Origin of the sequence: Actinomycetospora sp. CA-053990 (assembly GCF_050948445.1) — a bacterium.
GTDB classification, from domain to species: Bacteria; Actinomycetota; Actinomycetes; order Mycobacteriales; family Pseudonocardiaceae; genus Actinomycetospora; species Actinomycetospora callitridis.
In genome coordinates, this window is record NZ_CP192043.1 from 1,119,197 (window position 1) to 1,228,948 (window position 109,752).

The following is a 109,752-nucleotide window of genomic DNA, read 5'->3' on the forward strand; positions in this document are numbered from 1 at the left end:
GGGATGACGCTCTCGGTGCCGCAGGTCGCCGCGGTGACGGCGCTGGTCGCGGGCGTCATGACGATCGTCTTCGGACTCGTCACCAACTTCCCGTTCGCGATGGCCACCGGCCTGGGCATCAACACGCTGGTCGCGGTGACGATCGCCCCGCAGGTCACGTGGCCCGAGGCGATGGGCCTCGTCGTCGTCAACGGTGTGATCATCGTGATCCTCGGTCTCACCGGGTTCCGCACGGCGGTGTTCAACGCCATCCCCGACCCGCTCAAGATCGCGATCGCGGCGGGGATCGGCGCGTTCATCGCCTTCATCGGGTTCGTCGACGCCGGGTTCGTGCGCCGCCTGCCGGACGCCGCGAACACCACCGTGCCCGTCGGCCTCGGCATCGAGGGCTCGATCGCCTCCTGGCCCACCGCGGTGTTCTGCGTCGGGCTGCTGCTCACCGGCGTCCTGGTCGCCCGCGGGGTGCGCGCGGGGATCCTCATCGGGGTGCTCGCCACGACCGTGGTCGCGATCGTGGTCGAGGCCACCGTCGCCGTCGGCCCCTCCAACGGCACGAACCCGAAGGGCTGGAACCTCGGCTACCCCGGGCTGCCCGAGTCGATCGTCTCGCTGCCCGACCTCTCGCTCGTCGGCGACGTCTCGTTCGGGGCGTTCGCCCGGCTGCCCGCGCTGGCGGTCACGCTGCTCGTCTTCACGCTCGTGCTCGCCAACTTCTTCGACGCGATGGGCACGATGACCGGGCTCGGCCGCCAGGCGGGGCTGCTCGACGACCGCGGCCAGCTGCCGAACGTCGGCCGCGCGCTCGTCGTCGAGGGTGCCGGCGCCGTGGCCGGCGGCGCCGCGTCGGCGAGCTCCAACACCGTGTTCGTCGAGTCCGCGTCGGGCGTCGCCGAGGGGGCCCGCACCGGGCTCGCCAACGTCGTCACCGGCCTGCTCTTCCTCGCCGCGATGTTCTTCACCCCGCTCTACGAGGTGGTCCCGGTCGAGGCGGCCGCGCCGGCGCTCGTCATCGTGGGCGCCCTGATGATCGGCGGCGTCCGCGACATCGAGTGGTCGGACTTCTCGGTGGCGCTGCCGGTGTTCCTGACGATCGTCGTCATGCCGTTCACCTACTCGATCGCCAACGGCATCGGCGCCGGGTTCATCACCTGGGTGCTGCTGCGCACCGCGACGGGGCGCGTCCGCGAGATCCACCCGCTGATGTGGGTCGTCGCCGTCGCGTTCGTCCTCTACTTCGCCGTCACACCGTTGCGGGTGCTGTTCGGCCTGTGAGGTACTCGGTGGCGTGATCGAGCCCTACCAGGTGGTCGGCCTGATCCCGACGATGCGCGGGATCCGGTACCGGGACGAGATCAAGCACAACCTCGAGCACCTCGAGCACCTGGCGAAGGCGGCGTCGTGGCTCTCGGCGATGGCGCTGCCGGTCCGCCTGATCACCATCCCGGAAGGCGCGCTGCAGGGCTTCAACGACGAGGTGCTCGACCACGACCACGAGTGGTTCGCGCGCGAGTGCGCGATCGACATCCCGGGGCCGGAGACCGACGCGCTCGGTCGCATGGCGGCCACCTACGACGCCTACGTGATGGCGACGGCGAAGGCGCGGCACCCCGAGTTCCCCGGCCGGTTCTTCAACGTCGGGTTCGCGATCTCCCCGCAGCAGGAGATCGTGCTCATGCACTACAAGGTCACGCCGCTGCAGCCCGTCGAGCACTCGGTCACCCCGCACAACGTGTGGGACCGGTGGGTGGAGCTCTACGGCGACGGGCTGGACGCCTTCTACCCGGTCGCCGACACCGAGATCGGGCGCCTCGGGATCATGATGGCGAACGAGGCGTCGTACCCGGAGAACGCGCGCGGCCTGGCGATGAACGGCTGCGAGGTGGCCTACCGCGGGCCGTACCCGCACCCGCACGCCGGCAACGGCTTCTACGAGATCCAGAACAGGGCCCGGGCGCTGGACAACAACATGTACGTCGTCGCCAACCAGGTCGGCACGTACTACCTGTACACGGACTCCGACGTCCCGATCGACACCTTCGGCTCAGCGAGCATGATCTGCGACTACCGCGGCTCGGTGGTGGGGGAGGTCGGGTACGCGGGCCACTCCACCTACCTGGCGGGCACCGTCGACATCGGGGCGCTGCGGGACTTCCGGGCGCGCGCCCAGTTCGGCAACTGGCTCAAGGACCTCACGACCGAGCAGTACCAGGCGATCTACCGGGATCCGATCTACCCGAAGAACCTCTACCTCGACCGCGCGCCCTACGACCACGCGGAGTACCGCCGCGAGGTGACCGAGAAGCAGATCGAGCTCCTGCACTCCCGCGACGTGTGGCGCCGTCCCGACCGGTCCTGAGCCCGGCACGATCGCGGCCCCGGGGTGTGACCGGGACCCGGCTCCGGTTGACAGGTCCTCGCGGTACCGGAAGCGTCGGGCGCGATGGGTTGGACATCACTGACGCGCCGTCGGCACGTCGACCACGGGAAGCTCGCGACCACACTCTGTCGCTGAGCTCCGTTCTTCCTTCCCCCGATCTCCTGCGCGGTCAGCCCGCGCGCCCCCACCCCTCTTCGAGGAGGCACACAGCCGTGTCCGTCGGCATCCCCACCCAGCCGCTGAAGTTCGCCTACTGGGTCCCCAACGTCTCGGGCGGGCTGGTCACCAGCGGCATCGAGCAGCGCACCGACTGGAACTGGGACTACAACCGCGAGACCGCGATCGCCGCCGAGAACAACGGTTTCGAGTACGCGCTCTCGCAGGTCCGGTACATGGCGAGCTACTCCGCCGAGTACCAGCACGAGTCCACGTCGCTGTCGCTGGCGATCATGATGGCCACCGAGCGCCTCAAGGTCATGGCCGCCGTGCACCCGGGCATGTGGCACCCGGGCGTGTTCGCCAACTTCGGCGCCACCGCCGACCACCTGACGGGTGGCCGCTTCGCCACGAACGTCGTCTCGGGCTGGTTCAAGGGCGAGTTCACCGCCTTCGGCGAGCCGTGGCTCGAGCACGACGAGCGCTACCGGCGCACCGAGGAGTTCATCTCCTGCCTCAAGGGCATCTGGGAGCAGGACCACTTCGAGTTCAAGGGCGACTTCTACCGCTTCCACGACTACTCGCTGAAGCCGAAGCCCCTGAACACCCCGGAGCGCCCGCACCCGGAGATCTTCCAGGGCGGCAACTCGACGGCCGCGCAGAAGATGGCCGGCCGGGTGTCGGACTTCTACTTCTCCAACGGCAAGGACTTCGACGGCGTCACCGAGCAGCTCGACGTCATCAACGCGACCGCGGCCGAGCACGACCGCACCGTGAAGTTCGGGCTCAACGGCTTCATGATCGTCCGGGACACCGAGAAGGAGGCCCGCGACACCCTGCGCGAGATCGTCGACAAGGCGAACGTCGAGCAGGTCGAGGGCTTCCGCCAGGCCGTGCAGCAGGCCGGCGCGTCGGCGTCGGACAAGAAGGGCATGTGGGCGGACTCCTCGTTCGAGGACCTCGTCCAGTACAACGACGGCTTCAAGACCCAGCTGATCGGCACCGCCGAGCAGGTCGCCGAGCGCCTCGTCGAGTACAAGAAGCTCGGCGTGGACCTCTCCCTGCTGTGCTTCCTGCACGTGAAGGAGGAGATCGAGCAGTTCGGCGACAAGGTGCTGCCGATCATCCGCGAGATGGAGGCCGAGCTCCCCGACGCCGAGCCTGCGCCGGCGCTCGCGCAGGCCTGACCTCCCGTGAGCGGACTCCGGGGTCATGGCCCCGGAGTCCGCTCACGGCGCGGAACCTCGGGGTGGCGCCCCGACGCGGACGGGGCCGTGCGGGCCGATCCTCGGTGCCATGACGACCACCGAGGCGGTCAGCGCACCGCCGGACTTCCTCGCCTTCCTCGACCGCGTCGCCGCGGCGCTCGACGCGATCGTCGCCGGCGACCCGGCGCCGTACGCCGCGCTCTGGGCCGACATCGACGACGTGACCCTCTACGGCGCCTGGGGCCCGATCGAGCAGGGCCACGAGCGGGTCACCCGCACGTTCACGTGGGTGGGCTCCCGCTTCCGCGACGGCACGATGGAGCCGCCCGAGTACACCGTGGTCGCGGTCAGCGGCGACCTCGGCCTCACGGTCGGCGTCGAGCGCGGCGTCGTGCGGGTGGACGGGGGCGCGCCGCAGCCGATGATGCTGCGGGTCACGCACGGGTTCCGGCGCCTCGACGGTCGCTGGTGGCTCACCCACCGGCACGCCGACCACCCGCCGGCCGACCAGCGCCGTTAGGGCAGGCGCGCGGCGAGCTCGTCGCGCCCGGTCACGCCGAGCTTGCGGTACGCGTGCCCGAGGTGGGTCTCGACGGTCTTGGTGGTGACGAACAGGGCCTGGGCGACGTCGCGGTTCGACAGCCCGTCGGCCGCGAGCTCAGCGACCCGGCGCTCGCTGGCGGTGAGCGCGTCGGCCCCGCTCACGGCGAGCCGCCGCGGCCGGGCGCCGGCGGCGCGCAGCTCCTCGCCGGCACGCTCGACGAGGGCGTCGGCGCCGCAGCGCCGGGCGAGGTCCTGGCCGGCCGCGAGCTCGGTGCGCGCGTCGACACGGTGGTTGGCGCGCCGCAGGGCGGCGCCCAGGTCGACCCGCGACCGCGCGAGCTCGAGGCGCGCCGGGGTGGGCTCGAGCAGCACCACCGCCTCGCGCATCGGGGCGATCGTCCCGCTCACGAGGCCGCGGACCCGCAGGGCGATGCCGAGCGCCCGCGGGGCGGCGAAGCGCCGGGCGACGCGGACGGCCTCGTCGGCGGCGGCCACCGCCTCCGGCTCGCGACCCAGGCGGTGCAGGGCCGAGGCCACCCCGGCCTGCCAGGGCAACACGCCCGGGTGGTGGATGCCGCGGTGGGCGAGGCGCTCGCCGCAGGCGACGAAGTCGTCGACGGCCTCGGCCGCGTGCCCCAGCGCCAGGTGCATCCGCCCGCGCGCGGCGAGCAGGTACGCCGTGGTGCCGCGCACCCCGCTCGCGGCGAGGGCCTCGTGCGCCTCGGCGGCCAGGCCCCGCTCGACGAGCACGACCAGCAGCCAGGCGACGGTGTAGCGGCGCGCGGAGTGGGCCTCGTGCTCGACGGCGAGCGCGTCGGCGAGCCGCGCGTCGGCCTCCGCCTCGACGAGCTCGCCCTGCAGGTACCGGGTCTGGGCGCGCAGGACGGACGCCGCGATGAAGTCGTAGCTCGACCCGCGACGCCGCGCGCCGGCGAGGATCGCCTCGGCGCACGCCCGGACCGGCGCGAGGTGGTCGATCGCCACCAGCACCATCGTCGCCGGCAGGATCACCCCGGGGTCCGGCGTGTGCTCGCGCAGCGTCGCGGCCAGCGCCTCGTGGGCGAGGTCGACGGCACTCGCGTCCGTGTCGGTCTGCAGCGCCTCGAGGGCGGTGGTCGCGAGCAGGGCGGGCCCGCCGCGGCGGGGAGGCGCCCGTCGCGCCGCAGCGTGCGGGTGAGCTCGGCCGCCGCCGCACGGCGCGCGGGGTCCCGGCGGGCGAGCCCCACGGTCGCGGCGGCCAGCTCGGTGGCCAGGTCGCTGCCGTCGTCGAGCCCGGCCCGGGCCTCGTCGAGCACGGCCAGGGCACGCTCGAAGGCCAGGGTGACGCTCAGGGCGTGGGCGAGCTCCAGGGCGATCAGCCCGCGCCGGTGCGGGTGCACGGCGGCGGCGAAGGCCTCCTCGAGCAGCGCCACGCCCTCGCGGTAGGACACCCGGGCGGTCGCGGCCCCGAGCTCGTGCAGCACCGCGGGCCGCTCCGGGGCCGGCGGGGCTCGGCGACCGCGCGCCGCAGGTAGGTCATGGCGGTCTCGGGGACGCCCTTCGCGAGGGCGGCGCGGCCCGCGTCCCGCAGCCGGGCGACCACGGCGGGATCGCCGAGCGCCTCGGTGTGCAGCAGGTGCGCGGCGACGAGCTCGGCCCCGGCGCCGTCGGCGGCCAGGGCGTCCGCCGCCCGGCGGTGGCCGCGGTGGCGCTCGGCGGGGTCGGTGCCGTCGGCGACGGCCTGCGCGAACAGCGAGTGCGCGAACGTCAGCGGCCGGCCCGGGTGCAGCAGCTGCGCCCCGACCAGCGTCTGCGCCCCCGGGAGACGACGGCCGGGTCGAGCCCGCTCACGGCCACGACGTGGCGCAGCTCGGCGCGTCCGTCGAGCAGGGCGACGGCCCGCGCCACCGTCGCGGCCTCGGTGCCGGACTCCCGCAGCCGGCGTGCCACGAACGTCGCCACCACGGCGGGCGCGAGCGCGGCGACCGTCTCGGCACCCGCCCGGTCCGCGTCGCCGCCGGCCTCGGCGACGGCCGCGAGCAGGGCGTGGACCAGCAGCGGGTTGCCGCCGGTGACCTCGTGGCACGCGGCGGTGAAGGACGGGTCCGGCGACCCGGCGAACCGGCACCGCACCAGCGCCTCGATCCCGTCGCGGCTCAGGGGCGCCGGGCGCAGGACGGTGGTCGTCCCGGCCTCGCGCAGGGCGTCGACCAGCGGCGACGCGGTGTGCACGGCGGGCGGCTGGGCGCCCAGCACGATCGCCACCCCGAGCTCGGACACCCGGCGCGCGAGGTAGGCGATCGCCCGCAGCGAGGCCGCGTCCGCGACGTGCGCGTCGTCCACGACCAGCAGCACCGGGCCGGCCTCGGCGAGGTTCGCGGTGAGCCAGTAGAGGCCGTGCAGGGCGCTGCCGGCGTCGGTGTCGCCGCCCGGCGGGCTCGCGGGCCCGGAGGAGACGACCGGGGCGGCGAGGCGGGCGGCGCCGGCGAGCAGCCCGGGCCGACGGGCCACGAGCGTCTCGAACAGGCCGCGGACCACGCCGAACGCGAAGTCGCGCTCGAGCCGGGCGGCGCGCGCCGCGAGGACGGTCATGCCGAGGGCGGCGGCGCGCTCGCGGGCGGCGTCGAGCAACCGGGTCTTGCCGATGCCGGCGGGGCCCTCCACCCAGACCAGGCCGCCACGCTCCGAGGCCGCCGCGCGCAGGACGTCCGAGAGCACGGCCAGCTCGTGGTCGCGCTCGAGGACGCCCTCTCCCGTCCTCGTCGCCGCGCGCGTCATGGGCGACTCTCCGTCGCAGTCATCGGCCACCGCCGTCCCCCGGGGGAACGACGCTAGGGGCCCCCGCGAGCGGCCACCATCGGGAGATCTGACTAATCGGGTCGGCCAATCCTCGGGGCCCCACCCCGACGCCCGGGCGAGCCGGGGCCGGTGTGCTGGACGGGTCCGCCGGCCCGACCCGCTCCGGAGGCCCCGATGACGGCGCCGCACCGCACCCCCACCGACCATGCCGCCCGCATCCACCGCAGCCGGTGGCCCGCGGTCGAGGTGCCCGACGTCGGCGTGCCCGAGTACCTGCTCGACCACCGCGCGGCCCGCGCCGACGCGACGGCGGTGATCGACGGACCGTCGGGCCGCATGCTGACCTACGGCGACCTGCGTCGCGGCGTGCACCGGTGCGCGCGGGGACTGGCCGGTCGCGGCTTCACCCGCGGGGACGTCCTCGCGATCGTCGCGCCGAACGTGCCCGAGTGGCTCGTCGGCTGCTTCGGGGCGATGAGCGCCGGGGGCGTCGTCTCCGGCATCAACCCGCTCTACACGCCCGAGGAGATCGCCGCCCAGCTCCGCGACGGCGGCGCCCGGTGGGTGCTCACGATCCCGCCGTTCCTGCCGCTGGTCCGCGCGGCGCGGGCGCTGGGGGACCAGCCGATCGAGATCGTCGTGCTCGGCGACCCGGACGGCGAGACGGCGTGGTCCGACGTCCTCGCCGCGGGCGCCGAGGGACAGGGGGTGGGCGCGCTGATCGACCCGCGGCGCGACCTCGCCCTGCTGCCCTACTCGTCGGGGACGACGGGCCTGGCCAAGGGCGTGATGCTCACCCACCGGGCGATCGTCACCAACGTCGCGCAGATGCAGGTCGCGCTCGCGCAGACCGCCGACGACCGTGCGATGGCCGTCGCGCCGTTCTTCCACGCCGTGGGGCTCAACGTCGTCGCGGGCGTGACCCTGCGGACGGGCGGCACGATCGTCACGCTGCCCCGCTTCGACCTCGAGGCCTACCTCGGGCTCATCGAGACCCACCGGCTCACGATCTCGGTGGTGGTGCCGCCGATCGCGCTCGCGATGGCGCGCCACCCCGCGGTGGACCGCTTCGACCTGTCCTCCCTGCGTCTCGTCGGCTGCGGCGCCGCGCCGCTGTCGGCCGATCTCCAGCAGGAGTGCGCGGCACGGGTCGGCGCGCCGGTCGGCCAGGGCTACGGGATGACCGAGGCCGTCGCGGCGATCACGCTGGTCGACACGGCCGCGCCGATCCCGCCCGGCTCGTGCGGGGTCCTGCTGCCGGGCGTGGAGGCCCGGATCGTCGACCTCATGACGGGCGAGGACCAGCCCGTCGACGGGACCGGCGAGCTGTGGGTCCGCGGCCCGCAGCTGATGACCGGCTACCTCGGCAACCCCGCGGCCACCGCCGCGACCGTCGACGCCGACGGCTGGCTGCGCACCGGCGACCTCGCCCGCATCGACGCGACCGGGAACGTGTTCGTCGAGGACCGGCTCAAGGAGCTCATCAAGGTCAAGGGCCTCCAGGTCGCCCCGGCCGAGGTCGAGTCGGTGCTGCGGACCCACCCCGCGGTGGCGGACGCCGCCGTGATCCCGATCCCCGACGAGCGCGCCGGCGAGCGCCCGAAGGCCGTGGTGGTGGCGGCCGGCGGGAGCACTGCCACGGAGATCCTCGCCCACGTCGCGGCCCGCGTGGCGCCGCACAAGTGCCCGCGCGAGCTCGCCTTCGTCGACGCGATCCCCACCTCGCCGTCGGGCAAGATCCTGCGGCGGCTGCTCGTCGCGCAGGAGCGCGCCGGGGCGCTCGCCGCCGCCGCGCCGTCGGCCACGGCTGCTACCCCGCCGGCCCCGACCGCCCCGGCCGAGCCCGTGAGCGCGCCGTGAGCACCACCGGCTACGCCCTGCGCCTGTCCGACGACGAGCTCGCGCGCTACCGGATGATGGCCGTGCGGGCCCGCGAGCGGGAGGCGGACCTGTGGGACCTCGCGGGCCTGCGCCCGGGCGCCCGCGCGGTGGACGTCGGGTGCGGGCCCGGCGCGGTGCTCACCCTGCTCGCCGAGGCCGTGGCGCCCGCCGGCCGGGTCGTCGGCGTGGACGCCGATGCCGAGGCGGTGGCGACGGCCCGCGCCGGCCTCGACGCGGCGGGTGCGGCAGGCGCCGAGGTGCGGCAGGCGCGCGCCGAGGCCACGGGGCTGCCCGCGGGCACGTTCGACGTCGCGGTCCTGCGCCACGTCCTGGCCCACAACGGCGGCGGCGAGCAGGCGATCGTCGACCACCTCGCCCGGCTCGTGCGCCCCGGCGGGCACGTCTACCTGCTCGACGTCGACGCCCTGAGCGCCAGCGTCGCGCCCGCGCCCCCTGACGCCGACGACCTGGTCGAGCGCTACCGGCGCTGGCACGCGGACCAGGGCAACGACCTCCGCGTGGGACGGCGGCTGGCGACGCTGGCGCGCGCCGCCGGCCTCGAGGTGCGCGAGTTCCGCGGCTGGTTCGAGATCGGGCCGGTGCCGCCCGGCGTGCGGGGCCCGGCGTGGGCGGCGCGGGAGGCCCTCGTCGCCGCGGGGCTCGCGGGGCCCGACGACCTCGCCCGCTGGGAGGCCGCCCACGCGACGATGGACGGCTGGGAGCCCCGGCCGGAGTACATGCTCGCGACGTTCGCCTGCGTCGCGCGGGTGCCCTCGCTGTCCACCTAGGTCCGGCCGAGCACCACCGAGAGGAGCACGGCGCCGACGAGGAGGGCCGACCTGCTCACGAAGGCGCCCGTCGACGCAGCTCCCGGGGCGACCGGCGCGGGCTCGGGCTCGGCGCCACCGTCCTCGCCGTCGGAGCGTGCCGGAGGGCCGTCGCGGTTCACGTGGCCGCGCCGCGCCGCCATCCCGAGCCGCACCGCGTAGATCACCGCGCTGCCCAGGAAGAGGATCGCGGTGATCAGCAGCCAGTGGTCGAGGATGCCGGCCGTGCTCAGGCCGGACGTGAACCGGAGGGCGTCCTCGCCGCGCCCGGTGATCGTCGGCAGGTAGATCAGGAAGAGGACGGCCGAGCCCAGCGCCGGCACCCGGATGTGGTTGATCGCCGGGACGCGCGGGGGGCGGTCGGGGCCGTAGCGGCGCCGCGCCCACCGGCTGATCGTCAGCGGCTGGTCGGCGAGGGCGTAGAGGGGATAGAGCACCAGGTCGTGGGCGATCACGGCCCCGAGGAACCAGACCGCGAGCCAGATCGCGCTCGGGTCGGTGGACACCAGCGACACCACGTACCCGGAGAGGGCGAAGCACCCGAGCACCGAGAGCAGGTGCAGCGGGTTCTCGCCGTAGAAGCGGCGCCAGGACCGCAGGAACGCCGCCATCAGCCCGTCCCCGGACGGAAGTCGATCGACGAGACCCACTTCGTGTTGTGCACCCCGGGCAGCGCCGGGACGATCACCCGGGCCGGGAATCCGTGGTCGGGCGCGAGGTCGACGGTCTCCTCGCCCGGGTTGCCGACGCGCAGCGCGAGCAGCGAGTCCGGGTTGAGCACCTGGTTGTTCTGCAGGGTCGCGCGGGCGTAGGCGCCGGTGGTCTCGACCGACTGCACGACGGCGTTGGCGGGGCCGGGCACACCCGCGAGGGCGGCGAGGTCGCGCAGCCGGACCCCCGTCCACGTCCGGTACACCGACCACCCCTCGACGCAGGCGATCGGCAGCGTCGCGGTGTGCAGCGCCATGCCGAGCAGCTGGTCGCGGGTGAGCGAGACCTCGGTCGCCCCGCCGCGCAGGGTCAGCCGCCAGCCCGCCCCGAGCCGCGCCGGGTCGATGCCCGAGCCCGCGAGCGTGCGGTTGACCTGGAAGTCGTTCGGGCCGGTGCCGTAGGACTGGCCGCGCGGGGACAGCAGCGCCAGCGGGCGCAGGGGGTCCCAGGTCTGCCCGACGCTCAGCACCGCGACCAGCGCGCTGCCGCCGCCGACCATCGCCAGCAGGCCGCGACGGCTCAGGGTCGGCCGGTTCGGGGCCAGCGGGGCGAGCCCCGTCGCGTCGATCGGCTCGGGCTCGGTCTCGGCGACCCCGTCGTCGAGCCAGCGCCCGAAGGCCCCGGTGCCGCCCGGCCCCGCCCGCAGCGCCCGGACCATCGTCGGGACCTTGAGCACGACGTGGCTGACGAAGCCGGCGATGAACACCCACGCGCCGTAGTAGTGCGCGAGGTAGAAGCTGAAGCCGAACGAGTAGTCGTACTGGGCGTTCATCAGCCCGGTGACGAACTCGAACAGGATGCCGCCGACCAGGGCCAGCAGGGAGATCCGCTCGAGCAGGTGCCCGACGCTGCGCACCGGGGGCCAGGCGAAGAGCTTCGGCACTACCGACCAGAGCTTGGCCAGGACGATCGGCGTGAGGATCATCCCGAGCGTCACGTGCAGACCCTGGGTGAGCCGGTAGAGCCACGCCGGGTTCGACGGCCAGTCGAAGTACGGCAGGTGCAGGTAGCCGACGTCGGCGGGGATCGCCTGGCCGAACTGCGGGCCGTAGGCGATGTAGGACAGCAGCCCCGTGAGGATCACGATCGGCAGGCCGGCGAGCAGGACCGCGCCGAACACCGAGGTCAGCCACGTCCCGCGCAGCGGGCTGCGCCACGTCCTCGGGTGGGCAGGCGGCGGCACGGGGATCCGGCCGACGGCGCGGAAGAGTGCCTTCGGGAAGCCGTACTCCGGCTCGGGGGCCACGCGCGGCTCCGGACCGGGGCCCGCCTCGGGCGGGTCCGTCGGGCGCACGGTGGTCATGACGGGACCCTAGCGCAGACTGTACCTATCGGTACAATCTCGGACGTGTGGACGAGCGCGGGCCGATGAGCCTCGACCCGGGGCACCGTCCCCCGACGGCGCGGGGTCGCCGCACCCGCGAGGCGATCGTCGACGCGGCGGCGGACCTCATGCACGAGCGGGGCATCGCCGCCACCGGGCTGGGCGACGTGCTGAGGGCCAGCGGCACCGGGAAGTCGCAGCTCTACCACTACTTCGACGGCAAGTCCGACCTCGTCCTGGCCGTGATCGACCGGCAGCTCGAGCGGGTGCTCGCCGCGCAGCCCGCGCTCGACCCCGCCGACTCGACCACGCGGCAGGACGACGTCCGCGCCTGGGCGGCGTCGCTCGTCGAGCTGCACCGGGACGGTGGCGGGCCGTTCGCCTGCCCCCTCGGGGTCTTCAGCGGGCAGGTCGACGCGGAGCCCCGGTGGCGCGAGCACCAGGCCGCGGCCTTCCGGCAGTGGCAGGAGCGCATCGCGGCGCTGCTCGCGCGCGGGCAGGCGCAGGGGGTCGTCGACCCCGCCCGCGACGCCGGCGAGATGGCCGTGGCCGTCCTCGCCGCCGTCCAGGGTGGCCTGATGCTCGCCCGTCTCCACCGCGACCTCCAGGTCCTCGCCCTCGCGCTCGGCGCGGCCGTCGACCACGTCCGTCCGCGGCCGGTGTGATCCCACCTCTGTGATCCCACCCCGGCTGCCGTCACGTGGGTGTCCGCCGGAGAACGGGTATCGGTTCGGAGGACCAGTACATCGGCAGAGGACGAGGGAGCCCGCGTGGCGGACAACGCGTACAGCAAGACCGAGATCGTCGGCAGCTCGGCGGAGGGCGTCGACGAGGCCATCCGCGGCGCCATCCGCCGTGCCTCCTCGACGCTGCGTCAGGTCGAGTGGTTCGAGGTCGTCGAGATCCGCGGTCACGTGCAGGACGGCGAGGTCGGGCACTTCCAGGTGACGCTGAAGGTCGGGTTCGCCCTCGAGGACACCAAGCCCTGATCGTCCGGCGGGGTGGCGTCGCCCGTCGCCGCCACCCCGCCGACCTCCAACTCGTTAGGTAAGCTCAGGACCGTGGTGTGGGACGGCGAGACCCGGTGAGCGAGGTCGAGACCCCCCACACCGACCGCCGGACCGGCGCCATGTTCGCGGCGCTGCGCGTCCGCAACTACCGGCTCTTCGCCTCGGGCCAGGTCGTGTCGCTCGTCGGCACCTGGATGCAGCGGGTGGCCCAGGACTGGCTCGTCCTCGAGCTCTCCGGCGGCAGCCCCGTCGCCCTCGGCGTCGCCGCGGCCCTGCAGTTCGGGCCGACGCTGCTGCTCTCGCTGTGGGGCGGCGCGATCGCCGACCGCTACGACAAGCGCCGCCTGCTCATGGGCCTGCAGGTCGGGATGGGCGCCTGCGCGCTCGTGCTCGGCGTGCTCGACGTCGGCGGCCTGGTGACGCTCACCCAGGTCTACGTGCTGTGCGTGCTCCTCGGCTGCATCTCCGCGCTCGACGGGCCCGTGCGCCAGTCGTTCGCCGGCGAGATGGTCGGATCGGGTGCGCTCGCCAACGCCGTCGCCCTGAACTCGATGACGTTCAACACCGCGCGCGTCGTCGGCCCGGCGGTCGCGGGCCTGCTCGTCGCCGCGGTCGGCACCGGGTGGGTGTTCCTGCTCAACGCGATCACCTTCGTCGCGGTGCTCACCGGTCTCGCCCTCATGCGCCCGGCCGAGATGTTCGCCTACGCCCGCGCGCCCCGGGAGCGCGGCGCCGTGCTCTCGGGCCTGCGCGAGGTCCGGCGCCACCCCGACGTGGTGCTGCTGCTGGTGATCGTCTTCTTCGTGTCGACGCTCGGCATCAACTTCTTCGTGACGCTCGCGATCGTCGCCCGCAACGTCTTCGGCCGGGGCGCGGAGTCCTACGGCCTGCTGACCTCGGCTCTGGCCGTCGGCTGCCTGCTCGGGGCGTTCCACGCCGCGCGCCGCGTCGGCAGGCCCCGCCTGCGCACCGTCCTGCTGGCCGCCGCGGTCTTCGGCGTCTGCGAGGCCGCCGCCGGGCTGATGCCGAGCTACCTGGGCGTGGCGCTGCTGCTGATCCCCACCGGCGCGGCCCAGCTGCTGTTCACCAGCGCCGCCAACGCCGCGATCCAGCTCGGGGTCGACGAGTCCGTGCGCGGGCGGGTCATGGGCCTGTGGATGCTCGTGCTGCTCGGCGGCACCCCGGTGGGCGGTCCCGCGCTGGGCTGGCTCGCCGAGGAGTTCGGCGGCCGCGCCCCGTTGGTGCTCGGCGGGGTGGCGTCGGTGCTGGCCGCGGTGATCGCCGGGCTGTGGGTCGTCCGGCGGCGGACGAGGACGCCCGCGACCGTGCCTGCCTAGGTTCCCGCCCGCCGCCACTCCTGCGGCGGCACGCCGTGCTCGCGGCGGAAACGGCGCACGAAGTAGCCCGGGTCGCGGTATCCGACCCGGTGGGCGATCGCGGCGACCGTGAGGTCGTCGGACGTGAGGAGGCGGCGCGCCTCGCGCATCCGCCGCTCGGTGAGCCACTGGCCCACGGTGCGGCCGGTGTGCCGCCCGACGAGGGTCGTCAGGTGACCCGGCGTCAGGCCCACCTCGCGGGCGACCTCGGCCGGCGTGATCGGCTCGGCGAACCGGCGCTCGAGCACGTCGAACACCGCCGCGAGCACCGGACGGTCGGCCAGCGCGCCCGCCACGTCCACGTCGAGGCGCCCGAGCCGGACGAGCAGCAGCGTCAGGTGCGCGCGCACGGCCTCGGCCGCGCCCTCGCGCCGCTGCGCCAGCTCCGTCGCCAGCGCCTCGAGCTCCGCCCGCCACGCCGCTCGCTCGTCCGGCGGCACGCGCAGCCGCTGCGCCCCGCCGTGGCGGCCGGCGGGCCCGCCGGAGAACGGCGCCAGCAACGGGTGGGCGCGCCACGACACCAGCGGCGCGGCCCCGGTCGGGTCCACCGCGTCCGCCGGGAAGAACACCGCCCACACCAGGCCGGTCATGGTGTCGTCCGGCGGCGCGACGACCGCGCCGGGCGCGATCACCACGACGTCGCCGTCCTCGAGCTCCCACACGCGGTCGTCGACGCGCATCGGCCCCCGGCCGCGCTCGACGTGCAGCAGCACGAGGAAGTCGTGGGCGTGGGTCCCGCCGACCACCGCCGCGCGCCGAGCGGTCGCGTCGGACCAGCGCTCCACCGCCACGGGCGGCACGCCCGGGACCCGGGGGAAGCCCACCAGGGGAACCGAGGATCGTCCCGTCCCGCCCATGCTTCGTCCCTTGTCCGCAGGTGGATGGGCTCACAGAGTGGAGAGGTCCCCCGGAAGACCGTCCCATGCCCCCTGACGGAGGCCATCGTGTCCCACTCCGCGCCCGCCGGCGAGCGCCCGTTCCTGCCGGCGATGGGCTTCGGCGCGCCCGCCGCCACCTACGACGTGTTCACCCGCGTCCTGGGCGCGCGCGCGATCCACTGGCAGCTCGTCGCGCAGGCCGGGGTCGCGTCCGGGCAGACGGTGCTGGAGCTCGGCACGGGGACCGGCGAGGTCCTGCTGCTGGCCGCCCGCGTCGCGCCCGGGGCGACGCTCGTCGGCCTCGACCCCGATCCGGCGGTGCTCGACCTCGCCCGCCGCAAGGCCGCCCGCCACGGCGTCGCCCTGCGCCTGGAGCGCGGTTACGCCGACCAGCTGCCGTACGCGACCGGCTCGGTCGACCGCGTGCTCTCGTCGTTCATGTTCCACCACCTGCCGCCCGCGGAGCAGCGGACGATGCTCGCGGAGGCCCGGCGGGTGCTGGCGCCCGGCGGGAGCCTGCACCTCGTCGACCCCGACGGCACCGACCCCGGCATCCTGGGCTGGTTCGCCCGCCACGACCACGGCAAGGGCCACGGTCACGGTTACGGTCACGGGCACGGGCACGGCTCGCCGCACCTCGTCGGCGCCGACGACGTCGCGACGATGCTGCGCGACGCCGGCTTCACCGACGTGGAGGCCGTGGCCCGCCGGACCCGCACCTTCGGCCGGGTGGTGTTCCACCGGGCCGTGTGCCCTGCGGGCACGTGAGCACTATGAGGTGCTCGAGCACCTCGAAGTGCTCACGAGCCCGGAGGGCACCTCAGATCCCCGGCCAGGTGTGCACGGGCTCGTTGGCCTCCATGCCCTCGAGGTAGGCGCGCATCATGTGCCGGATCGCCGTGGGGCGGTCGGCGCCGCGGCGCTCGGCCTCGCTCACGGCCCGGATCTGCCAGGCGGCGCCCGTGCACCGGCGCACGCAGCGCTCCTCGATCACGGACAGGTAGCGGTCGGCCTCCGACCCGTCGACACCCCAGGCCGCGAGGCCCTCCTGCGCCAGCGGCAGCATGCGCCGCAGCGCGAGCTCGTCGGCCCGGACGGTGCCGATCCCGGGCCAGTACAGGGCGGCGTCGATCCCGTGCCGCGCTCCGGCGGTGAAGTTCGCCTCGGCGGCGTCGAAGGACATCTGCTGCCACGGCGGGCGGTCGGACTCCGCGAGCGCGCGGATGAGCCCGTAGAAGAACATCGCGTTGGCGACGGCGTCGACCGCCGTGGGACCGGCGGGCAGCACGCGGTTCTCCAGCCGCAGGTGCGCGACGCCGTCGGCGACGTCGTACACCGGGCGGTTCCAGCGCCACACCGTGCCGTTGTGCAGCCGCAGCTCGTGCAGGCTCGGCGCGCGACCGGCGTCGAGCTCGGAGAACGGGTCCTCGTCCTCGGCGAGCGGGAGCAGCGCGCCGAAGTAGCGGACGTTCTCCTCGAAGAGGTCGTAGGCCGACTGGGCCCATCGGTCGCCGAACCACACCCGCGGCCGCACGCCCTGGTTGCGCAGCTCCACGGGCCGGGTGTCGACCGCCTGGGTGAACAGCGGCACCCGCGTCTCGGCCCAGAGCCGGCGGCCGAGCAGGAACGGGGAGTTCGCCGCGAGCGCCACCTGCAGGCCGGCGACGGCCTGCGCGGCGTTCCAGTACGCGGGGAAGGTCTCGGGCGTCAGCTGGAGGTGCAGCTGCAGCGAGGTGCAGGCCGCCTCGGGCGCGATCGAGTCGACGTCGAGCACGAGGTGCTCGGCCGGTGAGCCGTCCGACGGCCCGCCACGGGCCGCGGGGGGCTCGGTGATGTCGAGGCGGAAGGGCTCGCCGCGCGCGGTGAGCATCTGGCGGTTGAGCAGCGCGTAGCGCGGGTCCTCGGTGAGCTGGTCGGAGGCGAGGTGCTCGGCGCCGAGCGTGGGCAGGATGCCGATCGTCACAGCGCTCGCGCCGACCCCGCGGGCGCACTCCCCGGCGCTCGACACCGCGTCGAGCATGTCCTTCTCGAGGTCACGGGCGGTGGCGCCGGGCAGCATCCGCGGCGGCAGGTTGATCTCGAGGTTCCAGCGGCCGAGCTCCGAGGTGAGCACGTCGGACGCGGAGCGGTCGAGCACGGCGTGGTTGAGCATCGCCGGGCGCATGTCCTCGTCGACCAGGGCGAGCTCGATCTCCACCCCGGTGCTGGGCTCGTCGGCGGCGAAGCGGCCCTCGGTGACCATCCGCCCGAACGCCTCGAGGCAGCGGTGGATCCGGTGCCGGTACCGAGCCTGGTCCGAGGCGGTGAAGAGGGTGGCGGCGAGGTGCTGGCCCATGACCCGCCCGGCTCCCGTCCACGATCCGACTCGACCACCGGGTACCGCCACGACGGCGCGGTACCCCCGACTCACGCGAACCCCGACGACCGGACACGCTGACACAGCCCGGAGGTCGACGCCACCCGCCGAGGCCGTCCGCCCGCGGAAAGAGTCCGTTCAGCGTAGGGCATGTCCGGCGTCGACCGTTCGGCGCCGCAGGGTGACCTCTGGCCCACTACAGGACGATCGCGTGCGCCGTTCGGCCGAGCGTCAGCCGCTGCGCCCGAAGTCCTCCGGCGAGATGTTGTCGAGGAACGCCCGGAAGCGGTCGACCTCGTCCTCGTCGGCGCCGCCGGCGCTGCTGGCCGTGGTGGCGGCCTCCTCGGCCTCGTCGTCCTCGACCACCACCCCGGCGTCGGCGAGGACGCCCTCGGTGGCGTGGATCGGCACGTCGGCGTGCAGCGCGATCGCGATCGAGTCGCTGGGGCGCGCCGAGACCCGCAGCCCGCGGTCGAACACGAGGTCGGCGTAGAACGTGCCGCCCCGCACCTCGGTGATCTCGATGCGCTCGAGACGCCGCCCGAGCGCGGAGACCACGTCGGAGATCAGGACGTGGGTCAGCGGGCGCTCGGGGAGCCGTCCCTGCTGCTCGAGGGCGATCGCCTCGGCCTCGGCCAGCCCGATCCAAATCTGGAGGCAGCGATTGCCCTCGGTCTCCTGCAGCAGCACGACGGGGTGCCGGCTCTCGCCCGACCCGGCACCCGAGCCGCCGCCCTGCTGGGTCGCGTCGTCCACGGCCAGCACGCCGACCACCCGCATCTCGCTCACGGCTCCAGCCTCCCACGTCTCCGGGCGCCCCCGGAGGGCTTCCGTCCCGCCGAATCCCGCTGCGGCGCTTGCCGGACCCGGATGCCCCACCCGGTCCGGACGACACACGGAGCCGCTCGCGCGCCGCCTCGTGTTCTCCCGTCGCTCCGCTCGCCCGGGACGGTGCCTCGCCGCCTCGGATCCCGCCAGTCGGGGTCTGGGACGATACGCACGTGGCGCGTGTGGTGGCGGTCGACGACGCGGCCGACCCGCGCCTCGCCGACTTCCGCGATCTCGCCCGCGCCGACCGGCGTCCCGACCGTCCCGGCGGGCGCGGTCTCGTACTCGCCGAGGGCACCGTGGTCGTGCGCCGCCTGCTCGCCTCGCCCTACCCGCCGCGGGCCCTGCTCGGCGTGGCCCGCCGCGTCGAGGACCTCGCCCCGACCTGGCCGGGGCCGACGTACCCGCCTACGTCACCGACGCCGCGACGATGGCGGAGGTCGTCGGCTTCCACCTCAACCGGGGCGTGCTCGCCAGCGCCGACCGCGCGCCCGCGCCCGACCTCGCCGCGCTGCTGGCCGGCGCCCGCCGGGTGGCAGTGCTCGAGGGCGTCAACGACCACGAGAACCTCGGCGCGCTGTTCCGCAACGCCGCCGCCTTCGGGGTCGACGCCGTGCTCGTGGGCCCCGAGTGCGCCGATCCGCTCTACCGCCGCAGCGTCCGCGTCTCGACGGGCCACGTCCTGCGCGTGCCGTTCGCCACGTGCGGCCTCGCGGCGGCCGTGACGGCCCTGCGGGGCGCGGGGTTCACGCTCGCGGCCCTGACGCCCGGCGGGGACCCCGGGGCGCTGGCGGGGCTCGCCGGGCACGAGCGCGTCGCCCTCCTGCTCGGCGCGGAGGGCCCGGGGCTGTCCGACGAGGCGCTCGCCGCCGCCGACGTCCGGGTCCGCATCCCGATGGCCGGCGACGTCGACTCGCTCAACGTCGCCACGGCCGCGGCGGTCGCGTTCCACGCCACGGCGGGCCCGGTGGGGTCGGCGTCGTGAGGGTCGTCGAGGTCCGCGCCGAGCGGGGGCGGGCGATGGTCGCCGGGGTGCCGCTGGGGGAGGCCGGTGATGCGGGCGTCGGCGACCCGGGCGCCGGCGGGCGGACGTGGGGCCTGCCGCCCGACCTCGTCGACGCGCTGCGGGAGTGGGCGCGGGTGGCCGCGTCGGTCCCCGCCCTGCCCGCTGCGGCCCTGCCCGTTGCTGCGTCGCCCGACCCCGCCCCCGAGACGATCAGCCGCCGCGGCCGCCGGCTCGCCGCGCGCCTGTCCGTGGAGCTGGACGCGCCCGTCGACTACCACGACCCCGTCACGGGGCACCGCGTGGCGCTCCGGGCCGTGACGCGGACCCCGTACCTGCCGCCGGTGCCGCCGCTGCCCGTGCGGGCGAGCGAGAACGGCAACGGGGCCACACCCCACCTGCCCCCCGAGGCCCAGGAGCTCGACGCGGCCACCGCGGCCGCCGAACCGACCCCCTGGGGCGTCGGGCTGCTCCTCGTCGCCCTCGTGGCCGGGGTCGTGCTGCTGGCGAACCTGGCCCTCGCCGCGCCGCTGGTGACCGGCCTCGGCGTGATCGGGCTGGCCGTCGACGCCGCGGTCGTCGCCGGCCTGGTACCGGCCCTGTGGCTCAACCGGCACGTGCCCACCTGGCGCTGGGCGGTGTACGGGACGTTCGTCGGCACCGGGCTCGCGCTGGTGTTCCTCGCAGTGGCGGCGTTCTAGCTCGTCCCCGCCCGTCAGGTGCGGGGCGAGCGCGTCCCCAGCAGGACGTCCTCCCACGACGGGACGATCGGGTGGGCGCGCCGGCCCCGGCGACTGCCCTCGCCGGGGTCGGTGGTCGGGGCGGCGACCTCGGCCGCGGCCGGCCCGGGATCGACCGCGGGCGCGTCGGTCTCGTCGCGCTGTCCCGCGCGGGGGACCGGCATCTGGTCGCCGCCCGAGGAGGCGGCGCGGGGGACGCGGAGGCCGGCGGCATCACCGGGCGTGCCGGGCGGCCCCCGCGGCGGGCGGCGCCGCGCTCGGGCCGGCGGGAGCCCGCTCCGGAACCGTGCGACGACGACGAGGCGTGCCCCGACCCCGCGGGGCGGCGCGGGGCGACGTCGCCGGAGGCGGCCATCGCGGGGGTCTGTTCGAGGGCCTCGTCGAGCGCGTCGTGGACGTCGGCCGGGCCGTCGCCGGCCTCGGGGTCCCCCGGCTTGTCGACGCGGCGCGGGCCGGCGGTCGGCTCCTGCCCGAGCAGCTCGCGGGCGGGGTCGTCGCGCGGGTCGACGGTGCCGCCGGCGGCGCCGGGCTTGAACGCCCAGCGGGCGACGTTGTCCGAGCGCCCGGCCTGCCACGACAGCGTCACGATCCACGACGCGCCCTCGGCCTTGCTGGCGTCCCACCGGCCGTCGTCGAGGTCCTGTCCGCGGGCGGCGAACGTCGCGGCGACGATCTCGCCGAGCGTGCGCTCGTCGGTGCGGGCGGCGTCGCCGGGGAGCAGCGGGTGGGCGCGGCGGGCGATCTCGGCGACCCGGGCGCGCTCGAGCAGCACCGGGTAGGCGAAGCGCTCGACGTGCGCGGCGCTGACCCCGCCGGCGGCCGCCACGTCGTCCACCGACTCGCCGGCCCGCACGCGCGCCTGGATGTCGCGGGGCCGCAGCGGGCTGGTGATCTCGATCTCCATCTGCCCCAGCCTCCGGACGTCGCCGCGCGCGGCGGCCCGCAGTCGCTCGTCCCCCGACACCGCGAAGCGCTCGTGGCGGATCGGGTCCTCGAGGATCACGGTCTCGTGGTCGTCTCCCAGGCCGACGACGCGCAGCTGACGCATCAGGCCTCCCCGTCGGCTCGCGGGCCCGGACCCCGGACGTCGGTGCCACCCTGCGGCGGCGGTGGGGCGCGGTGCTCGCCCACCGACGCTAGGCGAGCGGTCTCCTCGGACGAGGGAGGCGCGCCGCCCGTGTCTCTCGTCTGCGTGGGACGGGAGACACGGGCGGGGCGGGCGTGACGGCTGAGCTAGCCCGTTCGGCCCAGCCGGCTGGTCACGACTGACGCTCGATGACCCAGTCGATGCACTGGGTCAGCTTGCTGACGTCGTCCGGCTCGACCGCGGGGAACATCCCGATGCGCAGCTGGTTGCGCCCGAGCTTGCGGTACGGCTCGGTGTCGACGACGCCGTTGGCGCGCAGGGTGGCCGCGACGGCGGCGGCGTCCACGTCGTCGGTGAAGTCCACCGTGCCGACGACCTGCGACCGGTGCTTCGGGTCGGCGACGAACGGCGACGCGACCGTCGACTCCTCGGCCCACTGGTAGAGGCGGTCCGAGGAGTCCTTGGTGCGCCCGGTGGCCCAGTCGAGCCCGCCGCCGGCGTTCATCCACTCGATCTGGTCGGCGAGCAGCAGCAGCGTCGCCACCGCCGGGGTGTTGTAGGTCTGGTCCTTGCGGGAGTTGTCCAGCGCGGTGGGCAGCGAGAGGAACTCGGGGATCCAACGCCCGCCCGGCCGGTCCTTGTCGATCTGCTCGACGCGCTCGAGCGCGGCCGGCGACATGATCGCGATCCAGAGCCCGCCGTCCGCGGCGAAGGACTTCTGGGGCGCGAAGTAGTAGACGTCGGACTCGCTGATCTGCACGGGCAGCCCGCCGGCACCCGAGGTCGCGTCGATCGCGACGAGCGCGTCGCCGGACCCGCTCGGGCGCGTGACGGGCACGGCCACACCGGTCGAGGTCTCGTTGTGGGCCCAGCCGATGAGGTCGGCGCTCGGGTCGGAGGTCGGCTCCGGGGCGCTGCCCGGGTCGGCGGAGACGACGATCGGGTCGGCGAGGAACGGGGCGCCCTTGGTCACCGAGGCGAACTTCGAGGAGAACTCGCCGTAGGTGAGGTGGAGGCTGCGGTCGCGCACGAGGCCGGCGGCCGCGGCGTCCCAGAAGGCGGTGGTCCCGCCGACGCCCAGCACGACCTCGTAGCCCTCGGGGAGCGAGAACAGGTCGCGCAGGCCGGAACGGATGCGCCCGACGATCGACTTGACCGGCTTCTGGCGGTGCGACGTGCCCATCACGTCGCCGGACTGGGCCAGGTGGGCGAGCTGTTCGGGGCGCACCTTCGAGGGACCGCACCCGAACCGCCCGTCACTGGGCAGGAGCTCGGCGGGAATCTGCAGCGTGTCGGTCGACGTGGTCACGCCGGACATCCTCCCAGCGTCCCGCGACGATCGCTGTCGTGTGGGCCACGTCCGGGGGCGGCTCAGGCGCTCCGCGCCACCTCCGCGACCCCCCGCGGCCCCGGTCCGATGTACTGCGCCGACGGGCGCACGAGGCGCCCGGTGCGGCGCTGCTCCAGGACGTGGGCGGCCCAGCCCGCCGTGCGGGCGCACGTGAACATCGCCGGCATCACCTCCGCCGGGACGCCCGCGAGGTCGAGCATCACCGCGGCCCAGAACTCGACGTTGGTCTCGATCGCGCGGTCCGGTCGGCGCTCGCGCAGAGCGCTCAGCGCGGCCGTCTCGAGCGCGGCGGCCGCCTCGAAGCGCGGTGCGGCGAGCTCCCGGGCGGTGCGGCGCAGGACGCGGGCGCGCGGGTCCTCGGCGCGGTAGACGCGGTGGCCGAAGCCCATGAGGCGTTCGGAGCGGTCGAGGATGCCCGCCACCACGGCGTCGGCGTCGCCCGTGCGCTCGACCTCGGCGATCATCGGCAGCACGCGGGCGGGCGCGCCGCCGTGCAGCGGGCCCGACATCGCGCCGACCGCCGCGGAGAGCGAGGCCGCGGCGTCGGCGCCGGTCGAGGCCACGACGCGGGCGGTGAAGGTCGAGGCGTTGAGCCCGTGCTCGGCGGCCGAGACCCAGTAGGCGTCCAGGGCCCGGACGTGCGTCGGGTCGGCCTCGCCCCGCCAGCGCACGAGGAAGCGCGCCACCGGGTCCTCGACGGCGGACAGCTCGGCCTCGGGCACGGGCGGCAGGCCGTCGCCGCGGGCCGAGCGGGCGACGAGGGCGAGCGCCGCGGCCGCGCTCCGGGCGAGGTCGTCGCGGGCACGCTCCGGGGTCGCGTCGAGCAGCGGCGGCAGCGACCAGCGCGACCCGAGCAGCGCGAGCCCGGCCTGCACGTCGACCCGGACGTCGCCCGAGAACGGCGGCTCGAGCCCCGGCTCCTCGCGGGGCAGCGGGCGCCCGAGGTCGCCGTCGACGAGCAGCCCGAACACGTCGCCGAACCCCACGTGGCCCACGAGGTCGGTGATGTCGACCCCGCGGTAGCGCAGGGCCCCGCCGTCACGGTCCGGCTCGGCGATCTCCGTGCGGAACGCGACCACGCCCTCGAGGCCCGGGGAGAAGCCCGGCGGCGGCGGAGGGACGGCGGTGACGGGGGCGGTGCTCAACGGGGTCCTCCTCGCGTCGCGGCACGGGATCCCGGTCGGGGCCCCGCTGCCCGGACGGGCCCGCCGAGCCACCAGGGGTGGGTGGTCGTGGGCCCAGCAGCACCGTGCGCCGCGAGCCGCGGCGCGGGCAACTCCCGGTGTCGCCGGACGGCTTGTGTCGCTGCTCACGTGGTGCGCACGGCCCCGTCGCCTACCGTGCGGCGGGACTTCGGACGGCACGCAATTCGGACAGCACGGGCGAGGGAGACGGATGGCGGGGGAGACCACGGGGCTACCGGGCATGCGCGAGGACTACCGGGCGGCGACGCTCGACGCCGCGGACCTCGCCGGCACCTGGCACGAGCAGCTGATCGCCTGGATCGGCGCCGCCCGGGAGGCCGGCCTTCCCGACGCCAACGCGATGGTCCTGGCCACCGGCGACGACGAGGGCCGCCTCACCACGCGCACGGTGCTGGCCAAGGACGTCGACGCCGGCGGCGTCACGTTCTTCACCAACTACACCTCGGAGAAGAGCCACCAGCTGCGGCAGACCCGGCAGACGTCGGCGACGTTCCCCTGGATCGCGCTCCAGCGGCAGGCGACGGTGATCGGCACCGTCGAGCTGCTGTCCCGCGAGGAGACCCTCACCTACTGGCGCACCCGCCCGCGTGGCTCGCAGCTCGGGGCGTGGGCGTCGCCGCAGTCGGCGGTCGTGCGCGACCGCGCCGCCCTCGAGGACCTGCTCGCGGGGGTCGCCGACCGCTTCGCCGACGACGAGGAGATTCCGCCGCCGCCGCACTGGGGCGGCTGGCGGATCGTGCCGACGCACGTCGAGTTCTGGCAGGGCCGCACGGACCGCCTGCACGACCGGCTGCGCTTCCGGCGGACCGATCCGGGGTGGGTCGTGGAGCGCCTCGCGCCGTAGGGGCGCAGGATCGCCGCCGTGGCACGTACGGCTCGCGGCTTCCTGGCCGACACCACCCCGCTCCGCACGCCGGCCTTCAAGCGTCTCTGGATCGCCGCGATCGTCACGGTCGTCGGCGCGCAGCTGTCCGTCGTCGCCGTCCCGACGCAGCTCTACCAGCTGACCGGCTCCTCGGCGTGGGTCGGCCTGACGGGGCTCTTCGGGCTGGTGCCCCTCATCGTCTTCGGGCTCTGGGGCGGGGCGATCGCGGACGCGGTCGACCGCCGCGGGCTGCTGGTGTTCACCGGGACCGGGCTCGCGGTGACGTCGCTGCTGCTCGGGCTGGCCACGGTCACCGGGATCGGCGGGCCGTGGGAGGTGCTGACCCTCTACGCGGTGCAGACCGCGTTCCTGGCGATCAACCAGCCCACCCGGGCGGCGGTGCTCCCACGGCTCCTCCCGCACGACCAGCTGCCCGCGGCCAACACGCTGCTGTTCACCGTGACCCAGCTCGGGGCCATCGCCGGGCCGCTCCTCGCCGGGGTCGCGCTGACGTTCACGTCGGTCGGCACGCTCTACCTCGTCGACACGGTCTGCCTCTTCGCCTCGATCTGGGCCGCCTTCAACCTGCCCCGCCTCCCGGTCGGCGACGGGCCGGGGGGCGTGCGCGGGGTGTTCCGGGCGGTGCGGCGCAGCGCCGGGATCGGTGGGGTCCTCGCAGGTTTCCGCTACATCGCGATGAGCCAGGTCCTGCTCGTCTCCTTCCTCGTCGACACCGTGGCGATGGCCCTCGGCATGCCCCGCGCGGTGTTCCCGGAGGCGGCCGAGCAGACGTTCGGCGACCCCCCGGGCGGCGGCCCGGCGCTCGGGGCGCTGTTCGCCTCGATCGCGATCGGCGCCACGCTCGGCGGGCTGTTCTCGGGGCGGCTGCACGGCATCCGGCGCCAGGGCGTGGCGGTGACGCTCGCCGTCTGCGCGTGGGGTGCCGGCGTCGCCCTGTCCGGGCTGACGTCGATGCTGTGGCTCGCCGTCGCCCTGCTCGCGCTCGCCGGAGCGGCCGACCTCGTCAGCGCGGTGTTCCGGCAGACGATGCTGCAGGTGGTCGCCACCGACGAGATGCGCGGGCGCATGCAGGGCGTGTTCACCGTCGTCGTCGCGGGCGGGCCCCGCCTCGGCGACCTGTGGCACGGCCCGGCCGCCGAGGCCTGGGGCACCGGCGCCGCGACCGTCGTCGGCGGCGTCGGCGTGATCGTGCTGACCGTGATCGTGGTCGCGATCTTCCCGGTCTTCTGGCGCTACCGGGCCCCCCTGGCCGACGACGAGCCCCCCACCGAGCCCTCCGGCGACGCGGCCTCGGCCGACCCGCCCGAGCGGCCGGGGAAGGTCTCCGACGACTGAACCCCGCCGTCCTCCGGGGCCGCGGCCCGGGTCGACGCGGGGCCGTGCGGAAGCCGAGCCCGTGCTGCGGCACCTCCGGCGACGCCGAGTCCAGCGGCACGGCCGGCGAGCGCACGAGCCCGAGCTGGGCGGTCTGGCGCGGCAGCAGGGCGTCGAGGAGCCAGTCGACGGCCGTCCGCACGCGATTGCCCGGCATCGCGATCAGGTGGTAGCCGCGGGCGACGACGTGGGCGGGCTTGCCGCTGAGCCGCACGCCCAGCGGGTTGGCCGCCGCGTCGAAGCCGCCGAGGTCGACGACGAAGCCGAGGTCGCGGTGCTTGTAGGTCCGCGACCGCCCCGTCCCGAGCGAGGCCGCGACGTTGCGGCCCGCGAGGCGGCCCTGGCGCTCGGCGTGCTGCGCGGTCATCGCGGTGTACTCGCCGGGACGGGCCCGGTCGGGCACCGCGGCGGCGTCCCCGCAGGCGAAGACGTGGGGGTGGTCGGGGACGCGCAGCCGGGTGTCGACGACCATCCGGCCCTGCTCGATCTCGACCCCGAGGTCGTCGATCAACGGGTCGGGCCGCACGCCGACGCACCAGAGCAGGGTGCGGGTGGGGATGTGCTCGCCGGAGGACGACAGACGCACCCCGTCGCCGGTCGCCTCGTCGACCTCCTCGTGGGTGCGGACGTCGACGCCGCGCTCGCGCAGCACCCGGTCGGCGGTGGCCGAGAGGTGCCCGGCCAGCCCGGCGAGGATCTCGCCGCGGCTGACTAGCACCCAGCGCGGGACCTCCTCCAGGCCGCGGCTGGCCGCGAGCTCCTTGGTGAACAGGTAGCCCTGCGCGGTGACCTCCGTGCCCGTGTAGCCCCCGCCCACCACGACGACGGTCAGCCGGGCGGCGCGCTCCTCGGGGTCCTCGCACACCGCCGCGAGCTCGACCTGCCGGATGAGGTGGTCGCGCAGGTACAGCGCCTCGGGCACGCCGCGGAAGCCCTGCGCGTACTCGGTGACCCCGGGCACCGGCAGCACCTTGTGCACGCTGCCCGCCGCGATGACGAGGCGATCCCAGTGCGTCTCGTGGTGAACGCCCTCGGGGTCGAGCCAGCCGATCGTGTGCCCGTCGAGGTCGAGCTCGTCGACCTCCCCCGGAGCGTGGCGCACGCAGCGCGGCAGCGCGGCGGCGAGCGCCACCGAGATCCGGCGCGGCTCGAGGATGCCGGCGGCCACCTCGGGCAGCAGGGGGAGGTACAGGAAGTAGTTGGTGGGGCTGACGAGGATGATGTCCACCTCGTCGCCCATGCGCTTCGCCAGGGATCGCGCCGCCTGGAATCCCGCGAACCCGCCGCCGACGATGACCACCTTGGGCGGTCGTCCGTCCTCTCCCCTGGTCTCCTCCGTCATGTCCGGCACAGTGTCCGTTCCGACCGGTGCGCGAAACCCGAGAACGCTGGACGCAAACCGATCGTCACAACCGCTAGCGTCTCCTGCCGTGCACCCGACCGGCGAGCAGATCGACCTCGTCGCCGGCGCGACGCACGCCGTCGTCACCGGGGTGGGGGGCGGGCTGCGGGCGCTGGAGGTCGACGGCCGGGCCCGTGTGGAGGACTTCGGCGCCGACGCGGCCCCGCCGATGGGCGCCGGCATGGTCCTGGTGCCCTGGCCCAACCGCATCGCCGGCGCGCGCTACACCTGGCGCGGACGGGAGTACGTCCTCGAGGTCACCGAGCCGGCCCGCGGGCACGCGAGCCACGGGTTCCTGCGGCGCCGCCCCTGGACGGTCGCCGAGCGCGCGGAGGACTCCGTCACCCTCAGCGCCGACGTCGACCCGGCATGGGGCTGGCCGGGGCCGCTGCACGTCGCGACCACCTACGCCGTCGACCCCACCGGGCTGACCGTCACCCACGCCCTGACCAACACCGGTGACGGCGAGGTCCCCGCGGCGCTGGGCGCCCACCCCTACCTGCGCGTCGGCGACACCCCGCCGGCCGACTGCACGCTCACCCTGGCCGCCGACCGGATCGTCGACGTCGACGACGTCCTGATCCCCACCGGCATCCGGCCGGTGACCGCCGACGAGGACCTGCGCGGCGGGCGCCGCGTCGCCGACCTCACGCTCGACACGTGCTTCGGCGCCGTCGCCCGGCCGGACGGCGTGCTGGGCGTGCTCGGCGCTCCCGACGGACGGGCGACCGTCCTCTGGGCGGACGCCGACGTGCGCTGGGTCCAGGTCTTCACCCCCGACGACCTCGACGGACGGGGCCGTGCGGTCGCCGTCGAGCCGATGACCTGCCCGCCCGACGCCCTGAACTCGGGCACCGACCTGACGGTCCTCGCGCCGGGGCAGACGTGGAGGTTCTCGTGGGGGATCGCGGCCCGGGACGCGGCGTGACCGGGCGCGACGTGACGGGGCGGATCGTGGTCGGTGGCGAGGCCCTGGTCGACCTCGTGCCCATCGGCGGGGACCACGACGGCGACCCCGCCCTGCGCCCCCTCGCCCCGCGGCTGGGCGGCGGCCCGTTCAACACCGCCGTCGGGCTGGGCCGCCTCGGCGTGCCGACGACGATGCTCACGCGGCTGTCGACGGACCCGTTCGGCGACGCGCTGGTGGCCCGCCTGCAGGCCCAGGGCGTCGACACCGCGCACGTCCAGCGCGGGCCGGAGCCGACGACGCTGGCGGTCGTGACGCTCGACGGCGACGGCGCCGCCCGCTACACGTTCCACGTCGAGGGCACCGCGGACCGCCTCGTCGCCGACCCCGGCGAGCTCCCCGAGGACACCGCCGCCGTGGCGGTCGGGACCCTCTCGCTGGTGCTCGAGCCCGGGTCGTCGCGCTACGCCGCGCTGGCCGCCCGGAGGCCGCGCGCGGCCGGCTGGTGAGCCTCGACCCCAACCTGCGGCCCGGGCTCGTCGACGACCCCGACGCCGTCGTCGCCCGCCTCGACGGCATCGCCGCGGTGGCGGGGCTGGTCAAGATGTCCGACGAGGACGCCGAGCGGTGGGGGCGCTCGCCCCAGGACGTGCTCGACGCCGGGGCGGGCGCGGTGGTGCTCACCCGCGGCGCCTCGGGCCTGACCGCCCACACGCGCGGCGGCGGGGTCGTCTCGGTGCCCTCGGACGAGATCGGTCCGTTGGTGGACACCATCGGCGCCGGCGACAGCGTGCACGCCGCGCTGCTGGCCTGGCTGGCCGACCACGACGCGCTCGACCGCGACGCCGTGACGGCGCTCGACGCGGACGCGTGGGCCGACGCGCTCGGGTTCGCGGCCCGGGCGGCCGCCTGGACCGTGTCGCGCGCGGGCGCCGAACCGCCGTGGCGCACCGAGCTGGATCAGGGCGCCTCGAACGACCGCCGGTAACACGGCCGTCACACAGTGACATGCACCACGCTCGGCAACGGGCCGCCTCGTGATGCGTCACGGACCGCGCGGGCGCTACGGTTCGCGCTCGAACGACCCCGATGCTGCGGGAGCGCGCCGCGGGGACAACCCCCGGCGGCCGGGCCGCCCCTCCCGCTCACACCAGCGTGAGAGGGACTGACTGCGAATGGCCAGCGAGGACTCCGAGAAGCGCACTGCCACGCTGTCGTACCCGGGCGGCGAGCACACGATGGAGATCGTCGAGGCGACCGAGGGCGCCTCGGGTGTGTCGCTCGGGAAGATGCTCGGCGACACGGGGCTGATCACCCTCGACCCGGGCTACGTGAACACCGGCGCGTGTCGCTCGGACATCACCTACATCGACGGCGACGCGGGCATCCTGCGCTACCGCGGCTACCCCATCGAGGACCTGGCGAAGAACTCCACCTTCGTCGAGACCAGCTACCTGCTGATCTACGGTGAGCTGCCGAACAAGCAGCAGCTGGAGACGTTCACCGACCAGATCCAGCGGCACACGATGCTGCACGAGGACCTGAAGAAGTTCTTCGACGGCTTCCCCGTCGACGCGCACCCGATGCCGGTGCTCTCGTCCGCGGTCTCCGCGCTCTCGACCTTCTACCAGCGCGCCCTCGACCCGTTCGACGAGCCGAACGTCGACCTCTCGAGCGTCCGCCTGCTGGCCAAGGTCCCGACGATCGCGGCCTACGCCTACAAGAACTCGATCGGCCAGCCGTTCCTCTACCCGGACAACTCCCTGGGCCTGGTCGAGAACTTCCTGCGCCTGACCTTCGGCCTGCCCGCCGAGCCGTACCAGGTCGACCCGGACGTCGCCAAGGCGCTGGACATGCTGTTCATCCTCCACGCCGACCACGAGCAGAACTGCTCGACGTCGACGGTGCGCATGATCGGCTCGTCGCAGGCCAACCTCTTCGCCTCGATCTCCGGGGGCATCAACGCCCTGTTCGGCCCGCTGCACGGCGGCGCCAACGCCGCGGTGCTCACGATGCTCGAGGGCATCCGCGACAACGAGGGCAACGCCGACGAGTTCGTCCGCAAGGTCAAGAACAAGGAGCCGGGCGTCCGGCTCATGGGCTTCGGCCACCGCGTCTACAAGAACTACGACCCCCGCGCGGCGATCGTGCGCGACACCGCGCGCGGGATCATCGAGAAGCTCGGCGGCGGCGACGAGATGCTCGACATCGCCATGCGACTCGAGGAGTACGCGCTCGAGGACGACTACTTCGTGGAGCGCAAGCTCTACCCGAACGTCGACTTCTACACCGGCCTGATCTACCAGGCGATGGGCTTCCCGACCGAGATGTTCACGGTGCTCTTCGCCATCGGCCGCTTGCCGGGCTGGATCGCCCACTGGCGCGAGATGATCGACGACCCGGACACCCGCATCGGCCGCCCCCGGCAGGTCTACACGGGGCCCACCGAGCGCTCGTACGTGAACCTCGACCAGCGGTAGGCGCGCTTTCTGGTGCAGCGAACGCGCTGTTCGCTGCTTCTAGGCGCACGAACTCCCCGTTGATCACACGTGGTGGCTGCCCAGGGCGTGCTCGGCGCGTTCCTGGGTAGCCACCCTTCATGGGCGACGATCTCGACGACACGGCGATCGTGTGGTTCCGCCGTGACCTCCGGGTGCACGACCAGCCGATCTTCGACGTCGCGGCGACGCGGGCGACACGGTCGCTGGCGGTCTTCGTGCTGGACGAGACGCTGCTCGGCCCGTCCGGGAAGGCCCGGCGGACGTTCCTCTACCGCAGCCTGCGCGACCTCGACGAGTCCTTGGGCGGGCGTCTCCTCGTCGTCCGGGGCGACCCCGCCGAGGTGATCCCGAAGCTCGCCGGCGCCGTGAAGGCCCGCAGCGTGCACATCGCCGCCGACTTCGGGCCCTACGGACGCGAGCGCGACGAGGCCGTCGAGAAGGCCCTGGGTGAGCGGGACGTCGAGCTGGTGCGCACCGGCTCGCCCTACGCCGTGGCCCCGGGGCGCGTCACGAAGTCCGACGGCGAGCCCTACAAGGTCTTCACGCCGTTCAGCCGCGCCTGGGCGGAGCACGGCTGGCGGGCGCCCGCCGAGACCGACGCGTCGAGCGTGGACTGGATGGACCCGGGCGAGAAGGACGGCGGCCCGCGGGCGGTGAAGATCCCCGACGACGAGGCCCCGGAGGCCGAGCTCCCCACCGCGGGCGAGCGCGCCGCCCGCGAGCAGTGGGAGGCGTTCGTCGACGAGCACCTCACCGATTACGACGACCTGCGCAACCGTCCCGACCGGCCGGCGACGTCCCGGATGTCGGTGTACCTGAAGTACGGCGTCGTCCACCCGCGCACGCTGCTCGCGGACCTGGGCGGCGGCGGCAAGGGCCCGGCGTCCTACCGCAACGAACTGTGCTTCCGCGACTTCTACGCCGCGGTGCTCTGGTTCTGGCCCCGGTCGGCGCGCGAGAACTTCGACCCGAAGTTCGACCGGATCACCCTCGACAGCGGGAAGTCCGCCGACGAGAAGTTCCGCGCCTGGACCGACGGCCGCACCGGCTTCCCCGCCATCGACGCGGCGATGCGCCAGCTGCGCGGGGAGGCGTGGATGCACAACCGCATGCGCATGGCCGTCGCGTCGTTCCTCGTCAAGGACCTGCACCTGCCATGGTGGTGGGGCGCGCGGCACTTCCTCGACCTGCTCGTCGACGGCGACCTCGCGTCGAACCAGCACGGCTGGCAGTGGGCCGCGGGCACGGGCACCGACGCCGCGCCCTACTTCCGCGTGTTCAACCCCGTGACCCAGGGCGAGCGCTTCGACCCGCAGGGCGAGTACGTCCGGCGCTGGGTGCCCGAGCTCGCCGACGTGGAGGGCAAGAAGGTCCACCAGCCCTGGACCCTCGCCGAACCCCCGTCCGACTACCCGGCCCCGATCGTCGACCACAAGGCCGAGCGCCAGGAGGCCCTGGCCCGCTTCAACGCCCTCTGAGCTCGATCTCGTGCGCGCTTGCCCCTGCCCCTGGCACGGACGAGCGGGCACGGCTCCCGACCCCGTTCGGGTGGTGGACGGCCGACAACGGGCGGTTCGGCTAACGACCGGGGCGGTCAGCCGAAGATCCCTGCATGAACCACGGCGAACGTCTCGGACTCGTCCTCGGCACGGCGTTCGCCGCCCTCGGTCTCACGGCGTGCGCCGCAGTTGGGCCGTCGCCAGTCGTGGCCGCAGCACCGCTACCGCCGGTTCCCTTGGTCGTCCCGACGTCGAGCGTCGTCCTGCCGTCCCCTTCCACGACACCGTCAACGACCACCGCACGGCGCACGACGACCACGGCCACCACGCCCGAGGACGAGGAGGAGGTGTCCGCGGACGAGTGCGACCGCATCGCGATGCGCTCCGACCTGTCGAACGCTGAGCTGAGGCCCTACCTGATGTCGATCGGCTGCCACGACGCCGCAGACCGGCTCCTGGTCGGCGGTGCTCACGACGCGGACACCGACGCGACGTACGAAGATCCCGGTGAGGCAGCCCTCGACTCGTGCACCGAGCAGACGGGCATGACCCGCGAGGAGTGCATCGCGGACGCCGCAGCCGGCAACGCCAGCTAAGTGACCCGCGGGCATGAGCTCGCAGCCGAGAGTGCGTCCATCATGATCGAAGCGCGTCTTTGATCACGATGGACTCACTGTCGACGTCCCCCGACGCACGAAGGGCACCAGCGCTCGGGAGAACCGAGCGATGGTGCCCTTCGACCAGATCAGGAGGCGAGTGGCGATCAGCCGCCGATGAAGCCCTGCTGCTGGAGGAACTCGGTCGCGACCTGCTGGGCGTCACGGCCCTGTGACGAGATCTGGCCGTTGAGGTTGAGCATCACGTCGTCGGTCAGGCGCGGCGAGATCTGGTCGAAGACCTGCACGACCTGCGGGTTCCGGTCGACGACCTGCTTGCGGATGGTGTTCGACGCGTTGTACTTCGGGAAGAAGTTCTTGTCGTCGGCCAGCGACACGAGGTTCAGCGCGGGGATGCGGCCGTCGGTGGTGAACACCTCGCCGAAGAAGCAGGGGTTGCCGTTCGCGGTCGCCTGGTAGATCGCGCCGGTGTCGATGACGGTCAGGGCCGGCGGGGCGTCGTAGGGACGGGTGACGCCGTAGGTCGTCAGCAGGTTCGGCAGGCCGTCGTTGCGGCTGGCGAACTCGGCCTCGACGCAGGTGGTGGCCTGCGGGTTGCCGCTGTTGATGAAGTTGGCCCAGTCCGTGGTGGTGCGGAGGTTGTTCTGGTCGGCGAACGCGCGGGTCGTGGCGATCGCGTAGGTGTTGTTGAACGGCGTCGGGTTGGTCCAGACGATCTGGTTGCGCTGCAGGTCCTGGTCCCGCACGGCGACGTACTGCTGCTGGGAGTCGGGGATCGGCGTGGTGTTGCCGAGGTTCGTGATCCACCCGGTGCCGGTGTACGACCACCCCATGTCGATCTCGCCGGACACCAGGGCCTGGCGGGCCGCGGCGGAGCCGGTGATGTTGCACCGGTCGTTGACGGTCGCGCCCACCGACTGCAGGGCCGACACGCTCATCTTGCAGAGCAGCAGCTGCTCGTCGAACTCCTGCCCGCCGACCGTGTAGGTCTGGCCGGCGAGGTTGATCCCGCTGGCGGCGAGGCTGCCGCCCTCGGCGGCGGGCTGGCCCGAGCCGGAGAGCCCGCCACAGCCGGCGAGGACGAACGCGAGGACGGCGATCGTGGCGCCCATGAGCCGGGCGGGACGTCGGAGCATCGGATGATCCTTGCAGTACCCAGTCTTTACTGCGAGCGCTGGATGACCTCGAAGCGTGTCCGCTTTGACGCCGGTCACACCCACTTGCGTCACGGGCGAACCCGACCCCACGCCTCGCGGAAGCTGACCCGGGCTCCGGTCCGCAGCACGGAGTTCGCGTAGATCCGCCCGCCCAGGGCCAGCACGGCCGCCGTGAACGCGATCGTGAGGGCGAACGCCAGCACGACCTGACCGACCGGCGCGACGCCGAGCGCGATCCGCGCGGGCATGAACAGGGGGCTGAACGGCGGCAGCAACGAGATGACCGTGATCGCCGTGCCCCGCGGGTCCGAGGTCAGCAGGTTGAAGCCGACGACGAAGCCGAGCAGCACCGTGATCGTGATCGGCGACAGGACGCTCTGCGTGTCCTCCTGGCGCGAGACCAGCGACCCGGCGGCCGCGAACACCGTCGCGTAGAGCGCGAAGCCGAGCAGGTACCAGACGACCACCGACACCACGGTCGACACGAGCCCGGCCCCGCCCGAGAGCACCCCGGCGGCGCCGGCGACGGCGAGCCCCGCGCCGCCCAGCACCACGAGCTGGAGGAGGCCGACGGCCCCGAGCCCGAGCACCTTCCCGAGCAGCAGCTGCCAGGGCCGGACCGACGACAGCACGATCTCGACGACCCGGCTCGCCTTCTCCTCGACAACCCCCTGCGCGACCATCGCGCCGTAGGTCTGGATGGAGAAGAACAGCAGGAACGCCCCGGCGAGCCCGAGGCCCAGCCGCTGCCCTGCCTGCGGGTCCGGCGGCTCCGCGGAGACCACGACGGGACCGGACTCGGCGACCGCCGCGTCCAGCCCGGACGGGTCGACGCCCCGGCCCACCAGGTAGGCGTCGCGGGCCACGGCCGTCGTCGCGTCGACGATCACGCGCTCGAGCGCGGCGTCGGGCTCGGACTCGACGTAGACCCGCGGGCGGACCGGGTCGCCGCCGACCAGCGCGTCGAGGTCCCCGCGCGCACCGCCGCCTCGCCCGCGGCGACCTCGGCCTGCGGCACGACGGTGAGCGTCAGGCCTTCGGTGGGCGCCGCGCGCTCCAGCGGGCCGGTCAGTGCCACGGCGGGACCGGTGACGCCGACGCGCGCGGTGTCCTCGCCCGAGGCGAGGGTGGCCACCACCGCCGCGTAGACGCCGAGCAGGAGCAGCACGACGAGGGTGCCGACGACGAACGCCCGGCCCTTGACCCGCGACGCGAACTCGCGCCGGGCGATGAGCGCCACGGGGCGCAGGGCGCCGTTCACGCGGCGGCCCCGGGCGCCTCGGACGGGGCCGGCGTGCCCGTGTCGGCCACCGTGTCCCGGTAGATCTCGGACAGCGGGGGCCGGAGGCGCCGGAACTCGAGCACGGGCCCGGTCCGGCGGGCCGCGTCGAGGACGGTGGTCAGCGTGGCGTCGGAGGGGTCGGCGAGCGTCAGCACCGTCCCCTCGCGCGCGGCGCGCGCGCCGGCGACGCCGGGCAGGGCGTCGGCCCAGCCGGGCGGGGCGTGCGGCGCGACGACGAGGAGCTCGGGGGCCGAGGCGTCGCGCAGCTCCTCCACGGTGCCCTCGGCGACGGCGCGCCCGGCGCGGACGATGCCGACGCGGTCGCAGAGCCGCTCGACGAGCTCGAGCTGGTGGGACGAGAACACCACCGGCGCGCCTGCGTCGCGGCGCTCGCGCAGGACCTCGCTCATGACGTCGACGGCCAGGGGATCGAGGCCCGAGAACGGCTCGTCGAGCACGAGCACGTCCGGGTCGGCGACGAGCGCGGCGGCGAGCTGGACGCGCTGCTGGTTGCCCAGGCTCAGGCGCTGGACCTCGTCGCCGCGGCGGTCGGCGATGCCGAGGCGCTCGGTCCACCGGTCGGCGGCGGCGCGGGCGTCGGCGGCCGACCGTCCGCGGAGCTCGGCGAGGTAGCGCAGCTGCGTCCCCACGGCCATCCGCGGGTAGAGGCCCCGCTCCTCGGGCATGTAGCCGATCCGCCGGCGCGACGCGGCGTCGAGCGGGCGCCCGTCGAGCCGGACCTCGCCGGCGTCCGCGGCCAGCACGCCGAGCGCGATCCGCATCGTCGTCGTCTTGCCGGCCCCGTTCGCGCCGACGAAGCCGTAGAGCTCGCCGGGGCGCACGGTGAGGGTCATCCCGTCCAGGGCCACCGTGGACCCGAACCGCTTGGAGACCCCGTCGATCTCGAGCATCGCTCTCCCACCTCCGCGCCGGCGCGTCAGGATGTCGGAGATCAGCAGCCCGGGCCACTCGGGGACCGGGACCACATCGTGACCCTGTTCGTCGTAACGAGATCTGGTGGCGGGGGCGACGTCCCGAGCAGAGTGCTGGATCTCGGAGGGTGTGGAGGGGAGTCGATGGTGCGGCTGCTGACGGTGGCGGGCGTGACCCTCCTGCTGTTGATGGGCGCGGTGCCGCTGGCCGTGCCGGGCGTCCCGCGCCTGCCCGGGATCCCCGCGCCCGTGGCCGCCGGGGCCCTGGCCCTCGCCGGGGTCGCGTTCCTCGCCGGGATCGTCTTCCTCGTCCGCGGAGCCCACCTCCGGCGCCGGGCAGAGTCGGCCGGGTCGCCGGCCGAGCCGATGGCACCCGTCCCCGCCGCTCCGGTCCCGGCCGCGCCGGTGGCCGCCGCGCCGGTCACGCCGGCCCCGCGTCCCGGCTTCGTCGCCGTGCGGACGCGTCTCTAGGCCCTCTCTAGGCCGGCGACCACAGCCCGGACACCGGCGCGCCGGTCAGCTCTCCCCGCCAGGTCCAGAGCCAGGCGGGCACCGACCCGTCCGCCCCGTGCGCGAGCGCGCGCACCCGCCGGTAGTCCGGCCCCTCGTACTCGTCGAGCACCGGCAGCGACGCGACCGGATCGGCCAGCCGGAGCAGCGTCCCCGGGCGCACCCCGGCCCGCCCTGCCGCAGCGCGGGGTAGCCCCGCCCGGTGTCGTGGACGCGTCCCGGCAGCCAGGCCGGCTCCGGGTCCCCGACCACGTGCGACGCGATCAGCGGCCAGGCTCGCCGGCCCGGCATGAGCGTCCCGTAGACGAACACCTCGTCCGGCCACGCCGTGGGCTCCGGCGCCCCGTCCTGCACGGTCACCGACCCCGGGTCGAGCGGCGCGGGTGACCCGACGAGCTCCCGCGCGGCCTCCTGGTCGACGTCCCGGCACGCCACCGGGGACCCGTCGACCAGCAGCGGCGCCCGCACCGGGGCGCCCGCCCAGTACGTCCAGACGCCGTTCAGCCGCGCGCCGTCCTCGGTGACCACGCGGACGCCGCACCCGGGCCGCAGGCGCACCAGCTCGTAGCGCTCCCCGCGTCCCTCGCAGCGGTCGAGGACCGCCACCTGGTCCGGTGTCGCCATCCAGACCGCGTGGGTCTCGACCGCGCCCGGCACGACGGCCAGGGTCGCCGGGCGGGCCCCGTCGCGGGCGCGCAGTCCGGCGGCCCACACCGCGGCGAGGCCCTCGACCCGCGCCCGCAGCACGACGACCGGTCCCGCGAGCCCCAGGTGCTCGCGCAGCCACGTCACCTTGCCCGGCGACCGGTTGGAGCCGAACGCGAGCACGGGCACGCGGCTGCTCGTCGGCGGGGCGCCGCGGTCGGCGAGCCAGCGGTCGAGGTCGACGCCCGCCACGGTCCAGCCGGCCCCGGCCGACGCCGACGGGTCGAGACGGTGGCTGTGGGCGTCGAGGTGCACGAACGAGAAACCCGGCGCGACCCCGGGGTAGGGGTCGGCCGGGTACTCGGTGTCGGGGTGAGCGGTCAGTAGCCCCGCTCGCGGTACTCGTCGAGGCGCGCGGCCTCGTCGCCGACCTTCGTGGTGTCGCCGTGCCCGGTGCGCACGATGGTGTCGCCGGGCAGCGAGAACACCTTGTCCGCCAGCTGCTCGATGAGGACGTCGAAGTCCGAGTACGACGGCCCGGTGGCGCCCGGCCCCCCGTTGAACAGGGTGTCGCCGGAGAACAGCGTGCCGATGTCCGGCGCGTAGAACACCGTCGACCCGGGGGAGTGCCCCGGGGTGTGGATCGCCCGCAGGTCGATGCCGGCGATCGTGAAGGTCTCGCCGTCGTGGATCTCGCCGTCCGGCTCGCGGTCCGGGTACGTGAGGTTCCAGATCACCCGGTCGTCGGGGTTGAGCAGGATCGGCGCGTCGAACGCCTCCGCGATGGCCGGCGCCGCGTTGACGTGGTCGTTGTGCGAGTGGGTGCACAGGATGGCCACGACGTTGCGGTCGCCGACCGCCTTCTTGATCGCCTCGGCGTCGTGCGGGGCGTCCAGCAGGACGACCTCGGACGAGTCCCCGATGATCCAGACGTTGTTGTCGACGTCGAACGAGTTGCCGTCGATCTGGAACTGGCCGGACGTCGTCAGGTGCTCGACGCCCTCGCCGACCTTCTCGGCCGTCACAGGATCACCACCGAACGCAGCACGTCGCCGTGGTGCATCTTCTCGAAGGCCTGCTCGACGTCGTCGAGCGAGATGCGCTCGGTCACGAACTTGTCGAGCGGGAAGCGGCCCTGCAGCGCGAGGTCGACGAGCATCGGGAAGTCGCGGCTCGGCAGGCAGTCGCCGTACCAGGACGCCCGCAGCGACCCGCCGTGGGAGAAGAACGGCTGGAAGTCGGCCTCGAGCTTCATGTCCGGCGCCGGGACGCCGACGAGCACCAGCCGGCCGGCGAGGTCGCGGGCCTCGAAGGCCTGCTTCCACGTGGCCGGGATGCCCACGGCGTCGATGACGACGTCGGCGCCGAACCCGTCGGTGAGCTCGCGGATGCGCTCGACCGGGTCCTCGTTCTTGGCGTTGACGCCGTGGGTGGCGCCGAAGCCCTTGGCCCACTCGAGCTTCCGGTCCTCGGTGTCGACCGCGATGATCGTCGTGGCGCCGGCCAGCGCCGCGCCCGCGATCGCCGCGTCGCCCACGCCGCCGCAGCCGATGACCGCCACGGTCTCGCCCCGCTTCACCTCACCGGTGTTGATCGCCGCGCCCGTGCCGGCCATGATTCCGCAGCCGATGAGCCCGGCCTGCGCCGGATCGATCTCCGGGTTGACCTTCGTGCACTGCCCGGAGTGCACCAGCGTCTTCTCCGCGAACGCCCCGATGCCCAGGGCCGGCTTGAGCTCCTCGCCGGTGTCCTTGAGCGTCATCGACTGGGCGGCGTTGTGGGTGTCGAAGCACAGGTGGTGCTTGCCCTTGCGGCACGCACGACAGACACCGCAGACCGCGCGCCAGTTGAGGATGACGTAGTCGCCGACCTCGAGCCCCTGCACGTCGCCCTCGCCGAGGGCCTCGACGACGCCCGCGGCCTCGTGGCCCAGCAGGAACGGATAGGCGTCCTCGATGTTGCCCTCGCGGTAGTGCAGATCGGTGTGGCACACCCCGCACGCCTGGATCTTGACCACGGCCTCGCCGGGCCCGGGATCGGGGACGACGATCGTCTCGACCGTGACCGGCTTGCCCTTCTCCCGGGATACGACTCCCCGGACCTCCTGCGGCATGTTGCCTCCGTCTTCCTCGCGTGTGCTACCGGTCACCTGTGCCCGGACGACCACCTTGGCATGCGCACCCGAGCATGGTCACTCCCCGCGGCGCCTTCCCCACCGGGGGGATCGACGGGCGGGACCGCGCCCGGTTCCTCCCACCGGACGCGGCCCCGTACCTGGTTCGACGCACGCCCCGCGCCCGCGGTTCCGTGCCGACGACGACGCGGGCGGCCACCGAGGTGACCGCCCGCGTGTCGTGGTGATCGACGGAAGAATACGGACACCGGGTGTCAGCGACGGTCGCCTATCGGCGTGCTGAACCGGATGCTGACACCGAGCTGCCCGTGGACTCAGACGTGCAGGATCAGCGCCGAGCCCTGGCCGCCGCCGCCGCAGAGGCCCGCCGCGCCCACGCCGCCGCCGCGGCGCTTGAGCTCGTGGGCGATGTGGATGGCGATGCGCGCGCCGCTCGCGCCGACCGGGTGGCCCAGCGCGATCGCGCCGCCGTCGGGGTTGACCCGCTCGGGGTCGACGCCGAGCTCGGTGGTCGACTGCAGCGCCACGGCCGCGAACGCCTCGTTGATCTCGAGCATCTCGAGGGCGCTCGCCTCGATGCCCTCGCGCTTGAGCGCCTTCTGGATGGCCCGCGACGGCTGCGAGAGCAGCGAGTTGTCCGGCCCGGCGACCCAGCCGTGGTGGCCGATCGTCGCCAGCACCTCGAGGCCGAGCTCCTCGGCCTTCTTCGCCGACATCACGACGCACGCCGCGGCGCCGTCGGAGATCTGCGACGACGAGGCCGCGGTGATGGCGCCGTTCTTGTCGAACGCGGCCTTGAGCTTGCCGAGGCCCTCGGCCGTCGTGTCGCCCCGGACGCCCTCGTCCTCGTTGACGACGACCGGGTCGCCCTTGCGCTGCGGGATGGACACCGGCGCGATCTCGGCGTCGAAGCGCCCGTTCTTCGACGCGTCGGCGGCGCGCTGGTGCGACGCCGCGGAGAACGCGTCCATGTCCTCGCGCTTGAGGCCGATCGAGGCCGCGTAGCGCTCGGTGGAGGCGCCCATCGACTCGTGGTCGTAGACGTCGGTGAGGCCGTCCGACTCGGTGGCGTCGAGGACCGTGCCGGCGCCGTACTTGTAGCCGCGCCGGGCCTTGGGCAGCAGGTACGGGGCCTCGGTCATCGACTCCATGCCGCCCGCGACGACGATGTCGTAGTCGCCGGCCTGGATCATCTGGTCGGCCACCGCGATGGCGTCGAGGCCGGACAGGCAGACCTTGTTCAGGGTGAACGACGGCGTCGACATCGGGATGCCGGCGTCCGTGCTCGCCTTGCGCGCCGGGTTCTGGCCCGCGCCGGCCTGGATGACCTGGCCCATGATCACGTACTCGACCTGCTCGCCGGAGATGCCGGCGGCCTCGAGGGCGCCCTTGATCGCCACCGTGCCGAGCTCGCCGGCGGTCATGCCGGCGAAGGCCCCGGAGAGCTTGCCGATCGGGGTGCGCTTGCCGGAGACGATGACGGAACCGGGCATGGAGATCCTCCTGGTCGATGGGTGGCCCGACGGTGGGCCGGAGACGACCGATCACCGGGGTGATCACGACGTGATGTCGACCACCACGGCGAGCGAGCCGGAGTGCACCGAACGTACCCACATCGACCGGGCCGATCCCAGGGTCGCGGGCGAAGGATCACCGCACGATCCCCGGAATCGGTCCAGGTCGCCCTGGGCAGGCTCAGTCCGTGCGTCGTGAGTGCTCGGCGACCGCGGTCATGAGCGGCGGCCACTCGTACTGCAGCGCCTGGTTCCCCATGAAGAGGCCCAGGTGGCCGCCCGGCGCGGTGCGCCGCGTGACCTGGTCCGCCGGGGTGGAGACGTGGTCCGCGGCCGCGAAGACCTGCACCGGCGGGGTGATGTGGTCGGTCGCGCCGCCCAACAGGAACAGCGGGCAGGAGATGTCGCGCATGTCCACGCGGCGCCCGTCGACCTCGAGGGTCCCGTTGACCAGCTCGTTGCCCGCGAACAGGTGCTCGACCAGCCACAGGTAGAAGGCCCCGGGGACGTCCTGGGTGTGCTTGAACCAGTCCTCGAACGACTCGTAGCGCGCGATGGCGGCCGGGTCGTCGAGGTTGCGCAGCAGGTCGACGTGCTTGGCGATCTCGGCGTCGGGGCGGATCGCGATGAACCCGCCGAGGACGAACGAGCCCGGCATGTTGCCGCCGCCCGCGGCGACCATGGCGCGGTAGGGCAGCTGCCCGAAGCGCTGGGTCATCACCCGCGACGACGCCCCGATGGGGGTCTCGCCGGCGTGGAAGTCGATCGGCGCACCGGCCAGCGTCAGCGTGTTGACCTTGTCCGGGTGCATCGCGGCGTAGATCGTCGCGAGCCATCCGCCCTGGCAGTCGCCGACGAGGTTCACCGAGTCACGGCCGACGGTCTCGCGGCAGTGCTCGACGGCGCGGTCGACCACCGCGATGTAGTCGGAGATCGTCGTGCCGGAGGTCTCCCGCGTCGCGCCGACCCAGTCGAGGGTGAACGCGCGGGTCAGGCCCGCCTCGCGGATCACCATCATCTGCGACTGGCGGGGCTGGAAGTCGACGATGCACGAGTCGTGCCCGGCCTGCGGGGGGAGCACGAGCGTCGGGACGACGTCGTCGGTGGAGCCCTGCGAGAAGTCGCGCAGCCGCGCGATGGGCGTCTCGAAGACGATCTCGTGGTCGTTGTGCCACTGCGGCCGGCGGCGGGTGAGCACGTGGCGCCACCAGCGGCGGGCGTCCTGGGTGTTCCGCCCGGGCGTGACCGACTGGGTCAGGGCCCGCTGGAGCACGTAGCCGGCGCCCTTGGTCATGGCCGTCGCGCCGCGGACCGCCGCGGTGGCGTGGTAGCCGCGCAGGTAGGCGGCGGGGTCGGGGCTGGGGGCCTCGGACTGGGCCTCGAGCGGGTCGCCCGGGGCGCCCGTCTCGTCGATGGTGGCCGTCATCTCGCACCTCCTCGCGCCCGGGGACCGGGCGCTCGACAGCACCCGGCTCTGGGTGCTGCACGGAACGTACGGCTGCTTGGGATGTTTCGCAACGGGCGCGCTACCGACGGGTAGACCGATCGGTCCCCCTTCCCCTGGGCACAGGTTTGTGACTTCGATGGCACCCGGATCGTGTGGCGCGGACCACGCTCCGGGTACAGACACCCTCGACGACGGTGCCGAACAGCGAAGGAGCACGCATGGGAGACATGACCGGACAGGTGGCCCTGGTGACCGGGGGCGCGCGCGGGATCGGGCGCGCCATCAGCTCGCGTCTCGCCCGGCGCGGGATGAAGGTCGGTGTCGGCTACTCGTCGGACTCGTCCTCCGCCGAGGAGCTCCAGGCCGAGTTCCCGGACCAGATCACCATCCACCAGGGCAACATCGGCAGCCGTGGCGACTGCGAGCGGGTGATCGACGAGGTCATGCAGGCGCACGGGCGCATCGACGTCCTCGTGAACAACGCCGGCATCACCGCCGACAAGATGGTCGCGAAGATGGAGGTCGACGACTGGGACCGCGTGGTCCAGGTCAACCTCTCGGGCACCTTCTACATGGCGCAGATCGCCTACCTGCACATGGCCGAGCGCGGCAGCGGCCGCATCGTCAACATCAGCTCGGTCATCGGCGAGGCGGGCAACGCCGGCCAGGTCAACTACGCCGCGACGAAGTCGGGCCTCTTCGGCATGACGATGTCGATGGCGCAGGAGGGCGCGCGCAAGGGCGTCACCGTCAACTGCGTCGCGCCGGGCTACATCGAGACCGACATGGTCGCGGCCGTGCCGGAGAAGGCCATCGAGAAGATCGTCTCCGGGATCCCGCTGCGCCGCCTCGGCCAGCCCGACGAGGTGGCCCGCGTCGTCGAGTTCCTCGCCGACCCGGAGTCGGAGTACATCACCGGGCAGGTCTACTCGGTCAACGGCGGCCTGCACATGTGAGCCGCTGCGCGGGCTCACGGACCGCCGGGCCAGGCAGACCAGGCCGGATCACCCGGCTCAGGCCAGGCGGACCGTGAGCTCCGCGCAGACGTCGTCGAGGGCGGCGGCCGACGCCCGGCAGACGCCGGGGAACGACAGGAAGCCGTGCACCGCGCGGGGGTGGTCGGTGTGCTTCACGGGCACGCCGGCCGCGCCCAGGCGCGCGGCGTAGTCGGCGCCGTCGTCGTGCAGCGGGTCGACCGCGGCCGTGACGACGAGCGCCGGCGGGAGGTCCGCGACGTCCGGCGCGAACAGCGGGGAGCACAGCGGATCGGTCGGGTCGCCGTCCTCGCCCAGGTAGTGGGTGCGGAAGACCTCCATGTCGGCGCGTGTGAGCACCGGCCCGGTGGCGAAGCGCTCGACCGACGGCCGGGTGAACGTCAGGTCCAGCGCGGGGTAGAGCAGGACCTGCGCGTCGATGACCGGTCCCGCCTCGCGTGCCAGCAGGCAGACGACGGCCGCGAGGTTGCCGCCCGCGCTGTCGCCCATCACCGCGAGGCGGTCGGTGCGCGCGCCGAGTGCGGCCGCGTGGCGCGCCACCCACGTCACGGCGGCATACCCGTCCTCCCGTCCGGCGGGGTAGCGGAACTCGGGCGCCAGGCGGTAGTCCACCGACACCACGAGGGCGCCGACCCGCGAGGCGACGTGGGCGCACAGCCAGTCGGACTGGTCGAGGTTGCCCAGCGTGCCGCCGCCGCCGTGGAAGTTGACGACGACGGGCAGCGCGCGGGCGGTGTGCGGGCGGTAGAGACGCAGCGGGATCGGGCCGATGTCGGTGTCGGCGACGCGGTCGGTGACGAACACCCCGCGCGGCATCGGCCCGAAGACCCGTGACGTGACCACGTTGTGGCTCATGCGCCGTGCCCGGGCCCGCGAGATGTCGTCGGGACCCATGCGGCTGACCGCGACGGCCCCGGAGACATCGGCGAACCACGTGAACATGCGCAACCGGACGTCGATGTCCACAGCGCCCTCCCGCGACCGTGCGTGCTCTCAGCGGCGGCGACAGCCTGCACGATGAGTCGCCGCTCACGCCCACTCGAACGGACCACCGATCGGGGCCTGTCGGTGACCGGCGCCCGAGAGACGGGGACGAGCGGGTGACGCGCGTGTCGCAGCGGCGACACTCCCGGTGGTACCGGTGGGCGGTTGCTCCGGTCAGAGGTGGCCCGTGCGCCGGTCGACCCACCTGACCGGGCGGCCACTCCGGCCGCCGTAGCGTCCGCATCCGTGAGCAGTCCGCGACGCAGCGACCCGGCGGAGGCGCGGCAGCTCGAGATGCTGCTCGCCGCCGCGGTGGTCCTCGTCCTGCTCGTCGGGGCCGGGCTGGCGGGCGTGGTGGTCGCGGTGCGCCCCGGACCCGATGAGGCCCCGGGCTACGCCCAGCCCGCCGCCGCGCCCGCCCCGGCCGACGCGGCCGCCCGCCGCACCTGGGCGGCCGCGGCCGAGCCCGCGACCGGGGTGCCGGCCCGGGCGCTCGTCGCCTACGCCGGGGCCGAGGTCGCCGCCCGCGACGAGCTCGCCGACTGCGGGGTGTCGTGGGTGACGCTCGCCGGGCTGGGGCGCGTCGAGTCGAACCACGGGCGCTTCGGCGGCACCGCGCTCGACGACCAGGGGCGCCCGGGCGACCCGGTGCGCGGTCCGGAGCTCGACGGCACCGGCGGGAACCGCGAGATCCGCGACACCGACGGCGGGCGTCTCGACGGCGACACCACCTACGACCGCGCCGTGGGCCCGCTGCAGTTCATCCCGTCGACCTGGGCGCTCTACGGGGCCGACGGCGACGGCGACGGGGTGGACGACCCCGACGACCTCGACGACGCCGCCCTGGCCGCCGCCCGCTACCTGTGCGAGGACGACCGCGACCTGCGTCGCGGCGACGACTGGCGCGCCGCCGTCCTCGCCTACAACCGCTCGCAGGCCTACGTCGACCGCGTCCGCCGCGAGGCCGTGGCGGCTGCGGACGGGGTGCGGTGAGCTACCGCCGCGCCAGCCGCCGCTCGCCCAGCGACCCGGTGCGGTACTCCAGCCCGTAGTGGCTGAAGACGCCCGGCTCGTCGGAGGCGTGCAGCTCGCCGTCGGGGTCGATGAACGGCGCCTCGCGCACCAGCTCCCGGCCGAACGCGACCTTGAGATGGGCCGGGGTGACGACGGCCCCGCCGAGCGGCACGAACAGGAGCTTCGTCTTCCCGAACAGCGACGACACCTTGATGGTCGCGAACACCGGCTCGTCGCCGAGGGTGTCGACGTACACGGCCTCGAGGTCGCCGATCTTCGCCTCGACCGGGTCGACGACGGGGCGCCCGCGCCAGTCGCGGATGTTCTCGACGGGGATCACGGGCGGAACACTACGGCGCCTGCTGAGCCCCGGGGAGTCAGACCGGCGTCGCCGAGGGGGCCGCGGTGTCCGGGCGGGTCTGCTGCGACGACTCGTCGGTGACCGGCAGCTCGTCGCGGCCGATCCGTCCGCCGCGGGCCAGCCCTCGGCCGACGGGGTAGGCGAGCGCGGCCTCGGGCAGTGGCCCCTCGTCGCCGCCGAGGTGCACCCGGACCTCGGCGGGCTCGCGCGAGGGGTCCTCGGGCACGCCGAGGCGGCGCAGCGCCTGCCCGGCGACGGCCCGCGAGCTGTCGTGCAGCGCGGTGCCGGGCGGCAGCGCGGCGAGGATGTCCTCGACCACCAGCGGGTAGTGCGTGCAGCCGAGCACCACCGAGCGGCAGCGCTCCGGGGTGCGGGAGGCGGCGAGGGCGACGGCCTCGCGCACCGCCGCGGCGTCGGCGTGCTCGACGGCCGTCGCGAGGCCGGGGCAGGCGACCGACTCGGCCTGGCCGGGCGCGGCGAAGCGCTCGAGGAGGTCGCGCTGGTAGTCGCTGACCGTGGTGCGCTCGGTGGCCCACACCGCGAACGGCACGCCGGTGGCCCCGGCCGGCTTCACCGCGGGGACGGTCGCCACCACCGGGCGGTCGGGCTCGAGGGCCGCGCGCAACGGCACCACCGCCGTCACCGACGCGGTGTTGCACGGGACGACGACGGCGTCCGCGCCGCGCTCGACGGCGAGGCGCCCGGTGCCCACGACGCGGTCGACGATCCACGGCGACGGCTTCGAGCCCCACGGCATGCCCTCGGGGTCGAGGTAGAGATCGAGCGCCAGGTCCGGGCGCAGGTGGCGCAGCCAGCCCGCGGTGGGCAGCAGACCGCAGCCCGAGTCGATGAGCGCGATGCGCAGTGCGGAACGCGCCGGGTGCCCGACCATCGGGGCGAGTCTAGGACCCCGTCCGTCAGACCATCGCAGCCCTCAGACCATCGCGGCGCTGCCCACGTCCGGGTGCTCGCGGTGGTAGGCCACCATCGCGCCGACGTGCTCGGCGAAGGTCGGGCAGCGCACTCCGACCTCGGCCAGGAGCGCGGTGGTCGCGGTGACGTCGTAGTCGGTGGGGTGGGTCAGGTAGTCCAGCGTCGACGAGGGCAGCTTGAACAGCCGTCCGACGCCCGGCAGGTGATCGATCGAGAAGCGCGAGAGCGAGGTCGGCACCGGCACGACGCGCAGCTTCTTGTCGGTGTGCGCGGCGAAGGTCTCGCACATGCCGAGCACGGTCGGCGGGTGCGGGGCGGCGAGGGCGACGGTGCGGTCGACGGCACCCGGGTGCGGCGCGAGCGCGGCGATGGCGTCGACGACGAAGTCGCTGGGCACCAGGTTGAAGTGGACGCGCGAGGGGTCGCCGGGCAGCGGCATCACGGCCACGCGTCCCTGGCGGGCGATGAGCTGCAGCGCGTAGTAGGGCCCGTCGTACTTCTGGGTCTCGCCGGTGCGGCTGTCGCCGACGACCACCGAGGGCCGGTAGATCGTCACCGGCATGCCGGCCTCGCGCGCCTTCGCGACGATCCGCTCGGCCTCGTGCTTGGTGTGCTCGTAGTGGTTGGAGAAGCGCTGGCCCAGCTCCAGGTCGTCCTCGAAGAAGAGGCCCGGGTAGCGCCCGGAGACGTAGCAGGTGCTGACGTACTGCAGCCGCACGAGCTCGTCGGCGCCGCGGGCGAGGTCGACGACGTTCCGGGTGCCCTCGACGTTCACCGACCAGGCGAGCTCCGGGGCGACGGACAGGTCGTACACCGCGGCGAGGTGGAAGATCTCCAGGGGCCCGCTCCGCAGGGACGCGGCCTCGTCGTCGTCGAGCCCGAGCCCCGGCCGGGTGATGTCCCCGACGACGAGACGGGTGCGCCCGGCCAGCGCCGGCTCGGTGGCCTCGAGACGCTCGAGCGTGCGGCGCGCCTGGCCGAGCCAGCGTTCCTGCACCAGCGCCACGGCCTGCGCGTCGGGGGAGCGGCGCAGCGTGCGCGGCAGCAGGGCGCTGCCGAGGAATCCGGGGAAGCCGGTGAACAGCACGGTCGTCGGCAACGCGGCCTCCGGGAGGGTCGGGCAGGGTCGGTGCTCGCGAGGAGGACACCATGTCCTCCACGCGCGCGCTCGCCCGTCGCACCGTCGGGCGTTGTGAGTGCCGTCATGGGTGCGCGGTCGCTCGGTCCGGGAAGGTGTCCGGGCGCGGTACCAGGGGAAATCATCACGAACGACACTTGCGGGCGGACAATGCCCACGGGGACTGATGGGAGGACGTTCGCATGAGCGCGCAGCGCATCGTGGTGGTCGGCGCAGGGTTCGCCGGCTTGAAGTGCGTCCAGCGCCTCGAACGTGAGCTCAAGGGCGAGCTGGCACGCGGCGAGGTCGAGATCGTGGTGGTCAACCCCCACGACTACATGCTCTACCTGCCCCTGCTGCCGCAGGTGGCCGCAGGCGTGATCACCGCGCAGTCGGTCACCGTCCCGCTGCCCCGGGCCATCCACCGCTCCCAGCGCCTGCCGGGCCAGGTGATCGGGCTCGACCTCCAGCGCAAGGTCGCCGTGGTCAAGAAGATCAGCGAGGACGTCGTCGACCTGCCGTACGACCGGCTGGTGATCTCCGCGGGCAGCGTCACCCGCCAGTTCGACATCCCGGGGCTCGAGGAGCACGGGCTGGGGATGAAGAACCTCGGCGAGGCCGCCTACCTGCGCGACCACGTGCTCTCGCAGCTCGAGCTCGCCAACGCGTCGACCGACCCCGAGGAGCGCGCCGCGCGCTGCCACTTCGTCGTGGTCGGCGGCGGCTACGCGGGCACCGAGACCGCGGCGTGCCTCGAGCTGCTCACCGACGCCGCGATGAAGCGCTTCCCGCGCCTCGACCCGACGCTGGTCAAGTGGACCCTCGTCGACATCGCGCCGCGCCTCATGCCCGAGCTCGGGCAGCGCCTCGGCGAGGAGGCCCTCGACCTGCTGCGTCGCCGTGGCATCGGGGTGCGGCTCGAGACCGGTGTCGAGGAGGTCACCGCCGACAGCGTCACGCTCACCGACGGCGACACCCTGCCGACGAAGACGCTCGTGTGGACGGCCGGAGTCACCGCGAGCCCGCTGGTGAAGCAGCTCGGCGTCGAGCTCGTGCGCGGCCGGGTCAAGTGCGGCACCGACCTGCGTCTCGACGGCTACGACGAGGTGTTCGTGCTCGGCGACGCGGCCGCCGTGCCCGACCTCACCGCCGAGGACCCCGGCTCCACGCTCTGCCCGCCCACCGCCCAGCACGCGACGCGCCAGGCGGTCGTCGCCGCGCAGAACGTCGTCGCCTCCCTGCGGGGTGAGTCGCTGCGCGAGTACAAGCACCACGACCTGGGGCTCGTCGTCGACCTCGGCGGCACCCAGGCGGTGGCCCACCCGCTCAAGCTGCGCCTCACGGGCATGCTCGCCCAGGCCGTGACCCGGGGCTACCACCTCTACGCGCTGCCGCTGACGCGCACGCGCGCCCGGGTCGTGGCCAACTGGATCCTGCACTTCTTCGGGGGCGACGACTTCATCCGCATCGGCTTCCTCACGGGGCGCAAGAGCGAGACGTCGTCCTTCGAGGAGACGCGCGACTACCTCTCGGAGGAGGAGATCGCGAAGCGCGCCGCCACCGCGGCGTCCTGACGCGCCGTGACGCCCCCTGAGGACCCGGAGTACCGGGAGGACCTGCTCGCCCGCGACGGGACGCTCCTGCGCCGCTGGGACAACGGCGCGCAGGGCGTGCCCGTGGTCGTGTCCAACGGCCTCGGGGCGAGCCCCACGGCATGGCCGTTCCTGCACGGCGCGGACTGCGGCTACCACGCGACGAGCTGGCACCACCGCGGTCTCGGCGGCTCGTCGCGCCCGGACGACGAGACGCGCATCGCCGTGGACGACCACGTCGACGACCTGTTCACGGTCATGGACGCCGCCGGGATGTCCCGCGCCCTCGTCGTCGGCTGGTCGGTGGGCGTCGCGATCGCCATCGAGGCCGCCCGGCGCGCGCCCGACCGCGTCGCGGGCCTGCTCGTCCTCGGCGGCGCGGCGACCGGGGCGTTCCGGGTGCTGCCCCAGCTCTCGCCCTGCCCGCCCAGGTGCCCGAGGGCGTGCACCGGCGTGCGGCGCAGATCGAGGGTGGCTGCTGCGGGTGGTCGGGCCGCCGGCGGCCGGGCTGATCAACCTGCTGCCCCGGAGCATGGACGCCGGCCGCGAGGCCCTCGGGCGCGCCGGTGTGGACCCGGCGTACCTCGACCCCACGGGGTCCGCCGCGCCGATGATCACGCTGGCCGAGGTGGCGCGGGAGTTCGCCCGCCACGACTGGACCTGGTTCTCGCGGCTCGTGCTCGCCGCGGCCGAGCACCCCACGCCGGACGACCTGGGCTCGCTCCGCGTGCCCGTCACGGTCGTGTCCGGCGATCTGGACACCCTCGCCCCGCCCGCGGACATGGCGGCCCTCGCGGCGGCCCTGCCCGACGCCCGGCTCGTGCGCCTGCCGGGCAGCCACTTCCTGCCCCTGCAGTTCCCGGACGCCCTCGCGGGCGAGCTGGCCGCGCTGGCGACCCGGGCTCAGGTCTGACGCACGAGTCGTTCGGCGAGGAAACGCAGCGCCAGGTCGTACCCCGTCACCCCGGCCCCGGCGATCACGGCCGTGGCCACGGGTGACACGTAGGAGTGCGACCGGAACGCCTCGCGGGCGTGCACGTTCGACAGGTGCACCTCGACCACCGGGACCGGCAGTGCGGCCAGCGCGTCGCGCAGGGCCACGGACGTGTGGGTGTAGCCGCCCGGATTGATGATCACTCCGCCGTGGCCGGACATGGCCTCCTGGACGGTGTCGATGAGCGCGCCCTCGTGGTTGCTCTGGCGCGCGTCGACCTCCAGACCGAGGTCGGCGGCGGTGCGCCGGCAGCGCTCCTCCAGGTCGGACAGGGTGTTGGTGCCGTAGACCTCGGGTTCCCGGCGACCCAGGAGGTTGAGGTTGGGACCGTTGACGACCAGCACGCGGCGGGCGTTCATGCGCCACTCCATCGGGGGTTCATAACCACGCCTTTGTCATTCGGGGGTCAAGCGGACGGGTGGGACGGCCGATGAGAGGGACAGCGCCCAGCACGGGCGGTCTCCCCATCTCGGACGGAGTCTGTATGAGGACGGTTCTGATCTGCGACGACCGGCGCAGTGTCCGCGAGGGACTGACGCGCGTCATGTCCGCGGTCCCCGGCGTCCAGCGCATCGACTGTGTGTCCACGGCCGACGAGCTGCTCACCCGCTACGCCCGCCAGAGCGCGGACGTCGTCTTCGTGGGGACGCAGCGCGCCGTGGCCTCGGGCGCCGAGGCGACCCGTCGCCTCATGGCCGCGCACCCCCAGGCCAACGTCATGGTCTTCGGCGCCCCGGACGACGGCGGCAGCATCGCCGCCGCGATCGCCGGCGGTGCCCGCGGCTACCTGCGCTGGGACGCCTCGCGCCCCGAGCTGGTCGCCGCGCTGGCCCACTCGGCCGCCGGCGCCGAGGTCGGCGCCATGCCCATGCAGCGCGGCGCGCAGCCGGGCGCGGGCGTCAACCTCACCGAGCGCGAGATGCAGGTCCTGCGCGGGATGAGCCAGGGCAAGAGCAACGGCCAGATCGGCCGCGAGCTCTACCTGTCCGAGGACACGGTGAAGACCCACGCCCGCCGACTGTTCCGCAAGCTCTCGGCGGCCGACCGGGCCCAGGCGGTGGCCCAGGGCTTCCGCTGCGGCCTCGTCTCCTGAGGCGGCTGCCGGGGGGAGACACCCCACGACGTCCCGCCGGGTCGGAGGCGGCAGGAGGTCAGTGGGATACGAAGTGGCACGACGGGTCGACCGGACCCGGTGGACGGGCGTACCCCGCATGCGCCCGCCCACCGGGTCCGGTCGGCGTGCCCGCAGCCCGGCCGTGAGGTGCGCCGTGACGTGCCTCAGGGGCCGACGACGGTCCGGATGGTGTCGTCACGCAGCTCGATGCGGGTGCGCGGGTGCGCCCCGAACCGGTGGCGGATGCCGTCAGGGCCGGCGAGCCAGCCCTGGTAGGCGTCGAGGGCGTGGTCCTGCCGTTCGCCGCCCTCGCCCCGCACGGTGATCCGGTACGCGGTGTCGCGCGCGAACGTGAACCGGGGTGTCGGTGTCGTGCGTCCCGCTCGAGAGGCAGCGCGCGAGGGGGCACGGGAGGGAGCGGCCATCGCCGCTGATCGTACGGGCCCGGAACACCTGTCCGCCGCCCTCGAACGGAGTAGTCGTGAGAAGGTGAGCGACGTCTCGGCTCGGCGCTGACGGAGAGGGTGGACGGGTGGCAGAACCCCTCGACACGGGCCCTCTCGACACGGGCCCCCTCGACACGGTGCACGCAGCCTGGTCCGCGGGCCGTGCGGCCCGCAACGGCTGGCTCACCGTCCCGGACGCCCACCTCGTCGAGGTCGTGGCCGCGTACGCCGCGGGGCACGACGTCCTCGACGCCCTGACCCTCGATCTCCAGCACGGCCTGTTCGACCGCGCGTCGACCGCCGCCGCGGTCCGCGCCATCGACGCCCACGGGCTCGCCGCGCTGGTGCGCCTGCCCGCCGTCGACGAGGCCTCCGTGGGGTTCGTGCTCGACCTCGGGGTCCGCGGCGTGATCGCCCCGATGGTCTCCGACGTCGCGACCGCCACCGAGCTCGTCGCCGCCTGCCGCTACCCGCCGGCCGGGCGCCGCTCGTTCGGCCCCGTGCGCACCGCGCTGCGTCCCGGCGCCGACCCCGTGGGCTCCGCAGGCTCCGTCCTCGTCTTCGCGATGATCGAGACCGCCGACGCCCTGGACCGGGCCGGTGAGATCGCCGCGGTGCCGGGCCTGGACGGGCTGTTCGTCGGGCCCGGCGACCTTGGCGTCGCCCTCGGGCTCGGCCCCGCGCAGAACCGCGAGGAGCCCGCGATCCACGACGCGTTCCGGCGCGTCCTCGACGCCTGCGCCGCCGCGGGCACGCGCGCGGCCGTCCACGCGACCCGCGCCCGGTACGCCGCCGCCCGCGCGGGCGACGGGTTCTCGCTGGTCACCACGTGGTCCGACGTGCCGGCGCTGCTCGAGGGCCTGGACGGCGCGCGCGAGGGGTTCCGGGCATAGCGGACCGTTCCCGTCCGCCTCACGGGGCACACTGAGGGCGTGCTCGAGACCTCCGCCCGCCTGCTGCGCCTGCTCTCGCTGCTGCAGGCCCGCCCGGAGTGGACCGGCCCGGAGCTCGCCGAGCGCCTGGGCATCACCACCCGCACCGTGCGCCGGGACGTCGACAAGCTCCGCGGGCTCGACTACCCGGTCGAGGTCGGCTTCGGTCCGGGCGGCGGCTACCGCCTCGGCTCCGGGGCCGCGCTCCCACCGCTGCTGCTCGACGACGACGAGGCCGTCGCGGTCGCGGTGACGCTGCGCACCGCGGCCGGGTCCGGGGTGGCGGGCACGGGGGAGACGGCGCTGGCCGCGCTGGTCAAGCTCGAGCGGATCCTGCCCGCGCGCCTGCGGCACCGGGTCTCCGCGATGCCGGTGGCGATCGTGGCGCCGCGCGTCGCGCCGACCGTCGACCCCTCGGTGCTCGCCGTCGTGGGCGGGGCGTGCCGCGACCGGCGCGTCCTCGAGATCGACTACACCGCCCGCGACGGGGCCGCGACCCGCCGGCGCATCGAGCCGATCCATCTCGTCGCCTGGGGCCGGCGCTGGTACCTCGTGGCCTGGGACCGCGACCGCGAGGACTGGCGCACCCTGCGCGTCGACCGCCTCACGCCACGGCTGGCGCCCGACGGGCTCCCGACCGGACCGCGCTTCGCCCCGCGCGAGATCCCGGGCGGCGACCCGGCGGCGTTCGTCTCCGACCGCGTCGCCGACGTCCGGCCGTTCCGCTGCGTCGTGCGCGTCGAGGCGTCGGCCGAGCAGGTGCGGGCGACGATCTGGACCGACCAGGTGCGCATCGAGCCGGACGGGCCGGAGGCCTGCCGGGTGTGGCTGTCCACCGACGACGCCCGCGCCGCGAGCATCATCCTGCTCGGGCTCGGTGCGGAGTTCACCGTCGAGTCGCCCGACGCCCTGTCCGACGAGCTGCGGGTGGTGGCCGCGCGCTACCTGCGGGCCGCCGGGGACGCTCAGCCGACCGCGCCGCCCACCAGGTAGCCGATGCCGTAGGTCGCGGCGAGGCCCAGCGCGCCGCCGATCATCACCCGCAGCACCGCCCGCCGCGGGGTCGCGCCGCCGAGCCGGGCGCCCGCCCAGCCCGCGAGCCCGAGCGCGAGGAGCACCACCGCGACGGTGACGGGGACCCGCCACGTCACCGGGGTGACGACCACCGCGATCAGCGGCAGCAGCGCGCCGAGCGTGAACGCGACCGCCGAGGCGCCCGCCGCCCGCCAGGGGCTGGTCAGCTCGTCGGGGTCGAGGTGGAGCTCGGCGTCGACGTGGGCGGAGAGCGCGTCGTGCTCGGTGAGCTCGACGGCCACCTGCCGCGCGGTCGCCCGCGAGAGGCCCTTCTCCTCGTAGAGCTCGGTGAGCTCCTCGAGCTCCTCGTCGGGCGTCTCGCGCAGCTCGCGCTTCTCCTTCGCCAGCTGGGCGCGCTCGGAGTCGCGCTGGCTGGACACCGACACGTACTCGCCGAGGGCCATCGAGACCGCACCCGCCACGAGGCCCGCGATCCCGGCCGTGACGATGGGGGCGCGTTCGACCGTCGCGCCGGCGACGCCGACGACGATGCCCGCGGTCGACACGATCCCGTCGTTGGCGCCGAGCACGCCGGCGCGCAGGGCGTTGAGGCGCTGGGAGAGCTCGCCGCCGTGCGGTTCGGGGTGGACCTCGCCCGGGGTCCCGGAGCTGCTCACGGTCTCACTCATGTCCTCATCGTCCCACGAAGATTGGAACGATTCCAGAAAACTGAGCCTGCCCTCAGTCCGCGCGTGATCCTCACGGCGATCCGGCGTCCGGGAGCGCACGATGGTGGGTGCCGGGTGACGCGGACGGGGCCGCCGCGCCCGGCAGGAGGAGGCGCCGTGGACACCGAGGGAGCAGCCGAGCGCGAGGGGCAGGGCGACCCGGAGGAGCGCCGGTCACGCCTGCCCGACCGGAGTGGGCCGCCGGATCTGCGGGTGAGCGACGCCGAGCGCGCGGCCGCCCTGCAGGCCCTGGGCACGCACCTCGAGGCGGGGCGCCTCGACATCGATGAGTTCGGCGAACGGTCCGCCCGCGCGGCCGTCGCCGTCCACCGATCCGACCTGGAACCCCTGTTCCTCGACCTGCCGGCGCCGCACCCGCCGTTGCCCCACCCCCACGTTGCGCCGCCGCCCCCGGTGCTGGCGGCGCCGGCGCCCGAGCAGGTCCGGGACCGCCGGCCCGCCCCGGCCGGTCCGGCCCTCGGCGTCGCGCTGGTGATGCTGCTCGTGCTCGTGCTGCCGGCGCTGCTGGTGGGCGCGGCGGCGACGGGCTCGGCCGGCGGCCTGCTGGTGCTCCCGCTGCTGTTCCTGGTGCTCGGCGCACGGCACGGGCGCTGGCACGGGCGCGGTCCCGGGGGTCACGGGCACGGCGGGAGGCACGGGCCACACGGGCCCTGGTGAAAAGGGGGGTGGCGCGCCCGCCGCGGATGAGGTTAGGCTTGCCTCATCGCTGCGCGGTGTTGTGGTGGCGCCAGCGGCAGCGGCGAGAGGTGGCCCCGGGCTCGAGGGACGAGCCCGGGGCCACCGATCTGTCTTGGATACCACGTTTCGCCCCTCCGCGCTCCTGTCGAGCGCGTGACCAGTGGCGACGGGATCCCGTGCCTACCCTCTGCCTCCCGGTCGCGTGAGTCGTCGGCGCTTCGAGGTGCCGCCGCGCGGGGCGCAGGGGAAGCTGTGTCCGTTATGGGGATCATCGAACGGGTCGTGCTTCTCGACGAGTCCGGGGCGGCGACGGGGACGGCGGCGAAGGCCGAGGTCCACCACGACGCCACGCCCTTGCACCTGGCGTTCTCCTGCTACGTGTTCGACGGGAGCGGCGACCTGCTGCTGACCCGGCGTGCCCGCAGCAAGAGGACCTTCCCCGGCGTGTGGACCAACTCGTTCTGCGGCCACCCGGCGCCGGACGAGCCGATGGACGAGGCCGTCCGCCGTCGCGGGCGCCAGGAGCTCGGCATCGATCTCGACGGCCTGCGCCTCGTCCTGCCCGCCTTCCGGTACGACGCGGAGCAGGGCGGTGTGCGCGAGAACGAGATGTGCCCCGTCTTCGTCGCCCGCACCCACGACGTGCCCCGGGAGCCGGACCCCGGCGAGGTCGACGAGATCCGCACCGTGCCGTGGGCGTCGTTCCGCGACGAGGTCCTCGCCGAGCGCTGGTCGGGGATCTCGCCGTGGTGCGCCGACCAGATCCGCCTGCTCGCCTCGCTCGGCCCCGACCCGGGCCGCTGGGCCACCGCCGACCCGGCCGCGCTGCCCCCGGCGGCGTTCCTGGCGTCCTGAGGTTCTGGGCGTCGTGAGGTTCTGCGCGTCGTGAGTTCCCCACCGGACCGATGAGTCGGCGCGGCCGCGGGAGTTCCACCGGGTGAGGACGCCATCCGAACCCGGGAGGACAGCCCCATGGCCGACAACGACGCCGAGCGCGAGATCCGCGAGCTGATCGAGCGCTGGGCCCACGCCGTGCACGTCGGCGACCTCGAGACGGTCGTCGCCGACCACGCCGAGGACATCGTCATGTTCGACGTGCCCCCGCCGCAGGAGGGGATCCGCGGTCTCGCCGACTACACCGCGGCCTGGCCCCCGTTCTTCGGGTTCCAGGCCTCCGGCGGGTGCTTCGACATCGTCGAGCTGGAGGTCACCGCCGGCGCCGACGTCGCGTTCGCCCACGCCCTGCTGCGCTGCGACACCCCCGAGGCCGTCGCCGCCCGCCCCGACCTCCGGCTGCGGCTCACCCTCGGCCTGCGCCGCGAGGAGGGCCGGTGGGTGGTGGCGCACGAGCACCACTCGTTCCCCGACGAGAGCCACATCGTGGAGGAGGACCAGCAGGCGGTCCGCGACGTGCACCGGAAGTGGGCGGAGGACACCGCCGCCGGGGACCTCGACGCGCTCGTCGCGCCGATCGCCGACGACATCGTCTCCTACGAGATGGAGGGTCCGCTGGAGTACGTCGGCATCGACGACGTCCGCGAGGTCTGCCGGGCGGGGCTCGAGGCCTCGCCGGAGTCGGTGCGCTGGGAGATCCCCGACCTCCGGGTCGTCGCCGGCGGCGACATCGCGGTCTCATGGGGGATCGACCACATCACGCCCGGCCCGGACGCCGAGCCGGTGCTCTCCCGCGGCACCAGGGTCTTCCGGCGGACGAGCGAGGGCTGGTCGATGATCCATCAGCACCTGTCGTTCCCCGTCTGACGCACGCCGCCGATCGGGCCCTGCCGGACGCTTCGGAAACCGAAGCGTCCGCGGGAGGACTCATGGCGAGCGGCCGCCGGCCCGGCGGACGAACTGCCGCCCTGATCGCGGCCGGATGCTTCGGAAACCGAAGCATCCGCGATGCTCACGGCGGGGGCGCGCCGTGATAGGTCCCGAACTGCCAGTGGTTGCCCTCCGGGTCGCGCACGGCGACGTCGTGGGAGCCGTAGTCGGTGTCGTAGGGGCCCTGGGTGACCTCGCCGCCTCCGTGGTCCCGGACCCGCCCGGCGATGGCGTCGATCTCGGCGGCGTCGGGCACGACGACGTAGGCGGTGAACGAGCCGGAGGCCGTCGCGCGCACGTCGGTGCCCGGACGCTGCTGGCCCATCATGATCCCGCCGCCGCTGGGCCAGGCCAGCTCGGCGTGCTGCACGACGCCGGAGTCGTCGGCGTACGCGACGACCTCGACGAAGCCGAGGACCTCGGTCAGGAACGCCATGAGGGCGCGGGCGTCCCGGGCGGCCAGCGTGGGCCAGATCTGGGGCGGCGGGGTCTTGGCGTCGGTCGTGGAGGAGGTGTCCATGGCGCTCACGGTGCCGTGTCGGGGGCCCCGGCGTCTTGGACGTTCCCGATCTCCTCGGCGAGCCACCGGGTGGGGGAGCAGCCGGCGAGCGCGCCGAACTCCCGGGTGAGGTGGGCCTGGTCGGCGTAGCCCCCGTCGGCGGCGATGTCCGCGAGCCCGAGGGGTCCGCCGGCGACGGCACGCGCGGCCAGGCGTCGCCGGGCACGGTCGAAGCGGGCCATCCGGCCCGCGACCTTCGGGGCCACGCCGATCTCGGCCCGGAAGCGCTGACCGAGGTGGCGTTCGCTCCAGCCGACCTCGTCGGCGAGCGCGTGCACGGGGACGGTGCCGGCCGACCCCACGAGCCGACGCCAGGCCCGGCGCACCTCGGGGGCGATGGGGCGGCCCGGAGGGTCGAGGGCCAGCGCTCGCTGCAGGACGTCGTCGAGCGCGGCGAAGCGCCCGTCCCAGCCCTCGGCGGCCTCGACCCGCTCCTCGAGCTCGCGCGTCACGGCGCCGAGGACGTCGTCGCCGTCGACGGTGATCCCCGCGAGCTCCGAGGCGGGCCTCCCGAGCAGGGCCCGGGCCGCGAGGGGGTCGAGCACGACGTGCACCCCGGACTGGCGGCCGTCGTGGACGATCTCCTCGGGCGTCGTGTGCAGGCCGCCGATCGCCGTGCGGCGCCGGGCCAGGCCGCCGTCCGACGTGCGCATGACCAGCGGCTCGCCGAACGTGACGATCAGTGTCAGGTACGGCGAGGGCAGGCCGCGGTGCACGCCCGGCGGACCGCCGCGCATGTCGTACCCGTGATAGGCGACGTGCCCGCGCAGAGCCTCGCCGGGCACCCCCGACCGTCCGTCCGACACCGGCTCCACCCCGCCAGTGTGGCCCCGGCGGCCGACGACCGGAAACGGTCCGTGGCGGACCCCCGCTCCGCCGCGCGAGGATGCGCACCGCACCCCGACCCCGGACGGATGGAGAGACGGCCTTGATCCTGATCAACGTCAAGTGGACCGTGAAGCCGGAGTACGCCGAGCAGTTCCCGTCCCTGGTCAAGGAGTTCACCGACGCGGTGCGCCAGGAGCCGGGCAACATCTTCTTCGAGTGGTCCCGGCACCTCGAGGAGGACAACACCTACGTCCTCGTCGAGGCGTTCCAGGACGACGCCGGCGAGGCGCACGTCCAGTCCGACCACTTCCAGAAGTTCACCGCGCAGGCGCCCGACTGGGTCGCGCAGAAGCCGAAGATCATCAACGTCCAGAACGTCCCGCAGGACGGCTGGGGCGAGATGGGCGAGATCGAGCCCCGCTGATGCGCGCCGCGGCGCGGGCCGGCCGGGTCAGACCCCGACCGGCTCGCGGTCCGCGGAGGCTGCCGCCCGACTCAGCAGCCGCCAGGCCCCGATCGCCGTCAGGGCCAGGACCGCGGCACCGAGCGCCGCGGCGCCCTGCATGCCGACGACGAACGCGTCCCGCGACGCGGTGACGAGCGCGTCGCCGGCCCCGGCCTCCAGCGACCCGGCGTGGGCCAGCGCGCCGCCGAGGGTCTCCTGCCCCGTCCGGGCGGTGAAGACGGCCGCCGCGAGGCTGCCGATCACCGCGGTCCCCAGTGCGCCCCCGAGCTCGTAGCCCGTCTCGGAGATCGCCGACGCGGCACCGGCCCGGTCGGCGGGAGCGGCGGCGAGGATCAGGTCGTTGGTGAGCGCCTCCGCGAGCGCGACGCCCGCCCCGAGCAGCGCGAACCCGACCACGACACCGGCCAGGCCCCGAGCACGGCGACGAGGGCGAGGCCCGTCGCGGCGGACCCGAGCCCGAGGCCGACCAGCGCGGGGGGCGTGAGACGGCGCGCCAGGCGCGTGGCCAGCAGCGCGCCGGTCACCCCGGCGACGGAGCCGGGCAGCATCCACAGCGCGGCCTCGAGCGGGGAGTACCCGAGCACCGACTGCAGGTACTGGGGCAGCAGCAGGAGCAGGCCGACCAGCGCGAACACGCCGAGCAGGTTCGTCGTCACCGATACCGAGAACGACGGGCGCGAGAACAGCCCGAGGTCCAGCAGCGGGTGCGCGAGGCGGCGCTGGCGGCGGACGAACAGCGTGCCCGCGGCGACGCCCACGGCGGCCGAGAGCGCGGCCCCGACGGTCGGGCCCTCGGTCGCGACGGTCTTGAGCGCGGAGACCAGCGGGAGCATCGCCACGAGCGACAGCGCCGCCGAGGCGAGGTCGAACGGGCCGGGGTGCGGGTCCCGGCTCTCGGGCAGGACGAGCGGGCCGACCACCAGCAGCAGCACGATCACGGGGACGTTGATCAGGAAGACCGAGCCCCACCAGAAGTGCTCGAGCAGCACGCCCGCGACCACGGGACCCGCCGCCGCGCCGCCGGAGAACGCGGCCGACCACACGGCGACGGCGGTGGCCCGGCGCCGCGGCTCGGGGAACGTGGTCTTGATCAGCGAGAACGTCGAGGGCATGAGCGTCGCCCCGCCGAGGCCCAGCAGGGCGCGGGCGACGACGAGCGTGCCGGCCGTGGGCGCGAACGCCGCGAGCACCGAGGCGACGCCGAACGCGGCGGCGCCCCACATCAGCAGGCGGCGCCGGCCGATGCGGTCGCCGAGCGTGCCCATGGTGACGAGCAGGCCGGCGAGCACGAACGAGTACGCGTCGACGATCCAGAGCTGCTCGGCGGCGCCGGGGTCCAGGTCCTCCGCGAGCACCGGGAGCGCCGCGCCGAGCACCGTCATGTCGATGCTGATGAGCAGCACCGGCAGGACGAGCGCGGCCAGCGCGAGCGCGGGCGACCGGCGGGACATGACGAGCCTCCGAGCGGGATCAGGAATGACTACACCGTCCAGACGGTGCAGTTTCGAGCGATGGTGAAACTACACCGGCTGGACGGTTTACTGTCAACGGCGTGCCACGCCCGTCACAGCGCGACCGGATCCTCGACGCGTACACGGACCTCGTCGTGACCTCCGGACCCGAGACCGTGACGCTCGACGCCGTCGCGAGCGCCGCGGGGGTGTCCAAGGGCGGGCTGCTCTACCACTTCGGGTCGCGCGAGGCCCTGCTCGAGGGGCTGCTCGCGCGGGCCCGGGCGCTCAACGACGACGACCTCGCCGCGGCCCGGTCCGCCCCCGAGGGCGTGGCGCGGTACTACCTGCGCACGTCGGTCGACGAGCCGGCCGCTGCGAGCCCCGTCTACCGGGCGACGGTCGCGCTGATCAAGCTCGCGACCACCGAGCCCCGCGCGGCGGAGGCGACACGCCGCTGCCTGGCGGGGTGGCGGGCGGCGCTCACCGACGAGCTCGGCGACCCCTTCGCCGCCGATCTGGTGGCCGCGGTGGGCGACGGCATCTACCTGCGCGCGATCGTCGGGGACTCCAGCGAGGGCCTCGGCGGCGCGATCGAGGAGGTGCTCCGGCGGGCCGGGCCACGGTGAACGGGGCGGTCGGCGGCCGGTCCGACGGCGTCGCCCACGGCCCCCGTCGGCCCGGCGGTCGCCGTGGTGCGGCGAGGGCGCCCGCCCGGGGCCGGGCCGTGACGGGGTGCCCGCCGCATTTCCGCTGGTCGACGCCAGGTGTCGGTGGCCGAGGACACGGTGTGAGCCCCAGGTCCCTGGCGCACCCTGGAGGTGTGGAGCAGCCAGAGGAGCCGGACCGGGCCGCCGAGGAGACCGCCGCCGAGCGCGCCGTCGACCCCTACCGCGCCCCCTTCGACGCGATGGTGCGCGCGCTGGCGGCCCAGGACCCGCGGTTCGTCCGCCGGGTCAGCGTCCCGGGCCCGCGCCGTCTCGCCGTCGGCCACCTGATGCTGCTCGCGGGCCTGGTGAGCACCCTGCTGCTCGGCGTCCTGCCGCTCGCGATCGGCGTCCACACCGGGTCCGTCGTCCTGCTGGTCATCGGCGCCCTGGGCTCGACGCTGCTGCCGGCCGGCGCCCCGCTGGCCGTGCGCATCGTCCTGCACCGCATGCGCCCGTTGATGCGCTGAGGCCGGCCCGCTGAGGCCGGTGCTCCCTAGACGGCGACGGCGTCCACGCGCCGCCGCAGGGCCGGCAGGTCGCGCACCACGATGCTGCGCCCGTCCTTGGCCAGCACGCCCTCGGCGACGAGGCGGGAGAGCTCGCGGCTGAGCGTCACCCGGGTCAGCCCGACCATCAGCGCGAGCTCGTCCACCGGTGGCCGCACGGACAGGCGCGCCGACGTCCCGAGCGCGCCGTCGCCATAGGCCTCGACGAGGTGCCCGAGCAGCAGGGTCACCCGCTCGCGGGCGGCCAGGCCGTCGAGGAACACGTGCAGGTGCAGCACCCGCTGCTTGTGGGACACCCGGCGGACGACCTCGACGAGCAGCTCCGGGTCGTCGCGCGCGGCGGCGACCAGGGCGTCGCGGCCGACGGCGAGCAGCTCGCACGGGGTGATCGCGGTGGCCGACACCTGGTTGAGGCCGCCGTCGAAGCAGACACCCTCGCCCAGGCTCGCGCCCGGTTCGGCCCAGGAGATCACCCGCACCGTCCCGTCGGGACGCAGCATGTGGATCCGGACCCGGCCGCTGACCACGATGTGGAACGACGACGACGGCTCGCCCTGCCGGTAGAGGTGCTGACCGGCGCGGACGGGCCGCGCGACGCCGAGCGCCTCGATCCGCCGACTGACGGGGCCGGGCTCGGCGAGCAGGAAGGGCGAGACCGTCGGCGAGGGTGGAACGTCGTGCGGAGCCATCGCCGTCCTCGTTCCGGCCGCCGGAGCGCGGGTGAGGGCAGGCTACGGGCCGGACGAGCGTCCCGGAAGGACGGAACGCTCGTCCGGCCGTGCTCAGGCTGCCGCGCGCACGGGCGTGGAGGTGATGGACTCGGCGTTGGTGTCGGGCAGCGCGATGGTGCACAGGAGGCTGATCACCGACAGGCCGGCGAGCAGCACACCGATCGCGAGGCTCGACCCCAGTCCCGCGACCAGCGCGGTGGCCACCAGCGGGACGACGCCGCCGCCGAGGACGCCGGCGAGGTTGTAGGCCATGCCCGCGCCGGTGTAGCGGTAGTGCGTCGGGAAGAGCTCCGGGAGCTGCGCGCCCTGGGGGCCGTAGGCGATGCCGACGACCCCGAGCACCACCGAGAGCCCCAGCCCGAACGCCCAGGGCGTGCCGATGTCGAGGATCGGGAACGCGACGATGCCGCCCACGATGGCGGACGCGTTGCCGATGATGATCATCTTCCGCCGTCCGACGCGGTCGGAGAGGATCGCCCCCGCGATGGTGGTCGCGGCGAAGACGAGGCCGCCGATGATCCCCATGGCGAGCACCGTGGTGCGCGGCAGACCGAGCTCCTGCGTGCCGTAGCTCGTGAGGTACGTGACGCCGATGTAGAAGAACGCGAACACGGCCATCGTCGATCCCGCGCCGAGCAGCACCCGTCCCGTGTGGGTGCTCAGCACCTCCATGACCGGCATGCGCGTGCTCGTGGTCTTCTCCCGCGCCATGAACGCCGCGGTCTCGGTGATGGCGAGCCGCACGTACAGGCCGACGGCGACGAGCACGACGCTGCCGATGAACGGCACCCGCCAGCCCCAGGCCAGGAAGGCCTCGTTGCTCATCGTCAGGGCGGTCACCAGGAAGGTGGCACTGGCCAGCGCGAAGGCCAGCGACGGACCGAGCTGCGGGAACAGCGCGAACTTGCCGCGCGTCTTGCCCGGCGAGTTCTCCGCGGTGAGCAGCGTGGCGCCGGCCCACTCGCCGCCGACCGCGAGGCCCTGCAGGATGCGCAGCAGCACGAGCAGGATCGGGGCGGCGACGCCGATCGCGCCGGTGGTGGGCAGCAGGCCGATGGCCAGCGTCGAGAGGCCCATGAGCAGCAGCGTCGTCACCAGCGTGCGCTTGCGTCCGAGCTTGTCGCCGAAGTGTCCGAAGAGCACCGAGCCGAACGGGCGGGCCACGAAGGCCACGCCGAAGGTCGCGAGCGCCAGCGCCGTACCGGCCGCCGCCCCCAGCGAGGGGAAGAAGACCTTGTTGAACACGAGCGCGGCGGCGGTGCCGTAGATGAAGAAGTCGTAGAACTCGATGACCGTGCCGGTCATGCTCGCGATCGCGATGCGGCTCATGGGTGGTGACGCGCCGGCGGGCGCGGCGTCGCTCTGACTCACGAAGCCTCCTGAACGTTCGTACGGGTACGCCGAGTGTCCGGTTCAGGAGGTTTGAGGTCTGTATCGCACACTACAGACGGAACGTGTCCGCGCGTGCTCGCCGAGGTACACGCCGTAGCGTGGTCGGCTCAGACATCTCGGGGGATCGATGACGATCTTGGTAGCCGTCACGGACGACGCCACGGGCGCCGTGGCGCTCGACGCCGCGCTGGCCGAGGCGGCCCGGCGGGACACCGCGGTCGTGGCGCTGAACCTGCGCGCCGGGCCCCTCGCCGTCCCGGCCGGCGCGCCGGTCACCGTTGTCGACCGCACCTCCGGGGTCGAGGACGGCGACGCGGTTCTCGAGCGCCTGGAGGCGGACACCGACGTCGACCTGCTCGTCATCGGCGTCCGCCGCCGCAGCCCGGTGGGCAAGGCGTTCCTCGGCGACGTCGCGCAGCGGCTGCTGCTCGAGGCCGAGGTGCCCGTGCTGGCGGTGAAGACCTAGCGCGCTCCGGCCGGCGGCAGCGCCCGCCCGCTCGCCTCACGATCGGCCTGGCCGCCCCGCGCCGGTGCTGTGACCATCGGCCGGTGCCGCGATCCCCGGAGCTCCGCCTCACCGTCGCCGGCGCCGCGGTGGTGGGCGTGGCCTACGGGATGGGCCGGTACGCGTTCGGTCTGACGCTGCCGGCGCTGCGCGGGGACCCGTCGCTCTCGGCGGACGGCCTGGACGACGCCGTCCTCGGCCTCATCGCGTCCGCGTCCTTCGCCGGCTACCTCGCGGGCCTGCTGCTCGCGCCCGTGCTGAGCCGCCGCCTCGGGCCGCGGGCCCCGACGACGGTCGGGAGCGTCTGCGGCGTGGTCGAGGGCATCCTCGCCGCCGTGGCGCCGTCGCCGGCGGTGCTCGCGGTCGGCACCGTGCTCGCCGGCAGCGCCGCGGGGTGGGTGTGGGCGGCGTACTCCGACCTCGCGGCCGCCGTCGTCGACGCGCCCGCCGCCCGCGGGTGCTGGCCGTGATCAGCACCGGGACGAGCGGCGGCCTGGTGGTCTCCGGGCTCGTCGCGCTCGCGGTGATGGGCGTGCCCGGCTGGCGGCTGGTGTGGGTGGCGATCGCGGTCGCGTCCGCGGCGGCGGGTCTGCTGAACCTGCGGGGGACGCCCGCGGTGCGGCCCTCGCGCGCCGGACCGGCGGGGCGGATCCCGCTGCGCGGCCTCACGGTCCCGACGCTCTACTCGGTCGCCTTCCACGTCGGCGTCACGACGTTCTTCACCTGGGCCGCCGACATGCTGCGACGCGGCGGGCTCGACGCCGGGATCGCCGGCGTCCTCTACGCCCTCGTCGGGGTGGTCGGCCTCGTCGCGCTGGGCACGGGCGGCTGGTGCGCGCGGTTCGGGACGGTCCGCGTCGCCGCCGCCTGCCTGCTGTCGATCGCCGCGTCGCTCGTGATCCTCGGCGCGGGCGCCGGGTCCGCGCTCGTCGCGCTCGGCGCCGCGGTCGTGTTCGCGCCCGGGATCATGGGCGGGGCCGCCGTGCTCGCCGTGTGGACCGCCGAGATCGCCCCGGACCGGTCCGGCGAGGCGCTCACGGTCGTCGTCGCCGTCGGGGCGCTCGCCGCGGTGATCGCCCCGGCCGTCGTGGGCGTGCTCCTCGGGCTCGTCAGCCTGACCGCCGTCCTCGTCGGGCTGGCCGCGCTCCTCCTGGTCACGGCCGGCGGCCTGCTCACGGCTCGAAGCGGTACCCCCGCCCCGCCTCCGTGACGAGGTGCCGCGGTCGCGCGGGATCGGGCTCGAGCTTGCGGCGCAGGTGCGCGAGGTAGACCCGCAGGTAGTGGCCCTCGGTGCCGTAGGTGGGGCCCCACACCTCGTGCAGGATCTGCTGCTGGGTGACGAGCATCCCGGGATGGCGGACGAGGTGCTCGAGCACGCCCCACTCGGTGGGGCTCAGGTGCACCTCGGCGCCGTCGCGCACGACCTTCTTGGCGACGAGGTCGACGGTGAAGCTCGCGGTCTCGACCACGGGCGTCCCGTCCGGGGCGACCGCCGCCGCCCGCCGGACCGCGGCCCGCAGCCGGGCGAGCAGCTCGGGGACCCCGAAGGGCTTGGTGATGTAGTCGTCGGCCCCGGCGTCCAGCGCGGCGACCTTGTCCACCGAGTCGGTGCGCGCCGAGAGCACGATCACCGGCACCGCGCTCCACCCGCGCACCCCGGCGAGGACCTCGAGCCCCGGCATGTCGGGCAGCCCGAGGTCGAGGATGACGACGTCGGGCGGCGGGTGCTCGGCCGCGGCGCGCAGGGCGGCGGCGCCGTCGGCCGCGAGCACGACCGTGTGGCCGTGCGCGGTGAGGTTGATGCGCAGGGTGCGGCGCAGGTGCGGGTCGTCGTCGACGACGAGGACGCGGCTCACGGGACCAGGGCCGGCGTCGGCGCCGCCGGCAGCGACAGGACGGTGGTGAGGCCGCCGCCCGGCGTGTCCTCGGCCTCGAGCGTGCCGCCCATCGCCTCGGTGAACCCCGCGCGACGTGCAGGCCGAGGCCGACACCGGTCGCGGCCCGCCGGTCGCCCAGGCGCTGGAACGGGGTGAACAGCAGGTCGCGCTGCTGGCGCGCCACGCCGGGTCCGGTGTCGACGACCCGCAGCTCGACGCGGTCGGCGTAGGCGCTGGCGCGGACGGCCACCGTCGTCCCGCCGCCGTGGCGCAGGGCGTTGTCGACGAGGTTCGCGACGACCCGCTCGGCGAGCCCGGCGTCGGCGAGGACGTCGGGCAGGTCCTCGGCCACCTCGACCACCACCCGGTCCGTGGCGGGGTGGACGCCGGCGAGCGCCGCGGCGACGACCTCGTCGAACCCGACCGGCGCCGTGACCGTGGTGACCGCGCCGGTGGCCAGGCGCGAGGAGTCGAGGAGGTTGTCGACGAGCCCGGTGAGCCGGTCGGCCGACTCCTCGACGGTCGCGAGCAGCTCCTGGCGGTCCTCGGCCGGCATCCGCAGCACGGGATCGCGCAGGCTCCCGGCCGCAGCCTTGATCGCGGTCAGCGGCGTGCGCAGGTCGTGGCCCACGGCCGAGAGCAGCGCGGTGCGCAGCCCGGCGGCGTCGGCGCGCCGCTGCGCGTCGGTGGCCTGGGCGGCCATCCGCCGGTTGCGCAGGGCGAGCAGCGCCTGCCCGCTGACCGCGGAGAACAGGGCGCGCTCGCTCGAGGTGAGGGTGCGGCCGGTGCCGACGAGGTGCACGCCTTCATCGATCTCGACGTCCGCGTCCGCGTCGGCGGGTCGTGCGCACGGGGCGCCACCGGTGCACGCCGTGGTCTCCCAGCCCGTGCCCGCCGAGCGCTCCAGCAGCGCGACCGTCGTGAGGCCGAACGCCTCCCGCACGCGCTCGAGCAGCTTGGGCAGCGGGTCGGAGCGCGAGAGCACGACGCGGGCGAACGACGCGAGGAGCGTCGCCTCGGCGCGGGCGGTGGCGGCCTGGGCGGCGCGCCGGTCGGCGCGGTCGACGACGGCGGCGACGAGCAGCGCGACCACCACCATTGCCCCGATCGCGAAGGCGTTCTCCGGCCGGCTGACCGAGAGCGTGTACAGCGGCGGGGTCAGGAAGACGTTGAGCAGCAGCCCGCCGCCGATCGCGGCGACGAGCGCCGGCGCGAGCCCGCCGATCATCGCCGTCACCACCGTGGCCAGGAAGAACAGCACCACGTCGGTGGAGAGGTCCACGGACTCGCGAAGCCCCACCCCGAGCACGGTGGCGAGCACCGGCAGCAGCACGGCTGCGGGCCAGCCCCACGCCTGGCGACGGGCGGGCAGCGAGAGGCGCGGGCGTCGCCGGGCCTCGCCCGCCTCCGCGTGGCTCACCAGGTGGACGTCGATGCTCCCGGACGCGGCGATCGTCGCGGCGCCGATCCCGGGGTCGACCAGCCGCGCCCACCGCGAGCGCCGCGACGTCCCGAGCACGAGCTGGGTGGCGTTCGCGGTGCGGGCGAACTCGAGCAGCGTGGCGGGCACGTCGTCGCCGACCACCGTGTGGAACGACGCCTCCACGTCCTCGGCGAGACGTCGCAGCTCGGGACCGGCGGATCCAGCGCTCGCCAGGCCGTCGCCGCGCAGCACGTGCACGCAGAGCAGGTCCGCCGACCCGCTGCGCCGGGCGATCCGGGCCGCGCGCCGCAGGACCGTCGCGCTCTCGGGCCCGCCGGTGACGGCGACGACGACGCGCTCGCGGGCCTCCCAGACCTCCTCGACACCCTCGGCGGTCCGGTAGCGCTGGAGCGCGACGTCGACCTGGTCGGCCACCCACAGCAGCGCCAGCTCCCGCAGCGCGATGAGGTTCCCGGTGCGGAAGTAGTGCGCGAGCGAGGCGTCGATCTTCTCGGGCCGGTAGATGTTGCCGTGCGCCATCCGCCGGCGCAGGGCCCCCGGGGTGATGTCGACGAGCTCGATCTGGTCCGCGGCGCGCACCACGGCGTCCGGGATCGTCTCGCGCTGGCGCACCCCGGTGATGCGTTCGACGACGTCGCCGAGGGACTCGAGGTGCTGGACGTTGACGGTCGAGATCACGTCGATCCCGGCGGCGAGCAGCTCCTCGACGTCCTCCCAGCGCTTGGCGTGGCGCGAGCCGGGCGCGCACGAGTGCGCGAGCTCGTCGACCACGCACACCTCAGGCGCCCGGGCGAGCACCGCGTCGACGTCGAGCTCGCGCAGCTCGGTGCCGCGGTGGTCGAGGACCGTGCGGGGGAGGACCTCGAGCCCGGCGAGCAGCGCCTCGGTGCGGGCCCGCCCGTGGGTCTCGACGAGACCGACGACGACGTCGGTGCCCCGCTCGAGACGGCGGTGGGCCTCGTTCAGCGCGGCGTAGGTCTTGCCCACGCCGGGGGCCGCGCCGAGGTGGATGCGCAGCTCACCGCGCCTGCTGGACACCTCCTCATCCTGCACCTCAGCGGATCCCCGGCGCCGCCGCCACGAGGGACGCGTCGAGCGCCGGGACGTTCACCCGCGGCTCTCCCAGCACCCCGAGCGACCGCCCGTCGGTGGCGTCGGCGACGAGCGCGCGGACGCGGTCCTCACCGAGCCCGGTGACGCGTGCGACGCGGGGCACCTGCAGCGCCGCGTACGCCGGGCTGATCTGCGGGTCGAGCCCGGAGGCCGAGGCGGTGAGCGCGTCCGGCGGGATGGCGGCCGGGTGGACGCGTTCGCGGGCGGCGATGGCGGCCCGGCGCTCCGCCACGGCCGTGCCGAGGTCCTCGGCGGCGGCGCCGAGGTTCGAGCCGCCCGAGGTGGTGGCGTCGGCGGGGCCGAGGCCGGCGACCGCGTCGTCGGGTGCCGACGCCGACGCCCGCGTGTGGAACCACGGGTCGGCGGCCGGGTCCGCGGGGACGGGGTCGATGCCGATCAGGGAGGAGCCGCCCGGGAGACGGAGCGGAGCGGAGGTCGACCGATCGATGCTGGGGGTGAGGGAGCCCTCGGCGTGGTGCTCCAGACCCGGCAGGCGCGAGACGCCCCAGATCGCCGCGGGGTAGACGACGCCGAGCAGCACGGTCAACGCGAGCAGCACCCGCGCCGCGGCGGCGAGCTGGCGGCGCAGCGCGGTCCCGGTGACGGCCGATTCCCGCGCCGGTGCCTCGGGGTCGAGGGTGGTGGTCATGATCAGCCGATCCCCGGAACGAGCCGGACGAGGAGGTCGATGACGTAGATGCCGACGAACGGGACGACGATGCCGCCGAGCCCGTAGACGAGCAGGTTGCGTCGCAGCAGACGGTCGGCCGACGACGGGCGGAAGCGCGCGCCGCGCAGCGCGAGGGGGATGAGCGCGACGATCACCAGCGCGTTGAAGATGACCGCGGAGAGGATCGCCGACTCCGGGGTCGCGAGCGCCATGACGTTGAGCGCCCCGAGCTGCGGATAGATCGCGAGGAACATCGCGGGCAGGATCGCGAAGTACTTGGCGAGGTCGTTGGCCAGCGAGAACGTGGTCAGCGCGCCCCGGGTGATCAGCATCTGCTTGCCGACCTCGACCACCCCGATGAGCTTGGTGGGGTCGGAGTCGAGGTCGACCATGTTCCCGGCCTCCTTGGCGGCCGCGGTCCCGGTGTTCATGGCGACGCCGACGTCGGCCTGCGCGAGGGCGGGCGCGTCGTTGGTGCCGTCGCCGGTCATCGCGACCATCCGGCCGCCGGCCTGCTCGCGGCGGATCAGCGCGAGCTTGTCCTCCGGTGTGGCCTCGGCGAGGACGTCGTCGACACCCGACGCAGCGGCGACGGCCCGGGCGGTCACGGGGTTGTCGCCCGTGATCATGACGGTCCGGATGCCCATGGCCCGCAGCTCGCCGAACCGCTCCGCGATCCCGGGCTTCACGACGTCCGACAGCTCGACGACCCCGAGCGCCCGTGAGTGATTTTCCCGGCTATAGCCGGGAAAATCACTCACGGAGGAGGCGACCACCAACGGCGTCCCGCCGCGCTCGGCGACCTCGCGCGACAGGCGCTCTAGTTCGCCGCGGTCGGCCTCGGGCACCGCGTCGCCCAGCCACGCCAGCACCGAGGACGTCGCGCCCTTACGGAGCTCGCGGCCGTCGAGGTCCACGCCCGACATGCGGGTCGTCGCGCTGAACGGGACGAACTCCGCCCGTGCCTCGTGCGCGCTCGCCTCCGCGGGCAGCCCGTGCTCCTGCGCGCCCAGGGCGACGATCGAGCGCCCCTCCGGCGTGGTGTCGGCGAGGCTCGCCAGCCGGGCCACCTCGGCGAGCTCGGCGACGTCGACCCCGGCCACGGGGTGCAGCGCCGTCGCGCGCCGGTGGCCGAAGGTGATCGTCCCGGTCTTGTCGAGCAGCAGCGTCGACACGTCGCCGGCGGCCTCCACCGCACGGCCCGACGTCGCCAGCACGTTGCGCTGCACGAGTCGGTCCATCCCGGCGATGCCGATCGCCGAGAGCAGCGCGCCGATCGTGGTCGGGATGAGGCAGACCAGCAGCGCCACGAGCACCACCAGCGACTGCTGGGCCCCGGAGTAGCCGGCCATCGGCTGCAGGGCCACGACGGCGAGCAGGAACACGATGGTCAGCGCCGAGAGCAGGATCGTCAGCGCGATCTCGTTCGGCGTCTTCCGGCGCTGCGCGCCCTCGACCAACGCGATCATCCGGTCGACGAACGACTCGCCGGGCCGCGCGGTGATCCGCACGACGATGCGGTCGGAGAGCACGGTGGTCCCGCCGGTGACCGAGGAGAGATCGCCGCCGGACTCGCGCACCACCGGCGCGGACTCGCCGGTGATCGCCGACTCGTCGACGGTGGCGATGCCCTCGACGACCTCGCCGTCGCCCGGGATCGTCTGCCCGGCCGCGACGACGACGTGGTCGCCGACGCGCAGGTCCGTCGCCGGGACCTCCCGACCGTCCGGGGTGTGCGCCACGGTGTCGGTGCGCGTGGCCCGCAGCGCGTCGGCCTGGGCCCGGCCGCGGCCCTCGGCGACGGCCTCGGCGAGGTTCGCGAAGACCACCGTGAACCACAGCCACACCGCGATCCACCAGGCGAACACGCTCGGGTCGAGGATCGCCGCGACGGTGACGACCACCGAGCCGACCCACACCACGAACATCACGGGGTTGCGCACCTGGTGGCGCGGGTCGAGCTTGCGCACCGCGGTCGGCAGCGACTCCAGGAGCAGCGCGGGCCGGAACGCGCCGGCGCCGACGGGCCGGCCGCTGTTCCGGGGGCGTTCGAGGACGGCGGTCATGCCAATCCCTCCGCGAGGGGGCTCAGGGCCAGGGCGGGCAGGAAGGTGATCGCCGCGACGAGCACGACCGTGCCCGCGACGAGCACCGAGAACAGGGGTGTGCCGGTGGAGAGCGTTCCGGCCGACGGGGCGACGCGGGGCTGGCGGGCGAGCAGCCCGGCCAGGGCGAGCACGGCGACGATCGGCAGGAACCGGCCGAGCAGCATCGCGATCCCGAGCGTGGTCTGGAAGAACCCGCTGGTCACCGTGAGCCCGCCGAACGCGGAGCCGTTGTTGTTCGCGGCCGAGGCGTAGGCGTAGAGGACCTCGGACAGCCCGTGGGGACCGGAGTTCGTCATCGCCGTCCCCGTCGACGGCAGCGCGATCGCCAGCCCCGTGCCGAGCAGGACCAGCGCGGGCATCGTCAGCACGACCACCACCGCGCACGTCACCTCGCGGCGCCCGAGACGCTTGCCGAGGTACTCGGGGGTGCGCCCGACCATGAGCCCGGCGAGGAACACCGCGACGATCGCGATGATCAGGATCGAGTAGAGCCCCGTCCCGACACCGCCCGGCGTCATCTCCGAGAACAGCATGTTCAGCAGCGCTCCGCCGCCGCCGAGGGCCGAGAAGCTGTCGTGCAGCGAGTTCACCGCGCCGGTCGAGGTGCCCGTCGTCGCGTTCGCGAAGAGCGCCGAGCCGGGGATCCCGAAGCGGACCTCCTTGCCCTCGAGGTTCGCGCCCGCGAACGACGCACTACGTGCCTCCGCAGCCCAGATCACCGCGAGCATCGCGGCCCACAGCCCACCCATGACGGCGAGCAGCGACACCCCCTGCCGCACGGAGCCGACGAGACGCCCGAACGTCCTCGTCAGCGACACCGGGACGACGAGCATCAGGAAGATCTCGAGCAGGTTCGAGATCGGGTTCGGGTTCTCGAACGGGTGCGCGGAGTTGGCGTTGAAGATGCCGCCGCCGTTGGTGCCGAGCTGCTTGATCGCCTCCTGCGAGGCCGCGGGCGCCAGCGCGAGCGTCGACGGGCGCCCGTCCGGACCGACGACGTCGACCCCCGCCCGCAGGCTCATCACGACGCCGAGGGCGACGAGCACGACCGCGGCGACGGCGGCGATCGGCAGCAGGATGCGGGTGGCGCCGCGGACGATGTCGACCCAGGCGTTGCCCAGGCGGTCGGAGCGGCTGCGGACGAACCCTCGGACCAGGGCCACGGCGACCGCCATGCCGACCGCGGCGGACACGAAGTTCTGGACGGTCAGCCCGGCCATCGCGACGGCGTGGCCCATGGTCGACTCGGGGACGTAGGACTGCCAGTTCGTGTTCGTGACGAACGAGATCGCGGTGTTGAACGCGACCCCGGGCTCCACTCCGCCCGCTTCCCCCGTCGCTCCGCTCGCCCCGGTTCCGCGGTCGAACGACCACGGCAGCAGCGACTGCAGGCGCTGCAGCAGGTAGAGCAGCACGATCCCGGCGAACGAGAACGCGAGGACCGCGACGGCGTAGGTGCCCGCCCGCTGCTCCGAGCGCGGATCCACGCGCACGATGCGGTAGAGGAGACGTTCGAGACGCCAGTCGCGCTCGTCGGTGTAGACGCGCGCCATCCAGTCGCCGAGGGGGCGCCACGCGGCTGCGAGCAGCACGAGCAGGACGCCCACCTGCGCGAACCCGGCCATCAGAACCTCTCCGGGCGCAGCAGGGCCACGACGAGGTAGATCAACAGGCCCAGGGCGACGAGGCCGCCGAGCACGTTCGCGGCGGCGCTCACAGCCGGTCCAGCCCGCGGACGGCGAGCAGCAGGATCGCGAAGACCACGATCACCACGCCCGCGTAGAGGAGGTCGAGCACCGGGTTCCCTTCGACATCGACACCGCCCCGCCGGCGGTGTGCCGATCACCGAGCCTCCGCTCGCCCGGGCCCCGCGAGGGCCGCGTTGACACGACGTTGACGCCGCACGCCCCGCGTTTTCACGTCCCGGCAGCCCGGTGTGACGCGGCATGCTGGAACGGTGAGCGCACCCGAGGTGAAGCGGCTGGGGATCCTGCTGTTCGACGGCGTCGAGGAGCTCGACGCCGTGGGACCGTGGGAGGTCCTGTCGTGGTGGACGGCGAACTTCCCCGACGACGGCTACGTCGCGACGCTGTTCTCCGTCGACGGCGGCCCGGTGACCTGCGCGAAGGGCATGACGATCGTCCCGCAGCACTCGGCCGACGACGTCGGGCCGCTCGAGGTGCTCCTGCACCCGGGCGGGCGCGGCACGCGACCCCAGGTCGAGGACCCCGCGCACCTCGACCGCGTGCGGGCCTGGCGCCGCGACGTACCGCTGATGACCAGCGTGTGCACCGGCTCGCTCGTCTACGCCGCCGCCGGCCTGCTCACCGACCGGCCCGCCACGACGTACCACGGGCAGCTCGACACCCTGGCCCAGCTCGACCCGAGCATCGAGGTCCGGCGCGACGACCGCTACGTCGACTCCGGCGACGTGATCACCAGCGCCGGCGTCTCGGCCGGCATCGACATGGCCTTCCACCTCGTCGTGCGGCTCGTCGGCGTCGAGCGCGCGCGCCAGGTCCGCCGGGGCATCCAGTACGACCCCGAGCCGCCGGTCTAGCGGAGATCGCGGAGCACCGCCATCGCGTCGTCGCGGCGCTCCCACGGCACGAACAGGTGGTCGTGGTGGAAGCCGGCGACGGGGTTGGTGCCGATCCCGGCGTCGGCGAGCGCCCGGGTGATCACAGCGAGGAACCCGACGGCCTCGAGCGCCGACGCCACGCGCAGGGTGATCCCGGCGCAGGGGAACGCGCCGATCAGGCCGTGGGCGTCGGCGTCGTCGGCGGTCACCACCGCCGAGAGCCCCTCGTCCTCGCGCATCGTCGCGAGCGGCGCGAGCCCGTCGGGGAGCTCGGGCACGGAGACGAACACGTAGCGGTGGGCGTGCAGCACCGGGTCCATCCCGGCGAGCAGTCGGACGGGATCGGTGTCGCCGGGCATCCGGGCATCCTCCCGGTCGCCGTGACCGCGGACACAGGCCCACCGGGCCGGTCCGGGTTAGGGTCCCGGGCGCTGGTGGTTCCCGGTCCGTCCTCGCGGCGGTCCGGGTGGCAACAGGGAACCCGGTGTGAATCCGGGACTGCCCCGCAGCGGTGAGTGGGAACGACCGCCGTCACAGAGCACTGGACACACGTCCGGGAAGCGACGGCCAGTAGGTGGTGCATCGGCACCGCGCCCGCGAGTCCGAAGACCTGCCATCGGTGCGTGCGCCGACCGTCGGCGCGCGCGGCTGGCGGAGTCTCGTGGGTGGACCCGTGGCGTCCCGGTGCCGTCGCACGGTGCCGCGCGCACGACCGACCCGTGCCGACTCTCGCGAGCCCGACCGCTCGACGAGGAGAAGAGCCGTGTCACGTGCACTGTCCGGCCCCATCGGGGCCACCGTCCTGGGATACCCCCGCATCGGCCCGCGCCGCGAGCTGAAGAAGGCCCTCGAGGCCTACTGGAAGGGCGCGGGGACCGCGGGTGACCTCGAGCAGGTCGCCGCGGACCTGCGGGCGCAGACCTACCACGAGCTGGCCGAGGCGGGCCTCGACTCGCAGCCGACCGGGACGTTCTCGTACTACGACCACGTCCTCGACGTCACCGCGATGATCGACGCTGTCCCGCCGCGCTTCCGCCCGCACGGGCGGCGCGAGGGGACGGCGCTGGAGGAGTACTTCGCGATGGCGCGCGGCACCGCCTCCGCCGCGCCCCTGGAGATGACCAAGTGGTTCGACACCAACTACCACTACCTCGTCCCCGAGATCGGCCCCGACACCGCGCTGCGCCTGGCCGACGAGACGCCGGTCGAGCGCGTCCGTGAGGCGGCGGCCGCCGGCGTCACCGCTCCGCGTCCCGCGCTGGTCGGCCCCGTGACCTACCTGCTGCTGACCAAGGCGACCGACGAGGCGCCGGAGGGCTTCGACCCGCTCGACCGCCTCGACGAGGTCGTCGAGGTCTACGCGCAGCTGCTCGCGAAGCTCGCCGACGCCGGGGCCGCCTGGGTGCAGCTCGAGGAGTCGGCGTTCGTGAACGACCGCGGCGACGCCGAGATCGACGCCCTCCGTCGGGCCTACGACCGCCTCGCCGGCACCACCGACCGTCCGCGGATCCTCGTCACGACCTCGTACGGCGACCCCGGCCCGGCCCTCGACGTCCTCGCCGAGAGCCGCGTGGACGGCATCGGTCTCGACCTGGTCACCGCCCCGCACCTGGCCGACCGGGTCCCCGCGCTGCCCGCCCTGCGTCAGAAGACCCTGGTCGCGGGCCTCGTCGACGGCCGGAACGTCTGGCGGACCGACGTCGCGCGGGCGATGTCGCGGGCGGCCACGCTGCTGGGCTCGGTGGGCGAGATCGCCGTGTCGACCTCGTGCTCGCTGCTGCACGTTCCCTACGACGTGACCGTCGAGACGGCGCTCGACCCCGGTGTCGTCGCGCGGCTCGCGTTCGCCCGTCAGAAGCTCGACGAGGTCGTCCTCCTGGGCCGCGTGCTGCGCGGTGACGAGTCCGAGGAGAGCCTGCGGCAGGCCGTGGCGGACGCCGCGATCGGCGCCGCGACCGGCGGCGACGCCGCCGTCCGCTCCCGGGTCGCCTCGATCGACCCGGCCGACCGCACCCGCACCGAGTACGCGGTGCGGGCGAAGGCACAGCAGGGGCGGCTCGGGCTGCCGCCGCTGGCGACGACCACGATCGGCTCGTTCCCGCAGACCCCCGACGTGCGCAGGGCACGCGCCGACTGGGCGAACGGGCGGCTCGACGACGCGTCCTACCGCTCCCGCATGCAGGCCGAGATCGAGCGCGTGGTCCGGCTGCAGGAGGAGATCGGGCTGGACGTGCTCGTGCACGGCGAGCCCGAGCGCAACGACATGGTGCAGTACTTCGCGGACAACCTGCCCGGGTTCGCCACCACCGAGCTGGGCTGGGTGCAGTCCTACGGCTCGCGCTGCGTGCGCCCGCCGATCCTGCACGGCGACGTCTCGCGTCCGGAGCCGATCACCGTCGAGTGGGCGCGGTACGCGCAGTCGCTCACGGACAGGCCCATGAAGGGGATGCTCACGGGCCCGGTCACGATCCTGGCCTGGTCGTTCGTCCGGGACGACCAGCCGTTGGGCCGGACCGCCGACCAGGTGGCGCTCGCCCTGCGCGACGAGATCGCCGACCTCGAGGCGGCGGGCATCGCGATCGTCCAGGTCGACGAGGCGGCGCTGCGCGAGCTGCTCCCGCCGCGGCGGGCCGACTGGAGCGCCTACCTCGACTGGGCCGTCGGGTCCTTCCGCCTCGCCACGGGCGGGGCCTCCGAGGAGACCCAGGTCCACACGCACCTCTGCTACTCGGAGTTCGGCGACGTCATCGACGCGATCGACGGCCTCGACGCCGACGTCACGACGATCGAGGCCGCGCGCTCGCGCATGGAGGTCCTCGCCGACCTTCAGGCCGTGGGCTACTCCCGCGGGGTCGGGCCGGGTGTCTACGACATCCACTCGCCGCGCGTGCCCGAGCGCGAGGAGATCGCCTCGCTGATCGCCGAGGCGCAGCGGGTGGTGCCGGCCGACCGACTGTGGATCAACCCCGACTGCGGTCTCAAGACGCGGGGGTACGAGGAGGTCGAGCCGACCCTGCGCGCGATGGTCGAGGCGGCGCGGGCGGCGCGGTAGGAACTGGGAACTCGCGACAGGAACGACCGAGGGCCCGGGGCGGATCGTGCTCGCCCCGGGCCCTCGGCCGTCGGTCAGATCTTCTGCACCTCGACGAAGTCGGCGTAGACGATCACGTTGGAGAGGTACGACCGGGCGCCCCGGTCGTAGTCCCCGCCGCAGGTGATGAGCCGCAGCTGGGGGTTGGCGGTGTCGTTGTAGACCGCGTCCGTCGGGAACGAGTCCTTCGGGATCGTGTCCACGCGCGACACCTCGAACACGGCGCGCTGGCCGTCGGCCCGGTCGATGAAGACCTGCGAGCCGGCGACCACGTCCTTCAGGTTCGCGAAGATGCCCGGCTGCCCGCCGCCGTTGACGTGACCGAGGACGATGCTCGGCCCGACCTCACCCGGTGTGGGGCTCTGGTCGAACCACGACGCCTGCATCGGCTCGGACACCGGCGGCACCTCGAGGCTGCCGTCCTGCTTGAGCCCGGTCGGGACGAGCGACGACTCCGTGGAGATCGACGGCACGGTGACCCGGGTCGGGGCCGAGGCGGCCAGCGGCGCGGGCGAACTGAAGCCCGAGGGACCGGACGAGTTCATCCCGACGACGAGGGCCAGGCCCACCAGGACGACGATCAGACCGATCGAGACGTTCGTCATCGAGATCCCGGACTTCTGCTCCGGGCCCTTGTCGGTGATGCTCATCCGCTCGCTCAGTTCCCCGTGTCGACGCCGCCGGACGGCACACGCTTGACCTGGGTCGCGTACACCTCACCGACGGGGCGGTAGTCGTACCAGTAGTGGCCGATCGAGTAGTTCACGTGACAGACCGTGTACCGGTACGTCGGGTCGTTGCCGTGCCCGCTGGTGCCGGTGGACGTCCCGCTGCTCACACCGGTCGTGGTGACGATGCCGTCGCTCGTCTCTGACGGAATCTCGGGCAGCGAGCCGTCGGTGCTCGTCCCCGGGTCGGCGGCGCGGAGTCCGCGGATGCCGGAAAGCCCGCCGGACCCGGAGGTGACGGAGCCAGTGTCCGGGGCGTCCTCGGAGGAACCGGGGCTCGTGAGGTCGGTGCTGGTGAGGTCGGTACTGGTGAGGTCGGTACTGGTGAGGTCCGTGCTGGTCAGATCGGTACTCGTGAGGTCGGTACTGGTGAGGTCGGTGCTGGTGAGGTCGGTGCTCGTGAGGTCGGTGCTGGTGAGGTCGGTGCTGGTGAGGTCGGTGCTCGTGAGGTCAGTACTGGTGAGGTCAGTACTGGTCAGGTCCGTGCTGGTGGTGTCGGTGCTCGTCGAGTCCGTGCTCGAGGTCCCGCTCGTCGAGACTTCGATGCAGTAGTCGTCGGTGTACGAGGTCGCCGACGCCGGCCCGACGCCGAGTGACCCGATGAGCAGCACCCCCGCTCCGAGCATGAGCGCTCGGCGCGCCACCCCTTGTCCTGTCATGACTCTCTCCGTCCCGGCACCGTTGCAGGCTGATCGCACTGAACGTCGCCCCGCCGACGTTGATGATCTGTCGGGCGTCACCCATCCGGTGTTACCGCGGCCGGGCGTCGTAACCAAAGCGTTAGGTCAGGTGCGAGAGGTGTGCCCCTGCGAGTGGTCACGCCGACGACGGCGGACGCAGTACAGGGCCGCAGACCCAGGCGGTGCGGTCGCCACGCAGGTAGGGCACGTCGATGCGGGCGAAGGAGTCGGCCGCGTACCGCTGCGCTGCAGCCAGCGACGTCGGGTCGGGCACGGCTTCACGACGTACCCAGGTCCCGCTGCCGGCCTTCGGGGAGATCAGGACGACGTAATCCCGGGCGAGGCGTGGGTCGCTGAGCAGCCCAGCGTTCGCAGCGCCGGCCCATCCGCTGTCGATCTTGAAGAACGTCGGCCGGACGGTCTCGAACACGTGGTCGCGGGCTCCGAGCCCGTCGCGCTCCTGCCACAGCTGCGCGAAGCGCGTGTCGGTGAGCCCCGAGAGGTCGACAAAGCGGAGCCGGCTGGTCAGGGCAGTTCCGCCCCCGTCGACGGCCAGGAGCGTGCCGTCCCGCACGCGCAGGATGTCGGAATAGGCGTTGACCCGCTCGCCCACGCTCGTCGCTACGAAGCACAACGGCGCGGTGGGATTGCGCCGGAACGTGGCCGCCGCGTCGAGCCACGCCGAGGCCGTGACGAGGACGGCGAGCGCAGCGGCGACAGCCGCGAGGAGCCGTGCCCGGCGCGCCAGGCGGGGCCAGGCGTCGGTCACCGCAAGGACCGTGGCGAGGGCGCCCAGGGGCCACAGGGGCGTCGCGAACCGGTACTGCTCCATCCAGTCCGGCGGCAGGACGGCGAACGACACGAGCGAGAGCACGATCGGGACCAGCAGCACGCCCACTGCGATGCGCGCCGGCGATCGCCGTCGGAGGGTCATGACGATGGCGACGATCGCGAGCACGACCGCGAGCCACCCGGCGTAGAGGATCAGCTCGCCCGGGCGACCCAGGTCGGACGGTCCCGGGAGACCCTGCCGCTTGGCGCGGGCGGTGTTCGGGAGCCAGTCCCCGAACGTCGCCAAGCGCCACGCGAGGTACGCGCCGACAGGTATGAGTGCGGCACCGACCGACCGGGCCGCCGGTCCGGCGGCCTGCCGAAGCCGTCCGGTGTGCAGGAGACCGAGGACGAGAGGATAGGCCGCGACGAAGAGAAGACCGTCAGGACGCGTCAGGGCCGCGAGCCCGGCCAACACCCCCGCGACCACTGCCACGCGGGTGTCCCGAACACGCCCCTCCACCGCTGCCCGCGCCACGACGGCGCCCAGGGCGACGACGAGCAGGGCGTAGAGGGAGTTTTCGAGTCCGCTCGTGGTCCAGATGACGAAGGACGGTACGAGCGCGGTGATCGTGCCAGCCGCGACGCTGACCTCCACCGGGCGACGGGTCACCCTGCGCGCCAGCCCGAAGATGACGCCGAACATCGCCGTCGCGCACGCCAGGGCCACGAGCTTCGGGAAGAGGACGAGGTCCGGCACCCCGAACCACGTGCCGTGGTCGAACAGCCCGACGATGCGGCCGATCACGAGGATCGCTAGCCAGAGCGGGTTCGAGAAGCCCTCGACGATGTCGGCTCCGGGCTGGAGGACGGGCCCTGCACCGTTGGACAGCGAGCGGGCGTAGGCGAAGGTGATCCCGGCGTCGTCCTCGATCCACGGCCCGTACGAAACGGTGTGGATCGCAAGCACGAGCATCGGGACGCCGACGGCGATGGCGCGCTCGCGCCACGAGGACGGGGTGACCAATGCCTGGTCCGGAACGTTGCCTGCCGCGCGCCTCGTCGGCCCACGGAGGGTCTCGGCGAGGCTCATCGCTCGGCTCCTGCGGCCGGCACGTCGCCCGCGTCGCGGGGTCGTCCGTGACGGACCCGGTCGCGCACCGCCAGCAGGACCTGCTCGGCCCGGTGCGGCGGGAGGAACGCGAGGTAGAGGGTCAGCATGCCGAGGCTGAAGAAGCCGACGGCCAGGGTGACCTCGATCGAGAGGTGGAGCAGGACGCCGAGGGCGAGCACCCAGGGCCGCGCGGCCCGGTTCCAGACGAGGATCCCTATGGCGGCCTCCGCAACGAGGGTGCCGTAGGTCGCCGCCTGGGCCAGCAGGAGCGAGTCCGTGACGAGAGATGGAACGGGCAGGCGGCCGACGTCGCCGATGCGCAGAGCGAACGACACGGCCGAGCCGTCGCGCCAGAGCGCGCCGCCCGCCTTCTCCCAGACCGTGGCGAGGTAGATGACGCTGAGCTGAATCTGCGCCAGTCGCAGCGCCCACGGCGACCGCCGCGGGAAGCTCCACAGTCCCGCAGGATCGGTGCGCCACCGGTCCACGGACGCAGCCGATCCCGCCGGCATGAGGAGCACGTAGAAGGAGAGGATTCGCAACAGTCCGTCGCCGGCGTTGAACGCGAGCGGCGCCCACCGGTTCACCGACACCATGACGACGAAGACGAGCAGCGCGGCCAGACGCGTCTGGAAGCCGAGCGTGAGGGCGACGGCGCCGAGCACGCCGGACGTCCACAGCACCCAGATCAGTGGCGAGCCGTGGACCAGGCTGAGCAGCGTCCACCCGAGGGCGGGGAGCGTGGGAGCTGGGAGGGCCGCGTCGGCCGCCCCGAAGAACGGGACGAGGATCGGGGCGAGCGAGAGCATCCATGCGGTGGCGATGACCCCGAAGCCGATGCGGACCACCTCGACCGGAGCGGTCGACTGGGGCGCGAACCAGAAGCGCTCCCAGCCGTCGCGCAGCCGCGTCCAGGACCCGCTCATCGGGAGCTCACCGGCATGGTGAAGAACGGGACCTCGCGCCACGGGCCGGTGTCGGGGCCCGGTCCCGGCGGCAGGTTCGGTCGCGTGAACCGCACCAGGGTCACGCGCACCGGACGGTTTCCCGCCGCGCGGTCCTGCTCTGCCACCCAACTGGCAAACGCAGTGCGCTCCTGGTCGGCGGACGGTTTCGTCCACAGTTGCTCGCCGTACTTGCGCCAGCGGTAGTTCCAATACTCCGAGAGCCCGTCGCCGGAGTCGAGCGCGTGCACGCCGACGGTCCCGTCCGCGCGGTCGATGCGCGCGGCGACGTCGCTGGTCTCGAGGCGCGGGTTGGGGGCGAACACACCCCATCGCTGGTCGAGCCCCGTGACGAGGAGGAGCGGCCGGGTCAGGCCCAGGAGGCCGTCCTTGATCGTCGAGTCAGGTGCGTTGCTGGCGAAGACCCCCAGGAGGATCAGAACGATCAGCGTCGACACGGCGAGTCGCTGTCCCGGGCGGCCGGGGGGAGCTGCTGCGTCGCGATCCTCGAACCCCGGCTCTGCGGCGTCCGTCTCCCCAATCGTCACCATGCTCCCCGAACTCTGCACAGGGCTCGGCGAGCCCGTCCTGTAGGGATCGGACGAACGCGCTGAGCGTTACGGAGCAGACGTCCTCGCCGGGCTCCACCACCGGAGGACGAGCGCGTGGAGGCCGACGTTGAGTGGCGCGCCCAGGACGCGGAGCGGCCCCGTAGAGGGCGACGAGAAGCGGGTCGTCGGCGAAGGACCGGGTCGGGTCGAGGACGTCGAAGGCCGACATGCTGAGCCACGGCCACGGCAGCCCGAGGTCGATCAACGGCTGGACGGCGAAGATCGCGCCGAAGTTCAGACCGTCGCCGCTGCCCACGGGCTGCTCGACGTGCAGCAGGGCCCAGAGCACGAGCAAGACGGCGACGAGGGCGTGCGCTCGCAGCAGGACGGGGGCGGTGGTGTCGTTGTCGGGCACGGCCCCGACGGTCGCGGTCGCCCCGGGGCCGTCGGCATCGGCGAACCACTCAGACGCTCGTCACCTCACCGACTGATGAGGTGTTGACGAACGCGAGCGGGCGGGACATGACCCGACGCCTACGGTGTTCCGGTGACCGCGCTGCGCCGACGCCTCCCGGCGGGCCTCCTCGTGCTGCTCCTGGCGCTCCTCGTGACGGCGGGGACGGCCGCCGCCCACGAGTCCACCCCGGTCGGCGTCCAGCGCATCGAGCTCTCCCTCGGCGCGCGCACGCTCGCCCTCACGATCACCGCGCCGCCCGAGGGCGGCGGGCGCATGCCGGTGGTGGTGCTCCCGCGCGGCGATGCGCCCCGGGTGACGTCACGCTCGCGGCCGTCCGCCCGGGCGGGGACCCGGCGACGGCGCCGGTCGTCGTGCCCGCGGCGCCCGTCGGGCAGCCGCGCGAGGTCGCCCTGACCGCCGACGGTGTCGGCGCCTGGGAGATCGCGGTCGCCGACGGCGCGACCGTCGCCCGGGTCCCGATCACGGTCGCCGCCCCGCCCCGACTCCCGGGTGGGTGTGGGCCGTGCGGATCGGCGCCGTACTCGGCGTCGTCGCCCTGGTCGCGGCCCTGGCCCCGGGCGTGCGGCAGCGTCCCCGCCTGGCCCTCGCCCTCGGCGCGCTCGCGATCGTCGGCCTCACGATCGCCGCGACCGCCGTGGCGACGGCCCCGGCGACTCCGGGGCCGCCACGCCGGCCGCGGCGCCGGTGGGTCCGGCGGCGGCGCCCGCGGGCGGCCACGCGGGTCACGGCGGCGCCGCGATGCCGGACATGCCGGGGATGCCGCCGACGGACATGCCGTCGGACACGTCCGCCATGGGTCCCGGCGCCGTCGTCGTCACGGCGCGGACCGCCCCGGGCGCACAGCCCGGTGCCCCGACCGATCTCGAGCTCGACCTCACCGACGGCTCCACCGGCGCCGTGGTCGACGACCTCACGATCCACGACGACGCCCTGATCCACCTCGCGGTGATCGGCCCGGACGGGCAGCTGGCGCACGTCCACCCGGTCCGCACCGCGCCCGGCCGCTACGTCGTCCTCGTGCAGCCGGCGACGGGCGGGCGGTACGGGGTCTTCGCCGAGATGGAGCGCGCCGGGGACGGCGGCCACCAGGTCGCCCGCACCGCGTTCGACGTGGCGGGGCCCGCGGCTCCCGTGACCCCGGCCGCCCCGGGTGCCGGGGTCCGCCAGGTCGCCGGCATGGACGCCGAGGTGACCGCCCCGCCGGCCGTGGCCGGCCGGCCCACCCGCGTGTCGGTCGCCTTCACCCGGGACGGCGGCGCCCCGGTGACCGACCTCCAGGGCTGGCTGGGCATGGCGGGCCACCTGATGCTGCTCGGCCCCGGCCTGCGCGGCGTACCCGACCCGGCCGATCCCGCCTCGGCGTTCGGTCACGTCCACGACATGAGCGCGGCGGGGCCCGCCGGTACGTACGGCCCGCAGGTCGGCTTCGACTACACGTTCCCGCGCGCCGGCCGCTACGCGCTGTGGGTCCAGGTGCAGCGCGACTGGCAGATCGTCACCGTGCCGGTGACGGTCGACGTCGCGGCCGCGGCGGCGCCCACCCCGTGATCACCTGCCGACGCGTGAGAGCGTGCGTGCCGTGCGGACGGTGCAGGTGGTCGGGATCGGGCTGGGCGACCCGGGTCAGCTGACCCTGGACGCGGTGGAGGCACTCGGCGGGGTCGACGTGGTGGTGCTCCTGCACAAGCCGGGTCCCGCCGACGAGCTGACCGCGATCCGGGCGGCGATCGTCGAGCGCTTCGCGCCGCAGGCCCGGGTGGTCGAGCGCGACGACGCCGTGCGCGACCGCGCCTCCGCCGACTACGAGGGCGCCACCGAGCGCTGGCGCGACGAGCGCGCGGCCCTCTACGAGCAGACCCTGCTCGACGAGGTGCCCGACGGCGGCTCCTGCGGCCTGCTCGTGTGGGGCGACCCGGCGATCTACGACGGCACCGTCGAGATGCTCCACCGCCTCGACGCCCGCGGCCGGGTGGCCCTCGACTGGCGGGTGGTGCCCGGTCTGGGGGCGCCCTCGGTGCTCGCCGCGGCGCACCGGACGACGCTGACCCGCACCGCCCGCGCCGCGACGATCACGCCGGCGCGTCGCGTCCTCGACGACAGCGTGGACTCCGGCGAGGCCGACCTCGTCGTCATGCTCGACGGCTCGAAGGCCCACGGGCTCGAGCACCTGCCCGACGACGCGACCGTCTACTGGGGCGCGTATGTGGGCACCGGCGACGAGGTGCTGATCTCGGGTCGCGTCGGCGACGTGCGCGAGGAGATCCTCGCGGCCCGCGTCGAGCACCGTGAGCGCAAGGGCTGGCTGATGGACACCTACCTGGTGCGCCGCGCGTAGGTCGGTTCCGGGGGGCGCAGGCTCCGCGCGGGCGCCCCGCCCAGGGTGCGCAGCCACCGGGCGATGTCGTCGGCCCCGCCCTCGACGGCCGCGTCCAGGGGCGTCCCGTCGTACGAGGGCTGGCAGCGGTTCAGTTCCGCCCCGTGCCGCAGGAGGATCTCCGCACACCCCCGGTGCCCGTGGCGGCAGGCACTCCAGAAGGCGACGTCGATCTCGTCCCAGCCGGGCGTCGGGGAGAGGTGCAGGAGCGCGGTGACGGTGTCGTCGAGACCCGTCGCCGCGGCGTCGACGAGGGTGACTGGCTTCACACTTCGTCAGTGTGGGCGATCCGGGCCGGGCTCGCGAATCGGCGGCACACAACCGGCCGCCCCGAGCGAGCGCAGGTTCCAGCGCCCGCCGTGTCCGGTGAGCACGGCGAGGGTCAGCGGGGCGACGTCCACGCGCCACGCCCCCGCCGGCCCGGCCCCGAGCGCGTGGGCGACGGCGGCCCGGACGACGGGCGGGTCGACGACGGCGAGGCCGACGGCGCGTTCCTCGCCCGGCAGAGCGTCCATCCAGCCGGCGACGCGGTCGACGAGGGCCCGCAGCGAGTCGCCCCGGGTGGCCCCGCCTCGGCGTCGGTCATCCAGGCCTGCAGCGCGGCGGGGTCCTCGGCGGCCAGGTCGGCGGGGAGCGCCCGGCCCAGGCCCCGGGGTCGGGCCCGGTCGGGGCGTCGCCGTCGGGGTCCCGGCCCGGCAGCGCGAGGGCCGCCGTCTCCCGGCACCGGGCCGACGGTGCGCACCACAGCAGGTCCGGCGCCCGGAGACGTCCCGCGAGCTCCCCGGCGGTGCGACGGCCCCCGGCGTCGAGCGCCTCGTCGCGCGGGAAGCGGGCGGCCCGGGAGGCCTTGGTGGTGCCGTGGGCGAGCAGGTGCAGTCGCACGGGTGCTTCCTAACTGCTGGTCCGGGTCTCGCGCACGAGGGCCACCACGACGGCGAGCAGCACGAGGCCGGTGGCCGGGGCGATGATCGTCCACGGCGCGCGCTCGACGTAGGCCAGGGAGTCCGCGAGCACCGCGCCCCACTCCGGCGAGTCGGGCGCCGCACCCAGGCCGAGAAAGCTCAGTGCGGCGATCCCGAGCGCGGCGTGCGGCACCCGCGCCAGGCCGTGGCGCGTCACCGGGCCGACGACCGCGGGCAGCACGTGTCGCCGGGCGACGCGGGCGGGCGACGCGCCGGCCAGGACCGCCGCCCGGACGTAGCCCGAGGCGCGGGCCTCGGCGGCGAGCGTCCGCGCGTGCACGGCGAGGGCACCCAGTTGACCGCCGCGACCGCGATCGCCGCGCCGAGCAGACCGGGCCCGGCGATCGCGGCGACGACGAGGCCGACGACGACGGGCGGCAGCGCGTTGAGCACGTCCGCGGCCCCGGCGCGGGTCGACCGCGCGCCCACGCCGACGAGCAGGCCGACGACCAGGCACGCCGCCGTCACCGCGACCGCGGTGCCGACCGTGAGCAGGGCACCGTGCGCCACCCGGGCCCACAGGTCGCGCCCGAGGGCGTCGGCACCCAGCGGCGCCGACCACGACGGGGCGGCGAGCCGGCGCCCCTCGACCACGGCCGACGGATCGCGGGGCAGGCCGGCCACCACGATCGCGGCGAGCACCCCGGCCGCGGCCCAGGGGGCCGAGGAGCGGGCCCGGCCACCGGCCAGTGATTCTCGGGGCAGCGGGACGCCCGCGGGGAGCTCCCCGCCCGACCGCGCCGGCCCGAGCAGCGCCCGGTGGGCGAGCACCCCGACGCCGCCGAGGCCCAGCCCGAGCAGCACCAGCAGCATCACGGCGGCCTGGGCCACCGGCAGGTCCTGGGCGAGCACGGCGTCCAGCGCGGTCGAGCCGACACCGGGGACGCCGAAGAGCTGCTCGACGGCGACGGCGCTGCCGAGCAGGCCGACGACCAGCAGCGCGATCTGGGGCACCGCCGTGGCCACCGCCCGGCGGGCGACGCCGAGCGCGATCGTCGCCGGCGGCGTGCCCCACGAGCGCCACGTGCGCACCCACGGCTCGGCCAGCGCCGACTCCGTCGCCGACGACAGCATCCGCGCGAGCAGGCCGCCGGCGGGCAGGCCGAGCGCGAGCGCCGGGAGCACGAGGTGCGCCGGGCCGGAGAACCCGGTGCTGGGCAGCAGGCCCCACGCGACGGCGACGACGGCGACGAGCACGGCGCCCAGCGCGATCTCGGGCACCGCGCCCAAGATCGATGCGCCCAGCACGGAGGCGGCCACGGCCGTCCCGCGACCGGCGTCGCCGGTCCCGCGGCGGGTCGCCCGCGCCACGCCCGGCGCGAGCAGACCGAGCGCCGCGACGGCGGCGATGAGCGCGGCCGCGACGGCCAGCGTCAGCGAGACCCCGATCGCCGCGAGCACGCCCGGGGCGACCGGGCCCCGCGAGACCCACGAGGTGCCGAGGTCGCCGGTCAGCACGCCGCCGAGCCAGCCGAGCGCCCCGCCGACCGGGTTCGTCGGCAGGTCCAGCTCGGCGCGCAGCGCGTCGAGCGTCGCCGGGTCGACCCCGCGCTCGGGATAGCGGGTGCGCAGGACGGTCGCGGCGGGATCGGAGTCCCACAGCCAGGGCAGCGCGGCGATCACGACGGTCAGCGCCACCACCGCGAGGCCGGCCGAGGCCCAGGGCAGGAGGCGCCGCGCGGCGGTCATCGCCGGGTCGCGCCGGTGATCAGGAACTGCTCGTTCGGGTCCTCGGCCACCCCGGTGACGCCGGCGCCCACCCCGACCCGCGCGCGCTCGGTGACGTGCGGGACGACCGCGTCGGCGGCGAGCACCCGGCCCTCGACCTCGAGCGCGGCGCGGCGGCGGGCCTCGACGTCGCTGGTCGCTGCACCTGCCGCGAGGAGCGCGTCGGTGGCGGGGTCGCAGGAGCGGGCCTGGTTGTAGCTGCCGGCGCACGAGAAGTCGCTGGCGAGGTAGCCCACCGGGTCGCCGGTGTCGAGCTGCTGCGAGCGGCTGATGATCACCGCGTCGAAGGCGCCGGTGCCCAGCCGGGCCTCGAACGCCGAGCTCTCGAGCACGGTGACGTCGACGGTGAACCCGGCGCGGCGCAGGGCGTCGGCGTCGGCCGCGGCGATCTCCGGGAGCTCGGCGCGGTCGGAGTAGGTCGCGAGGCGGATCCGCTGCCCGCCCGGCGGCGTCGGGGGTGTCACGGGGTGCGGGGGACGGGCGCCGGGAGCACCAGCCCACGGGGTCGCCGGACCGAAGAGGCCGGCGGCGGCGTCGGCGCGCCCCTCGTAGATCGTGCCGGCGACGTCGACGGCACCGATCGCGGTGCGGGCCGCGGCCCGCACGCCGGGGTCGGCGAAGACCGGCGAGCGCTGGTCGAGGTACACCGCGACGCTGCGCGGCAGCGGGACGCCGACCACCTGCTGCGGCGGCGCGATCGCGGCCACCTGCGAGACCGGGATCGCCTCGGCGACGTCGAGCTCCCCGGCGCGCAGCCCGTTGGCGCGGGCGACGCCGTCGGCGAGGAAGCGCGCGTCGACGCCTGGGGCGGCCACCGGGCCGCGCCACGAGGTCGGGTTGGCGTCGAGGGCGGCCCCGGTGGATCCGTCGACGCGGGTGAGCACGAACGGACCGGTGCCGGCGCGGACGGGGCTGGGGCGGGTGGGGTCGGCGTAGGCGCCGGGCGCGAGGATCACGAGCTCCGGCGACGCCAGGCGCTGGGGGAGCACCGGGTCGGGCTCGGGTGTCGTGACCACGACGCCGTCGGGACCGTCGGCGCGTGCGGTGAGGGCGGGCCCCGTCTCGGCGAGCGACGCCAGCGCGCGGGGCGTCGGGGTGGCCGCGGCGGCGCGGGTGAGGCTGCCGACGACCGCGTCCGGGGTCAGCGGCGAGCCGTCGTGGAAGGTGACGCCGGGACGCACGGTGAAGCGCCACTCCGTGGGCGTGACCCGGGTCCACGCCGTCGCGAGTGCCGGCGTCGGCGTGCCGCCCTCGAGGACCACCAGCGGTTCGGTGACGCCGAGCCGCGTCGCGAGCGTCGCCTCGTTGCCGTACGGCGAGAGGCCCGAGGTGGGCGGGAACGACAGGCCGACACGGAGGCGCCCGTCGGAGGAGTCACCGCCGGTTCCGCTGAAGCAGCCGGTGAGGGCGAGACCGAGGACGGCCAGGACGGCGGCCAGCCGGCGGGTCATGGGGAGTTCCTCTCGGCGGAGGTCAGGGGCGGGTCGGCCTGCAGGGCGGGGACGCGGCGCACGAGGACGCCCATGACGACGGCGCTGGCCAGGGGAAGGGCCGCGGTGACGGCCCAGGGCAGGGCGGGCGGGCCGTGGGCCTCGAGCAGGGAGCCGAGCAGGGCGCTCCCGCCGAGCACGCCGAGGCCGCCGCCGGAGGCGAGCACGCCGAAGTACGCGCCGAGCCGCCGCTCGCCGGCGAGGCGTCCGACGGCGTCCTGGGCGACCGGCACGACGGTCATCTGCCCGAGCGTCAGCAGCACGACGAAGACGACCGCGGGCACCGGGCCCGCCGTGCCGAGCCCGATGAGCACTGCGGTCGCCGCGAAGGCCAGGGCGAGCACGCCGAACCCCACGGGCAGCGCGCGGGCCCCGAGACGACGCCGCACCAGCTCGGCCAGCGGGATCTGCCCGAGCACCACGAGCACCGCGGACAGGACGAAGAGCAGGCCGAGCATCCCGGCCGCGCCGACGCGCTCCAGCTCGACCGGCAACGCGAGGTAGAGCTGGTTGTAGCTGAGTAGCCAGGTCGAGTAGGCGGCCGTGAACGCGAGGAACGCGGGGTTGCGCAACACCTCGCCCCACCCCGCGAGCACGGGCTCGCCGGCGTGCGCCGCCGGCCGCCGTGGCATCCCGCGGGCGAAGGCGACGAGGACGGCGGCGAACACGCCGGCCGCGGCGAAGGTGGTGGCCGCGAAGTCGACGGTCAGCAGCAGCGACCCGAGCACCGGACCGAGGACGACGCCGACCTCGCCGGCCACGCCGAACATCGCGAACGCCTCGCTGCGCGTCGGCCCGTCCTCCCGCTCCAGCTCCCCGGCCCGCCGCGCGAGCTCCGCCTCGACGGCCGGCGAGAACAGGGCCGCGGCGAAGCCCGTCGCCACCGTCCCGGCGACGAGCAGGACCGCGCCGTCGGCCAGCGCCAGCAGCAGGAACCCGAGGATCCGCACGACGAACCCGGTGAGCGCGACCGGGCGGGTGCCGAAGCGGTCGGCGAGCGCGCCGCCGAGGAAGAACAGCCCCTGCTGGCTGAACGTGCGCAGGCCGAGCAGGAGCCCGACGAGCGCGCCGCCGAACCCGAGGTCGCGGGTGAGGTGCAGCGCGAAGAACGGCAGCACCAGGTAGAAGCCGGTGTTGAAGGCGAGCTGACCGAGCACGATCAGCCGGATCGGGCCGGGCAGCCCGGAGAGCCGTCCCAGCACCGACCAGCGGCGCAGCAGGGCCCTCACCCCACCTCCACCCCGAGCACGGCGTCGAGCAGGGCACGGGTGGCGTCGGCGGCGGGACGCGCGAACACCGCGCCGATCGGCCCGGTCTCGACGACCCGGCCCGCGTCCAGCACCGCGAGGTCGGCGCAGAGCCGCGACGCGATGCCGAGGTCGTGGCTCACGAGCAGCAGCTGCGTGCCCGACGCCCGGGCGAGGTCCCCGACGAGCGCCACCAGGCGGCGCCAGGTCGTGGGGTCGACGGCGCTGAACGGCTCGTCGGCGATGAGGACGTCCGGACGCGGCGCGAGCGCGCGGGCCAGGGCGATGCGCTGGCGCTCGCCGCCGGAGAACGCCGCGGGCCGACGTCCGGCGACGGCCGGGTCGAGGCCGACGGCGTCGAGGAGCTGGGCGACCCGGGCGCCGTGGTCGCCGTCGACGCCCAGGCACTCGAGGGTTCGCGGATGCTCGCGCCGACGGGCAACCGCGGGTCGAGCGAGCTGCCGGGGTCCTGGGGGACGACGCCGACCGACCGCCGCAGGGCTCCCGGCGAGCGGGGTGACACCGCCTCACCGCGGAACCGGACCTCGCCGGCGTCCGGCGCCTCGAGGGCGAGCAGCAGCCGCAGCAGCGTCGACTTGCCCGAGCCGGAGGCACCCACGATCGCGAGGTCGCGGCCGGCGGGGACCTCGAGGTCGATCCCGTCGAGTGCCGTGCGCGCCACCCGGCGCCACGGCCGGTCGCCCGGCACCGAGTAGCGCCGGGTGACGCCCTCGAGGGCGAAGGTGGCGGTCACGCCCGCACCTCCGGCACCGACAGCCGCGCGGCCTCGACCAGCTCGCACGTGACCTCGTGCTCCGGCGCGGCGAGGACCTCGTCCACGGGGCCGGACTCGACGACGCGTCCGCCGGCGAGCACCACCACGTGCTCGCACACCGCGGCGAGCACCCCGAGGTCGTGGGTGACGAGGAGCAGCGCGGTCCCCGTCGCGGCCAGGGAGCGGTCCAGCCGGTCGAGCAGGGCGTGCGCGACGGGCGGGTCGAGCGCGGCGGTCGGCTCGTCGGCCACCAGCAGACGCGGCCGGCAGGCCAGCGCGGCGGCGAGAGCGACCCGCTGACGCTGCCCGCCGGAGAGCTGCGCGGGGCGCGCCCGGGCCAGCTCGGCGGGCAGGTCGACCTCGGCGAGGATCTCGGCGACACGCGCCCGGGCCCCGGGGCGGTCGAGCCCTGGTGGCGACGCAGCGGCATCGCGAGCTGGCGACCGACCGACAGCAGCGGGTGCAGGGCCACCGCGGAGTCCTGGGCGACGAGCGCGACGTCGCACCCGCGGACGTCGGCGAGGGGGTCTCGGACGCGCCGACCAGCTCGGAGTCCGCGACGCGCACGCTGCCGGTGGCCGTCGCCCCGGGCGGCAGGAGGCCGGCGACGGCGGCGGCGGTCAGGGACTTGCCCGCGCCCGACGGCCCGACGACGCCCCAGCGCTCGCCGTCCCCGATCCGGAGGGCGAGACCGTCGACGCCGGGGTTCCCGCCGACGAACACCCGGAGATCACGGATCTCGGCGATCGCGGAGGTCGACATCGGCCGAGACCCTATGCCAGCTCTGGGGAGGTACGAGCTGTGCGCTACAACGCAGCGATGCAGAAGCATGTCTGCATCCGTTGCCAACAGGCTGCAGCAGGGCGGAGCGGAAGCGCCTGCCTCCGGTGTGACACGCGCTGCTCAGGAGACATACCTCATCACCTGCTGAGGTGTTGACGATCGTTGCGCGAGCCACCTACGTTCGCAACCGTCGCCGCCCGGTGTGGACGGCGACGTCGTCGTGCGCCTCGAGGAGAACCCTGTGACCACTGCCGGTGCCGTCGCCCGCGCCAAGGCCACCGCCGTCCCCGCGTCGGAGACCCTGCCCTGGCTGATCAGCGCAGTCCTCGTCGGACTGGCGCTCTACTTCTTCATCGGCATCGACCAGGGCGCCGTCTCGGTCTTCGGCGACACGAGCTACATCCACGAGCTGGTGCACGACGCCCGCCACTTCCTCGGCTTCCCCTGCCACTGAGTCCGGCTCGGTCGGCGCCGGAGTCCCGAGGAAGGAGAGGGTCCTGATGGAGGCACGCTCGTTCGTGCTCCGTGGCGTGCTCGCCGGCGGCGTCGCCGGGCTCGTCGCCTGGCTGTTCGCGCTCGTGTTCGCCGAGCCGCAGATCGACGCCGCGATCGCCTACGAGGAGGGTCGCGGCGAGGCCGAGGAGGCCCTGGCCGTCGCGGGCGGGGCGGCCCCGGCCGGCGGCGGCGAGGAGGAGATCGTCAGCCGCGGCGTCCAGGCCACCCTCGGGGTCGGCATCGGGATGGTCGGCATCGGGATCGCCGTCGGCCTGCTGTTCGCCGTCGCGTACACGCTGCTGCACGGCCGGGTGGCCCTGCGGCCGCGGGTGCTCGCGCTCCTGGTGGCCGGCGCCGGCTTCCTGACGATCTACGCGACGCCGTTCGTCAAGTACCCCGCCAGCCCGCCGGCGGTGGGCAGCGACGAGACCATCGGCGACCGCACCGCCCTGTACCTGGTGATGGTGATCGGCTCGCTCGTGTTCCTCGCCGCCGCGGTCGCCGTGGCGCGGCTGCTGCGCGAGCGGATCGGGACGTGGAACGCCGTCCTGGTCGGCGGCGTCGTCTACGTCGCCCTCGCGGCGATCCTCATGTCGGTCCTGCCCGGTCTCGGTGAGCTGACGATCAACGTCGTCGAGAGCGGCCCGCGGGTCACCGAGACGCCGCTGCCGCTGCGGGACGCCTCGGGGGCGATCCTCTACCCGGGCTTCGACGCCGACGTCCTCTACTCCTTCCGCGTCGCGTCCTTCACCGCCCAGGCGCTGCTGTGGGGCGTGCTCGGTCTCGTGTTCGGCGGGCTGGTCGAGCGCCGGCTCGCCAAGGAGACCGCCTCCCGTGCCCCGGAGGCGTCCGCGGTCTGACCCCTCGCACGACCAGACGGCCCCGGCCCTCGCCCCGCGCGAGGTCCGGGGCCGTCGTCGTCTTGCGGGCGGGTCGCTAACCGAACGCGCGGACGACGCCCGCGACCGACGCGCAGACGATGAACCCCAGCGCGATCGGCAGGAGCGTCGCCACGGCGGTCCAGCGGGCGCTGCGGGTCTCCTTCCAGATCGTCAGCACCGTCGTGCTGCAGGGGTTGTGCAGCAGGGTGAACAGCATGAGGTTCACGGCGGTGAGCAGCGTCCAGCCGCCGGTGGTGACGAGCACCGAGCCGACGGCGGCGTCGTCGCCCAGCTCGAGCATCACGCCGGGCGCCGCGCCGACGGTGTTGGCGCCGAGGGTCAGCGTCAGCATGATGATCGTCGGGATGATGATCTCGTTGGCGGGCACGGCCACGAGGTAGGCCAGCAGGATCACGCCGTTGAGGCCCAGCACCCACCCCAGCGGCTCGAGGGCGTTCACGAGGTGCGCGGCGAGGCTCGCGTCGCCGAGGTGGACGTTGCCGATCAGCCAGATCACCGCGCCGGCCGGCGCCGCCATCATCAGCGCGCGCTTGAGGACCTTGAGCGTGCGGTCGACGATGCTGGTCCAGAGCGTGCGCCAGAGCTGCGGCGGCCGGTAGGGCGGCAGCTCCAGGGAGTACACCGAGCTCTCGCCGCGCAGCACCGTGCGCGAGAGCGTCCACGACACCGCGAGCGTGACGCCGATGCCGAGGATGACCACGGCGACGACGCTGCCGGCCGCGACGAGCCCCGCGAGCTGCGCCGGCACGACCGCGCCCACGAAGATCGTCCCCATCAGGATCAGGGTCGGCCAGCGTCCGTTGCAGATGCTGAAGTTGTTCGTGATGATCGCGATCAGCCGCTCGCGGCGGCTGTCGATGATCCGCGTCGCGGTGACGCCGGCGGCGTTGCAGCCGTAGCCCATCATCATCGTGAGCGCCTGCTTGCCGTGCGCCCCGGACCGCGCGAAGAGCCGGTCGAGGTTGAACGCCACGCGCGGCAGGTAGCCGAAGTCCTCGAGCAGGGTGAACAGCGGGAAGAAGATCGCCATCGGCGGCAGCATCACCGCGACCACCCACGCCGTGGCGAGGTAGACGCCGTCGACGAGCAGCCCGGTGACGAACGCCGGCGCCCCGGCCGCGACGAACACGTCGCGCAGCCAGGCGTGCCCGTTCTCGACCAGCAGGACGTAGAGCAGGTCCGAGGGCACCGCGGCACCGGCGATGGTGAACCAGAAGACGCCGAAGAACAGCACGCCCATCGCGACGAAGCCCCACACGCGGTGGGTGAGGATGCGGTCGAGCGCACGGTCGAGGGTGAGGCGCGCGCGGGCGTCGTCGCGGTCGACGCTGGTGGACGCGAGCCGGGCGGCGTCGGTGTAGAGGGACTCGACGACGCGGTCGCCGACGTCGTCGGGCAGCGCGCGGCGCAGCCGGGCCGCCTCGTCGAGGAGGTCGCTGCTCATCCCGCGCGCTCCACCGGGGTCGCCGGGGTCGCCAGCTCGCCGAGCGTCCCGTCGCGGACCGCGGCCTCGATGCCCGGGTCGCCCTCGAGCAGGCGCAGGGCCACCCAGCGGGCGTTGGGGACGCCGGGGAACTGCCCGGCGACACGACCGGCGAGGTCGGACACCGCCTCCTCCAGCGCCGGGTCCTTGTGCACCAGTCGCAGGGGCGCCGGCGCGTCCCGGGTGCCCGCCACCTGCGCGATCGCCGCGAGCAGGTCGGGGATGCCCTCGTTGCGGCGCGCGGCCATCGGGACGACGGGGACGCCGAGCTCGCGGGTCAGGTGCCGGGCGTCGACGGTGAGGCCGTGACGCCGCGCCTCGTCGACGAGGTTCAGGGCGACCACGACCCGCCCGGTGATCTGGCGGATCTGCAGCACCAGCGGCAGGTTGCGCTCCAGGCGCGTCGCGTCCACGACCACGACGACGACGTCGGGCTGCCCGAAGAGCAGCGCGTCGCGGGCGACGTCCTCGTCGGCGCTGGTGGACAGCAGCGAGTAGGTGCCGGGCAGGTCGACGATCCGGTACCGGGCACCGCCGTAGGTGAAGCCGCCCTCGGCGCGCGCCACCGTCTTGCCCGACCAGTTGCCGACGTGCTGGCGCAGGCCGGTCAGCGCGTTGAAGACGGTGCTCTTGCCGGTGTTCGGGTTGCCCGCCAGGGCGACGACGTGGTCGTGGCGTCCCGGCGCGAGCCCGAGCCGAGCGAGCCGGGCCCCGCCGGTGGACAGTGCGCAGGAGGCACAGCCCGGGGCGGCGTCGTGGGAGTCGTGCGCGTCCTGCGACGGGCCCGGTCGCGGCGTCGGGAGGTCCTCGATGCCCCCTCCCGGGCCGCCCACGGTCAGCGGTCCTCGAGCTCGACGTGCACCGTGCGGGCCTGGTGGCCGCGGAGCACCACGAGGGTGCCGCGCACCTCGTAGGCCGTGGGGTCGCCCAGCGGGCTGCGGAGCTCGGCGCTGATCGAGACCCCGGGCAGGAGGCCGAGGTCCATGAGCCGACGGCGCTCGGCCCCCCGGGTGTCCAGGGCGGTCACCACACCACGCCGGTCGCGCGGCATCTCGTCGAGCGTCATGCCACCACCTCGGGGTCCGGCGGCGACTTCGCCGCGCAGGAGACTGAAAGTTCGGCCAGCCGAACTCTACGTCGCCGGAGTCCGGTGGAACACCCCTTCGACGACATCGTCGACCCACAACGAGTCGGCGAGCTCCGGCCCGAGGTCGATCTCCCGCCCGGCGTCCGCGGCCGTCCCGTCCGAGACCCGTACGAGGAACGGCCCGCCGAACGGGCGGCGGGAGACGAGCTCCAGGCGTACGTCGAGCGCGATCGACTGCTCGCGCAGCCAGGTGAGCATCGCGGGCTCGGTGTCGTCGACGCGGACGAGCCGGCCGTGGTCGCCGGGCTCGAGCGTGGCGAACCGGCGGCCCGAGAACGTGGCGACGGTGCCGTCCGCGGCCGGGATGGGGTCGCCGTGCGGGTCGAAGCGCGGGTGGCCGAGCCGGGCGTCCATGCGGTCGAGCAGCGTCGGCGACACGTGGTGCTCGAGCACCTCGGCCTCGTCGTGCACCTCGTCCCAGCCGTAGCCCAGCTCGCGGACGAGGTAGGTCTCGAGCAGCCGGTGCCGGCGCAGGACGTCCAGCGCGGCGCTCGTGCCGTCGGCGGTGAGCCGCACCCCGCCGTAGGGCCGGTGCTCGATGAACCCCTGCTCGGCCAGCTTGCGCAGCATGCCCGACACGGAGGACGCCCCGACCCCGAGACGCCGGGCGAGGCCCGTCGTCGTGGCCGGTCCCTCGCCGCGCTCGTCGCACGCGTAGATGGCCTTGATGTAGTCGTCGACCGCCACCGTGCGCTGCGCGGCGGGTCCGGTCATGCCGTGAGCGTAACCGGGGGCAGGGCGGTTCAGAGGGTCGCTCGCAGCGCCGTCACCGCACGGTCACAGGCCCCGCCGGCCCTCGCTCCGGTGCGCCGTGGTTGCCACGGCGGGGCGGGGGAGGCCGAACTCGGTGCGGATCCGGCGGCGGAGCAGGTCGATCGTCCCGCCGTGCCCGGCGAGGCAGGCCTGCGCGGGCGGGTAAGGCTAGCCTTACTTCGTCGATCAGCGGAAGCTATCGTCGCGTGTCATGGGTGACGTGCTGGACCGGGCCCGGGTCGTGGCCGCCGAGGTGCTGCTCCCGGCGGCCGACGAGGTCGACGCGACGGCGACGATCCCGGAGGGCCACTTCCGCGCGCTGGCCGACGCCGGGCTCTACGGGCTCGCGACGGGGTCCGATCTCGGGGGGCCGGACGTCTCGTTCGAGGACTTCCTCGGCGTCGTCGAGACCCTCGCCGGCGCCTGTCTCACCACGACGTTCACGTGGATGCAGCACCACGGCGTGGTGCGCGGGCTGGCCGGCACCACGAACGCCGCCCTGCGCGAGCGCCACCTCGCCGACGCCGTCCGGGGCACGACCCGCTGCGGCGTGGCCTTCGCCGGCGCGATCCCGCAGCCGCCGAAGCTGTGGGCGACGCGGGTCGACGGCGGCTGGCGGCTCGACGGCGTGGCGCCGCTGGTCACGGGCTGGGGCCTCGTCGACCTGCTGCTGGTCTCCGCCCGGGATGCAGCGACGGCGGACGCCGACGACGACCACGCGCGCGTGGTGTCCGTCCTCGTCCCCGCGCGGGCAGCCGCCGGGGTCACCGTGCACCCCCTCGACCTCGCCGCCGCGAACGGGAGCCGGACCGTCCGTCTCGACGTCGACGGTTGGTCGGTGGGCGACGACGCGGTGGTCGCGACGCCCACGCGCGCCGAGTTCCTCGCCGGCCAGCACGCCAGCGCGCGGGTGAACGGCTGCCTCGCGCTCGGGGTGGCCGGGCGGTGTGCCGCGCTCGTCGAGGACGCGGGCGAGCCGGGCGCCGCGGAGGCGCTGCGCAAGGCTCTCGGCGCCGTGCGCGACGACCTCGACGCGGGGCTCGCGGACGCCGGTCGCATGCCGGCCGCGCGCGCCGCCGCTTCGGAGCTCGCGGTGCGGGCGGCCGCGACGCTGACCGTCGCGGTGGGCAGCCGCGCGATCGTCGGGCGCCACCCGGCCCGGCGGCTGGCCCGCGAGGCGGCCTTCACCCTCGTCGCGGCCGGCCGTCCCGAGATCCGCGCCGAGCTACTGGGTGCCCTCCCGGCGGGCTGAGTCGGGTGCCGCAAGCACACGACGACCCCCCGGCCCGAGGGCTCGAGGGGTCGTCGCGCGCCGCGCGGCGGACGCTTGTCGGAACGATCACCGCGCGAGTCCGGGGGCGTCAGACGATCGAGACGCCCTGCGCCTTCTCGTAGCGCTGGGCGGCGTCGGCCCAGTTCACGACGTTCCACCAGGCCTTGACGTAGTCCGGCTTGACGTTCAGGTAGTCCAGGTAGAAGGCGTGCTCCCACATGTCGAGCATGACCACCGGGACGATGCCCAGCGGCACGTTCGCCTGCTGGTCGTAGAGCTGGAAGATGCGCAGCTTCTGCGCCAGCGTGTCGACGCCGAGGATCGCCCAGCCCGAGCCCTGGATGGTCGTGGCCACCGAGGTGAAGTGCTTCTGGAAGAGGTCGAACGAGCCGAAGTCGCGGTCGATCGCCGAGGCGAGCTCACCGGTCGGCTTGTCGCCGCCGTCCGGGCTCAGGTTGTGCCAGAACACCGAGTGGTTGATGTGCCCGCCGTAGTTGAAGGCGAGGTTCTTCTCCCACAGCAGCGCCGTCGTGCCGATCGTGTCCTGCTCGCGGGCCTCCGCGAGGGCGTCGATCGCCGTGTTCAGCCCGGTGACGTACGTGTTGTGGTGCTTGTCGTGGTGCAGCTCCATGATCTTGCCCGAGATGTGCGGCTCGAGGGCGCCGTAGTCGTAGGGCAGATCGGGGAGCGTGTACTCCGCCATGCGTGTCTCCGAACGGTCAACTGATGCGACTCGGTGAGAGCCACTCTGATGTTGTTGCCGATCATAGGCAACTTCAACCGCGTTGCGGCGCGCGATCTCGACCGGGCGTCGGGCGTCACCGACGCTTCAGCGCGCCCGTGACCGCCGTGGCCAGCAGCTCGTCCAACGCGATGCCGCCGGCCGCGGCCATGACGGCGAGCACGCTGGAGGGCGCGAAGGAGCAGTAGAGGCTCGCCTCGAGGAACACGGGGCGCCCGGTGGGGTCGATGCGGAAGTCGAAGAGCGAGTAATCCCGGCACCCGAGTGCGACGTGGCAGCGGCGCGCGGCGTCCCACACCCGGGCGGTCACCGGGTCGTCGACATCGACGATCAGCACCTCGGGGTCGTCCTTCGCCACCAGACGCAGCCCGCCACCGTCGTCGGGCGCGAGCTTGTCGTCGTAGGAGCGGACGGGCCGGGTCGTCCCGTCGAGGAGGTACTCCTCCAGCGGCAGGCCGACGAGCTCGCCGTCGCGCTCCACCAGCCCGCAGCGCACCTCGCGCCCGAGCGGCACGAACTCCTCGACCAGGATCTCCGCGGAGTGCGCGAACGCATCGTCGAGGGCCTCGGGGAAGCCGTCCGGGGAGCGCACCAGCGTCACACCGAGCGAGTTGTCGGCGTCCGCGGGCTTCACCACGGCGGGCGGTGCGACGTTCGGTCGGTCCCCGCGCCGCAGCACCTCACCGGCCGGGACGTCGACGCCCGCGGCGGCGACCATCGCCTTCGCCGCGGCCTTGCGCGCACCGATCGCCATCACCTCGCCGGTGTTGCCGACGACGGGCACGCCCAGCACCGCGAACAGCGAGCGGTAGGACGTCATGCCGGGCAGGCAGAACATCTGGGGCAGCACGACGTCGAGCCCGAGCACGCCGAGGTGGGCGAGGGCGTCGGCCGGGTCGAAGGGCGTCGCGGCGGCGATCACGTCGGCGTCGAAGGACGCCGGGAACCGCCACCGGCCGTCGGGGGAGACGACGGCGGGATGGGCCTCGTAGCGCTGCGGGTCGGCGGTGGCCGCGAGGCAGCCGCGGGCGTAGGTCAGCGAGAGGTCGGCGTGGAAGTCGCTCACGGCGGACCCGGCGAGGTGCAGCACGCGCAGTGCGGTCACGTCAGTCCCCCGCCGGCTCGACGAGCTTGCCGATGTTGACGTCCACCCGGATCCACGGCTTGCCGGTGACGAGGTTGCGCAGCAGCAGCGACGGGATCTGCAGGTGGTGGAGCAGCAGGAACGGCAGCGGGTCGTCCCGGTCGAAGACGGCGTCCGTGCCGCGCCGGATCACGGCGAGGCGCTCGAGGGCCGTCGAGGGACGCGAGATCATCCGCCACAGTTCGTGGTAGAGCCAGTAGGTCGGGCGGCTGTCCGGACGCGGCGTCAGGGGGCCCTCGTCGGGGTCCAGGTCGTCGAGGTAGGCCCGGGCGAGGGCCTCGGCGTCGCGGTGGAACATCGTGATCGCCGAGTGCGTCCGCGGGTTGCACTCGAGAGCGACGAGGTCGCCCTCGGGGGTCTCGATGAAGTCGAACGACAGCTGCCCGCTGACCCGCAGCGCGCCGACGAAGCGGCGCACCCACTGCTCGATCTCCGGCTTGTCGACCATCGCGTAGTTGAGCTGGAACGCCGAGGACTCGCAGCACGCCCAGACCTGCACGCGGCCGTCCCGCACGGTGCTGTGGGTGCAGTACTCCCGCCCCGGGGTGAACTCCTGGAGGATCCAGGGTGTGTCCGCCGACATCGGCTTCGACCGGGCGAACTCCTCGGTCTCGGCCGCCGTGGGCCGCGGCAGGGTCGTGAGATCGAGCCGCGCGACCGGGTCGTACGGGACGCTCTTGAGGATCCAGGGCCCGGGCTGCGCCTCGAAGTCGAAGTCCTCGACCTGCTTCGCCGCGGTCACCCGGTGGGTCTCGGGGACGGGCAGGCCGAGCGTGTCGGCGGCCTCGGCGAACCGGTCCTTGTCGTCGAGGATGCGCAGCACCTCGGGGTCGGGGTGCAGCACCTCGCAGAACTCGGCGAGCACCGGCTTCGCCCGCGAGTCGTACCGGCTCGCGGCCGGGCTGCAGACCGGCACCCACACGTCGACGCCCTCGGCGACCACGACGTCGCGCAGCGCCTCGACGTAGCCGGCGGCGCCGGGCTCCGGCACCACGTGGAAGGCGTCGACCGCCCGCGAGAAGCGGTGCCCGGTGAACCGGTAGCGCGCCGACTCGACCAGCACCACCCGGTGGCCCGCGGCGTGGAACGCGCGCGCCAGCGCCAGGGCCTTGGTCATCTTGCCGCCGCTGACGAGCACGGTGCGCGGGTCGTCGGCCACCGTGCGCCGCGACGGGACCAGCAGCGAGCGCACGAGCGCCGCCCCGGTGACCGCGAGCGTCGCCGGCAGCGGGACGGTCAGCAGCGCGAGCGCGCCGAGGGTCTTCGGGGCGTGGGTGACAACGCTGCGCAGGCTCACGGGGCCACCACCGTCTCGCGGTGCAGGACGCGGTCGTGGTCCCAGAGGACGACGTCGCCCGGGGACCAGGTGTGCCGGTAGGCGGTGTCCGGCGCCGTCGCGTGCTCGTAGAGGACGCCGATCGTCGTCCGCGACGCGCCGCCGTCCATCCCGCTGATCTCCGCGCCGCGCTCGGGTGCGGCGAGGTGCAGGGCGGTGCGCCCGGTGTCGGGGTGCCGGCGGAACAGCGGGTGCTCGGTGCCGGCCCCGTCGGTGACCGTGCGCCCCGCGAGGTGCATGCGGATGTCGGACGACAGGGTCTCGTAGGCGCGGTACCGGTCGCCGAAGAGCGACTCGCCACCGTGCTCGGGCGGGGTGCCGGCCCGGACGTCCCCGACCCGGCGCCGGAGCGCCGCGAGGCCGTCCTCGTCGAGCCCCTCCTGCCCGGGCACGACGACGACGCCGTGCTCGGCGAGCAGGCGGCGCAGCTCGTCGATCCGGGCGTCGTCGGCGGTGGCGAGGTCGAGGCCGGTGACCTCGACGCCGATCGGCTCCAGCGCGGTGGTCGGCACGATGCTCCTCACCCGCTCCGGCGGATCAGGGTCAGGCCGTCGCGCAGCGGCAGGAGCACCTGCTCGACGCGCGGGTCGGCGGCGACGGTGTCGTTGAACGCGGCGATCGCGTCCCCGTTGGCCGTGCGCTCGCCGGAGACCCACGGCGCACCCTGCATGAGCGTGTTGTCGACGGCGACCAGGCCGTGCGGGGCGAGCAGCCCGGTGTCGAGCAGCGCCGCGAGATAGCCCGCGTAGCCCGCCTTGTCGGCGTCGATGAACACGAGGTCGAACTCCTCGCCGGCCGCGGCCAGCGCGGCGAGGGTGTCGGCGGCCGGCCCGACCTCCACGGTGATGCGCCCACCGGCCGGGGACTCCGAGAACGCCCGCCGGGCGAGGTCGGCGACCTCGGCGTCGAGCTCGCAGGCCACCAGCCGCCCGTCGACGGGCAGGGCCTCGGCCATGGCGAGCGCCGAGTACCCGGTGAACAGCCCGATCTCCAGCACCCGCCGGGCCCGCGTGGCGCCGACCAGCATCTTCAGCGCCTGACCCTCGACGTGCCCCGAGAGCATCTCCTGCTCGAGGAACACCGCCTCGGGGTCGCGCCCGGCCCAGTCGTGCTCGTGCGTCACCGCGGCGAGCCGGGCGAGCGCGGCCGACTCCGGCGTGGTGCAGCGCTCGAGGTACGGGTCGAGCCCGCCCGCGAGCTCCTGCGCCCGGCGCAGGTCGGCGCGGACCTCGTCGGGCAGGTCCGCCACGCCGGCGAGACCGTCGGCGATCCGGTCGAGCGTGGCGGCGAGGATGCCGACCGGGGTCACCGGCCGGGGACCGGACGTGCGAGCCGGCGCGCTCATCGGCGGAACGTGTCCACACCCGCGCCCGCGCGGGGGTAGTCGGCGACCAGCGCGCGGTGCGCGGCGAGCGTCTCCTCGAGCTCGTCGGCGCCCAGGTCGTTGATGAAGTGCGTCGTCCCGATCGGGCGCGGGACCGCGGCGCGCAGCTTGCCGTCGCGGGTCTGCAGGATCGAGTCGGTGCCCTTGGCCAGCACCTCCGGGGTGAGCAGCGGGCTGTCGAGGGAGAGCCCGAGGCGGCTCATCAGCCCGAGGATCCGGTCGCGGGCGGACTCGGTGATGTAGCCGCGGCGCTGCGCGAGCGTGGTCGAGAGCGCCATGTCGACGCTGATCGCGTGCCCGTGGAAGAAGGGCTCGTCGCCGGAGAGCTCGAGCGTCGGGCTCCAGGTGTGGCCGAAGGCGATGACGCGGTCGAGGTCGAGCTCCTGGAGGTTCGGCACCTCGAGGCGCAGCATCGTCTCGATGGCGTCGTAGGTCAGCCGGTGGGTGACCTCGCGGAGCTCCGGCGAGCCGTCCCGGTGCCCGAAGCCGGTCGCCAGCAGGTCCTCGCCGTACTTCTCGAGCAGCTCGAAGATGCTCTCGTTGCCCACCACGGCGATCTTGATGAGCTCCGCCATGCCGTTGCGCACCTGCTCGACGGGCAGGCTCGCGAGGAACGAGAAGTCGAGCAGCACCTGGCGGGACGCGTGGAAGGCCCCGAGCCGGTTCTTCGCCTTGCCGTGGTTCACCGCGACCTTGATCGCGACGCTGGCGTCGACGAGCCCGATGAGCGTGGTCGGGATGCGGATGTAGTCGGTGGACCGCCGGAAGATCGAGCACGCGAAGCCGGCGACGTCGGTGGTCAGGCCACCGCCGACGACGAGCACCGGCTCGGTGCGGACCAGCCCGAAGTCGCCGAACGCGTCGACGATGCGCTCCGCGGTGCGCAGGGTCTTGTCGGCCTCGTCGATCGCGATGGCGAAGACGGTGAGGTCGATGCCGTGGTGGTCGAAATAGGCGGCCATCGCGTCGCCGTGCAGCTCGGCCACGGTCGCGTCCACGACGGCGAGGCAGCGGCCGTAGGGACGGTAGGCGTCCGCCAGCCCGGTGTTCTCCGGCGCGAACACGCCGTCGACGAGGGTGAGCGAGTAGTCGATCTTCTGGTAGCCCTCGACGTGGAAGGCGGTGTCGGTGGCCGTGAGGGTCGGCTGGGCGGTCATGGGCGCGGTCTCCCGATCTGGGTGCACGGGGTGATGTGGGCGTGCGCCATCGGACCGCCGGGGGCCGGCGGTCGACGGGTGGTGCGGAGGGGTCGTGCGAGGGGGGCGGGCTGCTAGGCCGCGGTGAGGGAGGTCAGGTCGTCGACGGTCAGGCGGTCGAGGCGACGCGTCGCCTCGGGGAAGTCGCCGCCGGCGGTGTTCTCGTTCGGGAAGGCGACGCAGGTGACCCCGGCCGCGGCGGCGGCGCGGACGCCGTCGGCGTTGTCCTCGATGGCCACGGCGGCGCCGGCGTCCTCACCGAGGGTCGTCAGCGCGAGGGCGTAGGCGGCGGGGTCGGGCTTGGGGGTGTCGACCTGGTCGGAGGCGACGACGACGTCGAAGTCCTCGGGACGGATCGTCGCCTGGAGGCCGTCGAGCAGGGCGAGCACGTTGTCGCGGGACGTCGTCGTGACGAACCCGGTCTTCCAGCCCTGGCTCTTGGCCGCGCGCAGCGCGTCGAGCACGCCGGGGCGGGGTGCCGGAGCCTGCGTGCGCAGCTTCTCCTGGAAGAGGCGCGACTTCGTGGCGTGCACCGCGGCGGCGTCGACGTCCTCGCCACGGGCCTTCGCCTCGTCGGCGATGCGGGCCTGGCCGCCGGCCTTCCCGAGACGGGAGCGGTAGTCGTCGCGGTCCCAGTTCCAGTCCAGGCCGTGCTCGGCGAAGGCCTCGTTGAAGGCCTCGCGCTGCAGCTCGGAGGAGTCGGCGACGCTGCTGATCGAGCCGAAGAGGAGTGCGGTCACCGGTGTGGTCCCTTTCGATCGGGGCGCACGAGGTGGCGCCGCGAGGGGGGTGACCACGGGTGGACGGCCGAAACGTGTCGGCTGACCGGGGGCGACGGGCCCGCTCGGGGCGGGACCCGCCGCGCGCCTCCGCTCAGACGGTGGACGTGCTCCCGGTCGGCAGGGCGTCCTGGATCGCGCGCAGCTCCTGCGCGATGGTGACGAGGCCGTCGGCGTTGACGCGCCGCAGCTCCTCGAGGACTTGCTCGAGCAGGGTGTTCGTGGTCTCCAGGGCCTCGCGCAGGGGCGCGGTGCCGGCGATGTCGCCCAGCATGGGTCGTCCTCCTTCAGTAGGAGGTACCGACAGTACCGGATACCGGAGGTCCCGTGTGTTCGACGTCGCCGGGCTCACTCCTGGCGGTAGGTCTCCAGGAACCTCCCGATCCGCGTGATCGCGTCGTCGAGGGTCTCGGCGTGGGGGAGGGTGAGGATCCGGAAGTGGTCGGGCGTGGGCCAGTTGAAGCCCGTGCCCTGCACGACCTGGATCTTCTCCTCGCGCAGCAGGTCGAGCACGAACTGCTCGTCGTCCTTGATCGGGTAGCGCTCGGGGTCGAGCTTCGGGAACGCGTAGAGCGCGCCGCGCGGCTTGACGCACGAGACGCCGGGGATGGCGTTGAGGCCCGTCCACGCCCGCTCGCGCTGCTCGTAGAGCCGCCCGCCGGGGGCGGTGAGGTCACCGATCGTCTGACGCCCGCCCAGCGCGGCCTGGATCGCGTACTGCGCCGGGGTGTTCGCGCACAGGCGCATGGAGGCCAGCATCGCCAGGCCCTCGAGGTAGTCGCGGGCGTGCTGGCGCGGCCCGGTGACCACCAGCCAGCCCGACCGGAAGCCGGCGACGCGGTGGGTCTTCGAGAGCCCCGAGAACGTGAGCACGACGAGGTCCGGCGCGAGCGAGGCGATGTCGTGGTGCACCGCGTCGTCGTAGAGCACCTGGTCGTAGATCTCGTCGGCCATCACCATCAGCCCGTGCCGGCGCGCGAGGTCGAGCAGGCCCTCCAGGACCTCCTTCGAGTAGACCGCGCCGGTCGGGTTGTTCGGGTTGATGATCACCAGCGCCTTGGTGCGGTCGGTGATCTTCGCGGCGACGTCGTCGAGGTCGGGGAACCAGTCGGCCGACTCGTCGCAGCGGTAGTGCACGGCGCGTCCGCCGGCGAGCGTGGCCACCGCGGTCCACAGCGGGTAGTCCGGCGCGGGCACGAGGACCTCGTCGCCGTCCTCCACCAGGGCCTGGACGGCCATCGAGATCAGCTCGGAGACGCCGTTGCCGAGGAAGACGTCGTCGACGTCGACGTCGAGCCCGCGCGCCTGGTAGCGCCCGGCCACCGCGCGCCGCGCGGGCAGCACGCCGCGCGAGTCGGTGTAGCCGTGCGCCTGGGGGAGCATCCGGATCATGTCCTGGACGATCTCCTCGGGCGCCTCGAAGTCGAAGAGCGCCGGGTTGCCGGTGTTGAGGCGCAGGACGCTGTGCCCCGCCTCCTCCAGCAGGTTCGCCTGCTCGACCACCGGCCCGCGGATCTCGTAACAGACGTCGCGCAACTTGTTCGACTGCCGGAACTCCACCGCACTACCCCTCGCACACGACGCCGGCACGACTCCGTGCCGCGTGCCGGTCTACCAAACGAGGACGTGTGACGGTGGTCTCCGGTTGCTCAACTTTGTGGTTGAATAAGCGCCATGACCGTGCTGCTGGTGGCGACGATGTCGCTCGACGGGTTCATCGCCCGCCCCGACGACTCGGTGGGCCCGCTGTTCGACTGGTTCGGCGCCGGGACGGAGGAGGTGACGGCCGCGGACTCCGACCGCGTCTTCCGCACCACCGAGGCGAGCGCCACCTGGATCCGTGAGCAGTGGGGCAAGGTCCGCGCCGGCGTGTGCGGGCGCCACCTCTTCGACCACACCCACGGCTGGGACGGGCGCCCGCCGGCGGGCGACCACGTCGTCGTGCTGACGCACTCGGTGCCCACCGACTGGCCGTACCTCGGCACCGCCCCGTTCACCTTCGTCACCGAGGGCGTCGAGGCCGCGGTGTCGACCGCGAAGGAGCTCGCCGGCGACGCCGACGTCACGGTGACGGCCGGGGACGTGGGCGGGCAGGCGCTGGCGGCCGGCCTCGTCGACGAGGTCGAGATCTCCCTGGTGCCCGTCGTGCTCGGGCGCGGGAAGCGCTTCTTCGGTGAGGACGCCCCCGAGATCGTGCTCGAGGATCCCTACGTCTCGGTGCCGGGCCGCCGCGTCACGCACCTGCGCTACCGCGTGCCCCGGTAGGCCGGCGCCGGCTCCCGGAGCGCATTGCGCGGGCCCTCAAAGTGTGTGCACTATGGGTCGCCCAGGGAAGGAGCATGTCGATGACGACCCTCTCCGCGAGACCCGTCCCCGCCGCGTGGCCGTCGGTCCCGCGCGAACTCCCCCGCACCATGTCCGCGGTCGTGTTCGACGCCTTCGGCCCGCCGGACGTGCTGCGCGTCGACACGGTGGACGTTCCGGAGGTGGGTCCCGGCGAGGTCCTCGTGCGGGTCGCGGCCGTGTGCGTCGGGCGCTTCCTCGACGTCTCCCTGCGCGCGGGCCGGCACCCCGTCAAGCCGGAGCTGCCCCACGTCCTCGGGGTGGAGCACGCGGGCACGGTGGTCGCGGTCGGCGGCGGGGTCAGCGAGATCGACGTGGGCCAGCACGTCGCCGTCTGGCCGGTGCTGGGCTGCGGCGACTGCGAGGCGTGCATCGAGGGCAGCAAGGAGGCCTGCCCGACGCTGCGGATCGACGGGGTGCACTCCCGCGGCGCCTACGCCGAGTACACCGCGGTCGCCGCGGACGCGGTCTGGTCGCTGCCCGACGACCTGGACCCGGCGACCGCCGCGGGCGTCGCCCTCGCCGGGCCGGTCGCGATGAACCAGCTGCGCCAGGCGGGCCTGCGGAAGGGCGACTGGGTGCTGGTGGCGGGCGCGGCGTCGGCCCTCGGCGCCACCACCGCCGAGCTCGCCCGGCACCTCGGTGCGCGCGTCATCGGCACCTCCCGCGCGGCGTGGAAGCGTGAGCGGCTCCTCGCGATGGGCCTCGAGGCGGCGCTCGATCCGACCGCCGAGGGCTTCGTCGACGAGGTCCGCGCGCTGACCGGCGGGGCCGGCGTCGCCGTGGCCGTCGACGACCTGGGCGACCCGGACATCTTCGCCCGCCTCACCGACGTCCTCGCCCCGCAGGGCGTGCTCGTCTCGTCGGGGGCGTTCCTCGGCGGGACCGTGCCGCTGAACCTGGCCCGGCTCTACACGCTCAACCAGCGGATCCTCGGCGTCCGCACGGGCAACGACGCGAGCGCGCTCGCGCTGTGGGCGGAGGTCGCGCGCGGCTTCCGTCCCGTCGTCGACCGCGCGTTCCCGCTGGCGGAGGCGGCCGAGGCGCACCGGTTCCTGGAGGCCGACGACAACATGGGCCGGATCGTGCTGATCACGGGCCAGGCCTGAGTCCGAACAGAGCAGGGGAGGACGCGTGCGCGAGGCGCCGTGGATGCTCGTCACCCATCACCAGGGTGACGCGGCGAAGTCCGAGGTCGGCATCCGTGCCGGTGGGGTGATCCGCCGGGCGCCCGACGAGCTCGCCGGCCGGACGATGCTCGAGGTGCTGGGGGAGTGGGACACCCTGGCCCCGCTGCTGCGCGGCCTCGACCCCGAGCGGCTCGCGCCGGTGGAGGGCGCGGTGCTGCTCGCGCCGCTGCTCTACCCGCCGAAGGTGCTCTGCGCAGGGGCGAACTACTACGCCCATCTCGCCGAGATGGGCGTGGACCGCCCCGCGGGCCCGGTCGAGCCGTACTTCTTCTTCAAGCCGCCGACGACGTCGGTGGTCGGCCCGGGCGAGCCGATCGTGCTGCCCCCGCGCGCCGGCCGGAAGATCGACTGGGAGGTCGAGCTCGCCGCGGTGATCGGCCGCCGGTGCGTCGACGTGCCGGTGGAGCATGCGCTCGACGTCGTCGCCGGCTGGACGATCGTCAACGACGTCTCGTCGCGCGACCTGCTCGACCGCGCAGGCGCGATCGCGGCGCCGTTCGGGCACGACTGGGTCGGCGCCAAGGCCGGCGACACGTTCTGCCCGACGGGGCCGGGGATCGTGCCGTCGTGGATGGTCGACGACCCGCAGCGGGTGGCGCTGCGCTTGTCGGTCAACGGCGTGGTGAAGCAGGACTCCCGCACCACCGACATGGTGACCCCCATCGATCAGCTCATCGCCGCCGCGAGCCGGGCGGTGACCCTCGAGCCCGGCGACGTCATCGCCACCGGCACGCCGGCCGGTGTCGGCTTCCCCCGCGGCGACTTCCTGGCGCCCGGCGACGAGACCGTCGCCGAGGTCGAGGGCATCGGCGCGCTGCACAACCCCGTCACCGAACGAGAGGACAGGTCATGGGCACGGTGAACGTCTCGAAGCTCGGCTACGTCGGCTTCGAGACCCCCGACGTCGAGCGGCTCGTCGAGTACTACACGAGGGTGCTGGACTTCGTGCTCGTCGAGGGCGACGACCGCGGGGCGTTCCTCACCACCGGCTCCGACCACCACTGCGTGGTGGTCACGAAGGGCGACACCAAGGCCCGGCAGGTGGTCGGCTACGAGCTCTGGGAGGACCTGGACAGCGCCGAGCAGCGGCTCAAGGACGCCGGGTACGTCACCGAGCGGCGCAGCGACATCGGGCCGGGCACGCCCGACGTCCTGGTGCTCGAGGAGCCGATGACCGGGGTCGCGCTGCACCTGGCGACCTCGCAGGATCCCAGCGGCGTGCAGGGCTTCACGCCCCTGCGCCCCACCAAGCTCGGCCACGTCGCGGCCTACACCCCCGAGCTGGCGACCATGCAGTCCTTCTACCAGGACCTCCTCGGGTTCCGGTGGTCGGACACCGTCGGCGACTTCTTCGTCTTCATGCGCTGCAACGCCGACCACCACGCGGCCAACTTCATGGCCAGCCAGAAGTACTCCGGCATGCACCACGTCGCCTACGAGATGCGCAGCCCCGACCACCTGATCTCGATGCTCGACCACCTCGCGAAGCACGGTTACCGGCTGCACTGGGGGCCGGGCCGCCACGGGCCGGGCCACAACCTGTTCACCTACCACCGCGACCCCGACGGCAACGTCATCGAGCTGTTCACCCAGATCGACGTCGTGGTCGACGAGGCCAAGGGCCACTGGGAACCGCGCCCCTGGCACGAGGAGTTCCCGATGTATCCGAGGACCTGGGAGGTCGACCTCGCCACGGTCAACCAGTGGGGGCCGATCGACCCGCCGAGTCTGGATC

The 109,752-nt window shown here is 74.4% G+C and carries 109 protein-coding genes, 10 pseudogenes and 1 riboswitch (2 of these 120 only partly in view); of the genes and pseudogenes, 49 read left to right on the forward strand and 70 right to left on the reverse strand.

Annotated elements, in window-relative coordinates:
* From ACQPYN_RS05770 to ACQPYN_RS05785, 4 genes are all read left to right on the forward strand, one after another.
* Positions 1-1,272: the 3' portion of an NCS2 family permease gene (locus tag ACQPYN_RS05770; protein ID WP_433038749.1), read on the forward strand. 174 nt of this gene lie to the left of the window's left edge; 1,272 of the gene's 1,446 nt are visible here — the last part of the coding sequence; its start codon lies off the left edge, out of view; the stop codon is at positions 1,270-1,272.
* A gap of 13 nt (positions 1,273-1,285) precedes the next feature.
* Positions 1,286-2,356, forward strand: coding sequence for a nitrilase-related carbon-nitrogen hydrolase (locus ACQPYN_RS05775; RefSeq protein ID WP_433034512.1), 1,071 nt, complete (start codon positions 1,286-1,288; stop codon positions 2,354-2,356).
* Between the two features lie 233 nt (positions 2,357-2,589).
* Positions 2,590-3,720 (forward strand): dimethylsulfone monooxygenase SfnG, encoded by a 1,131-nt coding sequence (sfnG, locus tag ACQPYN_RS05780; RefSeq protein ID WP_433034514.1) that lies wholly within the window; start codon positions 2,590-2,592, stop codon positions 3,718-3,720.
* Between the two features lie 109 nt (positions 3,721-3,829).
* Complete coding sequence (locus ACQPYN_RS05785; protein WP_433034516.1) at positions 3,830-4,261, forward strand: YybH family protein; 432 nt, start codon at positions 3,830-3,832, stop codon at positions 4,259-4,261.
* On the opposite strand, the gene ACQPYN_RS05790 is transcribed toward ACQPYN_RS05785, so the two are convergent.
* The 3 genes from ACQPYN_RS05790 to ACQPYN_RS05800 form a co-directional block, all read right to left on the reverse strand.
* Positions 4,258-5,295, reverse strand: coding sequence for a helix-turn-helix transcriptional regulator (locus ACQPYN_RS05790; protein ID WP_433034518.1), 1,038 nt, complete (start codon positions 5,293-5,295; stop codon positions 4,258-4,260). The two genes, ACQPYN_RS05785 and ACQPYN_RS05790, sit on opposite strands and share 4 nt — an antisense overlap.
* Entirely contained in the window at positions 5,292-5,747 is a 456-nt protein-coding gene (locus tag ACQPYN_RS05795) for a hypothetical protein (protein WP_433034520.1), read from the reverse strand. The genes ACQPYN_RS05790 and ACQPYN_RS05795 overlap by 4 nt, the downstream gene beginning before the upstream one ends.
* A 283-nt stretch (positions 5,748-6,030) precedes the next feature.
* Complete coding sequence (locus ACQPYN_RS05800) at positions 6,031-7,041, reverse strand: AAA family ATPase (RefSeq protein WP_433034522.1); 1,011 nt, start codon at positions 7,039-7,041, stop codon at positions 6,031-6,033.
* Between the two features lie 195 nt (positions 7,042-7,236).
* Here ACQPYN_RS05800 and ACQPYN_RS05805 point away from each other — a divergent pair, with 195 nt between their 5' ends.
* Both ACQPYN_RS05805 and ACQPYN_RS05810 read left to right on the forward strand, forming a co-directional pair.
* Positions 7,237-8,922, forward strand: a complete 1,686-nt coding sequence (locus tag ACQPYN_RS05805) for an AMP-binding protein (RefSeq protein WP_433034524.1) — start codon at positions 7,237-7,239, stop codon at positions 8,920-8,922.
* Entirely contained in the window at positions 8,919-9,731 is an 813-nt protein-coding gene (locus ACQPYN_RS05810; RefSeq protein WP_433034526.1) for a methyltransferase domain-containing protein, read from the forward strand. Before ACQPYN_RS05805 ends, ACQPYN_RS05810 begins: the two co-directional genes overlap by 4 nt.
* Here ACQPYN_RS05810 and ACQPYN_RS05815 read toward each other — a convergent pair.
* Together ACQPYN_RS05815 and ACQPYN_RS05820 are read right to left on the reverse strand one after the other, a co-directional pair.
* Entirely contained in the window at positions 9,728-10,381 is a 654-nt protein-coding gene (locus tag ACQPYN_RS05815; protein ID WP_433034528.1) for a hypothetical protein, read from the reverse strand. The genes ACQPYN_RS05810 and ACQPYN_RS05815 overlap by 4 nt on opposite strands.
* Entirely contained in the window at positions 10,381-11,784 is a 1,404-nt protein-coding gene (locus tag ACQPYN_RS05820; RefSeq protein WP_433034530.1) for a molybdopterin-dependent oxidoreductase, read from the reverse strand. Before ACQPYN_RS05820 ends, ACQPYN_RS05815 begins: the two co-directional genes overlap by 1 nt.
* Before the next feature lie 47 nt (positions 11,785-11,831).
* On the opposite strand from ACQPYN_RS05820, the gene ACQPYN_RS05825 reads away from it, so the two are divergent.
* The 3 genes from ACQPYN_RS05825 to ACQPYN_RS05835 all read left to right on the forward strand — a co-directional run bounded on the left by ACQPYN_RS05825 (position 11,832) and on the right by ACQPYN_RS05835 (position 14,152).
* Complete coding sequence (locus ACQPYN_RS05825) at positions 11,832-12,470, forward strand: TetR/AcrR family transcriptional regulator (RefSeq protein ID WP_433034532.1); 639 nt, start codon at positions 11,832-11,834, stop codon at positions 12,468-12,470.
* A 105-nt stretch (positions 12,471-12,575) separates the two neighbouring features.
* On the forward strand, positions 12,576-12,794 hold the full coding sequence (locus tag ACQPYN_RS05830; protein WP_274191725.1) for a dodecin: 219 nt from the start codon (positions 12,576-12,578) through the stop codon (positions 12,792-12,794).
* Positions 12,795-12,889: 95 nt separating this feature from the next.
* The gene (locus ACQPYN_RS05835) at positions 12,890-14,152 is read left to right on the forward strand and encodes an MFS transporter (protein WP_433034535.1); all 1,263 of its coding nucleotides are present in this window, start codon (positions 12,890-12,892) and stop codon (positions 14,150-14,152) included.
* On the opposite strand, the gene ACQPYN_RS05840 is transcribed toward ACQPYN_RS05835, so the two are convergent.
* Entirely contained in the window at positions 14,149-15,048 is a 900-nt protein-coding gene (locus ACQPYN_RS05840) for an AraC family transcriptional regulator (protein ID WP_433034537.1), read from the reverse strand. The genes ACQPYN_RS05835 and ACQPYN_RS05840 overlap by 4 nt on opposite strands.
* 87 nt (positions 15,049-15,135) lie before the next feature.
* Here ACQPYN_RS05840 and ACQPYN_RS05845 point away from each other — a divergent pair, with 87 nt between their 5' ends.
* A complete protein-coding gene (locus ACQPYN_RS05845) occupies positions 15,136-15,837 on the forward strand; it encodes a class I SAM-dependent methyltransferase (RefSeq protein WP_433034539.1) in 702 nt (233 codons plus the stop codon).
* A gap of 52 nt (positions 15,838-15,889) precedes the next feature.
* Here ACQPYN_RS05845 and ACQPYN_RS05850 read toward each other — a convergent pair whose 3' ends face one another.
* Complete coding sequence (locus tag ACQPYN_RS05850; protein ID WP_433034541.1) at positions 15,890-17,404, reverse strand: glutamate--cysteine ligase; 1,515 nt, start codon at positions 17,402-17,404, stop codon at positions 15,890-15,892.
* A gap of 252 nt (positions 17,405-17,656) precedes the next feature.
* Positions 17,657-18,214, reverse strand: a complete 558-nt coding sequence (locus ACQPYN_RS05855) for a bifunctional nuclease family protein (protein ID WP_433034543.1) — start codon at positions 18,212-18,214, stop codon at positions 17,657-17,659.
* A 212-nt stretch (positions 18,215-18,426) separates the two neighbouring features.
* Here ACQPYN_RS05855 and ACQPYN_RS05860 point away from each other — a divergent pair.
* Both ACQPYN_RS05860 and ACQPYN_RS05865 read left to right on the forward strand, forming a co-directional pair.
* Positions 18,427-19,238, forward strand: a pseudogene (locus ACQPYN_RS05860) (TrmH family RNA methyltransferase).
* Positions 19,235-19,957, forward strand: coding sequence for a DUF2537 domain-containing protein (locus ACQPYN_RS05865; protein WP_433034545.1), 723 nt, complete (start codon positions 19,235-19,237; stop codon positions 19,955-19,957). The pseudogene ACQPYN_RS05860 and the gene ACQPYN_RS05865 overlap by 4 nt, the downstream one beginning before the upstream one ends.
* Here ACQPYN_RS05865 and sepH read toward each other — a convergent pair.
* The 3 genes from sepH to ACQPYN_RS05880 all read right to left on the reverse strand — a co-directional run bounded on the left by sepH (position 19,863) and on the right by ACQPYN_RS05880 (position 23,579).
* Positions 19,863-21,044 (reverse strand): septation protein SepH, encoded by a 1,182-nt coding sequence (gene sepH / locus ACQPYN_RS05870; RefSeq protein ID WP_433034547.1) that lies wholly within the window; start codon positions 21,042-21,044, stop codon positions 19,863-19,865. The genes ACQPYN_RS05865 and sepH overlap by 95 nt on opposite strands.
* A 211-nt stretch (positions 21,045-21,255) precedes the next feature.
* Positions 21,256-22,392 carry a phosphoserine transaminase gene (gene serC, locus ACQPYN_RS05875; protein ID WP_433034549.1) on the reverse strand — a complete coding sequence of 379 codons (1,137 nt, stop codon included), beginning with the start codon at positions 22,390-22,392 and terminating at the stop codon, positions 21,256-21,258.
* A 62-nt stretch (positions 22,393-22,454) separates the two neighbouring features.
* Positions 22,455-23,579, reverse strand: a complete 1,125-nt coding sequence (locus tag ACQPYN_RS05880; RefSeq protein ID WP_433034551.1) for a citrate synthase 2 — start codon at positions 23,577-23,579, stop codon at positions 22,455-22,457.
* Between the two features lie 250 nt (positions 23,580-23,829).
* Between ACQPYN_RS05880 and pdxH the strand changes: the two genes are divergently transcribed.
* Together pdxH and ACQPYN_RS05890 are read left to right on the forward strand one after the other, a co-directional pair.
* Positions 23,830-24,483, forward strand: a complete 654-nt coding sequence (pdxH, locus tag ACQPYN_RS05885; protein ID WP_433034553.1) for a pyridoxamine 5'-phosphate oxidase — start codon at positions 23,830-23,832, stop codon at positions 24,481-24,483.
* Positions 24,484-24,501: 18 nt separating this feature from the next.
* Complete coding sequence (locus ACQPYN_RS05890; RefSeq protein ID WP_433034555.1) at positions 24,502-25,860, forward strand: MFS transporter; 1,359 nt, start codon at positions 24,502-24,504, stop codon at positions 25,858-25,860.
* 64 nt (positions 25,861-25,924) lie between these two features.
* Here the strand turns inward: ACQPYN_RS05890 and ACQPYN_RS05895 are convergent.
* Positions 25,925-27,241: pseudogene (locus tag ACQPYN_RS05895) on the reverse strand (NAD(P)/FAD-dependent oxidoreductase); the annotation flags it as partial.
* Positions 27,242-27,329: 88 nt separating this feature from the next.
* Between ACQPYN_RS05895 and ACQPYN_RS05900 the strand changes: the two are divergent.
* The 5 genes and pseudogenes from ACQPYN_RS05900 (at position 27,330) to ACQPYN_RS05920 (ending at position 32,804) form a co-directional block, all read left to right on the forward strand.
* Positions 27,330-28,229, forward strand: a complete 900-nt coding sequence (locus ACQPYN_RS05900; protein ID WP_433034557.1) for an aldose 1-epimerase family protein — start codon at positions 27,330-27,332, stop codon at positions 28,227-28,229.
* Between the two features lie 23 nt (positions 28,230-28,252).
* Positions 28,253-29,196, forward strand: a pseudogene (locus tag ACQPYN_RS05905) (carbohydrate kinase family protein).
* 187 nt (positions 29,197-29,383) lie between these two features.
* The gene (locus ACQPYN_RS05910; protein WP_433034559.1) at positions 29,384-30,688 is read left to right on the forward strand and encodes a citrate synthase; all 1,305 of its coding nucleotides are present in this window, start codon (positions 29,384-29,386) and stop codon (positions 30,686-30,688) included.
* A gap of 119 nt (positions 30,689-30,807) precedes the next feature.
* On the forward strand, positions 30,808-32,187 hold the full coding sequence (locus ACQPYN_RS05915) for a cryptochrome/photolyase family protein (RefSeq protein WP_433034561.1): 1,380 nt from the start codon (positions 30,808-30,810) through the stop codon (positions 32,185-32,187).
* A 134-nt stretch (positions 32,188-32,321) separates the two neighbouring features.
* Positions 32,322-32,804, forward strand: a complete 483-nt coding sequence (locus ACQPYN_RS05920; RefSeq protein ID WP_433034563.1) for a hypothetical protein — start codon at positions 32,322-32,324, stop codon at positions 32,802-32,804.
* A 167-nt stretch (positions 32,805-32,971) separates the two neighbouring features.
* Here the strand turns inward: ACQPYN_RS05920 and ACQPYN_RS05925 are convergent, their stop codons facing one another.
* The 4 genes from ACQPYN_RS05925 to ACQPYN_RS05940 all read right to left on the reverse strand — a co-directional run bounded on the left by ACQPYN_RS05925 (position 32,972) and on the right by ACQPYN_RS05940 (position 36,175).
* Positions 32,972-33,961 carry a glycine betaine ABC transporter substrate-binding protein gene (locus ACQPYN_RS05925; protein WP_433034565.1) on the reverse strand — a complete coding sequence of 330 codons (990 nt, stop codon included), beginning with the start codon at positions 33,959-33,961 and terminating at the stop codon, positions 32,972-32,974.
* A gap of 89 nt (positions 33,962-34,050) precedes the next feature.
* Positions 34,051-34,872, reverse strand: coding sequence for an ABC transporter permease (locus ACQPYN_RS05930; RefSeq protein ID WP_433034567.1), 822 nt, complete (start codon positions 34,870-34,872; stop codon positions 34,051-34,053).
* A complete protein-coding gene (locus tag ACQPYN_RS05935) occupies positions 34,869-35,243 on the reverse strand; it encodes a hypothetical protein (RefSeq protein WP_433034569.1) in 375 nt (124 codons plus the stop codon). The genes ACQPYN_RS05930 and ACQPYN_RS05935 overlap by 4 nt, the downstream gene beginning before the upstream one ends.
* Positions 35,240-36,175, reverse strand: coding sequence for an ABC transporter ATP-binding protein (locus ACQPYN_RS05940; protein ID WP_433034571.1), 936 nt, complete (start codon positions 36,173-36,175; stop codon positions 35,240-35,242). Before ACQPYN_RS05940 ends, ACQPYN_RS05935 begins: the two co-directional genes overlap by 4 nt.
* Positions 36,176-36,340: 165 nt before the next feature.
* Between ACQPYN_RS05940 and ACQPYN_RS05945 the strand changes: the two genes are divergently transcribed.
* Entirely contained in the window at positions 36,341-36,667 is a 327-nt protein-coding gene (locus ACQPYN_RS05945) for a hypothetical protein (protein WP_433034573.1), read from the forward strand.
* A 45-nt stretch (positions 36,668-36,712) separates the two neighbouring features.
* Here the strand turns inward: ACQPYN_RS05945 and ACQPYN_RS05950 are convergent, their stop codons facing one another.
* The 5 genes from ACQPYN_RS05950 to ACQPYN_RS05970 all read right to left on the reverse strand — a co-directional run bounded on the left by ACQPYN_RS05950 (position 36,713) and on the right by ACQPYN_RS05970 (position 42,425).
* The gene (locus ACQPYN_RS05950) at positions 36,713-37,666 is read right to left on the reverse strand and encodes a gamma-glutamylcyclotransferase (protein WP_433034575.1); all 954 of its coding nucleotides are present in this window, start codon (positions 37,664-37,666) and stop codon (positions 36,713-36,715) included.
* A gap of 65 nt (positions 37,667-37,731) precedes the next feature.
* Positions 37,732-38,376, reverse strand: coding sequence for an MBL fold metallo-hydrolase (locus tag ACQPYN_RS05955; protein WP_433034577.1), 645 nt, complete (start codon positions 38,374-38,376; stop codon positions 37,732-37,734).
* Entirely contained in the window at positions 38,373-39,464 is a 1,092-nt protein-coding gene (locus ACQPYN_RS05960; RefSeq protein WP_433034579.1) for an S-(hydroxymethyl)mycothiol dehydrogenase, read from the reverse strand. Before ACQPYN_RS05960 ends, ACQPYN_RS05955 begins: the two co-directional genes overlap by 4 nt.
* Positions 39,465-39,799: 335 nt before the next feature.
* Positions 39,800-40,978: an acetyl-CoA C-acetyltransferase gene (locus ACQPYN_RS05965; protein WP_433034581.1), complete on the reverse strand. Its 1,179-nt coding sequence runs from the start codon at positions 40,976-40,978 to the stop codon at positions 39,800-39,802.
* 202 nt (positions 40,979-41,180) lie between these two features.
* A complete protein-coding gene (locus ACQPYN_RS05970; protein WP_433034583.1) occupies positions 41,181-42,425 on the reverse strand; it encodes an alpha/beta fold hydrolase in 1,245 nt (414 codons plus the stop codon).
* Positions 42,426-42,673: 248 nt separating this feature from the next.
* On the opposite strand from ACQPYN_RS05970, the gene ACQPYN_RS05975 reads away from it, so the two are divergent.
* A complete protein-coding gene (locus ACQPYN_RS05975; RefSeq protein ID WP_433034585.1) occupies positions 42,674-43,402 on the forward strand; it encodes a beta-ketoacyl-ACP reductase in 729 nt (242 codons plus the stop codon).
* Between the two features lie 57 nt (positions 43,403-43,459).
* Here the strand turns inward: ACQPYN_RS05975 and ACQPYN_RS05980 are convergent, their stop codons facing one another.
* The gene (locus tag ACQPYN_RS05980) at positions 43,460-44,407 is read right to left on the reverse strand and encodes an alpha/beta hydrolase (protein WP_433034587.1); all 948 of its coding nucleotides are present in this window, start codon (positions 44,405-44,407) and stop codon (positions 43,460-43,462) included.
* A gap of 264 nt (positions 44,408-44,671) precedes the next feature.
* Here ACQPYN_RS05980 and ACQPYN_RS05985 point away from each other — a divergent pair, with 264 nt between their 5' ends.
* On the forward strand, positions 44,672-45,418 hold the full coding sequence (locus ACQPYN_RS05985) for a lytic murein transglycosylase (protein WP_433034589.1): 747 nt from the start codon (positions 44,672-44,674) through the stop codon (positions 45,416-45,418).
* A 1-nt stretch (position 45,419) separates the two neighbouring features.
* On the opposite strand, the gene ACQPYN_RS05990 is transcribed toward ACQPYN_RS05985, so the two are convergent.
* From ACQPYN_RS05990 to ACQPYN_RS06000, 3 genes are read right to left on the reverse strand one after another with little or no spacing between them, the layout of a single operon-like run.
* On the reverse strand, positions 45,420-45,779 hold the full coding sequence (locus ACQPYN_RS05990; RefSeq protein ID WP_433034591.1) for a PRC-barrel domain-containing protein: 360 nt from the start codon (positions 45,777-45,779) through the stop codon (positions 45,420-45,422).
* Positions 45,780-45,816: 37 nt separating this feature from the next.
* Positions 45,817-46,692 carry a glutamate racemase gene (locus ACQPYN_RS05995; protein ID WP_433034593.1) on the reverse strand — a complete coding sequence of 292 codons (876 nt, stop codon included), beginning with the start codon at positions 46,690-46,692 and terminating at the stop codon, positions 45,817-45,819.
* Positions 46,693-46,734: 42 nt separating this feature from the next.
* Complete coding sequence (locus tag ACQPYN_RS06000) at positions 46,735-47,832, reverse strand: SDR family oxidoreductase (RefSeq protein WP_433034595.1); 1,098 nt, start codon at positions 47,830-47,832, stop codon at positions 46,735-46,737.
* Positions 47,833-48,053: 221 nt separating this feature from the next.
* Between ACQPYN_RS06000 and ACQPYN_RS06005 the strand changes: the two genes are divergently transcribed.
* From ACQPYN_RS06005 to ACQPYN_RS06015, 3 genes and pseudogenes are all read left to right on the forward strand, one after another.
* Complete coding sequence (locus tag ACQPYN_RS06005) at positions 48,054-49,424, forward strand: NAD(P)/FAD-dependent oxidoreductase (RefSeq protein ID WP_433034597.1); 1,371 nt, start codon at positions 48,054-48,056, stop codon at positions 49,422-49,424.
* 108 nt (positions 49,425-49,532) lie between these two features.
* Positions 49,533-49,772 (forward strand): annotated as a pseudogene (locus tag ACQPYN_RS06010) (alpha/beta fold hydrolase); the annotation flags it as partial.
* A gap of 154 nt (positions 49,773-49,926) precedes the next feature.
* Positions 49,927-50,355, forward strand: coding sequence for an alpha/beta fold hydrolase (locus ACQPYN_RS06015; protein WP_433034599.1), 429 nt, complete (start codon positions 49,927-49,929; stop codon positions 50,353-50,355).
* On the opposite strand, the gene aroQ is transcribed toward ACQPYN_RS06015, so the two are convergent.
* The gene (aroQ, locus tag ACQPYN_RS06020) at positions 50,346-50,795 is read right to left on the reverse strand and encodes a type II 3-dehydroquinate dehydratase (protein WP_433034601.1); all 450 of its coding nucleotides are present in this window, start codon (positions 50,793-50,795) and stop codon (positions 50,346-50,348) included. The genes ACQPYN_RS06015 and aroQ overlap by 10 nt on opposite strands.
* Positions 50,796-50,920: 125 nt before the next feature.
* Between aroQ and ACQPYN_RS06025 the strand changes: the two genes are divergently transcribed.
* A complete protein-coding gene (locus tag ACQPYN_RS06025) occupies positions 50,921-51,529 on the forward strand; it encodes a response regulator transcription factor (RefSeq protein WP_274192680.1) in 609 nt (202 codons plus the stop codon).
* 185 nt (positions 51,530-51,714) lie between these two features.
* Here the strand turns inward: ACQPYN_RS06025 and ACQPYN_RS06030 are convergent, their stop codons facing one another.
* Positions 51,715-51,975, reverse strand: a complete 261-nt coding sequence (locus ACQPYN_RS06030) for a hypothetical protein (RefSeq protein ID WP_433034604.1) — start codon at positions 51,973-51,975, stop codon at positions 51,715-51,717.
* Between the two features lie 107 nt (positions 51,976-52,082).
* Here ACQPYN_RS06030 and ACQPYN_RS06035 point away from each other — a divergent pair, with 107 nt between their 5' ends.
* The gene (locus ACQPYN_RS06035) at positions 52,083-52,889 is read left to right on the forward strand and encodes an HpcH/HpaI aldolase family protein (protein ID WP_433034606.1); all 807 of its coding nucleotides are present in this window, start codon (positions 52,083-52,085) and stop codon (positions 52,887-52,889) included.
* 39 nt (positions 52,890-52,928) lie between these two features.
* Positions 52,929-53,921, forward strand: a complete 993-nt coding sequence (locus ACQPYN_RS06040; RefSeq protein WP_433034608.1) for a helix-turn-helix transcriptional regulator — start codon at positions 52,929-52,931, stop codon at positions 53,919-53,921.
* Here ACQPYN_RS06040 and ACQPYN_RS06045 read toward each other — a convergent pair.
* Positions 53,894-54,631, reverse strand: coding sequence for a VIT1/CCC1 transporter family protein (locus tag ACQPYN_RS06045; protein ID WP_433034610.1), 738 nt, complete (start codon positions 54,629-54,631; stop codon positions 53,894-53,896). The genes ACQPYN_RS06040 and ACQPYN_RS06045 overlap by 28 nt on opposite strands.
* A gap of 156 nt (positions 54,632-54,787) precedes the next feature.
* Here ACQPYN_RS06045 and ACQPYN_RS06050 point away from each other — a divergent pair, with 156 nt between their 5' ends.
* The 3 genes from ACQPYN_RS06050 (at position 54,788) to ACQPYN_RS06060 (ending at position 57,130) form a co-directional block, all read left to right on the forward strand.
* Positions 54,788-55,348, forward strand: coding sequence for a DUF1707 SHOCT-like domain-containing protein (locus tag ACQPYN_RS06050; RefSeq protein ID WP_433034612.1), 561 nt, complete (start codon positions 54,788-54,790; stop codon positions 55,346-55,348).
* A gap of 291 nt (positions 55,349-55,639) precedes the next feature.
* A complete protein-coding gene (gene idi, locus ACQPYN_RS06055) occupies positions 55,640-56,224 on the forward strand; it encodes an isopentenyl-diphosphate Delta-isomerase (protein WP_433038751.1) in 585 nt (194 codons plus the stop codon).
* Between the two features lie 117 nt (positions 56,225-56,341).
* Positions 56,342-57,130 carry a YybH family protein gene (locus tag ACQPYN_RS06060; RefSeq protein WP_433034614.1) on the forward strand — a complete coding sequence of 263 codons (789 nt, stop codon included), beginning with the start codon at positions 56,342-56,344 and terminating at the stop codon, positions 57,128-57,130.
* A 145-nt stretch (positions 57,131-57,275) separates the two neighbouring features.
* Here ACQPYN_RS06060 and ACQPYN_RS06065 read toward each other — a convergent pair whose 3' ends face one another.
* Together ACQPYN_RS06065 and ACQPYN_RS06070 are read right to left on the reverse strand one after the other, a co-directional pair.
* On the reverse strand, positions 57,276-57,713 hold the full coding sequence (locus tag ACQPYN_RS06065; RefSeq protein WP_433034616.1) for a VOC family protein: 438 nt from the start codon (positions 57,711-57,713) through the stop codon (positions 57,276-57,278).
* A 5-nt stretch (positions 57,714-57,718) separates the two neighbouring features.
* On the reverse strand, positions 57,719-58,567 hold the full coding sequence (locus tag ACQPYN_RS06070) for a helix-turn-helix domain-containing protein (protein WP_433034618.1): 849 nt from the start codon (positions 58,565-58,567) through the stop codon (positions 57,719-57,721).
* A gap of 113 nt (positions 58,568-58,680) precedes the next feature.
* On the opposite strand from ACQPYN_RS06070, the gene ACQPYN_RS06075 reads away from it, so the two are divergent.
* Positions 58,681-59,004 (forward strand): putative quinol monooxygenase, encoded by a 324-nt coding sequence (locus ACQPYN_RS06075; protein ID WP_433034620.1) that lies wholly within the window; start codon positions 58,681-58,683, stop codon positions 59,002-59,004.
* Positions 59,005-59,031: 27 nt separating this feature from the next.
* On the opposite strand, the pseudogene ACQPYN_RS06080 reads toward ACQPYN_RS06075, so the two are convergent.
* Positions 59,032-60,497, reverse strand: a pseudogene (locus ACQPYN_RS06080) (MFS transporter).
* 101 nt (positions 60,498-60,598) lie between these two features.
* On the opposite strand from ACQPYN_RS06080, the gene ACQPYN_RS06085 reads away from it, so the two are divergent.
* Entirely contained in the window at positions 60,599-61,126 is a 528-nt protein-coding gene (locus ACQPYN_RS06085) for a TetR/AcrR family transcriptional regulator (protein ID WP_328310661.1), read from the forward strand.
* Between the two features lie 194 nt (positions 61,127-61,320).
* Entirely contained in the window at positions 61,321-61,674 is a 354-nt protein-coding gene (locus ACQPYN_RS06090; RefSeq protein WP_433034623.1) for a DUF3040 domain-containing protein, read from the forward strand.
* A 26-nt stretch (positions 61,675-61,700) separates the two neighbouring features.
* Here the strand turns inward: ACQPYN_RS06090 and ACQPYN_RS06095 are convergent, their stop codons facing one another.
* The gene (locus ACQPYN_RS06095; RefSeq protein WP_433034625.1) at positions 61,701-62,402 is read right to left on the reverse strand and encodes a Crp/Fnr family transcriptional regulator; all 702 of its coding nucleotides are present in this window, start codon (positions 62,400-62,402) and stop codon (positions 61,701-61,703) included.
* Between the two features lie 93 nt (positions 62,403-62,495).
* Positions 62,496-63,815, reverse strand: a complete 1,320-nt coding sequence (locus tag ACQPYN_RS06100; protein ID WP_433034627.1) for an MFS transporter — start codon at positions 63,813-63,815, stop codon at positions 62,496-62,498.
* Positions 63,816-63,963: 148 nt separating this feature from the next.
* Here ACQPYN_RS06100 and ACQPYN_RS06105 point away from each other — a divergent pair, with 148 nt between their 5' ends.
* From ACQPYN_RS06105 to ACQPYN_RS06115, 3 genes are all read left to right on the forward strand, one after another.
* Positions 63,964-64,302: a universal stress protein gene (locus tag ACQPYN_RS06105; RefSeq protein ID WP_433034629.1), complete on the forward strand. Its 339-nt coding sequence runs from the start codon at positions 63,964-63,966 to the stop codon at positions 64,300-64,302.
* A gap of 83 nt (positions 64,303-64,385) precedes the next feature.
* The gene (locus tag ACQPYN_RS06110; protein ID WP_433034631.1) at positions 64,386-64,811 is read left to right on the forward strand and encodes a YbfB/YjiJ family MFS transporter; all 426 of its coding nucleotides are present in this window, start codon (positions 64,386-64,388) and stop codon (positions 64,809-64,811) included.
* Positions 64,808-65,551 (forward strand): hypothetical protein, encoded by a 744-nt coding sequence (locus ACQPYN_RS06115; RefSeq protein WP_433034633.1) that lies wholly within the window; start codon positions 64,808-64,810, stop codon positions 65,549-65,551. Before ACQPYN_RS06110 ends, ACQPYN_RS06115 begins: the two co-directional genes overlap by 4 nt.
* Here the strand turns inward: ACQPYN_RS06115 and ACQPYN_RS06120 are convergent.
* The 6 genes and pseudogenes from ACQPYN_RS06120 to kdpF all read right to left on the reverse strand — a co-directional run bounded on the left by ACQPYN_RS06120 (position 65,514) and on the right by kdpF (position 73,270).
* Positions 65,514-66,197, reverse strand: coding sequence for a response regulator (locus ACQPYN_RS06120; RefSeq protein WP_433034635.1), 684 nt, complete (start codon positions 66,195-66,197; stop codon positions 65,514-65,516). The genes ACQPYN_RS06115 and ACQPYN_RS06120 overlap by 38 nt on opposite strands.
* A pseudogene (locus ACQPYN_RS06125) lies at positions 66,194-68,715 on the reverse strand (DUF4118 domain-containing protein). Before ACQPYN_RS06125 ends, ACQPYN_RS06120 begins: the two are co-directional and overlap by 4 nt.
* Position 68,716: 1 nt before the next feature.
* A complete protein-coding gene (locus ACQPYN_RS06130; protein ID WP_433034637.1) occupies positions 68,717-69,424 on the reverse strand; it encodes a potassium-transporting ATPase subunit C in 708 nt (235 codons plus the stop codon).
* Positions 69,425-69,426: 2 nt separating this feature from the next.
* A complete protein-coding gene (gene kdpB / locus ACQPYN_RS06135) occupies positions 69,427-71,511 on the reverse strand; it encodes a potassium-transporting ATPase subunit KdpB (RefSeq protein WP_433034639.1) in 2,085 nt (694 codons plus the stop codon).
* Positions 71,508-73,178: a potassium-transporting ATPase subunit KdpA gene (gene kdpA / locus ACQPYN_RS06140; protein WP_433034641.1), complete on the reverse strand. Its 1,671-nt coding sequence runs from the start codon at positions 73,176-73,178 to the stop codon at positions 71,508-71,510. Before kdpA ends, kdpB begins: the two co-directional genes overlap by 4 nt.
* Positions 73,178-73,270 carry a K(+)-transporting ATPase subunit F gene (gene kdpF / locus ACQPYN_RS06145; RefSeq protein WP_328310640.1) on the reverse strand — a complete coding sequence of 31 codons (93 nt, stop codon included), beginning with the start codon at positions 73,268-73,270 and terminating at the stop codon, positions 73,178-73,180. Before kdpF ends, kdpA begins: the two co-directional genes overlap by 1 nt.
* Before the next feature lie 240 nt (positions 73,271-73,510).
* On the opposite strand from kdpF, the gene ACQPYN_RS06150 reads away from it, so the two are divergent.
* Positions 73,511-74,113: a DJ-1/PfpI family protein gene (locus ACQPYN_RS06150; RefSeq protein WP_433034644.1), complete on the forward strand. Its 603-nt coding sequence runs from the start codon at positions 73,511-73,513 to the stop codon at positions 74,111-74,113.
* On the opposite strand, the gene ACQPYN_RS06155 is transcribed toward ACQPYN_RS06150, so the two are convergent.
* Entirely contained in the window at positions 74,110-74,493 is a 384-nt protein-coding gene (locus ACQPYN_RS06155) for an ACT domain-containing protein (RefSeq protein WP_433034646.1), read from the reverse strand. The genes ACQPYN_RS06150 and ACQPYN_RS06155 overlap by 4 nt on opposite strands.
* A 59-nt stretch (positions 74,494-74,552) precedes the next feature.
* Positions 74,553-74,766, forward strand: a riboswitch (cobalamin riboswitch).
* A gap of 143 nt (positions 74,767-74,909) precedes the next feature.
* Between ACQPYN_RS06155 and metE the strand changes: the two genes are divergently transcribed.
* Positions 74,910-77,186, forward strand: coding sequence for a 5-methyltetrahydropteroyltriglutamate--homocysteine S-methyltransferase (gene metE / locus ACQPYN_RS06160; protein ID WP_433038753.1), 2,277 nt, complete (start codon positions 74,910-74,912; stop codon positions 77,184-77,186).
* Positions 77,187-77,260: 74 nt separating this feature from the next.
* On the opposite strand, the gene ACQPYN_RS06165 is transcribed toward metE, so the two are convergent.
* From ACQPYN_RS06165 to ACQPYN_RS06185, 5 genes are all read right to left on the reverse strand, one after another.
* Positions 77,261-77,875, reverse strand: a complete 615-nt coding sequence (locus ACQPYN_RS06165) for a class F sortase (RefSeq protein ID WP_433034648.1) — start codon at positions 77,873-77,875, stop codon at positions 77,261-77,263.
* An 8-nt stretch (positions 77,876-77,883) separates the two neighbouring features.
* Positions 77,884-78,597, reverse strand: a complete 714-nt coding sequence (locus ACQPYN_RS06170; protein ID WP_433034650.1) for a pentapeptide repeat-containing protein — start codon at positions 78,595-78,597, stop codon at positions 77,884-77,886.
* A 172-nt stretch (positions 78,598-78,769) separates the two neighbouring features.
* The gene (locus ACQPYN_RS06175) at positions 78,770-80,497 is read right to left on the reverse strand and encodes a hypothetical protein (protein ID WP_433034652.1); all 1,728 of its coding nucleotides are present in this window, start codon (positions 80,495-80,497) and stop codon (positions 78,770-78,772) included.
* Complete coding sequence (locus ACQPYN_RS06180) at positions 80,494-81,444, reverse strand: HTTM domain-containing protein (protein WP_433034654.1); 951 nt, start codon at positions 81,442-81,444, stop codon at positions 80,494-80,496. Before ACQPYN_RS06180 ends, ACQPYN_RS06175 begins: the two co-directional genes overlap by 4 nt.
* Positions 81,441-81,920 (reverse strand): hypothetical protein, encoded by a 480-nt coding sequence (locus ACQPYN_RS06185; protein ID WP_433034656.1) that lies wholly within the window; start codon positions 81,918-81,920, stop codon positions 81,441-81,443. Before ACQPYN_RS06185 ends, ACQPYN_RS06180 begins: the two co-directional genes overlap by 4 nt.
* Positions 81,921-82,560: 640 nt before the next feature.
* On the opposite strand from ACQPYN_RS06185, the gene ACQPYN_RS06190 reads away from it, so the two are divergent.
* The 3 genes from ACQPYN_RS06190 to cobF all read left to right on the forward strand — a co-directional run bounded on the left by ACQPYN_RS06190 (position 82,561) and on the right by cobF (position 84,826).
* Complete coding sequence (locus ACQPYN_RS06190; protein WP_433034659.1) at positions 82,561-82,884, forward strand: hypothetical protein; 324 nt, start codon at positions 82,561-82,563, stop codon at positions 82,882-82,884.
* A 354-nt stretch (positions 82,885-83,238) separates the two neighbouring features.
* On the forward strand, positions 83,239-84,039 hold the full coding sequence (locus tag ACQPYN_RS06195; RefSeq protein ID WP_433034661.1) for a hypothetical protein: 801 nt from the start codon (positions 83,239-83,241) through the stop codon (positions 84,037-84,039).
* A gap of 31 nt (positions 84,040-84,070) precedes the next feature.
* Positions 84,071-84,826, forward strand: a complete 756-nt coding sequence (cobF, locus tag ACQPYN_RS06200; protein ID WP_328310622.1) for a precorrin-6A synthase (deacetylating) — start codon at positions 84,071-84,073, stop codon at positions 84,824-84,826.
* Here the strand turns inward: cobF and ACQPYN_RS06205 are convergent.
* The 12 genes and pseudogenes from ACQPYN_RS06205 to ACQPYN_RS06260 all read right to left on the reverse strand — a co-directional run.
* Positions 84,805-85,134, reverse strand: a complete 330-nt coding sequence (locus ACQPYN_RS06205; RefSeq protein WP_433034663.1) for an ankyrin repeat domain-containing protein — start codon at positions 85,132-85,134, stop codon at positions 84,805-84,807. The two genes, cobF and ACQPYN_RS06205, sit on opposite strands and share 22 nt — an antisense overlap.
* A 6-nt stretch (positions 85,135-85,140) precedes the next feature.
* Entirely contained in the window at positions 85,141-85,455 is a 315-nt protein-coding gene (locus tag ACQPYN_RS06210) for a histidine phosphatase family protein (RefSeq protein ID WP_433038755.1), read from the reverse strand.
* Positions 85,448-85,747: a histidine phosphatase family protein gene (locus ACQPYN_RS06215; RefSeq protein WP_433034665.1), complete on the reverse strand. Its 300-nt coding sequence runs from the start codon at positions 85,745-85,747 to the stop codon at positions 85,448-85,450. Before ACQPYN_RS06215 ends, ACQPYN_RS06210 begins: the two co-directional genes overlap by 8 nt.
* Positions 85,748-85,756: 9 nt before the next feature.
* The gene (locus ACQPYN_RS06220) at positions 85,757-86,389 is read right to left on the reverse strand and encodes an ABC transporter permease subunit (protein WP_433038757.1); all 633 of its coding nucleotides are present in this window, start codon (positions 86,387-86,389) and stop codon (positions 85,757-85,759) included.
* A 272-nt stretch (positions 86,390-86,661) separates the two neighbouring features.
* Positions 86,662-87,516 (reverse strand): annotated as a pseudogene (locus ACQPYN_RS06225) (ABC transporter permease subunit); the annotation flags it as partial.
* Positions 87,513-89,006 (reverse strand): ABC transporter substrate-binding protein, encoded by a 1,494-nt coding sequence (locus ACQPYN_RS06230; RefSeq protein WP_433034666.1) that lies wholly within the window; start codon positions 89,004-89,006, stop codon positions 87,513-87,515. The gene ACQPYN_RS06230 and the pseudogene ACQPYN_RS06225, both read right to left, overlap by 4 nt.
* Positions 89,003-90,274 (reverse strand): MFS transporter, encoded by a 1,272-nt coding sequence (locus ACQPYN_RS06235; protein ID WP_433034668.1) that lies wholly within the window; start codon positions 90,272-90,274, stop codon positions 89,003-89,005. The genes ACQPYN_RS06230 and ACQPYN_RS06235 overlap by 4 nt, the downstream gene beginning before the upstream one ends.
* Positions 90,271-90,435, reverse strand: coding sequence for a hypothetical protein (locus ACQPYN_RS06240; RefSeq protein WP_433034670.1), 165 nt, complete (start codon positions 90,433-90,435; stop codon positions 90,271-90,273). Before ACQPYN_RS06240 ends, ACQPYN_RS06235 begins: the two co-directional genes overlap by 4 nt.
* 144 nt (positions 90,436-90,579) lie before the next feature.
* Positions 90,580-90,696: pseudogene (locus ACQPYN_RS06245) on the reverse strand (ABC transporter ATP-binding protein); the annotation flags it as partial.
* 80 nt (positions 90,697-90,776) lie between these two features.
* Positions 90,777-91,094 (reverse strand): annotated as a pseudogene (locus ACQPYN_RS06250) (ATP-binding cassette domain-containing protein); the annotation flags it as partial.
* Positions 91,043-91,573 carry an ATP-binding cassette domain-containing protein gene (locus ACQPYN_RS06255; protein WP_433034672.1) on the reverse strand — a complete coding sequence of 177 codons (531 nt, stop codon included), beginning with the start codon at positions 91,571-91,573 and terminating at the stop codon, positions 91,043-91,045. The pseudogene ACQPYN_RS06250 and the gene ACQPYN_RS06255, both read right to left, overlap by 52 nt.
* 91 nt (positions 91,574-91,664) lie before the next feature.
* Positions 91,665-91,898: pseudogene (locus tag ACQPYN_RS06260) on the reverse strand (hypothetical protein); the annotation flags it as partial.
* A 193-nt stretch (positions 91,899-92,091) separates the two neighbouring features.
* Here ACQPYN_RS06260 and ACQPYN_RS06265 point away from each other — a divergent pair.
* Together ACQPYN_RS06265 and ACQPYN_RS06270 are read left to right on the forward strand one after the other, a co-directional pair.
* Complete coding sequence (locus tag ACQPYN_RS06265) at positions 92,092-92,304, forward strand: CbtB domain-containing protein (protein ID WP_433034674.1); 213 nt, start codon at positions 92,092-92,094, stop codon at positions 92,302-92,304.
* Positions 92,305-92,350: 46 nt separating this feature from the next.
* Positions 92,351-93,205 carry a CbtA family protein gene (locus ACQPYN_RS06270; protein ID WP_433034676.1) on the forward strand — a complete coding sequence of 285 codons (855 nt, stop codon included), beginning with the start codon at positions 92,351-92,353 and terminating at the stop codon, positions 93,203-93,205.
* A gap of 76 nt (positions 93,206-93,281) precedes the next feature.
* Here the strand turns inward: ACQPYN_RS06270 and ACQPYN_RS06275 are convergent, their stop codons facing one another.
* The 4 genes from ACQPYN_RS06275 to ACQPYN_RS06290 all read right to left on the reverse strand — a co-directional run bounded on the left by ACQPYN_RS06275 (position 93,282) and on the right by ACQPYN_RS06290 (position 96,591).
* Complete coding sequence (locus ACQPYN_RS06275) at positions 93,282-94,691, reverse strand: nucleoside recognition domain-containing protein (RefSeq protein ID WP_433034678.1); 1,410 nt, start codon at positions 94,689-94,691, stop codon at positions 93,282-93,284.
* The gene (locus ACQPYN_RS06280; protein WP_433034680.1) at positions 94,688-95,563 is read right to left on the reverse strand and encodes a FeoB small GTPase domain-containing protein; all 876 of its coding nucleotides are present in this window, start codon (positions 95,561-95,563) and stop codon (positions 94,688-94,690) included. Before ACQPYN_RS06280 ends, ACQPYN_RS06275 begins: the two co-directional genes overlap by 4 nt.
* A gap of 2 nt (positions 95,564-95,565) precedes the next feature.
* Complete coding sequence (locus ACQPYN_RS06285; protein ID WP_274191114.1) at positions 95,566-95,796, reverse strand: FeoA family protein; 231 nt, start codon at positions 95,794-95,796, stop codon at positions 95,566-95,568.
* A 66-nt stretch (positions 95,797-95,862) separates the two neighbouring features.
* Positions 95,863-96,591 carry a metal-dependent transcriptional regulator gene (locus ACQPYN_RS06290; protein ID WP_433034683.1) on the reverse strand — a complete coding sequence of 243 codons (729 nt, stop codon included), beginning with the start codon at positions 96,589-96,591 and terminating at the stop codon, positions 95,863-95,865.
* A gap of 250 nt (positions 96,592-96,841) precedes the next feature.
* Between ACQPYN_RS06290 and ACQPYN_RS06295 the strand changes: the two genes are divergently transcribed.
* Positions 96,842-97,882 carry an acyl-CoA dehydrogenase family protein gene (locus ACQPYN_RS06295; RefSeq protein WP_433034685.1) on the forward strand — a complete coding sequence of 347 codons (1,041 nt, stop codon included), beginning with the start codon at positions 96,842-96,844 and terminating at the stop codon, positions 97,880-97,882.
* A gap of 109 nt (positions 97,883-97,991) precedes the next feature.
* On the opposite strand, the gene ACQPYN_RS06300 is transcribed toward ACQPYN_RS06295, so the two are convergent.
* The 9 genes from ACQPYN_RS06300 to ACQPYN_RS06340 all read right to left on the reverse strand — a co-directional run bounded on the left by ACQPYN_RS06300 (position 97,992) and on the right by ACQPYN_RS06340 (position 106,044).
* Positions 97,992-98,606: a superoxide dismutase gene (locus tag ACQPYN_RS06300; RefSeq protein ID WP_433034687.1), complete on the reverse strand. Its 615-nt coding sequence runs from the start codon at positions 98,604-98,606 to the stop codon at positions 97,992-97,994.
* A gap of 115 nt (positions 98,607-98,721) precedes the next feature.
* Entirely contained in the window at positions 98,722-99,750 is a 1,029-nt protein-coding gene (locus ACQPYN_RS06305) for a D-alanine--D-alanine ligase family protein (protein ID WP_433034689.1), read from the reverse strand.
* A gap of 1 nt (position 99,751) precedes the next feature.
* Positions 99,752-101,086: an ATP-grasp enzyme gene (locus ACQPYN_RS06310; RefSeq protein ID WP_433034691.1), complete on the reverse strand. Its 1,335-nt coding sequence runs from the start codon at positions 101,084-101,086 to the stop codon at positions 99,752-99,754.
* Positions 101,083-101,637: a TauD/TfdA dioxygenase family protein gene (locus ACQPYN_RS06315; protein WP_433034693.1), complete on the reverse strand. Its 555-nt coding sequence runs from the start codon at positions 101,635-101,637 to the stop codon at positions 101,083-101,085. Before ACQPYN_RS06315 ends, ACQPYN_RS06310 begins: the two co-directional genes overlap by 4 nt.
* Positions 101,638-101,645: 8 nt before the next feature.
* Positions 101,646-102,470 (reverse strand): O-methyltransferase, encoded by an 825-nt coding sequence (locus ACQPYN_RS06320; protein WP_433034695.1) that lies wholly within the window; start codon positions 102,468-102,470, stop codon positions 101,646-101,648.
* Positions 102,467-103,666 (reverse strand): sedoheptulose 7-phosphate cyclase, encoded by a 1,200-nt coding sequence (locus ACQPYN_RS06325; RefSeq protein ID WP_433034697.1) that lies wholly within the window; start codon positions 103,664-103,666, stop codon positions 102,467-102,469. The genes ACQPYN_RS06320 and ACQPYN_RS06325 overlap by 4 nt, the downstream gene beginning before the upstream one ends.
* 113 nt (positions 103,667-103,779) lie before the next feature.
* Positions 103,780-104,445 carry an HAD family hydrolase gene (locus tag ACQPYN_RS06330; protein WP_433034699.1) on the reverse strand — a complete coding sequence of 222 codons (666 nt, stop codon included), beginning with the start codon at positions 104,443-104,445 and terminating at the stop codon, positions 103,780-103,782.
* Between the two features lie 133 nt (positions 104,446-104,578).
* Positions 104,579-104,758 carry a hypothetical protein gene (locus ACQPYN_RS06335; RefSeq protein ID WP_433034701.1) on the reverse strand — a complete coding sequence of 60 codons (180 nt, stop codon included), beginning with the start codon at positions 104,756-104,758 and terminating at the stop codon, positions 104,579-104,581.
* Between the two features lie 74 nt (positions 104,759-104,832).
* Positions 104,833-106,044: a pyridoxal phosphate-dependent aminotransferase gene (locus ACQPYN_RS06340; RefSeq protein ID WP_433034703.1), complete on the reverse strand. Its 1,212-nt coding sequence runs from the start codon at positions 106,042-106,044 to the stop codon at positions 104,833-104,835.
* Positions 106,045-106,158: 114 nt separating this feature from the next.
* Between ACQPYN_RS06340 and ACQPYN_RS06345 the strand changes: the two genes are divergently transcribed.
* From ACQPYN_RS06345 to ACQPYN_RS06360, 4 genes are all read left to right on the forward strand, one after another.
* Entirely contained in the window at positions 106,159-106,749 is a 591-nt protein-coding gene (locus tag ACQPYN_RS06345; protein WP_433034705.1) for a dihydrofolate reductase family protein, read from the forward strand.
* 80 nt (positions 106,750-106,829) lie between these two features.
* Positions 106,830-107,936, forward strand: a complete 1,107-nt coding sequence (locus ACQPYN_RS06350; RefSeq protein ID WP_433034707.1) for an alcohol dehydrogenase catalytic domain-containing protein — start codon at positions 106,830-106,832, stop codon at positions 107,934-107,936.
* A 25-nt stretch (positions 107,937-107,961) separates the two neighbouring features.
* Positions 107,962-108,879 (forward strand): fumarylacetoacetate hydrolase family protein, encoded by a 918-nt coding sequence (locus ACQPYN_RS06355; RefSeq protein WP_433034709.1) that lies wholly within the window; start codon positions 107,962-107,964, stop codon positions 108,877-108,879.
* Positions 108,867-109,752, forward strand: the 5' portion of a protein-coding gene (locus ACQPYN_RS06360; RefSeq protein WP_433034711.1) for a VOC family protein. It continues 5 nt past the right edge of the window; 886 of the gene's 891 nt are visible here — the first part of the coding sequence; it begins with the start codon at positions 108,867-108,869; its stop codon lies off the right edge, out of view. Before ACQPYN_RS06355 ends, ACQPYN_RS06360 begins: the two co-directional genes overlap by 13 nt.

Excerpts from the sequence above, each read along its gene's own strand:
- ACQPYN_RS05785 (WP_433034516.1), top strand. The coding sequence starts at position 3,830 with ATGACGACCACCGAGGCGGTCAGCGCACCGCCGGACTTCCTCGCCTTC.
- ACQPYN_RS05800 (WP_433034522.1), bottom strand. The coding sequence starts at position 7,041 with ATGACGCGCGCGGCGACGAGGACGGGAGAGGGCGTCCTCGAGCGCGAC.
- ACQPYN_RS05805 (WP_433034524.1), top strand. The coding sequence starts at position 7,237 with ATGACGGCGCCGCACCGCACCCCCACCGACCATGCCGCCCGCATCCAC.
- ACQPYN_RS05815 (WP_433034528.1), bottom strand. The coding sequence starts at position 10,381 with ATGGCGGCGTTCCTGCGGTCCTGGCGCCGCTTCTACGGCGAGAACCCG.
- ACQPYN_RS05820 (WP_433034530.1), bottom strand. The coding sequence starts at position 11,784 with ATGACCACCGTGCGCCCGACGGACCCGCCCGAGGCGGGCCCCGGTCCG.
- ACQPYN_RS05840 (WP_433034537.1), bottom strand. The coding sequence starts at position 15,048 with ATGGGCGGGACGGGACGATCCTCGGTTCCCCTGGTGGGCTTCCCCCGG.
- ACQPYN_RS05850 (WP_433034541.1), bottom strand. The coding sequence starts at position 17,404 with ATGGGCCAGCACCTCGCCGCCACCCTCTTCACCGCCTCGGACCAGGCT.
- sepH (WP_433034547.1), bottom strand. The coding sequence starts at position 21,044 with ATGCGTCAGCTGCGCGTCGTCGGCCTGGGAGACGACCACGAGACCGTG.
- pdxH (WP_433034553.1), top strand. The coding sequence starts at position 23,830 with ATGGCGGGGGAGACCACGGGGCTACCGGGCATGCGCGAGGACTACCGG.
- ACQPYN_RS05910 (WP_433034559.1), top strand. The coding sequence starts at position 29,384 with ATGGCCAGCGAGGACTCCGAGAAGCGCACTGCCACGCTGTCGTACCCG.
- ACQPYN_RS05915 (WP_433034561.1), top strand. The coding sequence starts at position 30,808 with ATGGGCGACGATCTCGACGACACGGCGATCGTGTGGTTCCGCCGTGAC.
- ACQPYN_RS05920 (WP_433034563.1), top strand. The coding sequence starts at position 32,322 with ATGAACCACGGCGAACGTCTCGGACTCGTCCTCGGCACGGCGTTCGCC.
- ACQPYN_RS05925 (WP_433034565.1), bottom strand. The coding sequence starts at position 33,961 with ATGCTCCGACGTCCCGCCCGGCTCATGGGCGCCACGATCGCCGTCCTC.
- ACQPYN_RS05940 (WP_433034571.1), bottom strand. The coding sequence starts at position 36,175 with ATGCTCGAGATCGACGGGGTCTCCAAGCGGTTCGGGTCCACGGTGGCC.
- ACQPYN_RS05945 (WP_433034573.1), top strand. The coding sequence starts at position 36,341 with ATGGTGCGGCTGCTGACGGTGGCGGGCGTGACCCTCCTGCTGTTGATG.
- ACQPYN_RS05960 (WP_433034579.1), bottom strand. The coding sequence starts at position 39,464 with ATGCCGCAGGAGGTCCGGGGAGTCGTATCCCGGGAGAAGGGCAAGCCG.
- ACQPYN_RS05965 (WP_433034581.1), bottom strand. The coding sequence starts at position 40,978 with ATGCCCGGTTCCGTCATCGTCTCCGGCAAGCGCACCCCGATCGGCAAG.
- ACQPYN_RS05970 (WP_433034583.1), bottom strand. The coding sequence starts at position 42,425 with ATGACGGCCACCATCGACGAGACGGGCGCCCCGGGCGACCCGCTCGAG.
- ACQPYN_RS05975 (WP_433034585.1), top strand. The coding sequence starts at position 42,674 with ATGACCGGACAGGTGGCCCTGGTGACCGGGGGCGCGCGCGGGATCGGG.
- ACQPYN_RS05995 (WP_433034593.1), bottom strand. The coding sequence starts at position 46,692 with ATGGTCGGGCACCCGGCGCGTTCCGCACTGCGCATCGCGCTCATCGAC.
- ACQPYN_RS06005 (WP_433034597.1), top strand. The coding sequence starts at position 48,054 with ATGAGCGCGCAGCGCATCGTGGTGGTCGGCGCAGGGTTCGCCGGCTTG.
- aroQ (WP_433034601.1), bottom strand. The coding sequence starts at position 50,795 with ATGAACGCCCGCCGCGTGCTGGTCGTCAACGGTCCCAACCTCAACCTC.
- ACQPYN_RS06025 (WP_274192680.1), top strand. The coding sequence starts at position 50,921 with ATGAGGACGGTTCTGATCTGCGACGACCGGCGCAGTGTCCGCGAGGGA.
- ACQPYN_RS06030 (WP_433034604.1), bottom strand. The coding sequence starts at position 51,975 with ATGGCCGCTCCCTCCCGTGCCCCCTCGCGCGCTGCCTCTCGAGCGGGA.
- ACQPYN_RS06045 (WP_433034610.1), bottom strand. The coding sequence starts at position 54,631 with ATGAGTGAGACCGTGAGCAGCTCCGGGACCCCGGGCGAGGTCCACCCC.
- ACQPYN_RS06060 (WP_433034614.1), top strand. The coding sequence starts at position 56,342 with ATGGCCGACAACGACGCCGAGCGCGAGATCCGCGAGCTGATCGAGCGC.
- ACQPYN_RS06065 (WP_433034616.1), bottom strand. The coding sequence starts at position 57,713 with ATGGACACCTCCTCCACGACCGACGCCAAGACCCCGCCGCCCCAGATC.
- ACQPYN_RS06095 (WP_433034625.1), bottom strand. The coding sequence starts at position 62,402 with ATGGCTCCGCACGACGTTCCACCCTCGCCGACGGTCTCGCCCTTCCTG.
- ACQPYN_RS06105 (WP_433034629.1), top strand. The coding sequence starts at position 63,964 with ATGACGATCTTGGTAGCCGTCACGGACGACGCCACGGGCGCCGTGGCG.
- ACQPYN_RS06130 (WP_433034637.1), bottom strand. The coding sequence starts at position 69,424 with ATGACCACCACCCTCGACCCCGAGGCACCGGCGCGGGAATCGGCCGTC.
- kdpB (WP_433034639.1), bottom strand. The coding sequence starts at position 71,511 with ATGACCGCCGTCCTCGAACGCCCCCGGAACAGCGGCCGGCCCGTCGGC.
- kdpA (WP_433034641.1), bottom strand. The coding sequence starts at position 73,178 with ATGGCCGGGTTCGCGCAGGTGGGCGTCCTGCTCGTGCTGCTCGCAGCC.
- ACQPYN_RS06155 (WP_433034646.1), bottom strand. The coding sequence starts at position 74,493 with ATGCCCGGCGACACCGATCCCGTCCGACTGCTCGCCGGGATGGACCCG.
- ACQPYN_RS06165 (WP_433034648.1), bottom strand. The coding sequence starts at position 77,875 with ATGAGCATCACCGACAAGGGCCCGGAGCAGAAGTCCGGGATCTCGATG.
- ACQPYN_RS06175 (WP_433034652.1), bottom strand. The coding sequence starts at position 80,497 with ATGAGCCTCGCCGAGACCCTCCGTGGGCCGACGAGGCGCGCGGCAGGC.
- ACQPYN_RS06180 (WP_433034654.1), bottom strand. The coding sequence starts at position 81,444 with ATGAGCGGGTCCTGGACGCGGCTGCGCGACGGCTGGGAGCGCTTCTGG.
- ACQPYN_RS06195 (WP_433034661.1), top strand. The coding sequence starts at position 83,239 with ATGCCGGGGATGCCGCCGACGGACATGCCGTCGGACACGTCCGCCATG.
- ACQPYN_RS06230 (WP_433034666.1), bottom strand. The coding sequence starts at position 89,006 with ATGACCCGCCGGCTGGCCGCCGTCCTGGCCGTCCTCGGTCTCGCCCTC.
- ACQPYN_RS06270 (WP_433034676.1), top strand. The coding sequence starts at position 92,351 with ATGGAGGCACGCTCGTTCGTGCTCCGTGGCGTGCTCGCCGGCGGCGTC.
- ACQPYN_RS06275 (WP_433034678.1), bottom strand. The coding sequence starts at position 94,691 with ATGAGCAGCGACCTCCTCGACGAGGCGGCCCGGCTGCGCCGCGCGCTG.
- ACQPYN_RS06285 (WP_274191114.1), bottom strand. The coding sequence starts at position 95,796 with ATGACGCTCGACGAGATGCCGCGCGACCGGCGTGGTGTGGTGACCGCC.
- ACQPYN_RS06290 (WP_433034683.1), bottom strand. The coding sequence starts at position 96,591 with ATGACCGGACCCGCCGCGCAGCGCACGGTGGCGGTCGACGACTACATC.
- ACQPYN_RS06295 (WP_433034685.1), top strand. The coding sequence starts at position 96,842 with ATGGGTGACGTGCTGGACCGGGCCCGGGTCGTGGCCGCCGAGGTGCTG.
- ACQPYN_RS06300 (WP_433034687.1), bottom strand. The coding sequence starts at position 98,606 with ATGGCGGAGTACACGCTCCCCGATCTGCCCTACGACTACGGCGCCCTC.
- ACQPYN_RS06320 (WP_433034695.1), bottom strand. The coding sequence starts at position 102,470 with ATGAGCGCGCCGGCTCGCACGTCCGGTCCCCGGCCGGTGACCCCGGTC.
- ACQPYN_RS06325 (WP_433034697.1), bottom strand. The coding sequence starts at position 103,666 with ATGACCGCCCAGCCGACCCTCACGGCCACCGACACCGCCTTCCACGTC.
- ACQPYN_RS06335 (WP_433034701.1), bottom strand. The coding sequence starts at position 104,758 with ATGCTGGGCGACATCGCCGGCACCGCGCCCCTGCGCGAGGCCCTGGAG.
- ACQPYN_RS06345 (WP_433034705.1), top strand. The coding sequence starts at position 106,159 with ATGACCGTGCTGCTGGTGGCGACGATGTCGCTCGACGGGTTCATCGCC.
- ACQPYN_RS06350 (WP_433034707.1), top strand. The coding sequence starts at position 106,830 with ATGACGACCCTCTCCGCGAGACCCGTCCCCGCCGCGTGGCCGTCGGTC.